This window comes from Thermodesulfobacteriota bacterium (genome assembly GCA_031082315.1).
Lineage (GTDB): Bacteria > Desulfobacterota > QYQD01 > QYQD01 > QYQD01 > QYQD01.
Genome location: JAVHLC010000009.1, coordinates 10,791 through 126,133, shown reverse-complemented (window position 1 = coordinate 126,133; position 115,343 = coordinate 10,791). Strand labels below are relative to the sequence as shown.

The following is a 115,343-nucleotide window of genomic DNA, read 5'->3' as shown; positions in this document are numbered from 1 at the left end:
GCAGATAACCGCGCTGTCAGCTACGCTGGTTCTTTTCTTGATACTGTCCATCCCGATGACCTCTCTTGCCGCAATTACCGGTCCTTGTGTTAACTGCCATACCATGCACAACAGCCAAGATGGTTCAGCTATGGCTACGTATGGTGCTGATGGCAAGCCTTGGAAAGGCACCGGCCCCCTTCCGGCACTTACTAGGGGTACGTGTCTGGGCTGCCATGGTTATGGTGGAGCGCAAAAGATTGCAACTATAGGCGGGAGCGAGATACCTCAGGTCTACCATACGGATGGCTTAGACCTGGCAGGCGGGAATTTTGCCTATATCCTCGGAGCCAAAGGCAGCGGCGCATCGGATGCCAAGGGACACAATGTAAAGGACATTGGTGATGCGGATGCAACTTTGAATGCTCCCCCGGGTCTTTTACCTGAGAGTGGCCATAATATGATAATCACAGATACAAATCTCACGTGTACCGGATACATTGGTTGCCATGGTACGCGCAGTGGTTCATTCCCAGGGATAGCGGGGATAAAGGGCGCTCACCATCAAAATGTAGATGGAAAGTGCGATACGGCAGATACGGTGGCAAATAGCTATCGGTTCCTATTGGGCGTGAAGGGTCTTGAGAATAACGGGACATATAAATGGCAGAATTATAATGCTGATCATCATAACGAGTACTTCGGGGCAACCACCCCTATGATTGTGAGTTGTGCCAATAGCTGTCATTTAGGTCCTAGTGGTGCTGCAAAACCTCCTAACAACACCATAAGCGGATTTTGTGCTACATGCCACGGGCGATTTCATGACCCGACTGAGATAGGAGGCACTTCCTCACCATTTAAGAGGCACCCCAGTGATATAGTTTTGCCTAGCGATGTTAATAAAGAATACAAAGACTATACAAGTTACAGTGTAGAGGCCCCGGTTGGCAGGACAATAGTCCCTGACTCTCCAAGTAGTACTGTTACGCCGGGAACAGATGTTGTCACGTGTCTTTCCTGCCACGCCGCCCATGCCACGAACTACCCTGACATGCTAAGGTGGGACTACACAACTATGATTGCAGGCGGGGGATCTAATACTACCGGATGCTTTACCTGCCATACGCAGAAAGACAATCTATAACTATAATAAAGCTTGTATCCGGAGTGAAGCGTAGTGGAATTCCGGATAAAATCAAGTCGAACGAAGCCGCCGGGATAACGCGCGGATAGTTGTAAATGCCTTTTCCACTGTTTTTTTCACATCCGGGTTGACAAGACAACAGGTAGCCGGGGAGAGCATACTTCTGGACAGAAGAAATGCACGGTCAATACCGGCGTTAACGAGGGCAGGAGCGGACTGGCGGGACTTGCGGACACGATCATGGTATTGGACGGACGACTGGAATCATCTTACAGCCCCGTTCAAACATGGAAAAAGCCCACACTATCCTTCGGATCCATCCCCCTCTCAGCCCACTCCCACTCGTAGCCCACGCTGTGCGTCATAGCCAAAATACCGCCCACGGCCTGCTCTTTTCTTTCATGGGTATGTCCGTAGAGGACAACTCTGACCTTGGAAGAAGCCCTTATAATCTCTGCCGTTTTGGTGTTCCCGGTGAAGGCGTTAAGGAAATCCCACGAAGGATCATTCTTGTATGTAAGTAGCTCCCGAAAAGGCACGTGGTGGAGCACGACCACGATGTGATCAACGGCATCCTCTACTTTGGCGATCTGTCTTTTCAGGGATTCGTTCATTATGCCGGCCACCTCGGCGTCTTCCATGGAACTCCAGTTGCAATAGACGGCATCCATCCAGCGCCTACCCCCGAATTTTTTCGTCTTATAGGCGTTTTCAAGAATTTCTCCGTTTAGACCTTCGTTTCGGAAGGAATAGTCGTACCAACCGCACGTCCCTACGAACCCCACATTCCCTGTTACATAGGGCTCAAACCCTAAGTAAATAAACCCATTCTCTTTTGCCAGCTTAGGCAGAGTGTAACGATATTTTTCTATGCTGTTTCCCTCTTCGTTCTCCACCCAGAGGTCGTGGTTACCAGCCACGACCAACTTCGGGCACGTTAGCCGGCCATATTTTTTTAAAGTCCCTTCGAAATGCCGCTGATCGGCAGAGACGTCTCCGCAGACAATAAAAATATCCGGAGATTCCCTGAGTAGAATCGGCACCTGAATCTCCGGAACCCTTTCGTTTTCAGGAGAAACGTCGGCGTGGATATCGGAGGTAAAAGCGATTTTCATTCAAAAACAGGGCTGTTATTTCTTCTCGGCCTTGGCTGTCGCTTTTTGGGCGGTAGCCTTCTTGGCCGCGGGCTTAGATGTAGTTTTTGTTGTCTTTGCCATTTTACTCTTCCATACCTTGCATATAACTTGACGGGTGCTGCCTGAAAACAGGCAGACTCATCTGCTATAGGCTTTTTCGAACCCCTCTCCCTTGAGAGGCTGTGTCGCGATGACAAATAATAATTATGACACAGTCCCACCGGGGGAGGGGAGTTCTGACTTTTTACAAGATTATCAATTTGTATAGAAATTACAGCCGGATTTCAATATAAATATGCCGCAAGAATATCTTTCCGATAAAACAGCCACAGGCGGCTTTAATTGACTTTGTTTGTGGATGGTGGTAATAAAAAAGCGCTTTTTTGAGCGTAGGGAGCTAACTGATGGACTTTCAGACCTTGATTTTTTCGTTGCAGCAGTTCTGGTCAGACCAGGGCTGTGTGATCCAGCAGCCTATAGATATTGAGGTTGGGGCGGGGACCTTTCATCCCGCCACATTTCTCCGGGTCCTGGGGCCGGATCCCTGGAAGGTGGCCTATGTCGAGCCGTCCAGGCGTCCGGCGGACGGCCGCTATGGCGAGAATCCCAACCGCCTCCAGCATTACTATCAGTTTCAGGTAGTCATCAAGCCCTCCCCGTTGGAGATTCAGGACATCTATCTGAAGAGTTTAGAGGCCCTGGGGCTGAATCCTAAGGAGCACGACATCCGTTTTGTAGAGGACGACTGGGAATCGCCGACCCTGGGGGCCTGGGGCCTGGGCTGGGAGGTGTGGCTGGACGGCATGGAGGTTACTCAATTTACTTACTTCCAGCAGGTAGGGGGTATAGACCTCCAGCCCGTTTCTGTAGAAATTACCTATGGGCTGGAGAGGCTGGCCATGTATCTCCAGGGCATAGACAATGTCTATGATATCGCCTGGAGGAACGGGGTCAAGTACGGCTATATCCACCGCCGCACTGAATATGAATTTTCCAGATATAATTTTGAGGAAGCCGATATCCGGATGCTCCTGAAACTATTCGACACCTATGAGGCAGAGGCCCTTCGCCTGGTTGATAAGGATTTGGTCTTGCCTGCCTATGAATATTGTTTGAAGTGTTCGCATACCTTCAACCTTCTTGAGGCCCGCAAGGCCATCAGCGTCACAGAGAGGACGCATTTCATCGCCCGTGTGAGGAATCTGACCAGGGCCGTGGCTGAAAAATATGCCGGTCCGACATAACTGGTTTTCGTCCGGAAACCTTAGGGTTCCGGACGAAGCGATCAGCAGTCAGCTATCAGCTTTCAGCTTAATGTTTTGTTTTCATAGATTTTTGCTGACAGCTAATCGCTGATCGCTGAAAGCGTGAAGCCGGAAACGATAGTTTCCGGATGAACATTGATTAAATTGGAGTCATAGTATGGTTCACGAATTGCTCCTGGAAATCGGGACAGAAGAACTCCCGGCCGGCTTTATTCCTGATGCCCTGGCCCAGATGAAGGATATAGCCGCCCGTCTATTAAGTGAAAAAAACATCTCCTTCGGGGACGTAAACGCTCTGGGGACTCCGCGGCGCCTGGCCCTGGTTGTATCCGACCTGGCCGACCGTCAGCCCGACCAGTCCAGGGAGATTACCGGCCCGCCCAGGCGGGTGGCCTTTGACGCTAACGGCAACCCTACCCCGGCCGCCATAGGTTTTGCCCGGTCTCAAGGGGTGGATGTCTCCGCCCTCACCACGATCCAGACCCCCAAGGGGGAATATCTGCTCATAAAGAAAGACGAAAAGGGGGAGGAGACGGCTGTTCTCCTGAAGGCCCTTTTGCCGGAAATCTGCCGCACCATTTCATTTCCCAAGTCCATGCGCTGGGGTTCGGAGACGATAAGTTTCGCGCGGCCTATCCACTGGATACTGGCTGTCTATGGTGGAGCGGTTATCCCTTTCAATTTTGGTTCGATCAAAAGCAACAGGTCCACCTATGGCCATCGCTTCACAGCGCCTGACCCCGTAGAGGTCACGGATTTTGCCGACTATAAAGACAAACTCTCCCGGTCCGGCGTAATCGTCGATCCTGAGGAACGCAAGTCGATGATTATAAATGGGATAACTCAGGCGGCGGCCGCAGCCGGGGGCCAGGTTTTGCCGGACGAAGGCCTTTTAAACACCGTCACTAACCTGGTGGAGTATCCGGCCGCGGTCTGCGGCTCCTTTGCCGCGGAATATCTCTCTCTCCCCAGGCCCGTGCTCATAGCCGCCATGCGGGAACATCAGAAATATTTTGCGGTGGTCAATGCCGAGGGGGAACTTCTCCCCTATTTTATTGCGGTCAACAATACCCCTGTCGCCAACCCGGCTATGATTACCAGGGGCCATGAAAGGGTCTTGAGGGCCAGGCTCCAGGACGCCGGCTTCTTCTTCGCCGAAGACCGGAAAGAGTCCCTGGCCGCCCGGACTGAGAGATTAAAAGGGGTTATTTTCCACTCCAAGCTCGGCACTTCCTATGAAAAGGTCATGCGCATCAAGGAACTGGCGATCTTTCTGGCCGAAAAGATTTGCCCGGACAGATTGGCTGAGGTGGAAAGGGCAGCCTACCTCTGCAAGGCCGACCTGCTCACGGCCATGGTGGGCGAATTCCCCACCCTGCAGGGGATAATGGGCCGTGAATACGCCCTCCTCTCCGGCGAGAAAAAGGAGGTGGCTGAGGCCATCCTCGAACATTACCGGCCCGCCTTTGCCGGTGATGCCCTTCCGGCCGGGCAGATAGGCTGCATCCTCAGTATCGCAGACAAAATGGACACCATAGCCGGCTGCTTCGGCATCGGGCTGACGCCCTCGGGCACGGCCGATCCCTATGCCCTGCGCCGGCAGGCCCTGGCTATATTGCACATTATCCTGGGCCGTTCGTTCGATGTCTCTCTGAAGGAATTGATAGCCCGCAGCACGACCCTCCTGGCCGGGAAGATTACCGGGGATATAGATAAAACCGGGGAAGATGTCCTTTCCTTTTTCCGAACGCGTTATCAGCATCTTTTAAGCGCCCAGGCGGATGCAGACGTCATAGAGGCCGTCACATCTCTCCACTTTGACCGTCTCCGGGAGACCCAGGGCAGGATAGAGGCCCTGCAGCAATTCAAATCGCGGCCTGAATTCCAGGACCTTTCGACCTCCTGCAAGCGGGCAGTGAACATCTCACGTGACAATGAAGAAACAGACATTGATCCCGGCCTTTTTGTCCATCCGGCGGAGAGCCGCCTCTATACCGGCTATGGTCAAATAAATGAGAAGGTCCGGGAACAGATGGAAAGGCGTGACTACCTGCGTGCATTACAGGAGACCGCCGGGCTGAAAAAGTCCATAGATGAGTTCTTTGATGCCGTCATGGTCATGGATAAGGACGAACGGCTGCGCCGCAACAGGCTGAACCTCCTTACTCTCATCACAAATTTGTTTAAGAACATCGCTGACTTTGGTAAATTGCAATCCGCGTCGTGACCCTATAGCAGCCTACCCAATATGTAGTATATAGCCGTTGAGGCTATACCTTCTATTGTACTTTATCCTTTACAGTTTGCCGCATATTTGCTAATATGTAAAATTAAGGTAATGTGTCATATATCCGGCCTGGGTACAGGCAATCAACAGCCGAAGGCGGGTGCTTATCGATGAAAATAAATCGTGTGGAGATGTTTGGATTTAAATCCTTTGTCAACAAGACGAGTGTCTCCTTTAGCGAAGGCATTGCCGCTATTATTGGTCCGAATGGTTGTGGCAAGAGCAATATCGTCGATGCCATACGCTGGGTTTTAGGCGAGCAGAGTCCAAGGCAGCTCCGGGGAAATGCCATGGAGGACGTCATCTTTGCGGGCAGCGAAAGCCGGGCCCCTTTAGGGGTGGCGGAAGTAACCATAACCCTGGCCAATGGCAACGGCACCGCCCCCCCGCCCTTTGAAAATATGAGCGAGATCGCCGTAACCCGCCGCCTTTATCGTTCCGGAGAGAGCGAATACCTGATAAATAAGGCCCCTTGCCGGTTGAAAGACATCGTCTATCTCTTCATGGACACCGGCGTGGGGACAAAGGCCTATTCCATTATCGATCAGGGGCAGATCGGGAGCTTTGTAGAGGCCAAGCCGGGAGAAAGAAGGATACTGGTAGAAGAGGTGGCGGGAATCAGTAAGTTTAAATTCAAGAAAGACGAGGCCCTTCGAAAGATAGAGCACACCAGGCAAAACCTCCTGCGCCTTGAAGATATCCTGGGCGAGGTAAAAAGGCAGATGAACAGCCTGCACAGGCAGGCCAAAAAGGCAGATCGATACCTGGAGCTTAAGCAGAATCTAAAGGGGCTGGAGCTATTCCTGGCCTCTGCCGACTATGCGAAGTGGCAGGATATCCTCACCCGGAAGGAGGAGGTTATAACGCTTGAGAGTGAGAAGGAAAATGCCCTGGCCGCCCGGATAGCGCAGTTGGAATTAAATGCGGAGGAGCTGGAGCTGGCGAGCCTGGAGCAGGAAAAACTCATTGAAGAGCAGAGGAGCAAGGCGCATCATTTAGAAAAACTCATTCAGGACACAAAAAATCGTATTGAATACCTTAATCATAGCCTGGAGGAGATAAGTCGCCATCTGGCCGAGACAGCCCAGGGCCTGGAACGCGAAGAGCAGCACAAAAAGGAGATCGCTGCGCAGAAAGAGAGATGCATAAAGGAGGCCGAGTCGCTAAACAGCAAGGTGGCGGAAAGGCATACGGAGCTTGCCGGGGCGGAAAAGCGCTTGCAAGAACTGCGTGCAGAGCAAAGGGCCATACTGGATGAGCTTGAAGATCACAAGATGGAGATGGTCGGCCTTCTTTCCCGTGAAACCCACCACCGAAACCGGATACGAACCATAGAGCAAACCCTGGCCGCTCTGAATCAAAAGCGCCAGAGAAATCAGGAGGATCGCCGGGAGGTCGCATCCGCCCGGGAGATAACCCGTCAGGAACGCGCGGACAGGGCTAATGAACAGGCAGAATTAGAAGGGGAGATTAATGCCATACCCCCCTTTATTTCCGATCTGAAGGTCCGGGAAGAGACTCTGGGAGAAAGGCTTCAGGCCCTGCAAAAAAAACTGCGGGAGATTACGCAGGCCCATACCCAAAAAACGGCCAAACTGGATCTCCTGAAAAACCTGCAAACCAACCTGGAGGGTATCCCGGCGGGAACCAGGGCCTTGCTCCATAATAATCAAGGCGGCCCCGGGATACAGGGGCTTCTGGCCGACTTCCTGGAGACTGAACCCGGGCTTGCCATGGCCGTAGAATCTGTCCTGGGTAGCAAACTGCAGTCGCTGGTGGTGGAAGATCTGAATCAGGCTATTGAGGCCATAACCTGTCTGAAAGACCGGGAAGGCGGACGGAGCGGGTTCCTCAGCCTTGCCGGGGAAGAGGCCGTTGCGCCACCGGAGCTGGGTCATTTGCTCGTTCACCGGATCAAGGTCCTTCCACCTTACCATAACCTGGTCAGGCAGTTACTGAGGGATGTCTATTGGTTTGAAACCATTCAGGAGGCCCGGACGTTCTGGGAAGGTCGGGGCGGTCAATGTACGGTAGTCACACGCGATGGAGACATGATAGATCAATCCGGCTTTATCGAAGGCGGCAGCCGCCAGGGAGCGCCCGCCGGGTTCTTCTCACGCAAAGAAGAGATACGGCAATTGACCGGGGAAGTGGATGAGTTGCGAAGCGCCATAGAGGAGACGAAAAAAGACTTTAAAGAGGCGGAAACCAACCTTGCTGATATACAGACCGAACGAAGACAGAAAGAAGGGGAGCTGGCGCAAAAGCAATTCGAGCAGCGCCTCAAAAAGCAGAAATTGGAACAACTGGCGCAGACGGAGGAGATACATAAAAAGAGACTGACCCTTTTAGAGCAGGAAGAGGTTGAATTTGACCGGGAAGGGGCCGCGCTTACGCAGGAACTTGCAGAGGTCAGGGAAGAGCTTGAGAAAATGCAGTCTGCAAAGTCCTCGCTCCAGGCGGAGATAGACCTTCGGGAAAATGATGCGGCGGCCATGGAGAGCGAGATGGAAGGCAGCCATGTCCATGTTACAGAGGCCAAAATGGAACTGACTGCCCTAAAGGAAAAAATCCGTCATCTGGAATCCGAAGCAGGCCGCCTCGGTCAGGAATATGAAAGGCTGAGTGCGCTGGGTCAAAGATTGCAGGCTAAGATGGAAGAGTTTGTCGGTCAGCAGGACAAAATAACCGGAGAGATCGCCGGCGCCGAAGGCAGCCTGACCGTCGATACGCAAAAACAACAGGAAGCGGGTGCATTGTTACAGGATTACCTCCAGCAACATCAGCAAAAAAGAGAGTCCCTCATGCAAATTCAGGTCGCATTAAAGGCCGGGCAAAAGGACTTAAAGGAGGTTCAGACCGGCCTGAATTCCCTCTCGGTCGCGAAGACAGAGGCACAGTTGAATATACGGCATCTTGAAGACAAGATACACGAGACCTATCATATCTCTTTGCGGGAAGAATATTCTGCTCATGCAGATTCAGCGCTTTCTACAGACGAAGCCTCGTCCGAGGCGCAGACAATCAGGGAAGATATCGCCAGGATCGGAGAGGTAAACCTGACTGCCATCCAGGAGTATAAGGAGCTGGAGGAACGGCACGACTTCCTCTCCACCCAACAACAGGACCTTGTCTCCTCTATCCAGTCCCTGGAACAGGCCATCCAGAAGATAAACCGGACCTCAAAAGAGCGCGTCTATGAGGCTATCAAGGCCATAAATGAAAAGCTTTCCCTTACATTCCCTACGCTCTTCGGAGGCGGCCAGGCTGAGCTTGAATTGACCGACCCGGATGACCCGTTAGGCGCCGGTATTGAACTATATGTCCAGCTCCCGGGCAAAAAACTGACCAATCTCAACCTGCTCTCCGGCGGCGAAAAGGCCCTGGCCACCCTCGCCTTACTCTTTGCGGTCTATATGGTCAAACCCAGCCCGTTCTGCCTCCTTGATGAGGTGGATGCCCCGCTGGATGAGGCCAATACAGAGCGCTTCAACAGTATGCTCAAAGAGATCGGGAGAGAGGCCCAGATCATACTCATCACCCATAATCAGAAGGTTATGGAGGCAGCCGACGTCCTCTACGGTGTGACCATGGAGGAGAAAGGCATATCAAAGCTGCTCTCGGTACGTTTAAACTAGTTCCCATCCGGAAACTCAACGTTTCCGGATGGAGCAGTCAGCAGTCAGCTATCGGCATGAAGCCGGTCTACCGTTCACTGTTGACTGTTTACCGAAAGAAAATGTCGGATAACGGATAACGGATAACAAACATGCTGACGGCTGACAGCTGATAGCTGAAAGCCTGAATCCGGATGAACACTAATCTAAGAAAGGCCTAATTCACCATGTTCAAATGGTTTCTAAAGAATAAAGAAAAACCGGTAGAAAAGACGGAGGAAGAGCGCGGCCTTTTTCAGCGCCTTAAAGACCAGATAGCCAGGACCAGGGAATCCTTTGTCAAACAGGTGGACAGACTCTTCCTGGGTAAGAAGGAGATTGACGCCGATCTCCTGGACAGTCTGGAAGAGATATTGATCACCGCAGACCTTGGTGTGTCCACTGCTACCGGACTCATAGAGCGCATCCGGGAGAAGGTAAAGCGCAAAGAACTCTCCGATGCCTTTGCCCTTAAAAATTATCTCCGGGAAGAGATCCTCACCTTACTGCGTTCTCCGCAAAAAGAAGGGGAAGAGATCACGGCAAGCCCGTTTGTCATACTCGTTATAGGGGTAAACGGCACAGGAAAGACCACTACCATCGGGAAACTAGCCCACAGATTCAAAGGCCTGGGGCAGAACGTCATGCTTGTGGCGGCGGACACCTTTCGCGCCGCGGCCATTGAACAACTGGAGATATGGAGCAAGCGGGCCGGTACCGATTTTATTAAACAGAAAAGCGGTTCCGATCCTTCTGCGGTAGTTTATGATGCCTTGGAGGCCGCACAATCCCGGAAAACAGACGTAATGATTATAGACACGGCGGGGCGGCTGCACACCAAAGCAAATCTCATGGAGGAACTGAAAAAGGTACAAAGGGTTATTCAGAAAAAAATGCCCGGAGCGCCTCATGAAATCCTCTTGGTGCTGGATGCCACCACCGGTCAGAATGCCATCTCCCAGGCAAAGCTATTTAACAGCGCCCTGGGTGTTACCGGCATGGTCTTGACAAAACTGGATGGTACCGCCAAAGGAGGGGTTGTGGTGGGCATTAGCAATGAACTCAATATCCCGATCCGTTTTATCGGCATCGGAGAGAAGATAGAAGACTTGAGGGAATTCGACCCGGACACCTTTGTCAGTGCCTTATTCGACTAACCTGCCTAATACCTTACAATAAGCGTCAAATACCGCCCGGCTGAAGAGTACAAAGCGAACCGTGTTGATCTCCGGGTGCCCTTTTAGGTAGCTGATAACTGTGGTCAAGGCAATCTCCGCGGCCTCGTCCACCGGATAACCGTACGCCCCGGTGCTTAGGGAGGGGAAGGACAGGCTTTTAAGTCCATAGCGGGAGGCCAGACGCAGGCTTTCCCGGTAGGCGCCGGCCAGAAGCTGAGGCTCATGTTTGGCGCCTCCCATATAGATGGGGCCCACGGCGTGAATTACAAACCTGGCCTTAAGATTACCGGCAGTGGTAATTACGGCCTGCCCGGTCGGACAGCCGCCGATAATCCGGCATTCTGCCATAATTTTCGGGCCGCCGGCCCGATGTATGGCCCCATCCACTCCACCCCCGCCGGCCAGGCGGTCATTGGCCGCATTTACCAGCGCCTCGGTCTCTTCGCTTGTGATGTCCCCTTCCACCAAGACCAGCGTGGATTTATTAACAGGCACCTTCACGGCAGCACTTCCTTTCTATTCGTATCCGGGCTAATTCCTGCGCGCTTTTTGACCAGGAAAAACAGCCTTCCCGTGTGTTTGAGGTTACCGGCGGCCGCCTCTGCATAAGGACCTGAACCCCAGAAGATATCCACACGCCCCGGTCCCTTTATGGCCCCTCCGGTATCCTGGTTCAGGACAAGGCGTGTAAATGGCATCCATCTTTCGATGCCGCCATTATTATCCAACGCCGGTTTTTCGGCTATTATCAGGGCAATAGCCCCACGTGGAAGTATCCGGGAATCCGTGGCAATCGAACGCCCTGGTGTCAGTATCTCGCCCAAACAGCCGCGCGGTCCATCCTCCGCCAACTGGAAGAATACATAACTTTCATTATAGCATAAAATTCTCTCCTGTTCCTCCGGATATTTCTTCAGATAATCCTTCAGGCTGAACAGGGACACCTCTGAAGGCTCCATCTTGCCTTCTTCGATGAACAGGTTGCCGATGCTGCGGTACGGGCGCCCGTTTTTGGCCTGATACTGGGCAAACAGCGATTTGCCGTCTTCCAGTTCAATACGTCCGGAGCCTTGGATCTGCAAAAAGAAGGCCTCAACAGGGTCTGCGAGATAGAGTAGTTCAAGGTCCTTACCCTGCAAGACCCCCTGGTAATCTATCTCACGCCGCGTATAATAAGGCACCAGCCTTCCTTTGTATGGCCTTCCCACCAGTGTCTTTGGCGGGTAATCAAGGCCAAAATCCTGAAGGTTTACGTAAAGCATATCGTCGGGCCGTCGATAAAGCGGATAAACGTATCCACCGGCACGCAGCCGGCTTCCCTTGAGAACCGGCAGATAGTAGCCGGTAAAAAGTACATCGCCCTGGCCGGTTCGGCCGGTAGCCTGGTAAAAAGAAAATTTTTCTTTTACCAGGCGGGCAAAATCTTCCGGCGCAGCGCCGGCATTTATTATCTCCACGAGTGTTCGGACTGAATCAACGACCTCATCACGGCTGTAAATATCATCCCCGAACCGAAAACTTTCTGTGACCGGCAACCGCTCTAAATAGCCAAGGCTTTTTAGGGCGGCCTGGCGCAGAGAGTCCAGATCCATATCATCCTGGAACGGCGGGATATCCTCTTCCGGCGTAAGGACGAGCGGCGGAGGTGGGGGAGGGGGAGCAGGCGCTGGAGGGGGTGCGGTCGGCGGCAAGGCTGCCTCTTTCAGCGCCGGCATACACCCGCCCAGTATAAGAATGATAACTGACAGCAGATAAATAAGGTTACGGGCTTTCCCGGTCTTCATTTTTTCTCCCTTTATTCCCCGAGTACTGCCAAGAATCTTGCCACAGAGGGCACAGAGAACACAGAGAACACAGAGAACACAGAGAACACAGAGAACACAGAGAACACAGAGATATCAGCAGGTTAAGACAGAATTTGGTTCCTTCCCTCCCCAGCTTCTCCAATGTTGTTGTTTGTCCCCAGAAAATGACTTAATCATAGCTCTGGAGAGTGCACAAGTCCCGGAGATACCAATAAAACTATTTCGTTCTTAACTGCTCTGTCTTTTTCTTTTGATTTCTTTACGTGGCTCTGTGCACTCTGTGTTCTCTGTGGCTTATTTTTTGTGAAACTTTTGGCACTACTTTGTTCTGGCCACGCCGGTCTTGCGTGCGGCCATAATGGCGGCCTCAGCCACTTTCCCGGCTACATCGGGGTCAAAAACACTGGGTATGATATACTCCGGGCCCAGTTCATCCTTTTTTACCGCGCCGGCTATGGCCCGGGCCGCCGCCAGCTTCATTTCTTCGTTTATGTCTTTCGCCCGGCAATCCAGGGCCCCGCGGAATATCCCCGGGAAACAAAGCACGTTGTTGATCTGATTGGGATAGTCAGAGCGTCCGGTGGCCGTCACTGCCGCATACGAGGCAATATCCTCCGGCATGACCTCCGGGACGGGATTGGCCAGGGCAAAGACGATAGCCTGAGCCGTCATCTTCTTTATATCGTCCGGCGTTACAATCCCCGGAGCCGAGACACCGATAAACACATCCGCTCCCTTCAGGACGGCCGCAATACTCCCCTTTTCCCGCGCAGGGTTGGTCCGCCTTGCGTATTCCTCCTTGACGGGAGACATGTGTTCCTTCCGGCCCCGGTAGATGGCCCCGGCCCTGTCACAGCCGATGATATTTTTTACGCCCGCAGAAAGCAGGATATTGGTCACGGCCACGCCGGCCGCGCCTACCCCGCTTATGACCACTTTAATATCCGGCATCTTTTTGCCCACCACTTTAAGGGCGTTAATCATGGCCGCCAGTACCACTACCGCCGTGCCGTGCTGATCGTCGTGGAAGACAGGGATGTCCAGTTCCCTCTTAAGACGCTCTTCTATAGTGAAACAACGGGGGGCTGAAATATCTTCCAGGTTAATGCCGCCGAAACCAGGGGCTATGGCCTTGACCGCCGCTACTATCCCGTCTTCATCCTTCGTGTCCAGACAGATGGGGAAGGCGTCCACCCCGCCGAATTCTTTAAAAAGTATGGCCTTACCCTCCATGACCGGAAGCGCGGCCCGGGGCCCGATATCCCCCAGACCGAGCACGGCGGTGCCATCCGTAACCACGGCCACGGTATTCGCCTTGGTCGTGAAGTCGAAGACCCTGTCTTCATCCTCATTTATTACCTGGCAAACCCGCGCCACACCGGGGGTATAGGCCATGGAAAGCTCGGTCTTGGTTTTCAGATGTATGCGGCTTTTTATCTCCAGCTTGCCCCTTTCGTGCAGCTTTAACACCTCATCGACCACTTCCAATATATGCACCCCTTCTATTTTGCCTATTTTTTCCACCAGGGCCTGGGCATGTTGTTCGTCACGGGCATGGAAATTGGCCAGTGCCTGGACAGCATTCCGGGTCTCGCTTAAGATGTGAATATCTATGAGACGGCCATCACCACGTTCAATGGCCGCCGCGACCTTTTCCGGCCCGGAGCGATCCGGTGACTTCAACCGGACCGTAAAATTATAGGCAGGGCTTAGCGGCTTTTTCATACCTCTAAAGTTAACAAAAGGGACTACCTATGTCAATTTTGTTTTCCCTCTTCGTTTGTTGACAGCCCCACGCTCATTTGGTAAAAGGTAACACCGTAATTAGTGTTCATCCGGAAACAACTGTTTCCGGTTTCACGCTTTCAGCGATCAGCGATTAGCTGTCAGCAAAAATCTATGGAAACAAAACATTAAGCTGAAGGCTGATAGCTGACTGCTGATCGCTTCATCCGGAACCCTTAGGGTTCCGGATGAAAAATAACTATCTGAGACGCGCCGCCAAAATGGGGAAAAAATCACAGGGCCGGGAGCCCAAGATCATCGCCTTTCTTTGCAATTGGTGCAGCTACGCCGCGGCTGATCTGGCCGGCGTCAAGCGGCTCAAGTATCCACAGAATGTGCGCATCGTGCGCGTCCCCTGCATAGGCAGCGTAAGCCCCTATTTCATACTGTATGCCCTGCGGCAGGGGGCGGATGCCGTAATTGTATCCGGATGCGCCCCGGGAGATTGTCATTACCGCAGCGGTAACCTTTACGCCCGCCGCCGGTTTCAATTATTCAAAAATCTGTTTAATTTTATGGGGATGGAGGAGGATCGCCTTCACTTTGCCTGGATTTCTGCGTCAGAGGCGGAACTCTTTGTAAAAACCATGCAGGAAGTTACCGACCGGGTGAGAATCCTCGGCCCATTAACATATCTCAAAAAGAGCCGAACTTGATGGTCTAACGTCAATGCCTACCGAAGCCATACGAAGCATAGCGGCGAAGGCCCTGGAAGAGAAAAGGGTTGACCTGGTCATAGGTTTCACGCCGGGAGCAAGCCCGCTCACTACTCAACCGGCGTTTATAGAAGAGTCTTCCATAGCGGGAAAGCTCATCTGGAATGACTTCTGTGTGAGCAATCCGGCAAAAAATCTGCTCAGGCGGGACAAGAAGATCGGCATTATCGCCAATGGCTGTATCTCGCGCAATATCGTGGTCTATATCGTAGAAAAGCAAATCAGAAGGGAAGATATCTATATTATAGGCGTTCCCTGCCAGGGGATGCTGGACAGGCATAAGATTAAGGCGCTCTCAGGCAAGAAAAAGATAAAAGACATCAGGACGGAATCCGACCGGGTGACATTGTCCGGTGATGCCTTCACCAAGGAATATCCGCGCCGCGAGCTCCTCCGTCAGAGTTGCCTTTATTGCCGGCATAAAAATCCTGTCATCTACGACGTCCTGGCCGGAGAGCCGGTCGGTAGATCCGCCGAGAGGAGGGTGGATGAAGATAAAGAAACGGCCGATCAAGACATAGAAGTCTTGGAGGCCCAATCTGCAGAAGAACGTTCAGAATACTTCCGAACCCTGTTTGCCCAGTGCAAGCTGTGTTATGCCTGCCGTAACGCCTGTCCGGTCTGCTATTGTCCAACCTGTTTTGTGGATCGAACCGATCCCAGGTGGTTTGATAAACCGCCCGCCTCCGGAGATGCCTTTACCTTTCACCTCCTCCGCGCCATGCACTGCGCCGGTCGCTGCACAGACTGCGGGGCCTGTGAGAGCGCCTGTCCGGTGGGCATACCAATAACCAAACTCACCCGCAAGTTGAATAAGGACATACGCATGCTTTACAACTTTGAAGCGGGATTGAGTATCGAGACGCCCTCCCCCCTTTCTGTGTATGATCTGGAAGACCCGCAGGATTTCATACTCACCGAAGAGCTCAAAAAGAAAGCCAAGACCAGCGCCTCATAAAAGTAAAGACCCTGCCGCCCGCACAGAAAAAACAATAAAACCAGGGCACAGAGGGAAACACCAAAAATCCAGGTAATATCTTAACCATTATCTCTTGATATCATTACAAAATTGCGTGATATTGGGGCATAATATTCAAGAATAAAAATTGATTTTATATGACAGGCTTGATAATTAAGTATGATATATAGAAACTATACAATAATTTGTTCCCCCCTCCGCTTCGCTACGGGAGAACCAGGAGTTCGAGACAGATGGCCCTCCGGGGCACTGCTCAACTGCTGCGTTGAGCCTGTCGAAAAAGTCCAAAAGGAGGTTCATCGACCCATTTTAAGGTTGTAGTAGTCTAAATGGTGGAATTACATTGGTTGAATAGGCATTGCCCTAGAACGTGGATTGTCGGCCTTCTTGGGCTGTTTAAACATTGTTTTCCCATGTAGCCATCGAAATTAGCAATTTTGAAGAAAGGCACCCCAAATGTAGTTTTTCGGGTTTTTCGACAGGCTCGTTATCTTAAAAATTAAATAGAATAAACCTATGCCAATAACAGATCCTGACAAGATTTGGCCAGAGTTAGAGAGAGAAGGTGTTGATGAAGTTCGCAAGAAGCTTGCGATGGGAGTTTACGCAAGGTACAAGATCCCGGTTATTGAAAAATGGTTGCGCAGGAAGGAAGCGACGACAGGTATCCACACGATGACTGATGAGCAACCTGCTACAGTTCACCCAGAACAACCCAAATCCGCCAACGGAGTCCCGGCACGGATGTGGCAAATGACCAAGCTATTCTTCCCTAGGATTTGGCGCGATCCTGTTTGGAGCAAAGTCATTGCTGTTGGTATCGTGGCAGTAATAGGAGTCTCTTGGGCATGGTTGAAGAACGTTGATAATCGGAGCCGTGATCTCATTGGTAAGAATACCTCTAAGGAAGGCCTGGGTAGCGAAAAATCGACAAACTTGCTTTCCGAGGTTGAGCCACCTTTTCCCAAACCTCCCCGAATAGATAGTAAAGAAGGAGAACCAAATGAATTTAACCTCTTAATAAACCGAGATATTACTATACGTGTAGGTAAACCGAATATAGCTATAGTGATTGAGTCTAAAAAAACTGAAAGCGGATTTACCCCTGAAAACGCACTTTATAATCTTTTAAGAACAGAGAAGGTTAATTTAATTATTAATCTATTCAAGGAAGAATCATTTAAAGTTAAGGGCTTCTTTAGAGAAATCTACGATGGAAATATAAATCTTCTTAGACAAGCAAATGCCCTGTCAAAGATTGATTATCTCATCCTTGGGAAACTAAATTACTCATTCCAAAAAGATGCAAGGATTGATAGCGACTTAATTTCCTGTAATATTAATTTCTCTTACAAAATTATAAACAAACATGCTGAAATTATTAGGAGTGATAGTTTTAGTGTTATTGGCCCAGGGTTTTCTGAGGATGCAGCTTTGGAGCGTGGATTAGAGATACTTTCAGAGAAGTATTCCAATAGAATATTAAAACCAATTTTCTAAGGAAGGAGATTGTAATGTATCGATTATTAATTATGATAGTCATTTTACCAACTCTTTTACTATCAAATTCTAATATCACGATGGCTTATGAAAAAGAGATAAAAAGCATATCGTCAACCATAGCAGCGAGTATTTCCAAGTCTGGTAAAAAGACGATAGCGGTTGTTGATTTTACAGACCTTCAGGGTAATGTGACAGAGCTTGGAAGATTTCTTGCGGAGGAGCTTTCTGTAGACTTAACAACCGTAGCCCAAGGGTTTGAGGTAATTGATAGAACCCACCTGAAAACTATCCTCGCTGAACATAAGCTTTCTATCTCAGGCCTCATTGACCCGAACACCGTTAAGAAACTCGGACAGATTGCAGAGGTTGATGCAATTATAACAGGCTCCATTACTCCATTCGGAGATAGTATCAGGGCTACAGTCAAGGTCATAGCAACCGATACAGCGAAGATGATTGGAGCTGCTAAGGGAGACATAGATAAGACCAAGGCTATTGAGGAACTTCTTGCAAGGGGGATAGAGACAGGTCAACCTCTCAGTGTTGCTGCTCAGAGTAACGGTTCATCGTCGTCAAAGAGTGCACGTGATGGCAATCGACCCTTTTTTGAGAGTACCGTGCTTAGAATAGACGTTGTCTCATTTGAGCAATCTGGCCCATATTTCCATCTTCTCATGAAGCACACCAATAAGGCGAATCAGACCTTGGTGCTCAGGGCTTTTGAGCATAGAGATAGCACTTTCCTGCAAGATGATAACAATATGCAATTCAATTATGTGACAACGTATGCGGCAGGCAGAAATGATGAGTTGGAGTTGTCCGATCGCGGGCGACTCATCGAACTTCCACCGAGCGGGTCGAAGGTGATCTCTTTTAATTTTGCTCGTTCCTCGGCGGCCAAGGGAAGAAGGTACTCTTTCTCATCGAAGTATGGGTATTGCATTAGCAATGGACGCTGTTTTCCGTACAATCCACTTTTCATAAGCATTAAGGGAATCCAGTTGCAATAGCGTGCTTGAACTGGACAGAAATGGTTAACAAATGGATGAACCAGACGGTGGCTACCGTGGCAGAAGCTTATGAACCGTGCGTGGCCAAAATGCCCCCGCTGGTTAGCCGTGTGTTATCCATACCAAAGAAAGAATAGAATGAGAGGCACACAAAGATGACTGATTATGTAATAAGCTAGACTTAATCTGACATTCCCGAATAAATCTGGTATAAGGTCAGAGAATTTTAGGGAGGGATGTCAGATGACAACGGAGCAGAAGATCATTAAAAACAAGAATGAATCTATTGCCTTGAACAGCGTAGGGAATTGCGGTATATTGCCTCTATCTATAACCGAGTTCCCGATCTGGTTGTTTTGTTACTGGCAAGAAATCTAATAAATTGGGGTTAAACTGGGAGGAAAGTCTGAAATTTGAAAAGATCATAAGATATCTCCCGTATTTCAAAAGTGCTATCCAGATGACCACCTATGTAATTAATATTGATTGGTGAAGTATCCTGAAGGGTTGATTCTGTTATCAAGACGTACTAACCTATTTACAACACACTCCTTTTTTGATATTTAGATTTCGGATACAGCGTCAGATCAACCGTCTAAACCGCTATGTCCGCCAAACCCTGATAGAAGGAAAGATTCATGAACTTCGACGATCTTATATTAGAAAACGTGGTTTTTGAAGTCAGGTATAAGCATGGATTCCTTTACTGGGACAACTTCGGAAAATTGTGGAAAGGTTTGGCAAGCAAGTGGCCCGATCTTGTGTGCATGAAGGTCGACCCTGAAAACGCCCATATAAGACTAAAGGAACAATTCATCGATGTCACTTTTGGGCCGGAGAAATCCTTTATTTCTCAACATACCCCCAAAGATATCGGTGATTTTTGTGAGATTGTTGACGAATCAATTGACCTGATACACAGCTACCTTGAAATCAACACCTTTCTTCGAGTTGGCAACCGATTTATCTTTGTCATGCCCTTCGACACAGAGGAAGAGGCAGTTCAAGCTATGAATAGAACATCACTCTTTTCTTTGAATCCGGACAAGACAAAGCACCTGGGGAAGACCCTGAAGGACATAGGAATAAGGTTGATGCATCACGATGATGACATGGGGTGTACATTGAACATAAAGTCGGTTAATAGAGAATTGCCGACAATTGATCTTCCCTTTCCGGGAAAGCTAGACACACCATGGTTCCATAAAATTGGTATGATAGTAGACGTCGACCATTTTACTACTAAAACAGTTGATTTTGGTATTCTGAAAAGTAGCGAGCTGATAAAGACTAATCTTCACAGAGTCAGACTTCTCATGAAGTCTCTGTAGACAGGGAACTCAAATGGGGACAGTCCTTCCATTTCAAAAAAAAGAAGGCTCTCAGTCGACAGAAGCTCCAGATTTTGAACGTAGTTATGTCGAGACGAGACAAGAAGATGAGAAGGCTACACCAGAGGGCCTTTACAAAGTAAAGGACGTCGACAGAGTAACTAAATTAGTATCCATAGTGGATACGTTGAATCTGGCCTTGGAGAATATATGTGTAGCAATAGCGGACTTTGAAGATGAGGTTGAACGCGAGATACAATTGGACCTTCTCAGGAACAACATTTTCGAATTAATCTTACTCAAAAAAGATGTTAGTCAGAATTTCGGAGATCTCCTTACCGCCTTCCATGTGTGTCTAAAGAATAAGACAAACACCCCCTTTTCCAAAATAGAATTGGTCAAATTGAGGAACGTGATCGGACTCATAAAGAACAATTTTAACATGTCCGACCACGTCTTCAATGAATGCCTATACATTTTAGATGAAAACTTCGATCTCACCATCCCAATGAGAATTGAACCAGAAAATGGCTAACAACACCCTATTTCTCGAAACAACTGCAATAATAGATCATTGTTTTGCGGCAGCGACAGGTCGCATAGATAGGATATTGGAGCAACACGAAAAAAAATTGAGTGCTCAGTATGTCAGAATGGAGATAAAACGCGGCGTTCTGCAATATCTCGTTCTATTACATAACAAACTCACTACATACACATCATATTATGAAGTCATGGATTCAATATACAGACTCTCTGCGACCTCTAGTCGAAACAGACTAAGTTCTCTACTGAAGGCGATGGCGGAGTTTTTCAAGGACGTAGAGAAAGAAAAAATTGACAATCTGGACGAGTATCTTCGCAGAGAAATGGCGAGTTATACCAGAATCCTAATAAGAAGGTTATGGAACAGCTTGGAAAGGCTCGCGGAGGACTTACTGAACCCAATGGATTGTTACCTGGATATTGCCCCACCCCGTCAGGCTGGAGCAGTCCTTCATAATGACGGTAGTCAATGTAACAAATCCGAAATTGAATGCAAAATAAAAGAGTTCTTTGAGGCACATAGGAAGGACTTCGAGGCGATACTAAAAGCCTTGCAAGCACTGCCCGAGCCAGATCCAGAGACTAAAAGGCGAATAAAGAGCTTAAAGGAAATATTGCGGTTATTACCGTATGCATCAAGGAAATTCAGTAACAAGGAACACAATTTCAAGAACTGCTGGAGTTGTGGGGATGCAATACTTGCCGTACTTTCCCCCGTTAAATCCACCATTTTGACAAGCAACCTCAAGCACTATCAGCCGATATGCAATGTTATCGATAGAAAGGTTATATCTTATCGAGAATAATTAATCAGCTTGAACTCCATCGGCGATAAAGATTCACAGAGGACGGTGAGCAAAAGATAGAAAAGCCTCAGAACCGTCATCCCCCTATTCCCCTTGAATTTTCCGCGCAAATATCGGACTTAGGGACGCCCTTTGGTTTTCCAGGTATAAAGAGGGACAATCCTATATCCTCCTGTCAAGCGAAAAATAAAAAGAATATAAAATCAGCCTGTTGCAGGTGGTTATAAATTCTGGGCATACAACTACTACAAATCCTCAAGGATTTTTGAGTAAAGGAAGGGCCGATGGGGACGTTGGTTCTTACTTTGCATAACTTATTTATTCCTTTCCATTTTCTCAATGATACGGAAGCGCCAGGCAGGGATGCGTGTGTGAATAGGTCGTTGGAGGAGTAGCGTCTTAGGGTGTGATGCCTACGGCAATCTTTGTCCCTTCATATCCCTACAAGAATTGCGCCCTACCTTTCAGTCCAGTCTCTATCTCCCGCTTTAATCAAAGCTTATAAGACTTATGACGATAAGATATAAGAAGGGACTTTTTTTACTTTTCTATAGAGGATCAAAATCTTCGCAATTAGCGATTTTTAAAAAAGGAGGTTGTTAATGTCTAATATCAACGGAGTCAATAAAAGTCTTTATATCCCCCAAGGTTTAAATGACAAGAAAACGGGGCGTGCTAATGAAGAGCCGAAGAAAGATGCCGATAAAACCGCCAAGGAGAGCCCGGTCACTCAGGTGAACAAGTTGATTATCGAGATGCATTTTAGTATTAAGATTGAAACGAAAGTACATATCGAATCCCAGGCCGGGGTCCAAAAGTTAGATGAATCAGCCGGTTTTGATCTGTCACAGCTTTTTTATAACGGTAAACCGATTACAGATCTTAGTCAGGATGAAGCCAAGGCGCTGATCAGTGAAGATGGAGCTTTAGGTGTAAAAAACACAGCACAGACAATTTTTGATTTTGCGGTTAAGCTGGCTGGAGATGACATTGAAAAACTTCAAATAGCCAGAGACGCGGTAATCAAGGGCTTTAAAGAGGCGGAGAATCTCTTTGGCGGTAAATTACCCGACATCAGCTATAAAACAATCAATAAGGTGGTTGAACTGCTTGATGAAAAGATCAGGGGCCTTGGTGGGTCTGTGGTTGATGTAACAGCTTGAAGCAGAGATTTTGGGGCGGCAAATAGGGTTCTTTCTCATTTCAAGTGGGTAACCCAACCTTGCTGTAATCGAGCTTCGGTGAATTCTACTTCAAAGTGCACCACTTGATGTGCCCAGCAATATAACCCTTCCCAATAGTCCCGTTAATGTGTATAATATGGGCGATTATACACATAGGAGGCAAGAAATGAGAACGAATGTAGTCCTTGATGACGATTTAATGGAATCCGCCCTCAAGGTGTCCGGCCTAAAGACAAAAAAGGATGCCATAGAAGAGGGGTTGAAATTGTTAGTGCAATTGAAAGGCCAGAAGAAAATCAAGGGCTTTCGAGGAAAACTCAAGTGGACTGGTAGTCTCGACGAAATGCGGTTAGACAAATGATTCTCATTGATTCGTCCGTCTGGATCGACTACTTCAACGGCAATAAAACGGCGCAGACGGATTGGCTGGATTCTTCACTTGGAGATATCCCCATCATAATAGGCGATCTCATCCTGACCGAAGTACTTCAGGGATTTCAAAGCGATAAGGACTTCAAGATCGCAAGGGATCTTCTCTTACGCATCCCATTCATGCCAATGGGAGGACAGGCATTGGCCTTAGAGAGCGCGATGAACTATAGACTTCTCAGGAGGAGAGGCGTTACGGTGAGGAAGACTATAGATGTCATGATTGGAACTTTCTGTATCCACTACCAGCTACCATTGTTACATGACGACAGGGATTTCGATCCGATGGTTAAGTTCTTGGGACTGAAGACAATCAACACATAATCAGTCGCTACCGGATCGCCGATGTATCCGGTCAAGCCGAAGCCGACTCGTTCGCCTTTATTTTTACAATCTTCGTGGGCTGACCTTCTTCACCCTCCAGCCGGTAACCGTAGGCAGACAGCGTCTGGAGGGCAGGGCGTCCAAAAAAGAAATCCATATCCTCCTTCTTTATGCCTAACTTTTCCTCCATAAACATGCGGACATGCAGGTCGTAGAGAATTATATCCAGGGCCTTATCCTCAGATGTCTGATTCAGCTCCTGACCTTTTTCCAGGATGGAACTCAATAATTCGTGAGAACACCGCTTTTCATGCGCCGTGATCACTTCCCACAGGGGGTTGTCTTCGGAGAGAATGGCCCTTCTGTCCAGGGGGGTAAGTGATGAAAATACCTCAAAGCTTTCCGGATTCCAGCATTCCAACGTCCGGCATTGCCGGGGACGGTTTTCATAAATGCCGCACCCCTTGTCTTTGTAAAATATACACGGACCTTCGCTGCCTTCCTCTTTTACTTTTATCAGTTCCTCAGTCAATATCACCGTGCGCCCTTCCTTGGGTGAATAGCCGATCTCGCCTTTTCTGAGCGTTATAATATCTTTCTTATCCAGGACGCCGTTCATCAAAAGAGCTAAATCCTCTTCGTAGAGAGTTGGGCTGCTTTCCTGGCAACAATCGCCGCAGCGTACACAATAAGGCCGGGTGGCATAAATCGCCTTGGTCATCAAGGTATTTGTCCTTTGCCAGGCCTCGGCCATCTCTTCCGGGGTAAGGCCATCCCATTTTTTATAAATCTCTTTGTAAGCCGGATCCTCCTCCACGGCCTTTATTACCTCGTTTAATTTGGCCTTGGAATGCGCCGCTTTTAAAAGACTGGACATCATCTGCCGCCACAATATGCCGAATTGGTCTCTATCGATTCTTTCAGCTAACACCTTGATCCTCCCGGATGATTCTTTCTTTAATGTGTTTTTTACATCACAACGACTGCCAATGCCACCTTTTTTTGCGGAGTGTGTAAGATCAGGCCGTCTCTACCCGCAAGATTCCGTTAATCCCGGGCCGGGTATCTGGCCAGAAACTAATTGCATTTTTTGTGACTTCTATATATTAATTAGCTTCCATCCGAAAACCCAAAAAAATCCGGATGAGCTGTCAGCATTCAGCGTTCAGCTTAACATGGTGTTTCTCATATTCTTTTGCTGACGGCTGACAGCTGATCGCTGAAAGCTTGAATCCGGAAACGATAGTTTCCGGATGAACACTAATTACTTAAAAATAGTTTTTGCATAAGGGGTTATATGAGAAGGCATTTTGGTTTCTATCTATCATTTATGGTTTTACTTTCCCTTTTGTCGGCGTGTAGCAGTACGCCGGTAAAATACTATGCCTCAGATGCCTGTCTGGTCAAAAAGGGGGAAACGACCAAAAAGGATATCCTGGCGCTATTTGGCCGGCCGAGCAGCGTAGAAAATCGACCGGACGGTTCTGAATGCTGGTATTATAATAATGTGAAAAAGGATCTCATAGGTAAGATACCCTATCTGGGAGAAAAATTGTCAAAGAAAGAGATAGAGACAATTAAAATCGAATTTACAGGCGAAGTGGCCTCCAATTGTTATTACACGGTGAAAGAAGACGTGCGATAAAGCGGTCTATCCCTGGTTTTTCCCGAGACAAGCCAGATTAAAACCAGGCGTAAAATTATGCTCCTTGATATCCCCATAGATTACGATAAGGCCCGCCAGAGGATGGTGGAAACTCAGATTATAGCCCGTGGTATAAAAGATCCGCGGATTATCGAGGCCATGCGTAAGGTGCCGCGCCACTACTTTATTGAAGAGGGCCTATACAGCCAGGCGTACAGTGATTATCCCCTGCCCATTGGTGAAAAACAGACAATCTCTCAACCTTACATAGTGGCCCTAATGACCGAGGCCCTGGAACTGAAAGGCGCTGAACGGGTACTGGAGATCGGCGCCGGATCAGGCTACCAGACTGCTATCCTGGCCGAGTTAGCCCATAAGGTTTACTCCATAGAACGCATAAATAATCTGGTCATCCGGGCCCGCCGGACCCTGGATGCACTGGGATATCGGAATGTCATTATCAAATTTTCAGACGGGACTCTGGGCTGGAAAGAGGAAGCCCCCTTTGATGCTATTATCGTCACGGCGGGCGCTCCTGCCATCCCTCCCTCTCTAATCGACCAGTTGGCCAGTCCGGGAAGGCTGGTTATCCCGGTGGGAGACCGCTGGTCCCAGTCGCTTATAAGAATCATAAAAGAAGGCGATAAGACCAGAGAAGAAGACCTGGGTGGGGTGCGCTTTGTAAGCCTCATCGGAGAATGCGGCTGGGAAGAAAATAATCATGATCGCTGAGCTGATTGAAATCTTAAGCCGGTTTATTATCGATACAATCAATATCTTAGGCTATTGGGGTATTGTCTGTCTCATGGCTATTGAGAGCGCCTGTATTCCTCTGCCCTCGGAAATCATTATGCCCTTCTCCGGCTATCTGGTTTTAACGGGGAGGTTTGATCTCTGGGTTGCGGGCTTCATGGGCGCTTTGGGCTGTGTAGCAGGTTCGGTTGTGGCCTACACAGCGGGTATTTATGGCGGCCGGCCCTGGTTAGAGAAATACGGCCGTTATATCCTTATCTCACACCGGGACATCAAAATGGCCGACCAGTGGTTCAGCCGTTATGGAGAAGCGGCTATCTTTTTCAGCCGTCTTTTGCCTGTAATCCGCACCTTTATTTCCCTGCCTGCGGGGATAGCCCGCATGCCCTTCTGGCGTTTCATTATATACACCTTTTTGGGCTCATTCCCCTGGTGCCTGGGATTGGCCTACATAGGACTGCAACTTGGACACAACTGGCCTTCTCTGCGGGACCACTTCCATAAATTCGATGTGGTAATCGGCCTGGCGGTCGTAGCCGCTGTCGTATGGTACGTCCATAGGCACCTGCGACATTTAAAAGAAACAGAGGCCGATTCACGCGATGAAAGAAGGGCCGAGTAGTGATTGACCGGGGCAGAGATACAACACAACAACGCCCGGTCACAGTCATTCCCAGGTCAGAGCACCCCATCTCGCGCAAAGACATTGACCCGGAGGCATTAAGGGTGCTTTATAAGCTAAAAAACCATGGCTATCTGGCCTATCTGGTGGGAGGAGGCGTCCGGGACCTTTTCCTGGGCCGAACGCCCAAGGACTTTGACGTGGCTACCAATGCCCGGCCCAGCGAGATTAAAGAACTATTCCGTAACAGTCGCCTTATCGGACGCCGATTCCGGTTGGTACAGGTATTCTTTAAAGGGGGTAAGGTGGTGGAGGTTTCGACCTTTCGATGCCGTTCGGAATTTGACCCTGCCGACGAGACCCTGCAGGATAATAATACCTATGGAACGCCGGGTGAAGACGCCTTACGCCGCGATCTGACTATAAACGCCCTTTTCTATAATATCGCCGATTTTTCGGTGCTGGACTATGTGGGCGGGGTAGAAGACCTCAAACATGGGATCGTCCGGGTCATCGGAGAACCGGAGTCCCGGTTTCTTAGGGACCCGGTGCGTATGATGCGCGCCATACGGCATGCGGCGCGCACTGGCTTTACCATAGAAGAAAATACCTTTCGGGCCATAGAGAAAAACAGGGACAGGATCTGGCTCTGTCCGGTATCGAGGATACGTGATGAATGGCTCAGGGATTTCACCGGCGGCAGCGCTGCCGCATGTGTGGAATTGATGATAAGAACCGGTTTCTTCTTCTCCCTCTTTCCCTTTTATGAACCGGCGCTTAAGAAAGAAGCGGAGAATTTAACCCCTTTCCTCCTGGCGCTCCTTCGCAGACTGGACAGGCTTTGTTCCGAGGGTACGCCGGTTAGCCAGGCATTTATGTTTGCCCTTTTTCTACTCCCCTGGTTCCGTGCATCCGGCCTGGCCTGGTCACCATCAGCTCCACCGCCCAACCCCTGGTTTACAGAAGACATACGGCAGGCCGGACACGCGGCCTTAGGAATCTTTGATATTAAGCGATCTGATCGGGAAAACGCATCCCACCTTCTTGCGGCGCAGCCTGTCCTTTCAGAAATAGCGGCCAGCGGACAGATTCCCCGGCGCATCAGGCCGCGCCGGTATCCCCTTGAGGCTATAAGGCTATTCTTGCTGGCGGCAGAGGCCGAAGATAAATCAGTTCCGCCATCTACCATAAACCTCCTTTATAAACCCTCACGCAGCACAAAGAAACAGTCATGGCGCAGGCGTAAAAAACGCCGGCCACAGCCTAAATTACCTTCGTAAAATAGATCAATTCGCAAAAGCCTTTTCACCACTGAGTACGCAGAGCCCGCAGAGAAAAACTTTAAACTCGTGTAACACTTTAGTTGTTTGAAAAGAGCTAGTCGTCCAGAAAACAGCGCTTCAAAAATCCCCCTCAATCCCTCTTTCCCAAAAGGGGAAGCGTTTCTCCTCCCTTTGGAAAAGGGAGGTTGGGAGGGATTTAAGAATACTTTTTCAAGCAGCTAAACAGATACTACTTTTTTAATCTCTTTTTCTTTTTGGCCCTGATGTCCGGGATGGAGGTCTTTTTTATAGCCGGTTCAATTTCTTTCTCCAATCCCAAAAGGGCAGAGCTCAACCTTGGGCTCTCTTCCAGGACCGCCGGGTATTCACCCCTTTTAATCTGAAAATCAGACTCAGACAGGGCCAGCTCTATATCCTCCAGCCGGTAATTGAACTTGTCTCTGTCCTTGTCCCGGAGATTAGATGCCCCGGCCAGGATCTTTCTTGTTTTGTCTAAATTGACTTTTAATTCAGCCAATACTTTTTCAGCCTGAGCCTTCGCTTTGGACTTATTCTCTTCGGCTGCCTTTAATGCTGCTTCTGCCCGAGCCCTGGCCAGGAGTGCAGCCTCTTTCGCCTCGTTATACCTTCCCTCTCTTATCTCTGTTTGGACACGCGCAAGGGCCTTTCGCGCTGAGCCAAGCTCTTCCTTGGCATAAATCTCAGCCCGGGCATTGAGGGCCGCCTTATAGGCCCTATCCGCCGCCTCTATCTCTTTTTGGGGCGGCTCGGAGCAGGAAGCCAGGACTACCATAGCGACAAAGGTCAACAAAAAATAACGGGTCAGAAAGTACATGATGATCTTAATGCCTTATGATACGGTATAGTTTCCAATAAACAGAATATCTTATAACTTAAAAACCAGGTATATTGGAATATTATTTTGACAGTAGCCTTCAGATAACAACTTTCATAACACCTTAGGTGTTTGAAACAGTCCTACACTCAGAAAAGGCTATTAATCTGGAACTCAGGAACTCAGGAAAAGATAGACCCTCTTTATTTGGGTTTGCACTTCCCTGAGTTCCTGAGTTCCAGATTTGATATGTTTCTTTGCACTTTTTATCATGCATTTTCAAAACGCTAACTTGTTACCAATTTTCTAACAGAGCAGGGGGTACTATTTTTAGCTTGCCTGAGGATAAGGCCATTTGTTATAGGTAAAAAACGGCTATCAGCAATCAGCGCTTAGCTGTCAGCATGTTTGTTATCCGTTAACCGTTGTCCGACATTTTCTTTCGGTAAACGGTCAACAGTGAACGGTGGACCGGCTTCATGCCGATAGCTGAGTGCTGACAGCTCATCCGGATTTTTTGGGTTTTCGGATGGAAACCAGTTGAACAGTTGTACTGAGGTGATACATGCGGAAGATAGGTCTGGTGATAAAAGAGGATAGAAAACCAGAGCAGGTGGCTCGCAGTCTGAAAAAATGGCTCAGGCAACACGGTGTCGAGGTTTTTACGGACATTTCCAGGCCTGACCTGGACGCCGTAATCGTCCTCGGAGGCGATGGGACTCTGCTTAGGGCGGCCCGGGTGCTTGGTAACAAAAGAATTCCGGTGTTGGGGGTCAATCTGGGCAGCCTCGGTTTTCTGACCGAAGTCAGCTATAATACCCGCCTTTACACGATGCTGGAGCGGTTTTTGGCCGGTGATTTCACCGTGGGGAAAAGGATGATGCTCCAGGCTACGGTATTTTCAGAAACTTCCGGGCGCTGGACCGGCAGCGCCCTGAATGAGATAGTCATCAGTAAAGGGGCCCTTTCCAATATGATTAAGCTTTTCGTCTGGGAAGATGACGAGCTTATCACCAGCTACGAGGGTGATGGCCTGATCATCTCCACGCCCACCGGTTCAACGGCCTACAACCTTTCGGCCGGAGGGCCTATCGTCCATCCGGAACTAAAGCTGATTATAATGACGCCTATTTGCCCTTTTATGTTGAGCAGCCGTCCGATTATACTTCCTGATTCGGCGAATATAAAAGTAAAAGTAACTGCCAGGTCTCCGGATGTACACCTGATCCTGGACGGGCAGGTCAACTATGAGTTGGGCCGGGGTGAATCCATAACTGTGAATATCTGCCGGGCAAAGGGGCTGCTGCACATAGTAAAATCACCGGCGAGAGGTTACTTCTCTATATTGCGTAACAAACTGAAGTGGGGGGAACAGGAGATTTAGTTTCCCCTTTCCCCCTCTTTATGGGGTCTAAGCGTAATACGGTTCACTTAAGGATAATTGGTCACGAATTTTGTCATTCCCGCAACGATTCTGAGCGGGAATCTGGTTTAAACTGCCTGAAAAACCATATCCGTCCCCGAATGCTTGTATCGGGGATAGAGGCATTCGGGGATGACTTTATCTTAAGTGAACCGTACTGAACCTAAGCGGGTATCCTTTGTTTAATCTGTTGCGGTAGTAGTCTCTGATTCTGTCGCAGAAAGCCTCGACTTTTCCTTTTCCATGGCCTCCCTGCCGGCTTCAATAGCCGAAGACAATATATGTTTCTTTTGTTCGTAATATTCTTTGCCATGTTCAAAAACATGCGCGGCCTTCTCTTTCAGCTCTCCGCCGAGGCCGGCGATGCGGTCTTTACCGGTGTCGGCCCATCCCTTGATCTTTTCCCGCGTTTCTCTCCCTGAAGCGGGAGCCAGAAGAACCGCCAGGCCCGCACCGACCAGGCTGCCAATAAAGAACGAAAGAACTACCGCCCCTGCGCTATAACCTCTGTCATCACTCGCCATGTTTGCCACCTCCCTTGCCTATGTGTTTGGATAAGAACTCAAAGACGGCCCCGAAGCCGGCAGCCGCACTTCTAACGTATGTGGTTGTCGCGGTCACCCCTTCTTTGATAAGGTGAGAGACCATGGCCATTGCCTCGCTCGTGTCTTTTATGACAGCAAAGAGGTCATTGGTCTGGTTAAGCTTTTGATCTACATTCTCCGACAGTTGCGAGATCTTCTGCGAGGCATTACTTAAGTCCGTAATGAGTGGCGCCAGGTCTCTCTGTATATTATCAAAAAAATTTTCCAGGGCTGCGGCCATGCGCTTGGCTTGCCGGAATATCAGCACAAACAAAACGGTCCATATAGTGATTACCAGGGCCAGAATCCCTAAGATGATGGTAGTGGTGTCGATCACAAAGCGACCTCCAACGTTACGAATTTATTATATTCTATGCGTATTCTTTATCCAAAGCAAGCAAAAAGAAAAATACTCCAGGCCAATACGAAGACCCCGCAATAATAAGTTCAGCGGTCGTGATCGTGGTGGTCACGGGGCGGTTTTGTTTCAGCCAGCCTTTGTTTGATCCAGGTAAGTACCTTGTCAAATTCCTGTTTAAGTTCGGCCAGGGCCTTGCCCCGGTGGCTTACCTCATTTTTCTCTTTGATAGACATCTCGGCAAAGGTTTTTTTCATGGGCGGGTAATAGAATACGGGGTCGTAGCCAAAACCATTTTCCCCGGAGGGAGTTTCGGCAATAAGGCCTTCGCAGCGGCCTTCGTAGGTAAGGGCCGGGCCGGAAGGTACGGCTACGGAGATGACGGAGACAAAATAAGCGGCCCGGTTTGTTTTACCTTTCATTTCTTTTAAAAGTTTGGCGATATTTTCTTCGTCCGTAGCCTGTTCGCCGGCATAGCGGGCGGAATACACACCCGGAGCCCCATCCAGGGCCTCGACCACAAGCCCGGAATCTTCCGCGACTACCGGAATACCCAGCACCTTGGCCGTAAAGGAGGCCTTCTTATAGGCATTGTCATCAAATGTCTCGCCGTCTTCTTCCGCCTGAGGGATAGAGCCGAAATCAAGCAGGCTCTTTATTTCCACCGGGAAGCCCTTAAACATCTCCCGGAATTCAGCGACCTTACCTTTGTTGCGCGTGGCCAGAACCATCAATATCTTTCCCATGATATCAGTCTCCGCTCATAAAATTCAGTTTATTAAGGTATGCTTAAATTACAATCTTGAACTTAAGTAGTAAAGGGAAATGTGGCGAGTCGGATATGGGGCCGGATAGATTGTTTGCTTTGTGGACAAGTTTTATAAGGCTTTTCTTGCCATAAGATCATCCTCTGTGCTATCTTTCCCCATAAAGACTCCATCGAGAGTAATAGCCGGTTGAGACCTAAATGAAAAAAAGCTCCTCTAAGCGTTTCATCTGTATGCACGGGCACTTTTATCAGCCGCCCCGGGAAAATCCGTGGCTGGAAGCCGTTGAAATTCAAGATTCCGCCTTTCCCTATCACGATTGGAATGAACGCGTCAATGCCGAAGGCTACGCACCCAACAGTCGATCCAGGATGCTTGATAATGAAGGCCGCATAATAAATATTGTCAACAACTATGATTTTATAAGCTTTAATTTTGGCCCCACTCTCCTTTCATGGATGTCTGAGTATGCCCCGGAGACTCTGCGATGGATAATAGAAGGTGATCGTCTTAGCTGCGAGAGATACAACGGACACGGTAACGCCGTAGCCCAGGTCTATAATCACGTTATCATGCCGCTGGCCGGCAGTAGAGATAAGGAGACGCAGGTTAAATGGGGCATAGCTGACTTCCGATATCGCTTTGGCCGCCAGCCGGAAGGAATGTGGCTGGCGGAAACGGCTGTGGATACCGCGACACTGGAGGCACTGGCTGCTGAAGGCGTCCGTTTCACCATGCTGGCTCCGCGGCAGGCCAAGCAATGCCGGCCACTTGGTAAAAAGATGTGGACCGCGTTGGATGGTAATATTGATACCCTGGTTCCTTATCTTTGCCGTTTGCCATCAGGAAGAGAGATTGCTATTTTCTTTTACCATGCCGCTATCGCTCACTCTGTGGCCTTTGAAGGGTTATTGAATAATGGTGACAACTTCTATAATCGGCTTCTCTCTGCCTTTGACTGGAAAGAGGACAATGTCCAGTTAGCCCATGTCGCTACGGATGGTGAGTCATACGGCCATCACCATCGCTTCGGCGACATGGCCCTGGCCTATGCCTTGAACCAGATCCACAAAGACCCCCGTGTAGAAATAATCAATTATGCCGCTTTTCTTGAACAGTATCCTCCACAGTGGGAAGTAATGATTCATGAAGATTCATCATGGAGTTGTGTCCACGGTGTCGAGCGCTGGCGGGCGGACTGTGGCTGTAATGCCGGACATCCGGGATGGCACCAGGGGTGGCGGGCGCCTCTTCGCCTGACATTGGATAGTCTTAAGAAGAGGCTTGACCGGCTTTTTGTGTTGAAAGGTGCAGGGTATTTTGCTGATCCCTGGACCGCACGCAATGCCTATATTAATATTATCCTGGATCGCAGCCCTGAATCCATAAACAGGTTTTTTAAGGAGCAGGGCAGGGGAGTGATGAGTCAGGAATCCAGGGTGAGCGCCCTCAAACTACTTGAAATGCAGCGCCACAGCCTGCTCATGTTTACCAGTTGCGGCTGGTTCTTCGATGAAATTAGCGGTCTTGAGACGACACAGATTTTAAAATACGCCTGTCGCGCCATCCAGTTAGCGCGTGCTTTTGGAGAGGACCTCGAAGGTGAGTTCGTTACGTCTCTGGAAAAGGCCCCGAGTAATGTCGGGGAATGCAGTAATGGCAGGGGCGTTTGGGAGAAAATAGTAAAACCGGCTATGGTAGATCTGGAAAGGGTTCTGGCGCACTATGCCGTAAGTTCCATTTATCATGAGCGCATCGATCAAGATAGGATTTACTGTTTTGACATAACCTGTCATGATATACAGGTAGATTCACACGGTTCGTCCGACCTGGCCGTAGGCAGGCTTTCCGCCTCTTCCCGATTGACCCTGGAAGAAAAGGACATGACCTATGCTGTTCTTCATTTCGGCGGACTTGATTTTCACTGCGTCCTCTGTCCATCCAGATCACCTGAGGAATATGAGGAATTAAAGAGGCAGCTTTTCAAAAACTTTAAGGACGGTTCTCCAGGGAATGTTTACGCTGTTATGCTTAAAGAATTTCCGGAGAGTACCTATCGATTAGAAGATATCTTTATTGAGGAACGGCGCAGGCTGATCGAGATAGCCCTGGGGCCTCGCCTTGAAGAATATAACGAGACTTTCGAACGGCTGGCCAGGCAGGATGAAGGTACGATCCGCTCATTGGCAGGTTTATCTTACCCTATTCCCAGGCAGATGCTGGTTGCTATCTCCAATGGCCTTGACTGGCATTTGGTGCAAACAGCACAAACACTGCCTTCTACCGGGGCCTTCCAGGAGATAAGCGCCCTATGGGAGTATGGCCGGAGATGGAACTATCAGCCGTACCATGAAAAGCTTAACAGGATATTAACCCCGAAATTAGAAGAAGTTTTAGGAGAACTCAGGCAACTAGATCCCAAAATGGTATTGGCGTCGGCGCATGAGGTACTGGAGGTGGCCAGGATGTTCAATATTTCATTAGATCTCTGGCGGTCACAGAATCTTTTCCTGGATTTTTGTTCTGAATGCGCAAGACCTGAGCCTGCCCTCCGAAAAAGTTTTGAAGATTTTGCCCTAAGGATAGGATTGTCTAAAGAAATATTGAAATGGCCGGATTGGGCGTGAAAATTCCGGATGAGCTGTAAGCGTTCGCGTTCAGCTTAACATGTTGTTTGCCTTGGTTTTTACTGATCCGCCTGAGGCGAGATTGCTGGAAGCGTGAAGTTCGCCCCGACGGGTCTCCGACATGAAAACCGGCCTTTTCTATTTTGACTTGACAATGGCCCATTTTTTACTTGCATAATATATAATTCGTGTTAAGCTACAAAACTTTATATAATTTTATTCCTTTACAAGCCGGCAGACAGTGATTAAAATTTAACATAAAACAAATACATATCTGCCGGCCACAGGCCGACCGGAGGCCGGATATTTTATTTTAATGGATTTAGCAATTGGTGAGCCGTACGTGCATATGAATAAACTGGACAAAGTAAGATTACTGAAAGCTGTCGGTAAAAAAGAGCAGATTACGTATGAGGATCTGAACGAATTGCTGCCTTCAGACGTCAACGATCCCCACGAGATCGAAGAGATTTTCGAATTTTTGAGTAAGAACGATATCGAGGTGGTTGAAGAAGCCCCCGCAATAGATGAGATCGATTCTGCCGAAGCCGAATGGCCGAAGGGCAGGGATAAGGAACAGGTGGAAGAAGTGGTGGAAGCCGCCGAACTTGTTGAAAAGGAGACAGAGGAGTTTGAGGAACCGTTTGAGGTGACGACGACCTACTTGCGGGAGATGGGGCGGTTCCCCTTGCTTACACCTGGAAAAGAGGAGGAGCTGAGCCGCATTATTCAGTCGGGTTACGAAATGCTTCTCCAGGTAGTGCTCAAGACCCGTGGCAGGGAACCGGAATTAAAGGCCATCCATGAGCGAATTAGCACCTGGAGGGAACGGGATCCCTCGCTTAAACCTAAAAAACAGCATCTCAATTACCTTCTCAAAAATGTCAGAGAATTGGCCGCCCGGTATCCTGAACCCAAAAAAATTAAGAAGTTGTTGGCCGGTGTAACCAAAGAGATTGAAGCCATTGAGAAGGCCAAGGATGAGATGATCAGGGCTAACCTCCGCCTGGTGGTGAGCATTGCCAAGAAGTATATGTACCAAGGTTTAAATCTTGCCGACCTTATCCAGGAGGGAAACCTGGGTCTTATGCGGGCAGTCTTCCGGTTCGATTATAGTAAGGGCAATAAATTCAGCACCTACGCCAGTTGGTGGATACGGCAGGCCATAACCCGGGCTATCCTGGACAAGACGAGGACTATAAGGTTGCCGGTGCATTTCCTGGAGTTACGCAGCCAATTTTTTAAGGCTTATTACGCCCTTCTCAAGGAATTGGGAAGAGATCCTACGCCTTATGAGCTGGCGGAGAGGACTGCTCTTCCCATGGACAAGATTATTTCTATCCTGGAAGCGTCCCGGGAGCCGATTTCATTAGAGACTCCGGTAGGCGATGAAGACAGTACTCTGGGAGATTTTATTGAAAATCAAAAATCCTTATCTCCTTATGATACAGTAAAAGAACAGGAACTGTCGGAGAGTGTCAAGAGTATTTTGTGCACTCTCAGCCCTCGTGAGGAGAAGATCATCCGTTTGAGATTTGGGATTGGAGAGGATGCTGAATATACACTTGAAGAGATTGGAAAGCGGTTTAACGTCTCGCGTGAACGTATAAGACAGATCGAAAAAAAAGCGCTCAACCGGCTGCGTCATTCTACCCGGAGGGAGAAGCTGAGGCATTTCCACGACTAGAGATTAACGGCCACTGCGTTGTCTGACGTGCTCCTATAAAGGCCGGCTATTCCTGATATGGATGGCCGGCCTTTATTTTTTCTTATCTTTGAGCGCCTTGCCTTCTCCTCGCCAGATATAGACAATAGGGCTGGCTACGAATACCGAGGAGTAGGTGCCCACCATAACGCCGATGAGGAGGGCCAGGGCGAAATCACGAATGACTATGCCGCCCAGGCTGAGCAGGGCCACCAGTACGATAAAAACGGTGGCTGTAGTAATGATCGTTCGTGCCAACACTTCGTTCACACTGAGATTAATAATGTCTGCAAAGGACATCTTGACCTGTTTTGTCATATTTTCACGTATGCGGTCAAAGACGACTACTGTGTCAGTCAAGGAATAACCGGCCAAGGTAAGGAGGGCCGTAACGATCAGCAGGGTAATTTCCTTGTCCAGGATATAAAGAATGCCCAGGACGGCCAGGACATCGTGGAACGTGGCTATAGCCGCCGCCACTCCAAACTTGAGGTCAAAGCGTATGGCCAGATAGACGATGATTCCGGCCAGGGATATGGCAATGGCAATAAGGGCCTTTCCCCTTAATGCCTTGCTGACAGATGCGCCGATTTCTGCCCGGCTTTCCAGGGCAAATTGTTTCTGCGGCATCTCCCGGGCCAGGACGCTGCTGATAGTTTCGGCGACGTTACCCACCACGTTTTCAGATTTTTTTACCCGCACCATGAGGATATTGTCCCCGGTCACCTGTTGAAGCTCACAATCTTTGAGATTGTTTTTGATAAGAATTTTCCGTACTTCGTTAAGATCGAAAGGCGCCTCGGCCTTGAGCTGCAGCATTGTCCCGCCGGCGAAATCAACCCCTAGATTGGCCTGCCCCCGCCAGATCTGAATAAAGGCTATCGCCCCCAGAAGCACAAAAACACCGGACAGGATAAACGCATAACGCCGTATGCCGATAAAATTAATGCTTGGTTTTCTTAAGAAACTGACAAAATTTAGTTTCTTAAGCAGGCGGTTGAAGTTCAGGTAGTCATAGACGATTTTGGTGCCAAATAAGGCCGTGAAAAGATTGAATATCACGCCTACGCTCAGGGTCACCGCAAAGCCTTTGATCGGGCCGGTGCCAAAGAGAAAGAGGGCAAAGGCCGTAATCAGAGTAGTTACGTGGGAGTCGATGATCGTCCAGTATGCCTTGTCAAAGCCGCCGTCAATGCCTGCCTTGAGGGGTTTCCCCAGGGCGAATTCTTCACGCATACGCTCGAATATAAGGATGTTGGAATCGAGGGCCATCCCAATAGAGAGGATAATGCCGGCGATGCCCGGCAACGTAAGGGTGGCATTAAATAAAGAGAGGGCGGCAAAAAGAAACAGGATGTTCAACATGAGAGCGAAATTCGCCAGGATACCCGAAAATCGGTAATAGAAGACCATGAAGATCACAACGAGCAGCGTGCCTACGATGCCCGACATAAACCCTTTTTGAATGGAATCCAGCCCCAGAGATGGGCCGACGGTTACGTTTTGAATGATCCTTACCGGGGCCGGCAGCGCTCCGGCCTTGAGGACTATGGCCAGATCATGGGCCTCTTCCGAGGTGAAAGAACCGGTGATCTGGGCGCTTCCCCCGGCGATCCTTTCCCGGATTACCGGCGCTGAACGGGCTACCCCGTCCAGGATGATGGCCAGCCGTTTGTTTACATTGGCGCCGGTTATTTCTTCAAAGATACGGCCCCCGCGGTCATTCAGCTCTAAGGCCACATATGGTTCGTTATAATCTCCTCCAATCCTGACCTGGGCATTTTTGATCGCATCACCGGTCATCATGGTCTTGCTCCAGACGAGGAGAGGTATCTTTTCTATAACGCCGGTTTCCTTGCGTTCCCGTTTTTCCAGATAAACCTCTCTGTCTGCGGGTATAAACGGGCGCAACGCGTTGTTAAGATCTGCCGGACTGAACCCCTCCCTTAGCCGGCCCGAACGCATGGCCTCATCCATCAGCCGGTTGAGGTCCAATTGCGTCTGGTCGTCAACCAGCCTGAATTCCAGAAGTGCGGTTTGACCGATCAAGGCCAGGGCCCTCTGCGGATCTTTGACCCCCGGCAGTTGCACCACTATTTCGTCTTCACCCTGACGGACTATGATCGGTTCAGCCACTCCGAACTGGTCGATACGGTTGCGTATGATCTCCAGGCTGCGATCCACGGCGTTGTCGCTAATGTCTTTGAGGACGGCATTCTTAAGACCCAGCGTCAACCGGGGGAATGCCCCGTCGATACTTGAGGAGACTATTCCCATATCCGGGAATTCATCCGCTATTATTTTTTTAGCCTGGGTTTCTGCTTCCTTATTAGGCAGGGAAAAAATGACTTGATGCGGATTATTGCTTTGCAGTTGTATAGCCGTAATCTCTCTTTTCTGAAGTACTTCCTTAAGGTCGCGCGCCGAGAATTCAAGAGTGTTATTAATAGCCTGCTCAACATCCACGCGGAGTATGAGGTGCATACCCCCCTGAAGATCCAGACCGAGTTTGAATCCTTCACTACCCAGGTATTTTTTCCACCAGGAGGGGAGATTCTTATTAAAAGACGGGAGCGTAAAAAATACAGCTAACAGGATGAGTAAGAAGAAAAAGATAAATTTACTGCGCAGTCCTTTTGGCATAATGTGCATTCTCCCGGACAAAAAATGGTGCCTGGGGCCGGAATCGAACCGGCACGGTGACAAGCACCGAGGGATTTTAAGTCCCTTGCGTCTACCTATTCCGCCACCCAGGCACTTGAGGTTTGCGTATCTATCTAAGCTATCGCCTTATATTACTTTAGGGTCATTCTGTCAAGTATCTCCGGGCCGTTAGAGCCCCGGATTGTGACGTAATGGCCCGGCTAAAAATGGGCAAAAAAGCCTTGACAAATTACCTGCTGATAAATAATATGCGTCCACTTTATGCCGAGATAGCTCAGTCGGTAGAGCACCGGACTGAAAATCCGGGTGTCCCCAGTTCGATTCTGGGTCTCGGCACCATTACAAAATCTCCTTTTTACGAACGCCCCTGGCTAAGCCAGGGGCGTTTTTTACGTTTGAGGGCATCTAACCCCTTGACAGTAAAGTTATGTGATATAGAGTTATGTCCAGTGCTATGTATATAATTTAGTGTTCATCCGGAAACTACCGTTTCCGGTTTCACGCTTTCAGCGATCAGCAATTAGCTGTCAGCAAAAACCTAAGATAAATAACATATTAAGCTGAACGCTGAAAGCTGAGTGCTGATAGCTCATCCGGAAATTTTGGGTTTCCGGATGAAAACTAATTAAGGTGTGAGAGTTCTCGCCGGGGGACGGAGTGAAATATCTACTAAAAGGCATATTTTTTCTATTTTTCATCCTTGTAGTAACCTGCGCCTATGCCGCTGAGCCTTCTTATCCAGCCGACGCAGTGTGGACAAGACCGGGAGCGCATTTTTCTTCGGTAAAGATATACGATGCCAGAGAGAGGCTTATTACCCGGTTACTTCCCGATCATAAAGAAATGGTGAAGATAGACCAGATCCCGATCGACTTGCAACATGCCCTGGTGGCGGTTGAAGATCATCGTTTTTACAGCCATCACGGTGTAGATGTACTCGGTGTAGGACGGGCCCTGGTTAAAAATATTATCAAGGGGAGGGTGGTAGAAGGCGGCTCTACCATCACCCAACAACTGGTAAAAAACATGCTGCTTTCTAACGAAAAGACCATGTCCCGCAAATTCAAGGAGGGTATGCTGGCCCTGGAATTTGAACAGAAGTATTCGAAAAAACAGATACTGGAGATGTATTTTAATTATGTCTATTTTGGTAATGGGGCATGGGGAGTACAACAGGCCGCCCGCCTCTATTTTGACAAAAATGTCAGCGACCTCTCTCTGGCAGAATGTGCGGTTTTATCCGGTATTCCTAAGTCACCGAATAATTTTAATCCATTTGCCGGCAAGGTTCGTTCTAAAGAAAGACGCAATCTGGTATTGTCTAAGATGGTTGAACACGGATTTCTGGATAAGAAAAGGGCCTCCAAGGTGCTGAAATCCCCTCTCTCAGTGGCAAATCAACCAGGCAAATCTTATTTTTCCGAATATATCAGACAAAAATTGATTGACCGTTTCGGAGAAGGTGTCATTCGCACTGGTGGATATAAAATTTATACTACACTCGATCTTGATCTCCAGAGGTCAGCGGAGCAGGCGTTGGCTGATGGATTGAAGCGTGTAGAAGGGAAAAGCTCCCGGGCCGCCGGCCTGCAAGGGGCTTTTTTGGCCATTGATCCACGAAATGGTCATATTAAGGCGGTAGTCGGTGGACGGGATTTCCATACCAGCCCGTATAACCGCGCTTTTTACGCCAAGCGTCAGCCGGGTTCCAGTTTTAAGCCTTTTATTTATGCGGCGGCCCTGGAAAAGGGCTTCCCGGTTTCTTCTATCTGGAGTGACGAGTCCTTATCATACGATATCGGCAATGGCAAGGTGTGGAAGCCATCCAACTATGACAACAAATACTTCGGTCACCAATCGCTGCGTGACGCCCTGGCCTATTCCAATAATCTCGTTACTATCAGGTTACTGGAAGCTATCGGCATTGCGTCGGTCCAGGATGTAGCTGGAAGGCTGGGGGTTAAGAGCCAGCTTGAATATAATCTATCCCTGGCCTTGGGGACTTCCGAGACGAGTCTGCAGGAATTAGTCTATGCCTATGCCGCCTTTGCCGATCATGGCCGGATGTCAGCCCCCCTTTCCATTTTAAAGATTGCTGACCGTGGAGGCAATGTAGTCTTTGAAGGGGCGCCTAGTATCTCTCAGGGCATAAGCCGGGAAGCGGCTTATTTGATTACTGATATGCTGAAAGGGGCAGTGGACTACGGCACTGCCAAAAATGTCCGGGTATATGGTTTTAAAGGTATCTGTGCGGGCAAGACGGGGACCACAGATGATTGCACCGATGCCTGGTTTATTGGATATACACCTGAGATAGCGGCAGGTTTATGGGTGGGGTATGATCAACCGCGGAGCATGGGAAGGACCTTGACCGGTGGCGCTGTCTGTGCCCCGATATGGGCAGAGTTCATGTGTAAAGCCAAACATTATATCTGGCTTACTCCATTTATAATGCCGGAGACATTAATTATGCAGAAAATCGATCCGGCTACGGGCCTTCTGGCGGCAGATGCCTGTCCTCAGAAGAAAATGGAACTTTTTATCCCGGGAACAGAGCCCACGACCTACTGCACCGAACATGGTTTGACGCCGATAGAATCTCTTATTCAATTCCTTGCCCCCACCAGGTAATCCCAGCCCAACGTTCATAAGCCATAGCCTCTTAACCTATCAGGATTTTCGTAACACTTCAGCCTTCCATCTCCCCGGACACCCACTACATTCGTTTTTACAGGGCTAACTTATTACGATTTTTAAAAAAACCTTTAAGTATTTATTTTCTTTTCCGATACTATTTAGGAAGGTGTGGAGTTGCCGGATAGAAGCCATCTTATAAATTGTAGGGCGCTTGTGATCGGAATATTGGGAATAATATTTAGTGAAAAGAGGAAATTTAAAAGGTTAGACGTTGGCTTGCCGGTCCACTTGTGTGTTGTAGAAACCGCGCCTTTGAGGCCGGTTACCAGTAGTATTACCGGTAAGTTATGCGACTTGACGCCGGCAGGGGCACGCGTTGAGGTAGGTGCAGTCATTATCAACGGATTGCACCTTTTTTATGATGTTAACAACCACCCGTATCGCAGATTGGAATTAACCCTGGAGATGCCGGATAACAGTGGAAAGATCAGTTTCCAAGGCCGGATAAGCTGGTATGACCGGAAAAAAGATGCCTCCCAATTTAATTATAATTTTGGGGTAGAGCTGATTGATATTACACCGGAAGAACGCGAAAGGCTTTATAATTTTCTTTTTAATATAAAAAAGGCCTCAAACAATGGAGAAAAGAAAGAGAACAAGGGTTGACTTTTCAATAAAGGTGGAAATAGCCCGACTCGGTGGCGAATTTAAGTGTATGGATTTGAGGGACTTAAGTCTGAGGGGCCTGTATGCCTATACCCGGAAACCCTTTAATATAGGTGAAGACTGCGATATCCGGATCGGCCTTATCGAGAGTCATGATGAGGCCGTCATAGGTTTAAAAGGAGTAGTGGTACGCAGAGACGATAAGGGTATGGGTATTCAATTTACGGAGATAGATGCAGACGGATTTCAGCACTTAAGAAATATAATGTACTATAATACGGGTGACCCGGAAAAAATAGATAACGAACTGACCCTGCCTTCTTTTAAGCCCTGATATTCCCCCTGATCCACCATCAAGGCATCATCTGCGGCGTTGCCTTCGATCGCTCCTCCTTGCGGCGTATTGCTCCATACGCCTTGTCGTCGTTCCTCGACGCCTTGTATCTAATATCTTGCTGGTGATCAGGAATACTCCATAACTTGCTGATTTTAATCTTGATAGCCAGATTAGACGGTGGATTGGAGTTCCCATCCCCTTTATCAGAAATATTTTTTAGGCGGGGATTTTTTTCATCCGGCCAATAGAAAGATCGTGCAGAGGAATCAGTATGTCGGCCATCTCCTTAATACGGCGCGCACTTTCATAGGCCTCGATGGCATTTATATGTAAACCGGAAGCAATGACCGGCCCTGTCTTGGGGAAGTTTAAATCGCTACAACAACAACCGGTTATGATAGCCTTTCCTCGCGATGTATTTATAACTACCGATTGGCCGCCGGGCGTGTGCCCGGGTGTGAGGACAACCTGGATGCCCTCTATAATTCATTTTACTACAAATAATGGACAACAGACAACAGATTAGGCACGATTTATTATTTATTGATTTACACCGGGTACTTGTTAGGCTATATATTTAAAATCTTACCTATTGTTTTGAAGGACATCGTTGGACTCTTTTGATCGTAATCTTTTGAATATCCTGCAGCGCAGTTTTCCCCTCACCTCAGAGCCTTACGCGGCAGTAGCCTCGGCGCTTCATTCCAGAGAGAGTGACGTTATCAGCAGGATAGCCGGTTTGAAAGAAGAGGGTATCATCCGCCAGATCAGCGCTATCTTTGACCCCCCGGCCGTGGGTTATCAGACCTGCCTGGTGGCTATGGCGGTTGACGAAGACCGGGTAGAGCAGGCCGCTCAGGTCATCAACCGGGAACGGGGCGTAAGCCATAACTACCTGCGCGAAAATGAATTTAATATGTGGTTCACCATAGCCGTGCCTCCCGGGGCCGACCTGCAATCTGAGGTCGGGAGGCTGGGGGCTGCTGCCGCTGCACGGAAGACCTTGACCCTTCCGGCGATGAAACTTTATAAGATCGCCGTGGTGATGGATATGGAAGGGGAGAATTCAGAGGAAGAAGGCGGAAAAATAAGTGAAATGGATGGAGAGGCGCGCACTTTCACACCAGCTCTTCCTGAGTCAGAAGATATTCACATCATACGATGCACACAGGAAGACCTCCCTTTGATAAGGCAACCGTTTCTGGCTTGGGCCGGGAGTCTGTCGCTGGAAGAGGGCTATTTAATCGATTGGATCAAGTCACGCTTGGAAAAGGGAATTATCCGGCGCTTTGCCGCCCTTCTCAGACACCGCAAGGCAGGATTTTTAGCCAATGCCATGGTGGGCTGGGAGTGTCCATTAGATATAATAGACCGCCAGGGACGAATCCTGGCGGCCCAACCTGAAGTCACGCATTGCTACTACCGTGTGCCCGCGCCTGGTTGGCCCTATAATCTGTATGCCATGGTACATGCCAGAGATAGAGCGAGATGTGACCGGGTGATAGAGCGACTTATCACGACGAGTGGCTTGAATACGTTCAAGGTCTTATATAGCGTTCGGGAGATCAAGAAGGAACGGCTTAAGCTCTTCTGGGATGAGCCGCTGAACATGCATAGCGAGTGAATACGATGCATTTTACCTTGCATACGGAGATTCCCCGCAGCTTGCTGCGGGGAGCTTCAATCGTATTTGTAAGGATAACGGGAAATAAGAATCTTTCCCCGGATTTTTTTATTGACAAAATTATAGCGCAGGTTTATAGAGATTAATACATTCCTGAATGGTGATTCAATACTCATTACGGTCACGGATCTTTGCTGGGTGAGCTTTCTTTCAACAGAAGGAAACGTGTAGGTTTATTTTTTCTTTCTTAGCTAACCTGATAAAACTATTAAGATAGGGGGGAGGTGGAAATTCAGTAATTGAGTTGAGGAACAACAATAAGTGGATAATATGGGGGCAATAAAAGAGGTTAACTTAGGTTCAGCAAGAATTATCGACGACAGGCGATAGACACAATAATGCAAGGAGGTAAAGAAGTAATGGCCAAATTTAAAACTCCGTTTTTAGATGAACTGGAAAAGGGGCCGTGGCCGAGTTTTGTTACGGATATAAAGCGCCAGGCCAAGACCAAACCCGAGCTTGAGGACCTCCTCGGGCAAGTTGAACTTTCGTACAAGGACAAGGAAACCCACTGGAAGCACGGCGGTATCGTGGGTGTCTTCGGTTACGGCGGGGGCGTCATCGGCAGATACTCCGACATGCCCAAGGAATTCCCGGGGGTTGCGCATTTTCACACTGTCCGCGTCAACCAGCCCTCCGGTCTGTATTATTCTACCAAGTATTTGGGGCAGCTCATGGAAATTTGGGAGAGACGCGGGAGTGGGTTAACCAATATGCACGGTTCCACCGGTGATATGGTCCTTTTGGGGACAACCACAGATCAATTAGAAGAGATCTTCTGGGAATTGACCCATGATCTTAATACCGACTTGGGAGGTTCAGGTTCGAACCTGCGCACACCGTCCTGCTGTCTGGGGATGTCCCGCTGTGAGTGGGCCTGTTTTGATACCCAGGCCGCTTGCCATCATATGACCAATCACTATCAGGACGAGCTGCACCGGCCGGCTTTCCCCTACAAGTTCAAATTTAAGTTTTCCGGTTGTCCCAATGACTGCGTGGCCGCCATTGCCCGCTCTGACATGGCCTTTATCGGCACCTGGCGGGATGATATCCGGATCGATCAGGTAGCCGTTGGCGCTTATGTAAATGGTGAGCTTAAGCCGAATGCCGGCGCCCACTCAGGCCGTGACTGGGGTAAGTTTGACATCGTAAAAGAGGTGATTAATCTCTGCCCGTCCAAATGTATGAGCTGGGACGGCAAGGCGCTCAAGATCAATAACAAAGAATGTGTGCGCTGTATGCACTGCATCAACGTCATGCCCAGGGCACTGCGCCCGGGTCTGGATAAAGGCTGTAGCATACTCTGCGGCGCCAAGGCCCCGATTCTTGAGGGTCAGCGGTTGGCTACCCTGATCGTCCCCTTCATAAAGATGGAGCCGCCCTATGAGGAAGTCAAGGGACTCATTGAGAAGGTCTGGGATTGGTGGATGGAACACGGCAAGAACCGTGAACGTCTGGGCGAGCTTATCGGCCGAGTGGGTATGCGGGAATTCCTTAAGGCGATCGAGGTCAAGGCTATTCCACAGATGGTAAAAGAACCGCGCTCGAATCCCTATATCTTCTGGGAAGAGTCAGCTGTGCCCGGCGGTTGGACGCGGGATCTCGCCGCATTCAGAAAGAAACATCCTCTATGATGAGCAGAGAATATATATAACTAAATTAGGAGGTCAGAGAATTATGGCTTATGATCCGAAAAATCCTATGAAAGACAGGATAACAGATATCGGCCCGCGGAATTATGAAGAGTTTATGCCGCCGGTGATAAAAAAGAATTTTGGCAAGTGGTTGTATCATGAGATACTCGAGCCCGGGATCTTGATGCACAAGGCCGAGAGCGGCGATGAGGTCTATACGGTGAGAGTAGCCGCCGCCCGTCTGATGAGTATTGAGCTGATACGCGATGCCATGAAGATCGCCGACAAACACTGTGAGGGTTGCCTCCGCTGGACCACGCGTAACAATATCGAGTTTATGGTCGATAACAAATCCAAACTGGAACCGTTGAAGGCTGATCTGAAGGCCAACCCGATGTTCCCGATCGGGGGTACCGGCGCCGGTGTGACCAATATCGTCCACACCCAGGGCTGGATCCACTGCCATACCCCGGCTATCGATGCCTCCGGTATCGTGAAGTCGGTCATGGACGATCTCTTCAAACACTTCCAGTCCATGGATCTGCCGGCCCAGGTGCGTATCGCCCTGGCCTGCTGTCTGAATATGTGTGGCGCGGTCCACTGCTCGGACATTGCTATCCTCGGATTTCACCGCAAACCGCCCTTTGTGCAGCATGAGGTTATCAGCCAGATCTGTGAGATTCCTCTGGCGATAGCGGCCTGCCCCACCGGCGCCATCAAGCCGGCCACGGTAGATGGCAAGAAGAGCGTGAGTGTTAACGGGGAACGCTGCATGTTCTGCGGCAACTGCTACACCATGTGCCCGGCCATGCCGCTTATGGATGCCGAGGCCGACTGTGTGGTTATCATGGTAGGCGGAAAGATATCCAACCGCATCAGCGCCCCGAAGTTCTCCAAGGTAGTTATTCCTGCCCTGCCGAGCAATCCGCCGCGCTGGCCGGAAGTGGTGGCCGCGGTCAGAAATATCCTGGAGACCTACGCCAAGAACGCTAACAAGTACGAGCGCATTGGCGAGTGGGCCGAGCGGATCGGATGGGAGAGATTCTTCGAGAAGTGCAACCTGCCATTTGACGTCAAGACGATTGATGACTATACCTTGGCTTATGATACATTGCGGACGACGACGCAGTTTAAGTTCTCTTAAACGTGCAGCTAACTCAAAACTTGAGGGAGTGTTGAACGATGGATATTGAAGAATTAAAAGCGAAGATCATGGAATGGGCCAACAAGCAGACCAAGCCTAAGTTTTACTTTAAGGACATGGGCAAGGCGGCCCCTGAACTGAGTCTCAGAGAGATCAAAAAGGCGGTTACCGCCCTGGTTCAGGAAGAAAAACTGGAACTCTGGTCTAGTGGCAGCAGCAGTATGTATGGGGTCAAGGGAAAGGGTCTTTCTGAAGAAGCGCAGATGGGAAAGCACGAAGAATAATCGTCTGCTGTGACCCCGGCCCGGTGGTAAGATTATCCTTAATCCTAATGAGGAATAGTTTGGGCTGGCTGGCTTAATCAATTCCAGGTAATTTAGGGTTTATACTGTTTAAGCCGTTCAAACTGTTTAAATGGTTAAATGTGAGAGGTACAGGCTGGCCTGAGAAGGGTCAGCCTGTACTTTTTTCTTTTCTCAGGGTATTCTGCCGGCCGAGCTTGACGGCTTAGTAAAAAGTAAAATTTACCGCAGAGGTCGCCGAGAACGCCGAGATAACATATTGAATAGTTTACTTTTTTTCTCTGCGAACTCTGCGTGCTCAGCGGTGAAAAAGGTTTTTTACGAATTGATCGAGCTTGTGCTGCTCGCCGTAGAATCCGGCTGAAAGGACTGTATTACCGCATACAGCCTCTCAATATGGTTATCTAAGTTGCGCATTATAATAGGTAGGTCGGCCTCGGGTTGAGGGCAGGTTTGCAGCGTGGCGTGTGCCATATCTTTCCAGTCATCCCTGGTGAAACGTTTGAGGGAGGAGAGAAACTCCTTTCTATCGATGGAAGCTGGACGCCCCGTCTCCTCTTTTATCTCCAGTGCCTCATAAAACCCTTTCATAACCGCATCCGGACAAAAATCGTCGGCCCAGGCCACATCCCCGGTCCCATCCAACCGATCCATACGCATCCGGATCATTAAGTGTACAAAGAAGTAGAGCAGGGCGGCCATCTTATTGCCTTCTTCGTCCGTTGAAAAAGATATCATGGGTTCATAGCGCCGCACGGTGATCAGTTTCAGGTCGATATCTTCGCCCTCTATTCGTGCGATGAAGTCCCCGGCGGCATGATGCCACAAGGATATTTGTTCAAAGGTAGCTATATCGTAGTAGAGGGTGAGGATTTTCGAAGCCAGCCGATATAAATTATAGCTCTGCCTGCCGGATAGATACCGGTAACCTTTATCTGAATCCCAGACGACGATCTTTTGGCCCTGGTCTTTGCTGTCTAGCGACAGATGAAATTCGTGGTAACCTTCCAGCCATTCTCCCAGGGATATCAGCATAGTATCGCCGGAGCCCTGGGGGGTGCGGTATTTAATCTCGCCCTTGTGATATACATGGGGCAAATACGGGAAGGCAAATTTATTATTCAGGTAGTTCAGCCAGTGAAAATCATTCTCCAGATAAAGCTTACCCGCCTCGGACAGGGCCGCAGTTACGACGAATTTGTTTAAGTCGTTCGCGGTGATGACGTCTATACTGGATATATGATACATGGCCCCGTGCTTTTCCGTGCGGATGGCAAGGCTGTCAATATCCTGTAAGGTAATCATCTTTCCTGTTTTCTTTTTTATGGCGTCTATTAATAACCGGTAAGAATCTCTGGATAGAAATGCCTTTATCGTTTCCAGATACTGGCCGTAGGTCAATCCGATTCTGTGGCCGCCTTTCCCGGTTCCGTCGATATCAGATAGACGGAGGGGTAAGGGAGACTCCAGCGCGATTTTATCAGGGACGATATCCCCGTAAGGAGAGGAAGAGAGGTATCTTATTTTGGGTTCGTATGCGTTACCGGCGGAGGTCATTATCAACTGCTCCTATGATTGAAAAATGTTAGATTGATCGTTTGTCGATATCTTTGTATAGTTAGTTTTCATCCGGAAACCCAAAAGATCCGGATGAGCTATCAGCACTTAGCTATCAGCGTTCAGCTTAATATGTTGTTTGTCTCAGGTTTTTGCTGACAGCTAATCGCTGATCGCTGAAAGCGTGAAGCCGGAAACGGTAGTTTCCGGATGAACACTAGTTAAAGCCATTATGGTTGACAATCTTAACAGATTATTTCGAAAATACGAGATGTTATTGTCCGAGATAGGCAGTGTCTTCCGGCGGGTGCGGGAAACACACGGCGATTGCGTGAGATGCCGGCCGGGCTGCACCGACTGTTGCTATGCAGTGTTTGAATTATTTCCCATTGAGGCCGCTTATTTGAGCTACCATTTTCATCAGCGCTTAAAACGCAAGGAGCGCCGGGAAGTCCTGCGTAGGGCTGAAAAAGCCCTTCTGGAGATTACCGGGGTAAGGGAAGGGATCAAAGATAAGGAGAGCGAAGTGCTTCAGATGGCTGAAGCCAGAATCAGGTGTCCCTTGCTCAGTGACCAGGGCCATTGCCTGCTCTATGAATACAGGCCTATTACCTGCCGGCTTTACGGGATACCAACCGCTATCCGCGGGGCAGGCCATACCTGCGGGAAGTCCGGCTTTGATAAGGGGACGGTTTATCCCACTGTAAATCTGGATCTAATCCATGAAAGACTCTTTACTCTGTCCGTTGAACTTTGGGGAGCACATGACTACCGCCAGGTATATGAAGAGGCTCGAAAATTAGTCCCGGTTTCCCTGGCGCTTAAGATGAGCAGGTAACCCTTTCTATGGCCTGAGAAGCCAGTTCTCCTACGGTTTTTTCCTCCACCCTGCCGTCATCGTATATCCTGAGACAAGCCCGATCATCTTTAAGCCTTTTCAGGCTGCCTACAGCCTCTTTGGCCTTCATGTGCCCCAGGGCCCAGGCGGCATGGCCTCGCACCGCAGGTTCCGGGTCATCCAGGAAATCAAAAACACCGAAAAATGGCGTGCCTTTTAATAGCTCCGGATGGCGTTTACCTATTCTGCCGATGGCCCAGAGGGCAGCCGCACAGGAGGTTTGATCCTTTAAGAAGGAAAATAGCGGGGGGATAAAACCGGTGAAGAGATCGGGCCGGACACTTATTATTTCTCCACTGGCCTCGAGGAAGCCCCAGCTTGTGGCGGCCGAGTCGGCAGCAGACGAAAGCAGTCGCCTGAGCAGATCGGCGGCGGCTTGCGGATTTTTGTCTGCCACGTACCCGGCGGCTTTTCCCAATATTTCTACGGCCCGCCAACGTAAAAGCTCATCCGGGGAGTACAAAAGCCGTTGCAACGCGGCCAGCACCCGTTTATCTTCCTTGGCCATGGAGAGCAACTCTTCTTCCCGGTTCTCTTCAACTAACCTCTGGATAAGTTTTTTAGAAAACGATTTTGATGGCCCGGGGTGTTCGACGGATGATTCGTCGTTTATCACCGGGGCCTTGGCCAGCTCAGCCCGTACCTTTTCCTCAGATACCTCTCTAATCTCCTTCCCCAATCTTATGAAAAGGAGAACAGCGCGGGCATGGGCTATCTTGGCTACGACTTTATGCTCTTTCTCATTGTAGTTTTCTATACGATTTTCGATATAATCTTTGTCCGGTTCAAGTTGCCAGGCCAAGTCCCAGTCCCCGCCGCAGGCAAATAGCAGGGCCTCCACCATGGCGGCCCCCACGTTGTGTCCGGTGACATCACAGGCATAGACTGCCCCGCACTGACATCTGCCCATGTTGAATTCAGTAAGCCTTTTGGTATTCAATTCACGTGGCCGGTCAACCAAAGAGCCACAGAAAGGACACCTTGGCGGCTGTGCCTCTGTTATAATGCTCATGCCATCCTTCTCGTCGATTTATAAGAATTTCTATTTAGTGTTCATCCGGAAACCCCGGTTTTCTAGATGGAGCGGTCAGCAGTCAGCTATCAGCTTAACATGTTGTTTGTCTTGTTTTTTTGCTGACGGCTGAAAGCTGATCGCTGAGAGCTTTCATCCGGAAACGGCAGTTTCCAGATGAACACTATTTAGATTTGACTTGGATTTCTTTAACAAAATCCGGATGAACCTGATAGCCCAACTCCATGGCCCGGTTGCAGTGTTCGGCAGCCAGCTTATATTCCTTTTTAAAGTAATGGGCCACGGCCAGGTTGTTGTGGGCTATGGCGAAGTCAGGTTTTTCCTGAAGACTCTTCTTGGCAGCCTCGATGGCCTCATCATAAAGTCCCTTTTCGATATAAGCCGTAGCCAGGTTGGTCCAGCCCTCGGAAAAATCGCTGTTGAGATCCACCGCCTTTTTCAAAAATTCTATGGCCTTACCCCATTCGCCTTTTTGCATCCAGGCAAAGCCGAGATTGCCGTAGGCCTGTGTTACATAAGGATTAACCTTGAGGGCTTTTTCATTTTCCCTGATGGCTCCGTCCAAATCACCTTTCTGAAAATAGAAGCCGCCGAGATTGACATATAGCGAGGCATTTGTCGAGTCAATCTCCAGAGCCTTTTTGGTATGCGCAATGGCATCATCGATGCGTCCGCCCTTCCAGCAGGCCAGGGCCAGGCGGCTAAGTACAATGACCGATTTAGGATTTTCCGACGCCTCTTTTTCGAGAGAACTGATGATGTCTTCGATATTTGTATTTTGTTCTGTCATGGATTAACCTCTGTCTGAGTTATAGTTGCAATGTGACCGATTCTAATAAACTTTGGTAATTAAATCAACCTTTTTACATCCAGGCTAGTGTATTAGGGACGGGCTATGAACCTGGTGTTATAGATATTTTTATTGACAAAATTACCGGCGGAGTTTATAGATTTTCTGTTAGAATGAATAGTAATTCAAATCTTGGCGATAGCAGTTAATTTTGTAATATAACCCCTAATCATTTTTAACTAAATGATCCAACGTTATTATCCCAGAGTGGCGATAGCAGCCCTTAGAGGAGGATCCGGGAAGACGATTCTTTCTCTGGGGATTATTGTGGCCCTGCGCAATAAAGGTTTTAAAATAGTTCCCTTCAAAAAAGGTCCGGATTATATCGATGCGGGTTGGCTGACTTTAGCTGCTGAACACCCTTGCTATAATCTTGACCCATTCCTCATGGGTAAAGAGCAGGTTATATCTTCCTTCCAGTTACGGATAGATGAAGGTGAATGTGCAATTATAGAGGGGAACCGGGGGCTATACGACGGGACAGATGAAGCTGGAACTTATAGTACGGCTGAACTTGCCAAGATGCTCCAAACCCCGGTTATATTAGTGGTTGATTGCAGTAAGGTCACGCGTACGGTGGCAGCCATGATCCTAGGCTGCCAGAAGTTTGATCCGGCGGTGGATATCAGGGGCATTATACTCAATCAGATAGCCAGAAGCCGCCATGAGGCTATGGTGCGCAGTACTGTAGAGCATTATTGCGGGCTGCCGGTCATTGGCGCGCTGCCTCGGTTGAAGGAAGGCCGGCTTCCAGAACGGCACATGGGGCTGACGCCCCATTTTGAACACCAGAGTTCTATAGATGCCGCTATGGCCATAGGCAGTATGGTAGAAAAGTATGTGGACCTGGATAAACTGTGGGAGATAGCTGTACAGTCCCCGCCATTGCTGGTTGATGAGCCTGTTAAGGAGAGATTATCTGTAAAGTCATATAAGCAGCCGTGTATAGGGGTTATTAGAGACTCTGCCTTCCAGTTTTATTATCCCGAGAACCTCCAGGAATTGGTGAAATATGGGGCTAGATTAATAGATGTCAGTCCCTTGCGGGATACTCAGCTTCCGGAGTTAGACGCTCTCTATATAGGCGGGGGATTTCCGGAAACCCATGCCGAGCTTCTGGCAGCAAACAAGAATTTTGCCGGTTCTTTACGGGCGAGGGTAGAAGAAGGCCTCCCGGTTTACGCAGAGTGCGGCGGGTTGATATATTTAGGAAGAAGTATAAGTATAGACAACACAGTATATCCGATGGCGGGTGTGCTTCCGGTGGATTTTTGCCTTGGGAAGAGGCCGCAGGGGCATGGATATACGGAGATGCTGGTAGACAAGCCCAATCCTTATTTTGCCTGTGGTTCTGTCCTGCGGGGGCATGAATTTCATTATTCGCGTGTCGTGGCCTGGGAAAAGAATACCGGTGCGTATATGGCCTTTTCTGTTAACCGCGGATATGGTGTTGATGGGGAACGGGACGGATTTTGCTACAAAAATGTCCTGGCCACATATACACACCTCCACGCCTTGGGCATACGAGAATGGGCCGGCGCACTGGTAAGGAGGGCCTTGGATTACAAACGGATCCTAACCCAGTCGCCTTTAAAACTGCTTGCTTCGGCTGTAAAAGTGTGATATAGGTTCCAATCCAAAATTAACTAATATTAGGTAAGGCGGCGATTGTCGTCAAATTTGTAGAGAGGAGGATTAAGTATCATGGCTTATACGGTAACTGTGGACAAGGACAAATGTAGCGGAGATAGCCTTTGTGTGGACAACTGCCCGGGGCAGGTGCTGGAGCTGGTAGATGGAAAGGCAGAGCCTGTCAACATGGATGACTGCCTGGGTTGTCAGTCCTGTATGGAAGTTTGCACGACCGGTGCGATCACAGTAACAGAAGATTAAGTAAATAAGTACGGAATCGGAGACTAACCGACGGTAAAGGCCCTGCCTCATCTATCAGGCAGGGCCTTTTTTGTAGTTTTGGCCTATGATTAGGCCCTTAGCTCTAAATCCCGTGTTTTTTATGGCAGAAAACTGGAAAGCTTAAAGCTCAAAGCTGAAGGCTGAAAGCCAAAAAGAACGACAAATTTCAAAGTTCAAATGAATGTCAAAGCACTAAAGTTCAAAACGTCACTCGCCACTGGTCATTGGTTAAGTTGGAGGATGGATCACTTTTATCAGTGACAAATGACTATTGACTAATGACATTATAGTTATTTGGATTTGACTTGGACTTTTGATTTTGAAATTATATGGTTACTTTTGTTTCCCTCGTCCCGGTCAGGCCTGATGGGTGCCGATTTTGATCTGCTCGGTCAGATATTCAACCTGGTAGCCTAGAGGTGATTTTTTCTCCATTTCGCGCTGGACGAAATTAACTGCGTGCAGGATAGTGGCGTGGTTTCTGTTAAATTCCTTCCCTATGGCCTCCAGGGAGTGCTTGGTAAGAACGCGGGACAAGTAGACGGCTATATGCCGCGGATGGGCAATAGCCTGCTTGCGACTCTTGGACTTTAATACGTCCAGGGTAACCTTATAGTACTGACAAATGATCTTTTGGATCAGATCCAGAGAGACTTCCTCCCTTTTCTTTATCAGGTATTTGGTTGCTTCTCTGGCCATATCCAGGGTGATCGGTTGACAGAGGAGAGAGGACTGCGCGGCCAGGCTGATTACACTGCTTTCCAATTGCCGGATGTCATCGGTGATAGTATCGGCCAGGTAATTTATAACCTCATCCGGCAGAGATATTCCCTGGTTCTGGGCCTTCTTCTGAAGGATGTTTATCCGGGTATTATAGTCGGGCGGGAGGATACTGGCAATCAACCCGCTATTAAGCCTGGACCGGAGGGCGTTGTTCAGCCGCGGGATATCTTTCGGAGATTGGGAACTCGTCATGATAATAGTCCTGCCGGATTCGGCGAGCCTGTCCAGGACAGGGCCAAGTTCTGCCTGGGTACGTTGTTTACCCTCAAAGAAGTGTACTTCGTCAAGCAGGAGGACATGGCAATTTGTGCGGTATTTTTCTTTGAATTGTTCGATGGTATTTGTTTTAAGTGCCCGGACCATGTCATTGGTAAATTCTTCAGCAGTTACATAAATTAGTTTTTTTGTTTTGTCCTGACCAAGCATGTAATGGGCTATGGCGTGTGCCAGATGACTTTTCCCCAGTCCTGTATTTGAGAGCAGGTATAGAAAGTTGTTATAGGTGCTGGTCCCTTGCGCTATGGCCTGGGCTATGGTGAAGGCAAAGCTGTTTGAGTTGCCGGTCACAAATTGATCGAAAGTAAAACGGGGACATAATCGCCTGCAGTAAGGCACTTCAGTTTGCAGGCCGGGCAAAAGCAATTGTTCATCGGCCTTAGGCTTGTTGTTGCTATTGTTTTCATTAGATCCTGCCGATGCTGCTATCAATTGGACATTTAATTTTTTACTACAAAGGGTTCCCAGTTCGTCCCTGATTAATGGCAGATAATTATCCCGTACCCAGCTTAGAGAAAATCGGTTGGGGCAGGTCAGGACAAAGGTATTTTCATCCTGGCTGCTGCAGCTTATCGGATCGATCCAGATATGAAAACTGCTGTCTGGAATCTTATTTTTAAGAGAATTTTTTAATTCTTGCCAGATTTCTTGCATAAGCTGATTTTTTTGTTTTTGAAATGTTAGGGCAAAGACAATTAAGTAATCCTACTCTCCTTAATAAAGATTCGCCGGGTTTCTGTCAAAGGTGATTAAAGACGATTCTCTCGATGAAACCCTCTTATTTTTAAAGATGGTTTAACCTTCTGTTTTTTCTTTATATCTATTTTTACCAGAGAGTAACTTATTTAAAAGACGGCAGTTTGTATAATTAGAGTCAAGACCAATGGTTTCAGGAAGTTATTTATGAAAAACTCCCGGTTGGTTAAGGTTATCAACACCACAAGATCTCTCCGTATCTCTCTTTTTCTCAATTTTTTAACCTATTTTATGTTTATTTCTTTTTGCATTTGTCGTACATAGGGGGCTGTCAATTTTATTTGAATAATTTAAACAGGTTTGGCATCATAGGGCTAAAAAGGCGGGATAAAAAATTGGTTTCTATTCCTACCTCTGAACAATGTCTGGCTTTAATGGACGAATATAAGGTAATGGACCACGTGCGGCAGCATTGCCGTAAGGTGGCAGAGGTTGCCCTTTTTATTGCCGATAAACTGATGTTGCCCGGCGTCAAGTTAAACATTCCTTTGATAGAAGCCGCTGCCCTGCTTCATGACATCACGAAGATTGAGGCGCTGGGGCAGGGGGAAAATCATGCCGAGACCGGGGCAGACCTCCTTGAAAAACTGGGATTTCCGACTGTAGCTCACATAGTAAGACAACACGTACACTTATCAGGGCCGATTATTGGGACGCCGATTAATGAATCAGAAGTCGTCAACTATGCCGATAAGCGGGTTTTGCATACCACTGTGGTCAGTTTGAGGGATAGATTTGATTATATCCGGGAAAAGTATGGGCATGGCGACCCGGTTAGGATAACCAGAATAAACAGGATCGAGGAAGAGACCCGGGAGCTTGAGAAAAAACTTTTTGCTCAGTTGCCCATAAAACCAGAGGATATACCGCATTCTAATCAATTTTGATGATTTCGTAACAATTTAGCGCTCTTAAAAATGCGCTAAATCTCATTGCAAAATGGAAAATGCAACATGGAAAATGTAAAATTTCGGATAAAAACCATCAACATTTTGAATTTTGCACTTTGAATTGAAGTTTAGCCAGTTTTTCAAAAGGCTAAACTGATACGAGATTTAAATTTCGAGATGTCTTAAAGAATATGGGGGTGCTATGGCCAAAGATAAAAAGATAAGATTAGCCCTGATTTCGGGGGGAGAGTCATCCGAACGAGAGGTTTCCCTTAAGGGGGGAGACCAGGTAGAAGGCGCACTGGATAGAGACAAGTATGATATTATACGCTATGATCCGGCTTGTGACCTGGAGGTTCTGGTTAAGGATGCGGGCCGGATAGATGCGGCGTTTGTCCTTCTCCATGGTAAATATGGCGAGGATGGGACTATCCAGGGGCTCCTGGATCTCTTGCATATACCATATCAGGGGTCCGGGGTCCTGGGCAGCGCTCTGGCCATGGACAAGGAGTTATCACGGATTCTTTATTCTCAGGCCGGCCTGAATATCCCGCGTGGTAAGGTCATGCGGCCGGGTTCTTATAACGCTGAAGCTATAGCCGCGGAACTCGGACTCCCTGTCGTTATCAAACCTGTAGATCAAGGTTCCAGTATTGGTATGAGTATCCCGCAGACAGTAGAAGAGGTGAAAAAAGGCCTGGTCGAGGCATTTAAATACAGCCCGCGTGTGCTCGTGGAAGAATATATAAAAGGGATTGAAATTACCGGCGGGGTTATAGGTAATGATGAGCTGGAGGCATTGCCTATTGTAGAAATCATACCGGGCGAAGGTCACGTTTTCTTTGATTATCAGGCCAAATACCAGACCGGCGCTACCAAAGAGATCTGTCCCGCCCGCATCAGCGCTTCATTGACCAAAAATGCCCAGGAATGTGCCGGCACAGCCCATCGGGTCTTACGATTGCGGGGTTATAGCCGCACGGATATGATTATCTGCGATGACCGGATTTATATCCTGGAGACAAACACCATCCCGGGCATGACCAGAACCAGCCTATTACCCTTGGCGGCCCGGGAGGCGGGGATGGATTTTTCCGCCTTGTTAGACAGGCTGATTATGTTAGCCCTGGAGGCCGCAGGGAAGGCTGTCCGCTGAAAGCTGAATGCGGCTTACATCTTCCCGGCCCTGGTCATTAAGGATTCTAAGGTTTCGCGAAGGCGCGCGGCCAGCGCGCCTTTCTGGCCGGGCTTGTAATCAACGGTCTCCATGGCCTGACCGATCAGAATATTGATATGTCCAGGCCGCACCCACAGGCTGCCACGCGGGAGAACATCTTTAGAACCATGGATAGCCAGAGGGACAACCGGACATCCGGATTTTAAGGCCAGGACAATACCGCCCATTTTAAAAGGCAACAGCCGGCCATCGACACTCCGTGTCCCTTCGGGAAATATAAGAACAGATGTCCCGCCCCGTATTTTTCGGGCGGCTTCTTCCAGACTTTTTATGGCCTCTTTGGGGTGAGAGCGGTCGATTGGTATGTACCCGACACGGCGCATAGCCAAACCGAATAGGGGTATCTGGAAGAGTTCCTTCTTGGCCAGCCAGCGAAATTGCGCAGGCAAATAACCCAGAACAGCCGGTATATCAAACTGACTCTGGTGATTGGCGGCATAAATGTATGGTTGCCCCCGGCGTATGTTCTCCAATCCCTCTATGGTGACCTTTACTCCGCATCCCCGGAGGACGATCCTCGCCCAGAGCCGGGCTACGCGATGCGGGGCATTACCCCTCTTGTCAAAGACAGAACTTATGATGGTTATGATGCTGAAGATCGGGGTGATTACCGGCAGCCATATAAAAAGAAAAACGCTGCGTATGCCGTTGAGTATCTTTCTCATCTCGCTTTTGTGTTACGGGTGCTTAAAGGCCAATTTTGCTGACCGAATGTACCTTCTTTTAATTTGATAAGTCAACGCAAAATTTATCGAATCTTTTGGTTGACAATTCTTGCCCGATCACTATTATGGTCTAATTAATCAGTATCTTAAAAAATAGTTCTACCAAGGAGAAGGGCCTATGGAAGACTTAAAGAAGATGTACAAGACGATTATGGCCGACCGCTTTCCAGAGGCCATGACCATTACCTTTGGAGATCAGAAATTAAGTTATCGGAAGAGGGCATGGAAGATACCGGATGAATCTGGGGTTTTTGTGGAGAAGGGGCTGCGCTATGGCGAAAATCCAGGCCAGGAGGCCGCCCTTTATGAGCTGGTAGGCGGAAATCTGGTTTGCGGGGAGTGTCATTACATTGAACCAGGACGAGGTCTGGTAAGCGCTATAACCGAGGCGGATATGATCCAGGCCGGTAAACACCCTGGCAAAACCAATCTTACTGATGCCGATAATTCATTGAATATTTTGAAATTTTTGACCCGCAAGCCGGCCGTGGTTATCGTAAAACACAATAATCCTTGCGGGGTGGCCTATGGCAATACCTTGGCTGAGGCCTACCGGCGGGCGGATCGTGCGGACCGCATAGCGGCCTTCGGCGGGTGCGCGGCCTTTAACCGGGCCATGGACAAGGAGACAGCGGAGGAGGTATCCGGGCATTACCTGGAGGTGGTGGCGGCTCCGGAGTATGAGGAGGGTGCCGTAGATATCCTGAAACAGCGTAAAAACCTGCGGATCATACGTATCAGCCGGATGGATCGCCTGGAGGATTATTTAACCGCCCGCTTCGTGGATTTTAAGAGCCTTATGGACGGGGGCATTATTGTCCAACAGTCTCCGGTCAATGCCATCCGCACCAGGGAAGATCTGAAACCGGCCCATACCGTGTATAAGGGGCAGGAATATCGGATTAAAAGGCTGCCTGCAGAGAGGGAGTACGAAGACATTCTCTTCGGCTGGAGTGTTGAACAGGGAGTTACCTCGAACTCTGTTCTCTACGTCAAGGACGGCGTGACTGTGGGCATTGGTACCGGCGAGCAGGACCGGGTCGGTGTGGCTGAGATCGCTGTGTTTAAGGCATATACCAAGCATGCAGATGCGCTATGTTTCGACCGCTATGGTATTCCCTATAAGACACTGGAAATGGAGATAGCAGCCGGCAAGAGGGATAAGGCGGCCAAAGAGGAAATCGACCGGGAGGCTAAGGAAAATCACGGCGGCTTAAGGGGTGCGGTCATGGTCTCAGATGCCTTTTTCCCTTTCCGCGATGGGGTTGATGTAGGTATCAAGGAAGGTGTCTCCGCCATTGTTCATCCGGGCGGATCAGACAGGGATTTTGAATCAATTTTGGCCTGTAATGAGGCCGATCCACCGGTGGCTATGGTCTATACCGGACAGCGGGCATTCAAACACTAGCTTTTTGGGGTATTTCCCCCGTCATGGGGTACAATGCCCCACAGGAAAGAAACGCCCGCGGATGTGTTTTTCCGGGTATATCTAAAAATAATCATTAATATCAGTCCGTTGATTTATTAAAGAGTGTTTCCTATACCAGTTTATCTATGGCATGGAAGTTGCTGAAAAATAATGAGTTCCTATTAAGATTAGGCCCTGAGTTCTGTAAAAAATGGAAGCCAGAGGGTTGTTAGCCGGTGCCCGAGCCTAGATATAGCTATATCGCCCTTTGCTCCAGGGATGAAAATTGTACCAACCAGGTACATGAAGTTACAACTGCCTTTCAGGAGAAGTGCAAAGAGCTGGGTGTCAAGGTAAGCATCCGTAAGATCAAGACCGTATGCAGCGGTCGTTGTAATAAGGGTGTCTTTGTGGATATTGGCGGGGCTGTGTTTTACCACATGGTAAGACCTGATAACGTGGAATCCATTATACGGGATACCATATTGGAAGGAGATGTGCTTTCAGCCCATTATTCGATTGAACGCTCGTTTGTAGGCGATGAAAAGGTGATATACGATAGGCCTGCCAATGTGCTGATTTATACAGATTCTCAATTTTGTTTGGCAGAAGGATTGCGGGGTCTGTTACGCAAGGATGGTCTTTCCTCTTGCGGCAAATGTGTCCCCTGTCGTCTGGGTGTCAAGAAATTAGACCATATCTTATCAGCTTTGCTGGACGGGAAGGCGCGAGTGGATGATGTGGATAGATTGCGGGAATTAGCGGTGGTTATGGATGCCAGTTCCCGATGTGCCTTGGCGGGTAAGTTCGTGGCGCCTCTCTTTGTGGCCATGGACAATTTCGGTGAGGAGTTGAATTTTGTCTGCGTCTTGAGCGAAGACGCAAGTTGTGTCTGTGAGTTGAAAGATTCCGACGGGCGGTGTTTGACCGGGAGTGCTTGAGAAGTAGAGAAATCATATAGAGGAAGGAGTTTATTATGGCGCTTGACCCAAGAAAGCATAAGGATTGGCAGATTGCTGAAGATGCAGAGAAACACATGAAAGACGTCTATCAACTGGCTGATGAATTGGGGCTGAAAAAGGAAGAGCTGTTGCCATACGGGCATTATGTGGCCAAGATCGATTTTGCCAAGGTTACGGAACGCTTGAAGAAAAGGCCGGATGCAAAATATATCGATGTCACGGCTATCACGCCGACTCCGTTGGGCGAAGGCAAAAGCACGTCGGCTATGGGCCTGGTGGAGGGGCTGGGTAAGAGGAAAAAACGCGTAATCGGTGCGATCCGGCAGCCCTCCGGCGGGCCGACTATGAATATCAAGGGTAGCGCGGCGGGCGGAGGTCTGGCGCAGTGCATTCCGCTTACGCCGTTCTCACTGGGGCTGACCGGAGACATCAATGCCATCATGAATGCTCATAATCTGGCCATGGTAGCCCTTACCTCGCGCATGCAGCATGAATTCAACTATTCCGACGACCGTTTGAAGAAGATAGGTTTGAAAAGGCTCGATATCGATCCCAAGAATGTGGCCATGGGCTGGATTATGGACTTTTGCGCCCAGGCCCTGCGAAATATCATAATAGGAATCGGCGGGAAGATGGACGGGTTTCAGATGCAATCGAAGTTCGCCATTGCCGTAAGCTCCGAGGTCATGGCTATCTTGGCCGTATCCACAAGCCTGGCGGATATGCGCGAGCGCATGGGGCGGATTGTAGTGGCATACAGCCGGAGCGGGCAGCCGGTCACGACAAAAGATCTAGAAGTGGACGGGGCCATGACGGCGTGGATGGTTGAGGCCATGAATCCGAACCTGATGCAGAGCCTGGAAGGGCAGCCGGTGCTGGTTCATGCCGGTCCGTTTGCCAACATTGCTATCGGGCAGTCTTCTATCGTGGCAGACCGGGTTGGGCTTAAACTGGCTGACTATCATGTTACCGAGAGCGGCTTTGGCGCCGACATAGGGTTCGAAAAATTCTGGAATCTGAAGTGCCGCTTTAGCGGCCTGAAGCCCCACTGCGCGGTGGTTGTGGCTACCATACGGGCTCTGAAGTGTCACGGCGGCGCTCCCATCCCGGTTCCGGGCCGTCCCATGCCTGCCGAGTACGCCGGCGAGAACGTGGGATGGGTGGAAAAAGGTACGGCAAATCTTGTACACCACATCCAGACGGTAAAGAAGGCCGGGATTAATCCCGTGGTCTGTATCAATGCCTTCCATACGGATACCAAAAATGAAATCGCCGCGGTGCGCCGGCTGGCCGAGGCCGCCGGGGCTCGCGTAGCCCTGTCCAATCACTGGCTGAAAGGCGGTGAAGGAGCCCTTGAATTTGCCGATGCAGTAATCGAGGCCTGTGAGGAAAAGACCAAATTCAAGTTTCTTTATGATCTAAAAACGCCGCTGGCCAAGCGCGTAGAGCTTATTGCCAGGGAGGTCTATGGGGCCGATGGCGTCAGCTTTGCCCCGGAGGCGGCGGCCAAGCTCCAGGCCATGGAAAAGGATCCTGAGATGGCTAAGCTTGGGACATGCATGGTCAAGACCCACTTGAGTCTGTCCCACGATCCGAACCTAAAGGGTGTGCCAAAGGCCTGGACTTTGCCGGTTAGGGATGTATTGGTTTATAAGGGTGCGGGATTCGTAGTGCCGGTGGCCGGCGCCATTAGTCTTATGCCGGGGACAGGTTCGGATCCGGCCTATCGCCGTATAGATGTGGATGTCAAGACCGGTAAGGTTAAGGGACTATTTTAAGAATAAGCGTTCAGCTTACAGCTATCAGCTTTCAGTAAAGAATGATGGATGATTGCTGACCGCTGATTGCTTTATAAGGAGAGAAATATGGCAGCGAAGATTATTAGCGGAACAGAGATTGCCAAGCATATCCGGGCGGAGTTAAAGGAGGAAGTAGCCAATCTCGAGACAAACCATGACATCATCCCCGGCCTGGCCACCGTTCTGGTCGGGGATAATCCGGCCTCAAAGGTCTATGTGGGTCAGAAGGAAAAGGCATGTAAGGAACTTGGTATCTATTCAGAGAGGATCGACGTCGCGGCGGACACGACGGAATCCGAACTCCTTGCCCTGATCGACAGGCTCAATCGCGATCCCAAGATAAACGGCATATTGGTACAGTTGCCGCTTCCAAAACACATCGACGAAAAAAAGGTTCTTTATGCCATTGACCCTGCGAAGGACGTTGACGGGTTTCACCCGGTAAACGTAGGTAAACTCCTGATCGGGGCCAAGTGCTTTTTGCCCTGCACCCCTCATGGCATCCAGGAGCTTTTGGTGCGTTCAGGCGTGGAGACGGCTGGCGCGGAGGTTGTGGTGGTCGGACGAAGCAACATTGTCGGGAAACCTATAGCGAACATGCTGCTGCAAAAGGGCAAGGGCGCGGATGCGACCGTCACCCTCTGCCACACGCGCACGAAGGACATGGCCTTCCACACCCGCAGGGCCGACATCCTCATCGTTGCGGCCGGGAAGCCCAAGACCGTGACCGGCGATATGGTGAAGGAAGGTGTAGTAGTCATCGACGTCGGCGTAAACCGCATCGGCCAGACCCCTGAGGGGAAGGCTATCCTGGCCGGAGATGTAGACTTTGATTCGGTGAAGGAGAAGGCAGCGGCAATAACGCCTGTGCCGGGCGGGGTCGGCCCCATGACGATCACCATGCTGATGATGAATACCATCCAGGCGGCCAAAGAGCAGGGGCATGTAGCATAAGTATTGTCTTCGGCGGCACTCAGCGGCTTCAGCTGTGTAGCATATTTGACTTATACCCAAAATGGCATTATCTTGCAGTAACCTAGTATTTTCTTACTCGTGGAGGAATAAGCATGGAAAGGAAGAGAACGGCCTTTTGCCCTTCGATTTGCCCGGGCATCGAATGTGAGGCCAGCAATCAGGTCCTCGAATTTGCGGATAAAAAGGGCGTCAGGACCTTTGTCCAGAGAATAGAGGGCAGGGGTCTGGACCGATGCCAGTTTGGTGCTGGGGGCACTTGTTGCCGCAACTGTTCTATGGGCCCCTGTATGATGATCGAAGGCGTCCCGGAGTCCATAGGCATTTGTGGGGCCACTCCGGCTACTACAGCGGCCCGTAATTTTTTGCGGATGATAGCGGCAGGCTCTGCCGCTCATATTGACCATGGCCGGGAGACAGCCGTGGGGTTCCTAGCGGCAGCCAAAGGAGAGGCGCCCTATGAGATAAAAGACGAGAAAAAACTCCTTTCCACCGCCCAACTCTTTGAGATTAAGACTGAGGGACGAAGCATAAAGGATATTGCCATTGAACTAGGTGAAAAGGCCTTGGCCGAGTTTGGCAAACAGGATGGGGGTCTATATTTGATAAAGCGGGCGCCGGCCAAGAGGCAGGAGGTGTGGAAGAAGTTGGGCGTTCTGCCCCGCGGGATTGACCGGGAAGTCGTGGAGATTATGCACCGCACCCACATGGGCACCGATCAGGATTACGAAAATCTTATCTTGCAGGGCACAAGATGCGCCCTAGCTGATGGCTGGGGCGCGTCCATGATTTCTACGGAACTCCAGGACATTCTTTTTGGCACACCGGTACCCATCCGGGCCATGGTCAATCTCGGTGTCCTCAAGACGGATGAGGTCAATGTGGTGGTGCATGGTCATGAGCCGCTCCTTTCCGAGGCCCTGGCCATGGTGGCGGATGATCCGGAAATTGTAGCTGCCGCCCGGGCGGTCGGGGCTAAGGGCGTGAATCTGGCCGGCGTCTGCTGTACCGGTAATGAGGTTTTGATGCGTCACGGTATTCCCGTCGCCGGTAGTTTTATCCAGCAGGAAATTGTCTTGGCCACCGGCGCGGTGGAGGCCATGGTAGTGGACATCCAGTGCATAATGCAGTCTTTACCTGTAGTGGCCAAGTGCTTCCATACCGAGATTATTACCACCTCACCGCGGGCGAAGATAGCCGGTGCTACACATATAGAGTTTGATCATCATAACGCCCTCCAGGTAGCCAGGGACATTGTAAAGCGTGCTATTTCCCGCTATCCGCAAAGGGGCGAAGTGCATATCCCGCAGCGTAAAACGGAGATAGTAGCCGGGTTCAGTCATGAGACGATAAATCATATGTTAGGCGGCGCTTTTCGTGCCTCGTACCGTCCTCTCAACGATAATATTATCAACGGGCGTATAAAGGGCGTAGGCGCTGTCGTCGGTTGTGACAGCGCCCGGGTGCGTTCCGGTTACGTGCATACTACTGTGGCCAGGGAATTGATTGCGAACGATGTGCTCGTTATTGCGACAGGTTGTGCGGCTACGGCCTGCGGCCGGGAAGGGCTTCTGACGCCGGAGGCGGCCAGCCTGTGTGGACCGGGACTCCGGGAAGTCTGTGAGACAGTGGGTATTCCTCCTGTACTCCACATGGGGTCATGCGTGGATAACAGCCGTATCTTGATCGCTGCCACTGAGATTGTACGGGAGGGCGGCCTGGGCGATGACATAAGCCAAATCCCGGCAGTGGGTTGTGCCCCGGAGTGGATGAGTGAGAAGGCCATATCTATCGGCCATTATTTTGTGGCCAGCGGGGCTAGTGTCGTCTTCGGGAATACCTTTCCGACCACCAAGAGTCAGGTGTTTACGGATTACCTCTTTAAAGATCTGCTTGACCTTTACGGCGGCTGCTGGGGTATGGAAAATGATCCACATAATATTGCCAGATGGATGATTGAGGCGTTGGATCGGAGGCGCGAGGCCCTGGGTATCCATAAGAAAAAGGAGCGCGTCCTTTTTGATATGGCCATGCGCCGCGAATTATAGCCTATGGGTTTTTGTATTTTGTGTGCGCTTTTCGTGAGTAAATATTCCAGGGAGTAAAGAGTTATGGGTAGAGAACAAGGCGCCAAGTCGGGTGCAGTAGTGGTAATCGGGGGCGGTGTGACTGGCGTCCAGTCCGCCCTTGACCTTGCCGGCATGGGTTTTTATGTCTATCTGGTGGAGAAGACAGGTTCGATTGGCGGGGCCATGGCCCGTCTCGACAAGACCTTTCCAACCAATGACTGTTCCCTTTGAATCCTGGCGCCGAAGTTGGTGGAGGCCGGTCGGTCTCCTAACATAAAGATTCTTACAAATGCCAGTCTTGAGTCGTTGGAGGGAGAGGCGGGGAATTTTACCGCCCGAATACATCGTGAGCCTCGGTTTATCGACGAGGAACTGTGTACGGCCTGCGGTCAGTGTACTATGTATTGTCCGGTCTTTGTGACGGACGGGTACAACGAGGGACTGGCTATCACAAAGGCTCCGCACAAGGACTACGCGCAGGCGGTGCCCGCAGCGTTTTACATTGACCCGAAGAAATGTCTCTTCTTGAATCATGAGACGTGTCAGATTTGCGTCCCGACGTGTCAGGCCAAGGCCATCGACTTCAGTCAGAAAGAAGAATGGCTGGATCTTAATGTGGGAGCAGTGATACTTGCTCCCGGGTTTGGGCGGATCTCCGACGAGGTCCTTTCGAGGTATGGTTACGGACGCTTTCCGGATGTCGTGACCAGTCTTGAATTCGAGAGGATTATGTGTGCCTCCGGGCCTTCGAAAGGAGAGATAATAAGGCCATCCGATGGCAAGCACCCCAAGAGGATCGCTTTCCTCCAGTGCATCGGATCGAGAGACCTTACCTCCGGGAACGGGTATTGCTCTTCCGTCTGCTGTATGTACTCCATCAAGGAGGCCACGATAGTCAAGGAGCACGCACCCGATACGGATATTTGCCTGTTCTACATGGACATGCGTACCCCGGGCAAAGGTTTCGACTCCAGTCGGCAACGGGCACGGGACCAATACGGCCTTACATTCATACGGAGCAGAGTAGCTAGTGTCTCGGAGATAGACGACCGTCTCAGACTTTCGTACGTAGATCGCCGGGGACACCATCATGAAGAGGACTTCGACATGGTTGTCCTGTCGGTTGGCCTCGAGTCTCCCGACGATGCGCAGAAGCTGGCCAAGGTTGCCGGCATCAAGCTGAATGAACACGATTTTTGCCGCACCCAGACGCTGCTGCCCCTTAGCACGACGCGGCCGGGAGTATATGTAGCCGGTGCTTTTCAAGGACCGAAGGATATTCCTGAAAGCGTTATGCAGGCTATGGGCACGGCTGCGGCCGCGGCGGAGGTGTTGCACGAAGTCCGTGGCACGGCCATAGTGAAAAAGGAGTATCCTCCGGAAATGGAGGTGGCGCCGGAGCCGCGGATCGGCGTTCTCGTCTGTCATTGTGGGATCAACATTGCCGGGGTGGTGAACGTTCCCGAAGTGGTTGAGTACGCGGCTACGCTCGACAACGTGGTATTGGCCGACGGGAGCCTCTACGCCTGTTCCCAGGACAGCCAGAAGGGCATTAAGGATATGATCGAAAAGCACAACCTTAACCGGGTGGTGGTGGCTGCCTGTACCCCGCGTACCCATGAGCCTTCATTCCAGGAGGCGTTGAGAGACGCCGGACTGAACCGTTGTCTCTTCGAGATGGTCAACATAAGGGACCAGTGCTCATGGGTGCATGCCCATGAGCCGGCAGAGGCTACGGCCAAGGCCAAGGATCTGATGCGGATGGCTGTGGCCAAGGCGCGGTTGCTGTATCCGCTCCCGGAACAGACCGTACCCGTGATCCCGAAGGCCCTGGTAATCGGCGGGGGCATTGCAGGTATGACCGCAGCGCTCAGCATTGCCGAGCAAGGGTTCGACTGTTTTCTGGTGGAGAAATCGGCTCAGTTGGGCGGTAATCTGAGGCGGCTGAATACCGTTCTGACCGGTGAAGATCCGAAACAGCTTCTGAGCGAAATCGAAGACAAAGTGCGAAGTCATCCCCGGATCAGGGTTTATACGAGCGCCGGTATTGAGGACATCTCCGGATACATCGGCAATTTCAGCACCACGATCAACGTCGAGGGCGGCACGGAGCAGATAGAGCATGGCGTGGTGGTCCTGGCTACGGGTGGCAAGGAGCATCGGGTCAGCAAGTACCTGTATGGACAGTCAAAACAGGTACTGACTCAGCTGGAGCTGGAAAAAATTCTGTCGTCGTCTGAAGAGGCCACAAAGATCCATGACGTGGTCATGATTCAGTGCGCCGGATCAAGGGGTGACGACCTGTCCTATTGCAGTAAGCTCTGTTGCGGCCAGGCGGTCAAGAACTCCCTGAAGCTCAAGGAATTGAATCCCAAAGTCAATGTGTACGTCCTCTATCGGGACATCCGGACCTACGGCTTCATGGAGGACTACTATCGCCAGGCCAGGGAAAAGGGCGTCGTGTTCGTAGAATACGAGCGCTCAAATCCACCCGTGGTATCAGAGGAAGGGGGAAGAGTCGCCGTAGAATTTACTGACATCCTGCTGGGAGAAAAGGTGAGGATAGAGCCGAGCCTAGTCGTTCTGAGCGTGGGTGTTGTTCCCTCGGATGTGGAAGGGTTGGCGAAAATGCTCAAGGTTCCCTTGACCGCGGACAACTTTTTTCTGGAGGCCCACGTCAAACTGCGTCCGGTTGAACTGGCAGTAGCCGGGGTATATGTCTGTGGGTTGGCCCATTCGCCGAAGCCCGTTGATGAGTCCATCAGCCAGGCGAAGGCGGCCTCGGCAAAGGCCTGCATTCCGCTGGCCAAGGGAGTGGTTGCCGTAGAACCGATCGTGTCCAGCGTAGATAAAGACAAGTGCATCGGGTGCGGCATATGTGAGAGCCTCTGTCCATTCAAAGCCATACGGCTCGTGAAGGCGGACAAGAAGAAAAAGGCGGAGACTATTTCCGCGTCGTGCAAGGGGTGCGGCATATGTGCCTCCCATTGTCCGACCATGGCCATATCCATGGGTGGCTTTACAAACGAAGAGATAGTAGCCCAGATACGGGCATTCGGCGAATGCTAAGATTTTTAGCCACAAATTGACACGAATGAGCACGAATAAAGAATAAAAGAATAAAACAACAAAATAAAATAAGATCATCGTCGAGAATTTATTAGTGTAATTTTGTGTTCATTCGTGGCTGAACTTTTTTAGGGAGGTAGGATGGTTCAGAATTCATACAAACCAAAGATACTCGGCTTTCTGTGCAACTGGTGCTGCTACGCTGCGGCTGATTCGGCCGGGGTGGGGCGGTATCAGTACCCAACGAATCTGCGTACCATCAGGATCATGTGCACCGGCCGGCTTGACCCCACGTTCGTTCTGGAGGGTTTTGCCTGCGGAGCGGACGGGATATTCGTCGGCGGTTGACACCTGGGTGAATGCCATTACCAGGTTGGTAATTACGACGCCGTACTGACAGCCGAATTGGTTCACGCCATTCTTGAGGACGTGGGGGTCAATCCCGAGCGTTTTGCCCTTGACTGGGCCTCGGCTGCCGAGGCCCCGCGATTCGTGGACCTCATTACTGCCTTCACTAGAAAGATAGAAGGTCTGGGACCCATGGGCCAGGTTGAGGGAAAGGAACGGGAGGAACTTTTGGTAAAACTCGCTGCCGCCAGACAGGCTGCGGGGATCATGAAGGTGCGGGCCGGCCTCGGCAATCTGGCCAAGGACTTCCGGAAGGAAGGCGACTATGGGCTTGACGTAGTGAAACGGAAGATCGACGAAAAGCTCGGTCCCATGGTGAAGTCCGAGGTGGGGGGCCAGGAGATATTGCTCAGGCTGGAGCGACAGGGTCCGCTGAGCACGGCCGACCTCGCCGGCCGGGTGGGGTGGTCGCCTGAGGAGATCGGGGAGTACCTGGGCAAACTGGGGAAGAAAGGGCAAGTCTCGGAGAAGGATGGACGCTGGACGTTGGCCTAAGGAAAGAAACGTGACAGGTGATGACATTGGGAACAAGCTTGGCACTTATACGTAGTGAAGATCTGGATCCGGACTTCAAGTTCGTACTGGCCGATATGCCGGGTGCGGAAGACATCAGGCGCTGTTTTGCCTGCGGCACGTGCACGGGCATCTGCCCCGTGAGCAGGGACAACCCCCTGTACGACCCGCGAAAGATCATACACATGGTCATTCTGGGTCTCAAAGACAGGCTTCTTTCTTCAGAAATGATCTGGCACTGCACACGGTGTGACACCTGCCGGTTTGCCTGCCCGCAGGGAGTGCGGATGAGTACCGTAATCAGTGCCCTGCGCCAGATGGCGGTTCAAGGGGAATACGTTGATCTTCCGACTCTGCAGGGCTGGGGCAAGGTGGCCAGAGTGAAAGCGGGACGCTGCGTGGGGTGCTTGACCTGCGCCCGCGTCTGTCCGTTCGAGGCCATCTACCGGGGAAAGAACAAGAGGGCCTTTGTTCAGGTCGATCCGCTGAAGTGTCGCGCTTGCGGGCTCTGTACGGTGGAATGCCCGCGAGGGGCCATTGTTGTGGGCAGAGGAGATGCGAACAGTCAGGTCCATGCCATGGGAAGAGACGAGGCCGGGTTAGCCAGTAGCTGACCTCTCATACACAGCGACATGAGTTCCAGGCACCCGAACAGGCAAGGAACGAGCGAGGAGCCCGCGGAGCACTTAGTCGATGTGTATAGACCGAAGGTATTATGGGGTGATGAGCCGTGATCGTTGCGACGAGAAAACCGTTTGATGCTATCAAACAAGTTGTTTCCGGACACAAGAAGGTCTTGATCGTGGGTTGTGGCACGTGTGTTGCCGTATGCCTGGCCGGAGGCGAGAAAGAAGTCTCCATCCTGGCTTCCCAGATTCGCATGACCTTGAAGCTGGACGGGCAGAGTGTGCAGGTGGACGAAGCCACGGTTGAGAGACAATGTGACCGCGAGTTCCTGGTTGACCTTGGTAAGAAAGTAAACGTGTCGGACTATGATATGGTTATATCCATGGCATGCGGGGCGGGGGTCCAACTGTTCAGCGATGTCTATGACCGTAGCACGGTAGCTCCGGGATTGGACACGGTTTTTATCGGAGTGGCCGAGGGACCCGGCGTATGGACGGAACGGTGCCGGTCCTGCGGGGACTGCGTGCTGGGTAAAACGGCGGGCATCTGTCCGGTAACCATGTGTGCCAAGGGCCTCCTGAACGGCCCCTGCGCTGGCACGCGGCACGGAAAATGTGAGATCAATCCGGAGATGGATTGTGCCTGGGCCAAGATATATGAGCGTCTGGCGGCGCGTGGGGGCCTGGCACAGATACGCGAGACACTTCCACCCCGCAAGAACAGCAGACAGGCATTTCCTGCGGTATTGATCCACGAAGCCTACAAACGGAGACTAAAGAAAGATGACACGATCGTTTAGAGAAGCCCTCGATTCGGGAAGATTCTTGGTGACTGCGGAAATCGTCCCTCCAAAAGGTACGGACGTAGGCATGGTGATGTCGACCATCAAGGATGTGAAGGACATCGTTGATGCAGTCGGTGTGGCGGACAACCCGGGGGCGGTTATGACCATGAGCCCATGGGCCCTGTGTCGGGTGATCGCGGAGAGCGGCGGGGAACCGATTATGCACGTCAGTTGCCGTGACCGAAACCGTATGGCCTTACAATCCGACCTGTTAGGGGCGGCTTTTTTAAAGATAAGAAATATTCTCTGTATAAGCGGCGATCACGTTTCTTTTGGCGACCATACCGATGCCATGCCGGTCCATGACCTGGACTCTATTCAGCTTTTGGAGGCAGTCCGTGACTTGACCCGGGGACAGGATATGACCGGACATACGCTCCAGGGCATGCCTGAATTTTGCGTGGGGGCCGTGGCCAATCCGGAAGCCGATCCTCTGCAGCCGCAGCTTTTCAAGTTCCAGAAGAAGATCCAGTCTGGAGTTGACTTTGTGGTGACCCATCCGGTGTTCAATATTGACAATCTAAAACCCTTCTTGAAGGAGGCGAGAGAAAAAAAGGTCAAGTTGCTGGCGGGTGTTCGCCTCCTGGTGTCTGACGAGGTCCCGGCGTACCGGGACGGCAGTCGCCCGGGGTTGTTTGTTCCGGAGAATATCCTTGCCGAGATTGAAGGGTCAGGTATAGACAAGGGAGTGGAAGTTGCGGTCCGGCTCATCAAGAGCATGAAGGAAAAGAACTTATGTGACGGGGTACACATCTCGGCCCCCGGTCATGAGGAAAAGATCATCGACATCATCAAGGCAGCGGGCATTTGACCGCACGGGATGGATACATGGAAAACGCGATGCGCATAGAGCCCACGTGGCTGGCGACGGTGGAAAGTGAGAGCGGGGTCAAAGTCTCCGCGTGCTACCAGTGCAAAAAGTGCACGGTCGGCTGTCCCCTGACTTTCGCTATGGACATCTACCCCGATCAGGTGATTCGTCTGGTTCAGATGGGACAGCGGGAGCGGGTTCTCGCGTGCAACACGGTCTGGGTCTGTTCGGGTTGTGAGACGTGCACCACCCGTTGTCCGAACGCGGTAGATGTGGCCGGAATAATGGACTACCTCAAGGAAACGGCGATCCGGAGCGGAATGGAGATTCCGCAGCCCAAGACATACGTCTTTCACAGGGCGTTTTTGAACGAGATAAGGAGACGGGGCCGGGTATTCGAAGCCGGTCTCGTGGGAACCTACCTGAGGGAGAGCGGGGAGCTGAAGGCCAAACTGGAAGACAAAACCCTCGGCGAAGAACTCGCCCTCGGTTGGGCCATGTTCAAGAAGGGCCGCATGCGCCTCTTCCCCAAGGGTATCAAGGGCAAGACAGAGATCAGGGAAATCTTGAAATAGTAGGCACCTATGGAAAAAGTTAGTTATTACCCCGGTTGCTCGTTGGAAGGAACGGCCAGAGACTACAGCGAATCGATCCACGCTGTCTGCCAGGAATTGGGGATCGGTCTGGATGAGCTGGCGGACTGGAGCTGTTGCGGCGCCAGCTCCGCCCACAGCATCGACCATGGGGCTTCTATCGACCTTCCACGCAGGAACCTGGTTATAGCCGACCGCGCAGGTCGTGATCTGGTGGTGCCCTGTCCCCTTTGCTACAACCGGCTCAAAGTTGCCGAAAAGGATGCCGCTTCCGGTGAACGGCGCGTCAGGATATGGGACCTGGCCAACTATATGGGGCGCGAAGAAGTACTGAATATAATCAAAGGAAAGGTGACGAAGCCGCTTGCCGGGATAAGAGCCGTTTGTTACTACGGGTGTATGTCCAGCCGGCCGCCTAAAATTACGGACGCCGACGACTGCGAAAACCCGATGAGCATGGACCGCATTCTGGCGTGCCTCGGCGCCGAGGTAGTTCCCTGGTCGTACAAAACGGACTGCTGTGGAGCGAGCCACGCCATTCCCAGGCAGGATCTGGTTTTCGAACTGGTCGGGAGACTGTACCAGCGGGCCGTGGCGGCCGGGGCCAACTGTATCGCCGTGTCCTGCCAGATGTGCCAGGCCAATCTGGATATGTATCAGGACAAGATAAACCAGGCCATGAGAACCGATTACTACTTGCCCGTCCTCTATTTTACTGAGCTCATGGGTCTGGCCATGGGACATAGAGATGTCAGTACCTGGTTTTCCCGCCACTTTGTGGATCCTACGGCCCTTCTGACGCAGGCTGGGCTTGCGCCTTAAGTCAAATCGGGAGAAGTGATTATTTTTGCACAGTCACATGAGCGAAGGCAGGAGAGTGTCAGTAATGGTTAAGCAGGGAGAGTCGGGCACAAGCGGAAAGACTGGTGCCATAGTGGTGGTCGGCGGAGGTATCTCCGGAATGCAGTCGGCCCTCGACGCTGCCAACTCGGGATTCAAAGTGTATCTTGTGGAAGAGCGGCCCAGCATCGGCGGGGTTATGGCCCAGTTGGACAAGACCTTTCCCACGAACGACTGTTCAACCTGCATGATATCGCCGAAGCTCATCGAGGTGGCGAAGAATCCGAACATCGAGATCTTGAGCTACGCCGAAGTTGTCGACGTTCTGGGGAACCCGGGGGACTTCCGCGTGAGCGTCAGGAAGAAGGCTCGCTACGTTGACCCGCAAAAATGTATCGGCTGCGGTCTGTGCGCCAGCAAATGTCCCAAGAAAGTGCGCGACGCCTTCAACCAGGGGCTGGGATACAGGAAGGCCATCTACTTGAGTTTTGCCCAGGCCATTCCTCTCGTCTATACCATCGACAAGGACAAGTGCATATACTTCAAGACGGGACGGTGCCGTGCCTGCGAGAAGTTCTGTCCGAACCAGGCCATCAACTTCGAGCAACAGGATGAGATCGTAGAGTTCGCCGCCGGCGCCGTCATTCTCTCCCCCGGCTTTGAGACGTTCAACGCGCGGCTCAAGGGCGAGTATGGGTACGGCCGCTATGCCAACGTATTGACCAGCTTGGACTACGAGCGTGTTCTGTCGGCCGGCGGCCCCTTCGAAGGCCACATTCAGCGGCCTTCCGACGGGACGAAACCGCAGAGAATCGCCTGGATTCAGTGCGTGGGTTCGCGGGACGCGACGGTGGGTTGTGAATACTGTTCCTACGTCTGCTGCATGTACGCCACGAAGCAGGCCCTCATTTCGAGGGACCATGACCCGGGGATAGAACCGAGCATCTTCTATATCGACATTCGTGCCCAGGGCAAGGGATTCGATCGGTACTACGAACGAGCCCGGTCGCAGGGTGTGCGTTATATCCGGTCCATGGTTTCGAGAGTAGTGGAAAACCCGCAGGACAAGACGCTGGAGATCAGCTTCCTGGACGCCTCAGGGCGCATCCAGACCGAGGTCTTTGACCTGGTGGTGCTGTCCGTGGGGCTTCGTCCCCATTCGAGCTTTCAGAAACTGGCTGGCAAACTCGGCGTCGCGCTGAACGAGTTCGGTTTCTGCCGGACGCAGCCGCTGGATCTTGTCTCTACCTCGCGGGAAGGCTTTTTCGTCAGCGGCGCTTTCCAGAGCCCGAAGGACATACCGGATACCGTTGCCCAGGCCAGCAGCGCGGCGGGAGCAGCGGCAGCCCTTCTGGCGGATGCCAGGGGCACCATGATCAGCGAAAAATCTCACCCGGAGGAGAAGGACGTTCAAGGCCAGGAGCCGCGTATCGGCGTCTTCGTCTGTCACTGCGGCATCAATATCGCGGGTGTGATCGATGTCAAAGAGGTGGCTGAGTACGCAAAGTCCTTGCCCGGCGTGGTGTATGCGACAAATTACCTTTTTACCTGCTCCACGGATAGCCAGCAGGAGATGAAAAAAGCTATCGAAGAGCAGGGACTGAACCGCGTGGTTGTAGCCTCCTGCTCGCCGCGCACCCACGAGCCCCTCTTTCAGGATACGCTGCGGGAAGCCGGCCTCAACAAGTATCTCTTCGAAATGGCCAACATCCGCGATCAGGCTTCATGGGTACATGCCGGTCACGCCCGGGAAGCCACCAGCAAGGCCAAGGATCTGGTGCGGATGTCCGTGGCCCGGGCCGCTCGCCTGGAACCGCTTGCGGACACGCCTTTCGAGGTGACGCCGAAGGCACTTGTCGTCGGAGGCGGCGTGGCAGGTCTCACGGCGGCCCTGGGGCTGGCCGAAAACGGCTACGAGACATGCCTCGTGGAGCAGACGGCCGAGCTGGGCGGCAACGCCAGGTTGATCCACTATACGGAGGACGGCACGAACCCGGCGGAGTACGTGGGACGGCTGGTCCGGAAGGTGAAGGAAAACCCGCTCATTACCGTGTATACGAATGCCAGGGTTCTTGACTATGGTGGTCATGTCGGTCAGTTCAAGAGCACCATCGGCGCAGACGGTCAGAGGATCAGTATCTCCTATGGGGCAGCCATCATAGCCACAGGTGGACAGGAGTACAAACCTCAGGAGTACCTGTATGGTCAGGACGACCGCGTTCTCACCCAAAGAGAGCTGGAACAGCAACTGGCCGGTGACGCGGGTGATCTGAAGGGCATCCGGGACGTGGTTATGATACAGTGTGTCGGCTCCAGGGACGAGGAGCACCCTTACTGCAGCCGGATCTGTTGCACGGCCGCCGTAAAGAACAGCCGCAAGCTGAAAGAATTGAATCCCGGTATGAATGTCTATGTCCTGTTCAGGGACATGAGGACCTTTGGTTTTAAGGAGCTGTACTACAAGAAGGCCCGCGAAGAGGGTGTGAGATTCATCCGCTACGAACCGGAAAGGAAACCTGAGATTACGAGCGGGAACGGGCATCTCACGGTGAGTGTCTACGACCAGAACCTCGGGACGGAACTGGCACTCAGGGCGGACCGCCTGGTATTGAGCGCGGCCGTAAGGCCGCAGGGGGACAGCACCGAGCTGGCCGGGGTTCTCAAGCTGCCCGTGGACCAGGACGGCTTCTTCATGGAGGCGCACCTCAAGCTGAGGCCGCTTGATTTCGCCAACTCGGGCTTCTTCCTGTGCGGTCTGGCACACGGCCCCAAGTTTGTGGACGAGTCCATCGCGCAGGCCAAGGGCGCGGTTTCCAGGGCGTGTACCATTTTGTCCAAGAAGAGGATGCTTGCCGGCGGGGATGTGGCACACGTTGATGCGGAGAAATGTATCGCATGCCTGACCTGTGTCCGCACCTGTCCCTACGGAGTGCCCCGGTTCGATGAGGACGAGGGAGTGATTGTTATCGATGCTGCCGCCTGCCAGGGTTGCGGCAATTGCGCCAGTGCTTGTCCGCGCGGGGCGATCACCGTCGGGCACAATACGGATGAACAGTACGTTGCCAAGATAGGCGCGCTGTACGAGCTTGACCGGGCGGCGAGCTGAAAGGAAGGAAAGACAGAATATGGAACCACAACCGGCAGTCCCGGCCACGAATGTGACGGGCGAGACACCTGAGACCTCAAAGGGATTTCAGCCTAAGATCGAGGCACTGGTATGCACGTACTGCACCTATACGGCCGCGGACATGGCCGGATCCCAGCGGCTGCAATATCCGCCGACGGTCCGGATCGTGAAGTATCCATGCACGGGCAGAATATCTATCGAGCACATATTGAAGGCCTTTGAGGCTGGAGCGGATACTGTATTCGTCGGGGGCTGCGAGGTAGGCAGTTGCCACTTTGTTGAAGGAAATTTGCGGGCCGCAGAGCGGGTAGCTTATGCCAAGACGCTTTTGGAGGAAATCGGCCTAGGCGGTGACCGCCTGGAGATGTTTTATATCGGTGCGTCAGATCCTCATGGTTTTGTCCGGGCAGTCAAAGAGATGACCGAACGGGCGGAAAAACTGGGGGCGAACCCGCTAAAATGAGTGTTCACCGTTCACCGGCGGACAACGGATAACGGTCAACGGGTAACAGATTGGAGACTAGTATGTCGGCTATGACCAAGAGCGAGATTGATCCGCAATTCAAATTCGACCTGGCCCGAAGGTTGGGCGGGGACAATATCAAACGTTGTTTTGCCTGTGGTACATGTACGGCCAGTTGCCCGGTAAGCGGGGTCCGGGAAGGTTTTGACCCTCGCAAGATCATTCACATGATCCTTCTCGGGCAGAAGCATCAGGTCTTGTCTTCGGATACCATATGGTATTGCTCTCTCTGTAATACCTGCTCCTTTGTCTGCCCGCAGGACGTGAGATTCAGCGAAGCCATGGTCATTCTCCGGCAGATGGCCGTCGAAAACGGCTACATCCCCAAGTCGTTCCTGGCCAGATGGCAACAGCTTGAAAGGCTTGGACAGCAGTTCAGGACTGAGATGCTGAATTCTTTTCTCGGCGAGAAAGGACAGAAGCAGCCTCTGAATCGCGAAGAACTCCTTCGGGATGCATGCGCTCACTGCATAGGTGGTAAGTAAGGTGACTAGCATTCCCCAGCCCAAAGTAGGTTCGGTACTGGTTATCGGCGGCGGAATCGCCGGCGTTCAAGCGGCGCTTGACCTGGCGGAGTCCGGCTTTTTTGTCTATCTCGTGGAGCGGTCGGCGGCCATCGGCGGCGTGATGGCCCAGCTTGACAAGACCTTTCCAACGAATGACTGCTCTATGTGCATACTCTCACCGAAACTGGTGGAATGCGGAAGGCACCTGAACATCGAGATTCTGACACTTTCAGAGGTGAAGGAGGTCTCCGGTACGGCAGGCCGCTTCAAAGTCAGGATCGTACGGCATCCGCGGTACATAGACGAGACGAAGTGCATTGCCTGCGGGACTTGCGCCGAGAAGTGTCCAAAGAAGGTGAAAGACGAGTTCAACGCCGGCCTTGCCGTCAGAAAGGCGGCTTACATTCAATATCCCCAGGCCGTTCCCTTGAAATACGCAATTGATCCTGTAAACTGCATCTGGCTCAACAAGCCGGGGCGGTGCGGGGCCTGTGCCAAATACTGTCCCACGCAGGCCGTCGATCTGACCCAGACCGACCGAGAAGTAACGTTTGAGGTGGGTTCTATTGTCGTGGCCACGGGCTGCGGTCTGTCGCAGGGTACGGTGTTTCAGTATGCCAATTCCCCCAACGTGGTGACGAGTGTGGAATTTGAGCGGATTCTGAGCGCTACCGGCCCCTACCGCGGCCACCTGGTGCGACCCTCCGACGGGAATCCCCCGAAGAAGATCGCCTGGCTACAGTGCGTAGGATCGAGGGACAGGACCAACCGTTACTGTTCAGCGGTCTGCTGCATGTACGCGATCAAGGAGGCGGTCATTGCCAAGGAGCACAGCGCGGAACCGCTGGACACGGCTATCTTCTTCATGGACATGCGCACCTCAGGCAAGGATTTCGATAAGTACTACAGACGAGCGGAAGAGGAATCCGGCGTTCGCTTTATCCGTTCCCGTATCCAGAATATCAGTCCTCTTGAGGATGGGGGGCTCTTGCTCCGGTATGCCACCGAGGACGGTCGAATAAGCGCGGAGCCTTTTGATATGGTGGTCCTGTCCGTGGGCCTCAAGCCGGCGCCGGACATGGTTGATCTGTCGGAACGGCTGGATGTGGATGTGGATCAATACGGTTTTGTGGCAACCGGAGACCTTTCTCCCGTCGCCGCCTCGCGTCCGGGTATCTATGTCTGCGGGGCGTCCGAAGGGCCGAAGGACATCCCCCAGTCGGTCATGGAAGCGAGCGCCGCCGCCTGCGGAGCATCTACCCTCCTTAGCGAGGTGAGACATACCATGTCGCAGGAAAAGAGCTATCCTGCGGAGTTGGACGTCACCGGAGAAGAACCGCAGGTGGGCGTCTTTGTGTGCCATTGCGGCATCAACATCGGCGGCGTGATCGATGTCGAAGGCGTGAGGGCCTACGCCGGCAGCCTTCCTGGTGTGGCCTACGTCGAGTCCAACCTCTTCACGTGTTCTCAGGACACCCAGGAAAAGATGAAGGCCGTCATCAAAGAGCACGGGCTCAACCGGGTTGTGGTAGCCTCCTGCAGCCCGCGCACGCATGAGCCTATCTTTCAGCAGACGCTGCGTGAAGCCGGACTGAATAAGTTTCTATTTGAGCTGGTGAATATTCGGGATCAGGGATCGTGGGTGCATCGGAGTGAGCCGGAAGCAGCTACAGAAAAGGCCAAAGACCTGATTCGTATGGCTGTGGCCAAGATGCGTCTGGCCGAGGCTCTGCCCGGCATGAAGCTGCCCGCCAGCAGGGACGTTCTTGTAGTGGGAGGCGGCGTGGCGGGCATGGTCAGCGCTCTGGAGCTGGCTGACCAGGGCCACACCGTGCATCTGGTAGAGAGGGACCAGTACCTCGGCGGCCAGGCGACCTCGTTGCGGCGGACATGGCAGGGAGAAGATATCCAGTCCTACGTAGCCGGCCTGGTTGAGGCCGTCACAGCCCACGAACGCGTACAGGTTTACCTCCAGACTACGATCAAGAACGTTACCGGTTCGGTGGGAAATTTTGAGACGACGGTAGTGTCCGGTGGGGACGGCAGCACACGCAAGATTGAACATGGTGCGGCCATTCTGGCTACCGGCGCCGGGCCGGCAAGGACGGAAGAATACCTGGCCGGACAAGATCCAAATGTCTATCAAGGGGTCGAGCTGGATCAGGTCATAGCCCGAGAACCGGGCAGGATCAAGCAAGCGCAATCGGCTGTCTTCATTCAGTGTGTCGGCTCCCGTGACGAGCACCGCCCGTATTGCAGCCGGATATGTTGCACGCACAGCACAGCCAACGCCCTGGAATTGAAGAGGCTGAATCCGAAAATAGAGGTCTACATCCTCTACCGCGACGTGCGCACCTACGGCAAACGGGAGGACCTCTACCGCCAGGCGAGGGAGCAGGGAGTCATCTTCCTGCGCTACGATCCGGCGGACAAACCCCGGGTGGAGTCGGTAACCGGCGCTGGCGGCGCCGCTCGTCTGAAGGTGGCGGTGACCGATCGGCTTCTTGGCGAGACTCTGGAGATCTATCCTGATTTCGTCTCTCTGGCCACTGCGATCGAGTCAACCGGGCAGAAGAAGCTGGCGGAGATGTTTAAGGTGCCGGTTAACGATGACGGCTTCTTCATCGAAGCCCACATGAAACTGAGGCCGGTCGACCTGACGACCGAGGGGGTTTTCGTCTGCGGCATGGCGCACTATCCCAAGCCCATGGAGGAGAGTATCGCTCAGGCCAAAGCGGCAGCGGGACGGGCCGGGGCCCTGCTGGCCAAAGGGTGCCGCGAGATCGAGGGTGTGGTGGCCTCCGTCAGCCCGGACCTTTGTGTGTCCTGCCTGACCTGCGTCAGACTATGTCCTTATCATGTCCCGGCCATCAACGCAGAGGGCAAAGCCGAGATCGATCCGGCCAGTTGTCAGGGCTGCGGAATATGCGTGGCCGAGTGTCCGGCCAAAGCCATCAGTTTCAAGTATCTTACAGATAAACAGGTCATTGCCGGATGCAGGGCCTTGTTGAGAAAGGCGGCAGGTTGAAAGACTTTACTCCAGTTATCGTAGCTTTCTGCTGCAAGTATTGAGCCTATTCTGCGGCTGACCTGGCAGGCTCAGCGCGACTGCAATACCCATCCAATGTTCGGATCGTACGCGTTCCGTGCACCGGACGGGTGGATATTATTCACATCCTCAGGGCCTTGGAAGAGGGGGCGGATGGTGTCTATGTGGCCGGTTGCCTGGAAGGGGAATGCCATTTCCAGACCGGAAATCTCAAGGCGAAAAAACGGGTTCAATACGTTAAAGGGCTCCTGCGCGACCTGGGCATTGAGCCGGAAAGGGTGGAGATGTACAACATGTCTGCGGCTCAGGGCGGGCGCTTTGCCGAGGTGGCAAAAGAGATGGTGGAGCGGATAGAGAAGCTCGGGCCGAGTCCGCTACGTGGAGAACGAGGAGAATAACGTATGATTGTTGGCGAACAGAAGCCATTTACTGAAATTGTCGAGATGCTGAAGGGGTTCCAAAAGATCCTGGTTCTTGGTTGTGGCACCTGCGTAACGGTGTGTTTTGCCGGCGGCGCCAAAGAGGTGGAGATCCTTTCGTCGCTGATTCGCATGGACCGCAAGAAAAAAGGGGAACCCGTTGAGATTGTTGAGAAAACCCTTGTCCGGCAGTGTGATCCGGAGTATCTTCAGGAGCTCTCCGGGTCCATAGGCGAGTACGACGCGGTGCTGTCCATGGCCTGCGGCGTAGGCGTCAATTTTCTGGCAGATACCTATGCGAACACCGTTTTCCTCCCCGCACTAAACACCAAATTCATGGGAGTCACGGAGGAACACGGCGTCTGGTCCGAGCGCTGTGCCGGTTGCGGCCAGTGCATTCTGGACATGACCGGCGGACTGTGTCCCATAGCCCGATGTTCCAAAGGCCTCTTCAACGGCCCCTGCGGCGGCTCGGTCAATGGGAAATGCGAGATAAGCAAGGACGTGGACTGCGTATGGCAGCTAATATATGACCGTCTGAAGGGTCTCAATCGACTGGACAAGCTTGACGAGATTTTCCCCATAAAGGATTGGTCGGCGAGTCCCCACGGTGGTCCGCGGAAGATTGTGAGAGAGGATCTGAAAGTATGAAATCGGGAAGCAGTCTGGAGAGAATACTGGAAAGCGGGCAGTTCGCCGTAACCTCGGAGTGCGGGCCACCCAAGGGAACTTCGGGCCAGGTGGTCAAGCGCAAAGGGGAACTCCTGAAGACCTGCTGTGACGCTTTGAACATAACGGACAACCAGACGGCCATCGTGAGGATGTCCAGCCTCAGCGGGTGCGTTCTTCTGAGGGAACTGGGTATAGAGCCCGTGATGCAGATGGTGGTGCGCGACCGGAACCGGATCGCCATTCAGAGCGACATTCTGGGCGCCGTGGCGCTGGGAGTCCGTAATCTGCTTTGTCTATCCGGTGACCACCAGAGATTCGGCAATCATCCGCAGGCGAAGGGGGTCTACGATATTGATTCCATTCAGCTCATACAGACGGTCAAAAGGATGCGCGATGAGAAGAAGTTCATGAACGGAGAGGATATCTCGGGCGATATCCCGCTCTATATCGGCGCTGCGGCCAATCCCTTTGCGGATCCTTTTGAGTTCAGGGTCAGAAGACTGGCCAAAAAGATAAAGGCAGGGGTTGATTTCATCCAGACCCAGGGGATATTTGATGTGGAAAGGTTCTCCCGCTGGATGGCCATGGCCAGAGACGAGGGCCTGCATGAGAAGGTGCATGTTTTGGCCGGGGTTATTCCCATCAAATCCGTGGGCATGGCGCGGTACATGGCCAAGAACGTGGCCGGCATCTCCGTACCGAGGGAACTGGTCAGCCGGATGGAAGGGGCCAAGGACGCCAAGGAAGAAGGCCTGAAGATAGCTATCGAGATCATTGAACAGGTCAAGGAGATTGAAGGAGTTCACGGCGTTCATATCATGGCTGTGGCCTGGGAGGATGTCGTGCCGCGCATTGTTGAGGAGGCAGGGCTGATGCCCAGGCCGATAGTGTAATGATTGTTGCTCGTTGCGGGATTGCGTTTCGCATGGAGTAGAACGTGTAACTCGTAACCCGTATGAAGGAGGACCCATGGGAACGAATGCAAAGATTATGGTAGTGGATGACGATCCGGATATGCGTGAGACCCTGGAGATGATACTCGGATCCGTCGGTTATACAGTAGTTACTGCCTGTAACGGCGAAGAATGCCTGACACGCCTCAAGGAAGAGCAGCCGGACTTACTTATCCTTGATCTTCTTATGCCCAAAATGGATGGTTTTGAGGTGTGTAAGGCCCTTAAAGATCCGAGGCGTGCCAAATATGCCCATATGCCGATTATTATCCTCAGCTCCATAAGGGAGGGGGTCAGCCAGCGCCGCTACGAACTGGAGACCGGCGTGCAGCTTGATGTAGACGACTATGTGGAAAAGCCTGTAGAAAGCAAGGTCTTGCTGGAGCGCGTGGGGAGGATTTTGGATAAGAGGCGTTCTGCCACGAATTGACCACGAAGTGACAAAGACAACCGACAAATAACCGATGATTAACGGATTCATTCGTGGTTAAAACTTCGACAGCGAGGTATGGCCGTGAGTAAGAAAATATTGATGGTAGATGATGACGTTGATTTTTGTGCGGCAGTCAAACTTCTCCTTGAGAGTAAGGCTTACGAGGTTGTCTTAGCCCACGACGGGAAGGAAGGTCTGGATAAGGTCCGGGCTGCGGGGCCGGATCTGGTTATCCTGGACGTAATGATGCCGGAAATGAATGGGTATGATGTGTGCGTCGTTCTCAAGTCCGATCCAAAGTTGAGTCACATACCAATCATTCTCCTCACCGCGGTGGACCAATCCATATTCAAGACGACCTACACTAAAGAAATGGGTCTAATGACCGAGGCCGATGACTATATTGCCAAGCCGGTCGATTCTGCTGAGTTGGCGAGGCGGGTGGAACGGTTATTGAGCCCGTAAACATGAAGACAGATTTATGCTGACTAAACCGAACATATTAGTAGTGGAAAACAACATCGCCGTCCTTAATAAAGTAAATCAACTTTTAACCGGCCGGGGGTATAACGTTGTCGTGCTTGAAACCGCCAGAGAGGCATTGGATTTTATTCAGAAAAATCCGGGCGGTGTTGATATAATGCTGCTGTCTCTTGAACTCCCACGCCTGGGAGCCATGCCGCTTCTGGAGACTCTGCGGAAGGCGAGAAGCGAGATACTGATCCTGGCCATGTCTGCAGATTGCGGTGAAGAGGCCATTGAGGCTATGCACGCCGGGGCATACGACTGCATACGAAAGACGTTTACTACAGAGCGCTTCTGGACGAAGATGGACCGGGCCATAGAAAGATTTCACCTAAAGCGGGAGTTGGAAGCTCTGCAAAGAGAGAGGCGGTCCCTTCAGGGCTGTGGATCGGACAGCATGCGGGCCATTTTTGACAGTATTGCCGACGGGATTATGGTTACCGACCTACATGGAAATCTTGTATTTTGCAATTCAAAGGCGTCCGATATGCTTGATATATCATGTGACGAGTTGGGGCGCCCGGTTCAACAATTCATAAGAAATAAGGAACTGGAGAAGTTGCTATGTGCCGCCAGAGTAGAACCTGTCGAGCACCCCAAAGGTCACCATGAAGTCTGTTTATTGGAGACCGGCGATAAACGTCTAAGGATCCATGTCAATCCCGTGATCAATAGAGATGGGGCGCCGATTGGGATGGTAGCCTTAATCCACGATGTTGCGCGCATCAGCGGGATGAATGCATTAAAGGATGATTTTATATTTATGGTTTCCCATCAACTAAAATCGCCTTTGAGTTCCATGCTGATGCAGCTCTCCGTAGTCGTAGACGGCCTGGCCGGTGAGCTTAATGCGAAACAGAAGGACCTGCTTGCGAAGGCCAAGGAAAAAACCAAAGGGATGATTACCCTGGTCAACGACCTTTTGGACTTCCGCCGTATTGAGGAAGGGAAGGTCTTACAACAGATAGAACGTTTAGACCTGCGGGAGATACTGCAGCGGACGGTCGAATTGACGGCCATGTCGGCTGAGGATAAGGATATAACTTTAGAGACGCACGTAACTGAAGATTTGCCGCTCATAAGTGGTGACCGGAACGGAATAGAGGCGGTTCTCCTCAACTTAATCAGCAATGCGATCAAGTACACACCCGGCGGTGGGCGGGTAACGGTCGATATATACGAAAGCGGTCAAGATCTGCGCATCAAGGTAGTAGATACCGGCATCGGCATAGCGCAGTCCGATATGCAGCGTATTTTTGACAAGTTTTATCGTATCAGGTCGGAAATAACCAAAAACATAGCCGGGACAGGGCTGGGCCTTTCTATTGTCAAAAAGATAGTCGACCTCCACAGAGGTACCATTCATGTAGAGAGCGAGGAAAACAAGGGTACCACGTTTATAGTTTCGTTGCCCATTGCCATGTAGGTCCGGCAAGAGGGAATCTGTTTTTGCCGCAAGGCCGCCGATACACAAAGAATGTAAAAATCTTGACTATTTTGTGTCTTAGCGGCCGGCAGTTACGGGGAGGCGGGATATGATTATTGCTACACAAAAAGACTTGGCGGAAATAAAACACATGGTCGCCCCCTATAAAAAGGTTCTGATAGTAGGGTGTGGTATGTGCATGACGTTCTGTTCCGCAGGTGGGCCGGATGAGGTGGCAAGACTGGCCGAAAATCTGGCGACGGACAGAGAGGGACTGACCGTAGAAAAGGGCATGATTCCCCGGCAGTGTTCGGATAAATTCATTGATCGCCTGGAGGAGAAAATTCGGGATTATGAAGCCGTCCTTTCTATGGCCTGCGGCAACGGCGTGCAGGCTGTGGCCAGACGGTTTCCGGACAAACGTGTTCTGCCGGCGCTCAACACACAGTTTATCGGCATTGAACAAGAACCGGGCGTCTGGACTGAAATGTGTATGGCCTGCGGCGATTGTATCCTGGGGAGGACGGCCGGTGTGTGTCCGGTGGCACGCTGTGCTAAGGGCCTGCTCAATGGGCCGTGTGGCGGCTCCCAGGAGGGTAAGTGTGAGGTTTCTAAAGATCGCCCTTGCGCCTGGCAGGAGATATACCATGGACTAAAGCGGCTGGGGCTTTTGGATTATTTAAGAGGCGAGACGCAAATAAAGGGCTGGGCCGTTCACCCGGGTAGGGTAATTAGGGAAGAACTGAAGGCGAAAGAGGGCTGAAACTGCAAGCTACAGAGATAAACGGCAGATGAAAAAACTTTGTGCGCTCTATGGCTGATCTTGAAAAGAGGGTGGCAAAATGAGTTTCAGACAGGCTTTAGAATCGAATAAATTCTTAGTCACGGCGGAAATCGGGCCTGGGAAGGGGACCGATACGGGTGTTCTTCTGGAAGATGCTTCCATCTTAAAAGACCGTGTCGATGCTATTAATGTGACCGATATGCAGAGTTCTGTTATGCGATTGGGTTCCCTGGCCGTCTGCCACTTATTGACGGATATGGGGATCGATCCTGTCCTGCAGGTGACTTGCAGGGATCGGAACCGGTTGGCCCTCCAGTCCGACCTCCTCAGCGCCTGGGTACTGGGGATCAGAAACGTCCTGGCGCTCACCGGGGATCATCCGACCCTTGGAGATCATCCCCAGGCCAAGCCGGTGTTTGATCTGGACTCGGTGAGTCTGCTGGAGGTGATCGGCAAACTTAACGGCGGCGCGGACATGGTTGGGAACGAGCTTAAAGGGGCTACGGATTTTCTGCCCGGTGCGGTAGTTAACCCAGGTGCGGATACCGAGGCCGCGCTTGACTTACAGATTATAAAGATGGAAAAAAAGATGGAAGCCGGTGCCCGGTTTTTTCAGACCCAGGCCATTTATGACCTGGACCTGTTTGAAAAGTTCATGAGACGGGTGGAGGGGTATAAGACAAAAATACTGGGGGGTGTGATCCTGCTTAAGTCGGCGGGTATGGCCCGCTTTATGAACAAAAATGTGGCCGGAGTCTTTGTTCCCGAATACCTGATCAAAGAGATGACGGAGACCAAGGACAAAGTCAAGACCAGTATTGAGATAGCGGCAAGATTGGTAAATGGGATGAAGGACCTATGCCACGGTGTACATATCATGGCCATCGGGTGGGAGAAGAGGGTTCCCCAGGTGTTGGATGAAGCAGGACTATAAAGAAGCATTCAGCTTTCAGCTATCAGCGTTCAGCAACAAGGCAAAAAGAGACTTGTTTTGGACCTGAGCTGACAGCTGACAGCTACTGTAAGGAGGGAAAGGAATGGCTTTAGAAATACCAAAGGTTTCTTATTCAGGGAAAATAAGAGATATTGTTTTGGGTAAGGGGGATAAGGCGATCACGGTAGGTGGTGGGACCTCTTATCCTTTTTATCTTTTTGAGGGCCAGATGCCTCTTAAGCCTCGCATCGCCATGGAGGTTTATGACAGCCCGCCCGAAGACTGGGCGCCTAAGGCCCTGGAGCCTTTTGCCGACGTGGTTTCAGACCCGGCGGCCTGGGCCAGGAAATGCGTGGATACCTACGGCGCGGAGATGATTGCCCTTCAGTTGGTCAGTACAGACCCCAACGGCGAGAACCGTTCCGCAGAAGAGGCGGCCGCATTGACCAAAAAGGTAGCCGAAGTCGTGGATGTCCCGCTCATCGTATGGGGATGCAATAATGCGGAGAAAGATATGGAGGTGTTACGAAAGATAGCCGAGGATTGCGCAGGACGGAATTTGATGATCGGCCCGGTGACCGAGGCCAATTATAAACAGATCGGTGCTGTGGCCATTGGATATGAACACACGGTTATTGCCTCGACTCCTATCGACATAAATCTGGCCAAACAGCTCAACATCCTGCTTGGCAACCTGGGTGTGCCGGACGGACGCATCCTCATCGATCCGACCACCGGCGCCCTTGGATACGGACTGGAATATGGCTACTCGGTCATGGAACGTATTCGGATGGCTGCTCTAACCCAAGAGGATGAACGGCTTCAGTTTCCAATGATCTGTAACTTAGGCAAAGAGATATGGAAGACCAAGGAGGCCAAACAGAGCCGGGATGAGGCTCCCAAACTGGGTGATCCGGCAAAGCGGGGTGTGCTTATGGAAGCCGTGACGGCGCAGCTGCTTTTGCTGGCCGGGGCGGATATTTTAATTATGAGGCATCCAGAGTCTATTGCACTTATAAAAGATATGATCAGTGACCTGACAGCCGGATAAGAGATAACAAGATAAACAGGGGGAACTTAAGGTGTCTAAGATTATTTGCTCAGCGGCGATTAGGGGCGCCCACAACATTGTGGACAAGGCCGAACAGAAGTATCAGGAGGCGCTGGATAAGTGGGGACCGGATCATGCGGTGGGTTTTCCGAATACCGCATACTATCTTCCCATCATATACGGCATTCTCGGGGTACCGGTGTCCAAGTTGGGGGATGTAAGACCGGTACTGGAAAAATGCCGATCGTTGCTTCCACCGCTCGTCAGCGAGAAGGTCTGGTTGCCGTATCTGGCTCCGACTCTGGAGGCCGGCATGGCCACCTTCTTCGCCGAGGAGATTATTGAGGCGATTCGGTATCTGGAATACCCGGATTTCTATACGAAACAGGAAGATCCGGTAAACGGCAATATCTGGCTCGGCGCCGCGGATGATATCATTCTGCGCAAGCGGGGCGTAGAGTTTGTCGACGGCACGGCTCCGGGATTCGCGGCCATCCTGGGTGCGCCTCCGACCAAGGAGATCGCTGCCGAGATAGCGAAGGAACTCCAGGAAAAGAATCTGTACGTCTTCATGTGCGCGGAGAACAACGGCGTGAGGATGTCGGAGCAGCTGGTCGAGGCGGGTGTACAGATCGGTTGGCCCACACGGCTTGTCTCTTTCGGGCCCGACTACACGGCCACAGTCTTTGCTATGGGCTTTGCCACCCGCGCCGCCATGTCCTTCGGCGGCATCAAACCGGGTGACTTCCGCGGCAACCTCATCTATAACAAGAACCGTATATTCGCTTTTGCCATGCCCTTGGGACCGGTGTCCGACGAATGGTACGCCAATGCCGCCGGGGCGATAAACTGGGGCTTCCCCGCCATAGCCGACACCCCGATACCCGAGATCCTGCCCACCGGTATCTGCACATACGAACACGTGGTCAGCAACGTGCCCCACAGTGAGATCGTGCAGCGGGCCGTAGAAGTGAGGGGCTTGAAGGTTACCGTGTCCAAGATAGACATACCGGTATCCTACGGCCCGGCCTTTGAGGGTGAACGGATCCGAAAAGATGACCTCTATCTGGAATGCGGCGGAGGTAAGACCAAAGGCGTTGAACTGACGGTAAGCCGGGATATGGATGAGGTGGAAGACGGTCATGTGGAGATGATCGGTCCGGATCTGGACCAGGTCAAGGAGGGTTCGAAGCTTCCCTTCGCCATGCTCGTAGAAGTGGCAGGCCGCCAGATGCAGGAGGATTTCGAGCCCATTCTGGAGCGGCAGATTCACCACCTGGTCAATTACGCTCAAGGCATCATGCACATCGGACAACGCGCCATCATGTGGCTTCGCGTTGGGAAGGCAGCCGTGGAGAAGGGGTTCCGGCTGAAGCATCTTGGAACGATAATGCATGCCAAGTACCACCAGGAATTTGGTGCCATCTGCGACAAGGTGCAGGTCAAGATATACACTGAAGAGGCCAAGGTGGACGAAGTACTGGCGTTGGCACGGAAGGTATATGCGGCCCGGGATAAGCGGGTTGAGGGTATGACCGATGAATCAGAAGATATCTTTTATTCCTGTACCCTGTGTCAGTCCTTTGCCCCTAGCCATGTCTGCATCATTACCCCGGAGCGAACCGGGATGTGCGGCGCCTATAACTGGCTGGATGGCAAGGCGTCGTATGAGATCAACCCTACCGGCCCCAATCAACCTATTGTCAAGGGAAAGTGTATAGATCCGGTCCTTGGCAAATGGAAGGGAACGGATGAATTTATCTTTAAGGCCTCCAGGCAGAAGGTCTCGACGGCCAGTGCCTATAGTCTGGTGCATGATCCGATGACCGCCTGTGGCTGTTTTGAGTGCATCGCCACCATCTTACCCCTTTGTAACGGGGTGATGATCGTCAACCGTGATTATCTGGGCATGACGCCGAGTGGTATGAAATTCACCACTATGGCCGGTATGGTGGGCGGCGGGGAGGTTACCCCGGGCTTTTTGGGTGTAAGCAAGCACTATATTGCCAGCCGGAAGTTCCTCTTGGCCGAGGGCGGGTTGAAGCGTGTTGTGTGGATGCCGCAGATGTTGAAGAAGGAACTGGAGGCCAAACTGAAAAGCCGGGGAGAAGAGCTTGGGATTCCAAATCTCTTCGATATAATTGCTGACGAAACGAAGGGTGCTACGGAGGAAGATCTTCTTCCCTTCCTGGAAGAGGCTGGACACCCGGCGCTCACCATGGAATCTATACTTTAAAAAGACAGCTTTCAGCGCTCAGCTATCAGCGTTCAGCAGAATGAAAAACAGCGGCCCTGGTTGTTTTGCTCTGAAGCTGACGGCTGAATGCTGAAAGCCGCGAGATAGAAAGGAGATTTTAGAATGGCATTAAGTGGCATAGAGATATTTAAGAAATTACCCAAGAAGAACTGTGGCGAATGCGGGGTTCCCACCTGTCTGGCCTTTGCCATGAAACTGGCAACCGGTCAGGCCGAATTGGCTGCCTGTCCTTATGTCTCGGACGATGTGAGGGCAGAGATAGATGAGGCCTCGGCGCCGCCTATCCGCACCTTGACTATTGGTACGGGCGACCGTGCGGTTAAACTGGGCGGTGAGACGGTGATGTTCAGGCATGAGAAGAGGTTTGAGAACCCTCCGGGCCTGGCCCTTATGCTTTCCGACACCATGGATGACTCCGTAGTAAATGAAAAACTTTCTAAATTTAAAGACCTGGAATTTGAACGGGTGGGATTGATTCTGCGTCCGCAGATGCTGGCCCTCAAAGAAGAATCCGGAGACGCCGGTAAGTTTGCCGCTTTTGTAAAGCGGGTGATTGATCAGATGGATGCCGCTATTATCCTGATGAGCGATAGGCCGGAGGTTATTTCTGAGGCCCTAAAGGTCAGCAAGGATAAGAAGCCCCTTATCTATGCAGCAACCAAGGATACGGCAGAGGCTATGGGCAGCCTGGCCAAAGAGTCGGCCTGCCCTCTGGCGGTAAGGGGCGCCGGCCTGGATGAGGTCATGGCTATTACGGATAAGCTTCTGGGAATGGGGCTTAAAGACCTGGTGATAGACAGCCAGCCGGCGAACGTTAAGAAGGCCCTGGAGGATCAGGTAGTCATTCGGCGTTCGGCCTTGGTCAAGAAGGTTAAACAAGTGGGATTCCCTACCATTACCTTCCCCGGCCGGTTGACGGATAGCAAGATGAAGGAAGCCCTGATCGCCTCGATGCTTATTGCCAAGTATGCAGGGATTATTGTCCTTTCAGAGATGGAAGGCCATAACGTATTTCCACTTCTTCTGGACAGCTTGAATATCTATACCGACCCGCAGCGTCCTATGGCCGTAGAGGAAAAGGTCTATGAGATTGGAGGCCCCAGGGAAGATTCACCGGTTTTGATCACATCCAATTTCTCTTTGACCTACTTTATCGTTTCCGGCGAAGTGGAGTCCAGCCGGGTGCCGGCCTGGTTACTGATCAAAGACACAGAAGGTCTGTCCGTCCTCACGGCCTGGGCAGCAGGTAAGTTTGCTGCTGATACCGTAGCTGTGTTTGTCAAGAAGTCCGGCATAGCCGATCGGGTGAAACACCGTAAGCTGGTTATTCCTGGTTACCTCGCGGGCATGAGCGGTGAACTGGAAGAGGAACTGCCGGATTGGCAGATATTGGTTGGCCCCCGTGAGGCGGCCCACCTGTCGGCGTATCTTAAGCAGTGGAGCGCATAAACGACAGACAGTTTCAAGTTCCAATAGTTTCAATAGTTCCAAGACCGATCGTTGTTTTTTCGGTGAACGGTAATCGGAAAACAGTGAACGTCATTTTTAAGTGGAGGTTTTTATGGCTGTTTGTGTGGCGGAAAACATCAATATTATGTCGAAGACCATCGGTGCGGCTATAAAGGGACGCGATGCCAAGCCGATTCAGGATATGGCCCGGGAGCTCGTTAAAGCCGGGGCAGATTATCTTGATCTCAACATCGGTCCGGCCCGTAAGGGCGGCGATGAGACTATGGATTGGCTGGTTAAGACCGTATGTGAGGTGACGGACTTGCCGCTTTCCCTGGATACCAGCAATCCAGCCGCTATTGAGGCCGGTCTAAAGGCCAATCCGGGTAAATCCCTTATAAACTCAATTTCTCTGCAGCCGGAACGGCTGGAGGCCTTTTTGCCCATGGCGGGGAAGTACAATGCCGATATGATCGGCCTTCTCTGGAGTCAGGAAGGTATGCCGCGGGATGCCAATGAGCGGGCGGCCCACTGCGTGGATATTATCTACAAGGCCAATGAGGCCGGTATTCCTACAGAAAAGATATGGATAGATCCCATAGCCACTCCGATAAGCATGGATATCAACCAGGTGCTGGCCGGCCTGGAATTTATGTCCATGCTTTCGGAGATCGCCCCGGGCGCCAAATCCATTGTCGGCCTTTCCAATATCTCGAACGGGGCTCCGCACGAACTGAGACCTCATATCAACCGTTGTTACCTCATAATGCTCATGAAATACGGTATTTACTCGGCCATCGTAGATGGTTATGATACGGAATTATTAACCATTGCCAAGGGGGGGATGACCGAAATAGTCAATCTCGTACATGGCATGATGGACGGAAATGAGCCTGATCCCAAGGGCCTTGGTCCAAAAGAACTTGAGTACTATAAGACGGCGCGGGTCCTTATGGGAAAGACGCTCTATTCTCACTCCTGGCTGACAGTGTAATTTTTAAAAGCATATACCTGAATAATATTGTACGTATAAGGTATGCCCGAAGTAACCTTAACCATTGATGGCCGAAAAGTAACTGTCGAGAAAGGAACCACCATCCTGGAGGCAGCCCGCAGGGCTGCCATCCAGATTCCCACCCTTTGCTACCTGCCCCAATTCAAAAAACCCCCGGCCTCCTGCCGAATGTGTGTCGTGGAGGTCGAAGGTAAAGACAAACTCATCGCTTCCTGTGCTACTCCGGTCTCTGAGGGCATGGTGGTAGCCACCCATACCGAAAAGGTAAAGACCGCCCGCCGGGTCATCCTGGAACTCCTGTTTTCTGAACATTATGGCGACTGCATAGCGCCATGTTCCCTCGATTGCCCTGCCAATATTGATATCCAGGGGTATATCGCCCATATTGCGGCCGGGAGATACCTTGAGGCCCTGGAGCTGATTAAGGAGAAAAATCCCCTGCCTCTTTCGGTAGGGCGGGTCTGCCCCCGATTTTGTGAATCGCGCTGCCGCCGGAATCTCGTAGATGGCAGTGTGGCGATAAACCATCTGAAGAGGTTTGCAGCCGACTATGGACTCGCACACAAGGAGTCCATTCCTGTGCCCCAGCGACTATCTACCGATCACCGGGTGGCCGTGATCGGAGGTGGGCCGGCCGGGCTTACTGCTGCATACTATCTGGCCCGCAAGGGACACCAGGTGACCATATTCGAAGCCATGCCTGCATTGGGCGGGATGCTTCGTTACGGCATCCCGGAGTACCGCTTGCCCAAGAAAATATTGGATGCCGAGATACAATTTATCCTTGACCTGGGTGTTGAGGTCAGGACCGGCCGGAGATGGGGCAAGAATTTTTCTCTGGAGAGCCTGAAACAGGAAGGGTTCGAGTCCATATTCATCGGTATAGGGGCGTGGAAGAGCCGTCCCATGGGCGTCGAAGGTGAAGATCTCCCCGGAGTCTTTTCCGGCATCGATTTTCTCCGCAGGTTTGCTGAAGGTGAGAAGGTTCAGGTAGGATCAAGGGTGGCTGTAATCGGCGGGGGCAATACCGCCATTGACGCCGCGCGCACCTGTCTCAGGATGGGGGCGAATGAGGTGATTATAGTTTACCGCCGGTCACGGATGGAGATGCCGGCCAGCCACCGCGAGATCAAAGAGGCGGAGGACGAAGGTGTTAAATTTTTCCTGATGGCGGCCCCAATCAGGATTACTCCGGGCGATGGGTTCCTTGATCTCGAGGTTCAGAGGATGAAACTGGGGGAACCGGATCAGAGCGGCCGGAGGCGTCCCGTGCCTGTCACCGGGTCTGAAAGTGTAATACGGGTAGATAGTGTTATCGCGGCTATTGGCCAATCTGTAGAGATCGGAAAATGTCATGCCGAGGGCCTGACCGAAGGGTTAGGGCTTACCCGCCGGAATACTATCGAGGCGGCCTCCGGTACTCTTGTCACCAATCTAGAGGGGATATTTGCCGGAGGCGATGCGGTCAGCGGACCGCGCACTGTTGTCGAGGCCATAGCTCAAGGCCGAAAGGCAGCCGATGCCATTCATACGTACTTGACCGAACGGAGGATAGAGTCGCCGCGTATCCCGTTTAATATCACTAAAGGCGAATTTTTTGAAGACGTCGATCTGCGGAACTTCGAAGAAGTACCCCAGCGTTCCAGGCATAAGATGCCGGTACGTCATCCCAAAACCCTGTTAGGTGACTTTGGCGAGTTAGAAACGGGTTATACTAAAGAGATGGCGGTGGAAGAGGCGGAGCGTTGCCTGGGGTGCGGGTGTCATGCCGTGGACAAATGCATTATTCGACGGGAGGCCCCTCAATATGATGTTGATCTTTCTCATTACGGGATCGGCACCCGCCTCAACTATAAGGTGGACCGCAGCCATCCTTTTATAACCATTGACCGGAATAAATGTGTGCTCTGCCGGCGTTGTAAGAATGTCTGTGAATATGAGGCCATCAACTTAGAAGAAGGCGAACTGGAAACCCTTGACCAGTTACGGGCGATTTCTCTGACTATTAATGACAACTGCGTGTTTTGCGGCCTCTGCGCCGATAATTGTCCGACCGGGGCCCTGGTCAAGAAGGAAACAGAACAATCCCTGGCCGGAGAGCTCAGGCAGGTGAGGACTGTCTGCCCGTATTGCGGCACAGGTTGTAACCTGATTCTCAATATCCGGGGGGAAAAGTTGGTAGAAGTAAGCTCTGATCCGGACTTTATTCCCAATCAAGGGCACCTCTGCGTAAAAGGGCGCTTCGGGCATGATTTTATCAAACATCCAGACCGGCTTACTACACCTATGATACGGAGGGACGGCGAACTTCAGGCCTGCAGTTGGGATGAGGCCCTGGAGCTTATTGCCGATAGACTTAAGGAACTCAAAGAGGCGTATGGAGCGGAGAGTCTGGGGGTACTCTGCTCGGCTAAATGTACTAATGAAGAAAACTATTTGATGCAAAAGCTGGCCCGGGCCGTCTTTGGCACGAATAATATAGACCACTGCGCCCGGCTCTGACACTCCTCCACGGTAGCCGGTCTGGCTGCCGCATTCGGCAGCGGGGCCATGACCAATTCCATCCAGGACCTGGAGAAGGCCGACGTTATCCTGCTTACAGGCAGCAATACCACAGAAAACCACCCGATTATCAGCCTTCATATTATAAACGCAGTTACCCGGTTGCGTAAAAAGCTTATCGTGGTTGACCCCCGCGTGATCAAGATGACGCAGTATGCGGATATTTATCTCCGGCCCCGGCCGGGTACGGATATAGCCTGGTTAAATGGGTTGGCCCATATCATTATTAAAGAGGGGCTATGGGATAAGGATTACGTTAGGGAGCGGACCGAAGGCTTCGAGGCCTTTGCCCAAACCGTGGAAAAATATACCCCTGAACTGGTGCAGATGATCACCGGGATACCGGCGGGAGACCTCAAGAAAGCCGCCCGTCTCTACGCGCAGGCGGGGCGGGCCGCCATCGTCTATTGTATGGGTATTACACAGCACCGGAGCGGCACGGACAATGTAAAGGCTATTGCCAACCTGGCCATGCTGTGCGGTAATGTAGGGATTGAAGGCGGCGGGGTGAATCCCCTGCGCGGGCAGAATAACGTCCAGGGCGCTTGTGACATGGGGGCCTTACCGGACAAGCTCCCCGGATATCAAAGCATTGCCGATGCAGCCGTCAGGCGGAAATTTGAGGAGGCCTGGGATGCCCGGCTGCCCGGGGAACCCGGTCTTACGGCCACGGAGATGATAAAACAGGCCGGCGAGGGGAAGATAAAGGGCCTTTACATCATGGGTGAGAACCCCATGATAAGCGACCCGGATATTAATCACGTCCGATCGGCCCTGGAAAAACTTGAATTACTTGTGGTGCAGGATATCTTTCTTACCCAGACCGCCATGCTGGCCGATGTGGTCTTACCGGCGGCAAGTTACGCAGAGAAAGAGGGCACTTTTACCAATACGGAGAGGCGCGTACAGAGGGTCAGACAGGCCCTTTCAACTCCGGGGCAAAGCAGGCCGGATTGGAAAATTATCTGCGACCTGTCGGCAAAGATGGGATACGAGATGTCCTATCAGTCATCGGAAGAGATCATGGAGGAAATAGCCAGCCTGACGCCTATCTATGGGGGCATTTATTACGATCGCCTGGAAGAGGCAGGGATTCAATGGCCTTGTCCAACCCTGGACCATCCCGGTACGCCGGTCTTGCATTGCAATGGTTTTACCCGCGGGAAAGGTCTATTCCATGCGCTGGAAGTGATCCCGGCCAGCGAGATGCCGGATGACGATTATCCTTTTTTACTCTCTACCGGACGGGTACTTTATCACTACAATAGCGGTACCATGAGCCGCCGGGCTGAAGGTCTAAACAAGATGTATCCGGAGGTTATGGTAGAAATGAACCCCATTGACGCCTTTGCCCTGAACATTGATGACCATTCTCCGGTCCGTATTGCCTCAAGGCGGGGTGACATAACGGTGCGGGTGGCGCTTACGGAGATGTGCCAGCGGGGTACGGTGTTCCTCCCTTTCCACTTCCGGGAGGCCGCCGCCAACCTCCTTACCAATCCCGGGGTTGACCCGGTCTCCAAGATACCGGAATATAAAATCTGCGCCGTGCGGATCAGGCCGGTTCATGAGATGTAGCCTTTTTATTTGATCCTGGTCAGGATCTCCTCGCCAAATTTATCGGCGGCCCAAATGAAGACAAGACCAAAAGAACCTTTTGTCCCGCCGGAAAAGCATAACACCATCCGGCAGGAAATAATTTCTGTTCTCAGGGGGCGAACCCTTTCAGCGCGGGAGATATCGGCAGAGGTAAGGATTTCTGAAAAAGAGGTTGTTTACCATCTGGAGCATATCCGGATGGCAACTCAGAAGAGCGGCGAGCAGTTGCTCATAATCCCTGCCACATGTAAAAGGTGCGGCTTTGAGTTCAAAAAGAGGGAGCGACTGAGTAAACCCGGAAAATGTCCGATCTGCCGTGGCCAACAGATTCAGGAGCCGCTTTTTTCCATTAGCTGATATCTCTCCGGGGTAGATATCCAGCCATTAAAACGCAAAAAAGGGCAATAAGCCTGGTGAAACCATGAACATGCATAGCGAGCGCATACGATGCATTTTACCTTGCATACGGAGATTCCCCGCAGCTTGCTGCGGGGAGCTTCAATTGCATAAATTCATGTCCGTCCCATAATCCGCTTCGATTATGCGACTTCGTGTCGCAACTAACGGTTCAAAGCTAACCGGCCGACCGCTTGCGGGCGGTCCGTGTTGAGCGACTGGTCCGACCTTCTGTAAGTTGAGATTTCTTGACGAGTCGCAGTTCCAGACGACAGCCAAGAGCATGTGCATACTTTTGCAATGTTGCCAATGACGGGGAGTATTTCCCGCTAACAGACTCCAAACGTGCAATAGCTGATTGCGTTGTGCCGATTCTTTCGGCAACTTCGGCTTGAGTGACGCCGGCAGCGGCTCGGGCTTTTAAAAATTCGTCGAGAATGGCAAATTCTTCTTCCAGCCGGTCATATTCGGCTCTTACGTCTGCACGCTTGAGAGCGCGCTCTTTAAGTTCTTTGTGTGTGAGCATTTTTGATCTCCTTCATCCGCCGCCGGGCTGTTTCAAGTTCTCTCGGCGGTGTCTTGTCTGTTTTCTTTATAACTTGGTGCAGAACCACAATTTTTTTGCCAACCACAGTGCAATAAAATATCCGGGCAATCCATTCGGCGGCCTTAAGGCGCAATTCGAACAGCCCATCACCCATTGCTCGCGTATGAGGCATACCTAAATCAGGGCCGTGAACCTCCATTCGGTCTGTATATCGAAGATAACGACCAAGGAAGCCTGCAGGCAATGCAATGATTTCTTCCTGCACTGACTCGCTATAATAAGTGATTGTCCAATTCATCATTGGGTTGTTATTATAGCAAATATGCTATATTTAGTCCAGGTGTTTTTAGTATCTGATTTTTGGTCGAACGCGGGGCTGATCCGGGGTAGATATCCAGCCATTAAAACGCAAAAAAGGACAATAAGCCCACCCTATACGGTTTAGACGTGAGCTAATGCAGGTAATCTTTTTATCTTCTTTATCTCCTTAGCAATTGATGAGTGAGTTACATGATATAGATCCCATGCCAACTGCAAATTAAGCCAAAACTGTGCCTCCATGCCAAATAGTTTCTCCAGACGAAGTGCTGTGTCAGGGGTTATCCCCCGCTTCCCATGAATCAGTTCATTAACACGAGGATATGAAACACCGAGCTTTTGCGCCAACTCACTCTGCGTCATATTCAGGGGTTTGAGAAACTCCTCCAACAGCATTTCGCCGGGATGTGTAGGCGGACCATATTTTGGTATGCGAACCATCTTCTTCTCCTTCACGATTCAGTGGTAATCGGTTATTTCGACGTTTTCTGCGCCATCGTCTGTCCACACAAAACACACACGAAACTGGTCGTTAATCCGTATGCTGTGTTGTCCATTTCGATCATCCTTAAGGGCTTCCAGAAAGTTCCCCGGTGGAATTTTCAATGACTCCAAGGAAACTACACCATTGAGTTGATCGAGTTTTCGCTGTGCCACGCGCCAGATTTGCTGTGGACAGGTCTGGCGCGCCTCTCTGGTGTTTTTCCTGTCAAAGATATCCTCTGTGCCCCTGTCACGGAACGATTTGATCACCAGGCTTCCTCATCGGTTTGATATCTTCGATAGTTTAAATTATAACGGATAACGTTATATATAGCAATAGATATTACATAATTTCGCTTTCCGGTCTACGTAACTGGGACTGGGATGTTAAGGAATTAGGGATGAAAGGTATTGCCGTCGGCAAATTACTGGGCATGGTTCAGTCTTCTGTCAGTCGGGCAGTAGCGCGCGGAGAAAGATTAACCATCGATCGTCAATTAAGTCTGATTAAAGGACAAATTGCATAAAAACATGACCGTCCCCCATATTCCCACCGGCTACCCGATTAGCCCTTGTAGCGTGTGTCCCCTATTTATCTTGTTCTTTGGGTCAAGGAGCAAAGTCAGGGCTCCTTGGGCGGCCAAGATTGGCCAGATGCGAGATCGGGGTGGCGCGGTTCACCCGACGGTCTGCCATGCTCCAGACGCCATTCCTCTATTTGACCAAGAAGCGTGAAGGCGGACTTCCGTCGTTTCTTGTCCTCAGTCGCCATTCTGAAAAGTCGGACGCGCAGTTCGTTTGACGCACGCGCGTGTTCCGTGAAGACGTTGCCATCTTGCCCGTAGGGCCGTCGCTCGACGAAAGCGCTTTCGAGTTGGCCCCAGATACCTTGCGGAACCGGCGAGGGCCTAGCGTCATCGATCAGGTTCAGGTTTGCGGCGAGGGCTTCGGGCGTTCCGAGCCAGTCCATGACTTTCGAGAGGACGTGCCGATTGAGTTCCGGCAGGTCGCGTTCGCACAATTCCCGCAGCCGCGCGGCCGCCTCCGGCCTGCGCCGGGCCAGTTCCGCGAGCCGCGCGACCAGCACGTCCTCACGCTGAGGACGGCGCGTCAGCGCGATGCCGCGAATGTCCGGATCGACAAAACCCAGGAGCAGTTCGCGTGCACGCGGCGTGTCGAGCGCGGCGAAGGCGTTGACGAAATTGTCCTCGCATTGCTCGAACGTCGGCGCATCGGACGCAAGCTCGTACAGGAGATCGACAGCGGCATTCGAGCGGCTCTCGCCGAGAGCGGTGACGAGCTCGCGCAGTTCGTATCCCCGAAGCCGCCGCTTGCCGAGCACGTCGCGCATCTTGGCGATCCCAGCCGCAGGGTCGTCGACGAACGGGCAAAGCGCGAGGATGCGGCGCAGAAGGTACCTGTCTGAATCCTGCATCCATTTCTCCGTCCGCTCGAGGATGGAATCGACGAGGGCGAACGCAGTGGTCGCGGGCAAGACGACACCCGCCATCAACAGGCGTTCGGCGGCGTCGAGGCGGATGTACTGGTCCCATTGACCGGGCAGGGCAATCGCGTCGACCACCGCTGCCGCCGAGCCGCGGGCGTCAACGGCGGCAAGCGCCTTTGAGAGCTCCTTGAGGCCGGCGGCGGGCTTTCCGTCTTGCAGGTGCCCCCGGAGGCGCCTGATTTCGGCATTGAGTGCGGCGGCGAACCGTGTGCGCCGATGGTCGTCGCCGGGCGGCGGAACGCGACCTTCGCGCGCAGCCCACATCAAGTCGTAGCGGAACGTCCGGTCGAAGGAACGCTCCGGCTTTGGCACGAAGTCGCGCGCCATCGCGGCTGCGGCGTCGGAGAGGTATTCCGGCTCGGGAAGCAGGTCAATGAGCACCTGCTCGGCGCCGGCCGGGTCGAGGTGCATGACGGCGGCGATGTGCCAGCCGGCGTAGCTCATGCTGCCGCCATTGCCGAGAGGTCCATGGTCGCCGGCCGCGCGCGCGGCCCGGCCGCGGCGCATCCTCTCGATGTCGGCGCGGATGAGCGTCACGAGGTCCGCCATGTCTTCGGGTTTTCCGACCTGTGCAATCGACGAGGCCAGGTTGGCCTTCTCCTCGCCGTTGAAGTCGTCCTGGCGGAGCACGAGATCAACGCTGCTTTTCAGGTACGCGCGGAGGCGTGCCTTCAGGTCGGCATCGGCGATACGCAGGGGTTCCACGTCCGACCTGGCGACCCTGCTGAGAAGGTCCGCTGCGACTTTGATGTCGAGGGGGTCGCCGCTGGTGACGGACGAGAGGACGCCGGCCGCGGCGACGTCGTCGGGAAGGCGGCGGAACACGGCTTCCAGCTGATTCATTACCTGCCACTCGAATTCGTGCCGCACGCCGGGCTCCGCCTCCACCTTACGCCGGAGCTCGCGCAGCTTCGTAAACACGCGCGCGGCAAGATTGGCGTCCGCGCGTGCGGCAATGACGGCGATCATGCCGCCGAAGTGCCTGTTCTTGAACTCTTCGGTCTCGAGGCGCTGCAGGTATTTCTCGACGAGGCGGTCGGGAATGGCGGTCGCGAACGGCAACCAGTACTCGTGCCCGTAGAGGACGCCTTCGGCAACCTGGGTAGCCACCCACTCGCTCGCCCAGACCGGATCGGTCTTGCGCAGATACTCGAGCGCCGGCTGGATGTAGTGCGAACCCAGGTTGCGCATGTCGCCGCTGGATAGCGCCGCCATCGCATCCTTGACGACGCCGTCCAGGCCTGTCTCGCCGAGCTCGATCAGATCGATCGCGGTTCGCAGGCGGGCGGGATGGTCTGTCGTGCTCTCGATGAATTTCCGCATCGCCGCGATGGTCTTGGGCCTGAGGGCCGCGGGCATGCGGTCGACGTTTTTGCGCGCAACATCCTCGAATGTCTGCGCATCCATCGACTCGAGGACGCGGGTCAGCGCGTCGTCAGACCCGGTCCACATGAGGCCGGAGACCGCCGCCTTCTTCACCGCGATGCTGTTGTCCTCCGCAGCGAAGGCCGCAACCTCGCCATCGACACGATGATGAAGCAGTTCGGAGACGAAATCCGCTCGCGCCTCCTCGCTCCAGCCGCGCACCTGCTCGCGCCAGTTCGGTCCAAGCGACGAGACCTGGATGTCCGGCCAGAGCCGGTACGTGCGAAGCCGCGTTTGCTGGTCTTGTCCCGACAGAAGCGGCACGATGATGTCGCCGAAGTCGTCCGCGCCGGTGGCGAGCATGGCGGCGAGGGCATACTGCCGATAGTTGCCGTCGCGGATCGCGTAGACGCCGCGGAAGCGCTCGCCGACGGCCGCGCGAACTTCATTCCAGACGGCCGCGCCGCAAAGCTGCGCAAACTCGCCGGCGAATACGGGGTCGACGGCGAGCGCCATCTCCACCAGCTTCCCGCCGGCGCGGGTGTTTCGCTTGTCGGTTTCGCCATCGCCGGTCTGCTCGGCAAATGTCTCGGCGATCATGCGCAGCGGTTCGGCCCAAGCCGGATCGTTCACGTAGTCGGCCGTGAAGGGGCCGATCGCGTCGCGGTCATCGTCCCGCAGGTCGAGAAGCCGCGCGCGGACGTCGAGCGCAGCGTAGTACTCCTGAAGCTGCTGATGCTCGAATTGAAACGCCGTTTGCGGGTAGTCAACGCGTTCGAGAACGTGGTGCGCCGTGAGCGTCGCGAGGATCGCCGGTGCTCCCACCGGTTCGATCTGCCCACAGTCCGCAAGCTCTCGCGTGACGGCGGCAGCGACAGCGCGCGCATCAGCCTCGGGCAATGCCACCGCACCGCGGCGGGTCATCTCAGTTGCAAGGGCCTTCAGGTAGTCCGTTTGCCGGCCGAAGATCGGTGTCCCTTGCAGCGCGTTTCTGTGCTCGTCTCGTTGTTCTTGCATACGAAGAACCTGGGCGAGGACGCCGATCTTCGTGGAGGGAATTTCGGCGCCGGCTTCAAACAGCGAAGCGACTTCCGAGAGGATGAACGGCGTGCGAGTTAGCTCGTCGAGCGATGGGTCGGCATCGATGCGGGCGCGGAGTTCGGCGCCTTGCGCGCCAAGGCGGGCTGTCAGGTAAGCTGCCCGCTGCACGCGCCGAAGGCGCAACAACCGCAGTCGCAATGCACCTGGCAGCGGCGGGGTCAAGTGGTGCGTGCGGGTTGCGACGATGATGCCCGCGCTCGGAAAATCCCGCTCGAGCTCCCGGAGTGCATCATTAGCCTGCGCGGAATTCGACTCCGCAATTTCATTCCAGCCGTTCAACAACAACAGGAAAGGTTCCGTCTGCTGCACCCGCGCGAGGTCGGCGGGCGTGAGACCTTCGGCCTGGAACGCAGGCATGCCGGCAATGTATTCGAGAATGTTCCGGCGCGACGACGTCCACGCCGGAAGTTCGACCATGAACGGTGTGCCGGCGATGCGCGCGCGTTGCGCGAGCTGTATCAGCGTCGTGGTCTTTCCGCGGCCGGCGGGCCCTTCGAGAACGATGCGGCCGCTCTGCGACAGCGCCTGGTCGATCTGCTCAAGCGACAGCACGTCGGCAGACTCCGCACCATTCGGGTCAAGCCGCACTGCCGTGAGATCGATGAGCGGATGTCCTTTGGTCTTGCCAGCCCAGGTTCGCGCGACAACGTCGGCCGCGCGCCTTGTTCTGTCAATGAGGTCTGCGACCTGCGCTTCGGCGTCGATATCGAGGTGGAGGAACCTGGCACAGAGCGAGGCGTTCTCGGACATCATCATCTCGATGACGATGTCCTCGCGCGAGATGATGTGAAGTTCGAGACCGTGGTCTTCCTGAATTGCCTTTTTCCACTGCTTTTGTTTGGGGTTGCCCACTTTGGCGGACGTCACGAAAAGGAGCATCTTTAGGTCAGAAAAGTTCTCCTTGGCGGTCTTTGCGTCGCCAGAAATCTTCCCCAGCGTTGGCGTGATCGATGCGGAGAGCCCCTTACCGATTTTTTCCGGCGTCAGGCTTGAGGGCGCGTAGGCATCGAGGCCGAGATCGTTCTTGCGCTCGCAGGCGATGAGTTGGGGCCAGCGCTTCTTACCGAGTACTACCGCCAGCCCCTGAAAACGCATCCCCTCCTCTTGGGAGGCGAGTTCATCGAGTGCCCTTTCGATATCGGTTCTTAGAACAACCATTCGCACCCGCGCCGCGTGCCGTTCGAGTTAAGCAGGCGGCCCGTCAGGGCCGCTGCGCCTGCAGCAGATTGTTAGCCACTACTTCTTCCCAAAGAGACAGCCAACCAAAGTTCCGAACCAGTTATTAGATAGTTTCTCGATAATACCGGAAAGTAGTTATGTGGTCAAGATAGTAAATATGAGCTGCCTGACGTAACACTTTAATTTTATTAGATTATGCGTATGACTAATGACGCCGATGGGGGTGTTGTTTCTTACGTTGCAAAATGTTTGACAGCAGAAGGAAATAAATTCTATAGCACACCTCCATGCTACGGCAGTAAACGAACCTTTTAACGATGGGGAACTGCTGAACGAATACTTCAAGTTATAGTGCATAATCTGACGCCCAACGGGCCGGATGAGGAGCACCCCGTAGGGGTGTCTGTTCGATTCGGATTGATAGGCCGCGCTTCGCGCGGGCTGGCAATCCGTCCTCATCCGGCCCGATAGGGCGACGCGAAGCGTCGGCCTATCATGAAGCTAACCGGTGCGCAGTTTTTTTGCGCGTCCGGTTGAGCGACTTGTTAAACGCTTCGTGGAACGGGTCAGTTCTAATAGTGATCTCAAGGCCTCATTCACCGATGCGGAATCATGGAAGGCTTTGGCTATGTCCGGATCAAGTACGGCCACGTTCGATCCTTCATCAATCAATCGTCGGTAATACTTCCCGCGAACGGCTTTTGAATAGTCAAAATCGTACTCGGGACGTAACTCATCAGTGTTTTGTATTTTTCTTTTATCCTTCATGTTTTTTCCTCTCATGTGCGGTTGCACATCTTGCGCTAATGATGCGTATATTTCCTCCTCTCTCTGCTATAATGAGGCCGTTTCATTCATGCCGCAATAATCCCGGTTTGATATCGATATCGGTTCTTTCTCCGCATTATTGATGAAAATAGGGAAAAAAGTAAAGAAAGAAAACTTCAGCGCTTGACAAAAATTAGCTCTCTGATATTATGAAAGTACAAAATTAATAAATTTATAAAGTCATAGGAAAGAACGGAAGAGGTATTTTTATGCCGCTGGTTAAAGTCAAAAGACACTATCAGATTACTATTCCACAGGGCCTACGCAGAAAGCTCAATCTTGCTGTTGGGGATTATGTGGAAGTGGAGAATAAGGATGGCGACATAATCATGAAGCCGGTCAAGCTGGTTCATCCCGACCAGGAGTATTTTTATACCAAAGAGTGGCAGGAAGGTGAGGCCCAGGCAGACAAAGACATGGCCAAAGGTGATGTGGTCGGTCCTTTTGATAATATTAAAGCTGCCGTCCGGGCCCTCAAGAAGACTAAAATATGAGGCTGGTTTTTACCAAAAACTTTATCCGGGATTACCGTAATCTGCCCCCGCCAGTGCAGAAAACAATCGACAAACAGTTAGAGTTTTTGTTGTCTGATTCACAACACCCTTCCCTACATATTGAAAAGATGCAAGATCCGAGGAACATCTGGGAAGGCAGGGTGAGCGGCTCTTACCGTTTTACCTTTCAGATTGAAGGCGACACCTATATCATGAGAAAAGTCGGCAGCCATGATATTCTAAAAAAGCCTTAATCTTATAGGCCCCAAAATGTGCAAAAACGGCTGCCGCAATCGATATCTCTCCCGCCTGGAAATGTTTTACCTGAACATGCATAGCGAGCGCATTCCCCGCTGCTTGCGGCGGGGTTAGCGAGCGAATACTATGCTTTTTACCTTACATACGGAGATTCCCCGCAGCTTGCTGCAGGGAGCTTCAATTGAGCGATTTAAAAACCACAGCGTGCACAGCGAAAGATTCTAATAGTTTAAAATATAATAATTTCAAGTAGTTCTCTGTGTTCTCTGTGGTAAATTGCCTTTTTTAGGTTTTATATTATCAATTCTTTCTCCAGGTAGGCCAGTATCTTTTCCAGGCAGGTCGGGACATCGTACTTATCTGTTTCCAGGATCAGTTCAGGATTCTCCGGTTCCTCGTAAATAGAATCCACACCAGTAAAACCTTTGATGCGGCCGGAGCGGGCCTTTTCATAATATCCCTTGCCATCTCTTTTTTCGCATTCCGCCACGGGGCATTTTACATAGATTTCGACAAATTCACCGGGTCGGAATAGTTTGCGGGCAAACTTCCGGTCTTCGAGGTAGGGAGAAGTGAATGCGGCGATGGTTATGATTCCGGCATCCACAAAGAGCCGGCCTGCTTCGGCCACCCTCCGGGCGCTTTCTTTGTGGTCCTCCCGGCTGAGTCCGAGATTGCCGCACAGGCCGTAACCGATATTGTCATCATCCAGGGCATAGGTGTGAAAGCCCCTGCTATATAAGTACCTATCCAGTGCATAGGCCAGGGTCGTCTTGCCCGCTCCAGGAAGGCCCGTGAACCAGAGAAGCACGCTTTCATGGCGATGGAGCTTCAACCGTTCGTTACGTTTTACCCTTCCTTTTGACCAGTCTGACATAAGATTTAACCCTTGATAGATTACATACAGAGCGGACAGTATCAGAAAGGCGTGGATAATTCAACCGTTAAGTCCCATTATGGAGCAGTCAGCAGTCAGCTTTCAGCTTAATATGGTGTTTGTTTTAGATTATTGCTGATCCGCCTGTGGTCCGCCGCAAGCGGACTCCAGCAAGTTTCGCTCAGGAACAACGGCTTCCACAAGAATGTGAGGGAAGTCCTATTGAGAGCTTATCAGTAAAGAACTCCCCCCTTTAGTAAAGGGGGGCGAGGGGGGATTTGAAAACGCCTGGTAGTAACTATGCTTTCGTATAATAAGAGCCTAAAACAATTATGATTTATAAAATCTCTCCTAACCCCTGGTTTTCCAAAGAGGGGAATAGAGAAGAGTAAAAAATTACCCACTCGATTACGTGAAGACCCAAAATATTTGGTACAAAGGAGGTATTTTAGGTTAATATTACATTTATGTCTTGTGACGTAGAGAATCTAATAGCCCAGGTAGATATCGGGAATCTAAGACGCTACACCTCGTCCATAACCGGCCTGCGCCATGCCTGGAAGGAGCCGGAGGCGCTGGAGGAGCGGGCGTGCTATGTGGAGGAGGCATTTGCATCCTTCGGCCTTGCCGTCGAAAGCCAGGCAGTGCCGTTTCACGGCAGGACTTACAGGAACATTGTCGGCACGCTCCAGGGAAGGAAGGATACGGATTTACTCCTGGTCGGCGCCCACTATGACGCCGCCTTGGGCAGTCCGGGCGCCGATGACAACGCCAGCGGGGTGGCCGTGCTCCTGGAGGCGGCGCGTATTCTGTCTCAATGTAATCCTGATAATACCATACAGTTCGTAGTTTTTACCCTGGAAGAGCCCCAGCTCCCGGTAATGACCCTCACCTTTCTCATCGGGAGCCGTCATTTTGCCCAGGAGGCCGGAAAAAAGGGACAGAGATATAAGGGCGTACTCATTTTGGAGTCTGTCGGCTACACGAGCGAAAAACCCCGGAGCCAGTCCATTCCAGCCTTGATGAGAATCGCTGTGCCGGATACGGGAGATTTCCTGGGGGTTGTCGCCAACCGAAGATCGAAAAATCTTTTAGACGGCTTTTGCCGGTCTGCTGCTAAATGGGTGCCAGAACTTAAAGTGGTGGGCTATAAGGTACCTTTTTCAGGCCGCCTGATACCGGAGACCAGGTTTAGCGACCATGCCCCCTTCTGGGATCAGGGGTATCCGGCCCTGATGCTCACCGATACCGCCATGTTCCGCAACCCTAACTATCACACGCCTTATGACAGACTGGAGACCCTGGACTTCAATTTTATGTCCGGAGTGGCCAAGGCAGTAACGGCGGCCTGCTGTAATCCGGCCTGAGATATTATTTCTGTTTACTCCTTGACTATTTTTCAGAAATGCCGATATAATCCGTAGCATTTTTAATTCGGGGCCGGTCCCTGTGCATAAGGATGTGCCTATGTTCGTTTTTGGAAATTTTTTGCATGCCTTGGCCAAGATAATCGACATAGTATTATCACTTTATATGTGGGTTATTATCGCCCGGGCCGTCATTTCCTGGGTGAGTCCTGATCCGTACAATCCCCTTGTTCGCTTCCTTTACGGGGTAACCGAACCCGTCCTTTACCGGGTGCGCCGTCTTCTTCCCATCAGTCTTGGCGGCATAGATTTTTCGCCGATAATTATCATATTGATCATTGTTTTCCTGCAAAGTTTCCTCGTGCCGACCCTGGTCGATGTAGCCGGACAGCTTGGTTGATTAACCCATCCAAAGAGGGTGATTGTATATGCGTATTACACCTATGGACATTCAACAACAGGAGTTCCGGGTCCGTTTCCGCGGTTTTGATGCGCGGGAAGTAGATTCCTTCCTGGAATTGGTAGCGGAAGAACTCAAAGAGGCGCTCCACGAAAATAGCGCCCTTAAGGATGAGGTAAAAAGGCTCAGGGAAGCCCAGGCTAATTTTGAAGAGAAGGAAAAGACTTTTCAAACGGCCTTTGTTTCTGCCCAGCGTGTAGTGGATGAGATGAAATCCAATGCCGAGCGTCAGGCCAAGCTTATAGTAACTCAAGCCGAACTTGAAGCCAGAAAGATGGTGGAAAGCGCCCATGTTCAGGCGGCCCAGGTACAGGAAGAGATCAACCAGTTGAAACGTCAAAAGGCCCAGATGGAGTATCGGGTTAAGGCTTTTATCGAAAGCCTTTCGAAATGGCTGTCCGCAGAGAAAGAAGTAGCGGAAGAAAAGGAGGCCGGCACGAACGAGGCACACCAGGCTATGAGCGCTATCAACGAAATTATCTCTGGAGTGGATTTAGAGGGTGATGATCCGGCAAAGTGACCCTATTTTTCCAACCATCAACTGACGGGGTACTTTTAAGGGTTTACGTTCAACCAAAGGCCTCACGCGAGGGTATAGCCGGCTATCACGGCGATGCCCTTAAAATCAGATTAAAAGCGCCTCCGGTAGAAGGAGAGGCTAATGCCGCCTGTATTCGATTTCTTGCCTCTCTGTTTGGCCTGCCTCAAACAAACCTATCCATCAAGACCGGACATAAATCCCGTTTGAAACTCATAGAGATGGAAGGAATCTCTATTGAGGAAGTGAAAAAAGTAATAGCTGCTCAGCCTGCCCTTTCTTCCTGAAAGACGGCGGCCATAAAATAGACCTCTCGCTTCCGGCCGAAGATTTCCTTCAGTAACCGACCACTTTCCCGGGCTGCGGTTATGGCCGTTTCTATAAGGCTGTCTGTATCAGTTAATAAAGACCTTGGCATAATCCCTGATTTCTTCCAGGGCCCTGCCGGAGCCCATAACTACTGTGGTTAGGGGGTCTTCGGTCATTATGGTCTTGAGGCGTGTTTCCTCGGTGATGCGGCGATCCAATCCCTTAAGGAGGGAGCCTCCGCCGGCCATGTGAAGCCCGCTCTGGTGGATGTCGGCCACCAGTTCCGGCGGTGTATTGTCCAGGGTGCGCCTGATAGCCCCGATAATGCCATTTACCGGCTCGGCTATGGCCTCGCGGATCTCGGCATCGGTGACGGGTATGGCCTTGGGAAATCCGGTAAGGATTTCCTTGCCGGATACGAACATGCTCTGAGGTTCATCCAGGGGATAGGCAGAACCTATGTTTATTTTGATATGTTCGGATGTATTTTCACCAATGAGTATCTGATATTTTTTTTGCATATAACGGACAATAGACTCATTGATCTCATCTCCGGCTACCCGGTGGGACTCGCTGCAGGCTATGGCGGAAACAGATATTACGGCTACTTCTGTAGTCCCCCCGCCGATGTCTATTACCATTTGGCCGCTTGGCTTCCCAATTTCCAGCCCGGCGCCTATGGCGGCGGCCATAGGTTCTTCTATCAAAAACACTTTCCGGACTCCAGACTCCTCCGCCGCCTCTACGACCGCCCGCTTTTCTACCTGGGTGATGCCGGTGGGGACGCAGATAACCATCTTGGGCCGAATAAAGCGGCTTATATTTACCTTGCGGAGGAAATACTTGATCATCTGCTGGGTGACCTCAAAGTCGGCAATGACCCCGTCTTTCATCGGCCTGACGGCCCGGATCTTTTGCGGTGTACGCCCCAGGTATTCTTTGGCCTCCCGGCCGACGGCTATGACCTGGTCCGTGTCTTTATTTATAGCCACAACGGAGGGTTCGTTTAAAACAATGCCTTCCCCCGGCATATAGATCAGGGTATTGGCTGTGCCCAGGTCCATAGCGGCATCTTTAGACAGAAAGCCGAACAAGCGATCAAATAGCATATAAACTGTGTCCTCCTTAATTAGTGTTCATACGGCCCTGGGCCGGATTCAAGCTTTCAGCTATCAGCTTTCAGCCGTCAGCATGTTTGTTATCCGTTGTCCGATATTTTCTTTCGGTGAACGGTCAACAGTGAACGGCGGACCGGCTTCATAAGGCAGATTATCCTTTCATGGACATTTTCGTCAAGATAATCCTTTGCCCAATACTCAAGAGGGCGTCGATCTCCTCTGTCTCCCACGTACAACTGCTGTAGCTGGTGAAACCCATTACCCCGGGGATGAAATCCTGCAATAAACAGGGGATACCCAAAAAGGCGCTGAAGCCCTTGAAAGGTTCTTCTGCTGTAAAAAGGTAGGATTTCCTCGGTTCTTGCCCTATCTTCTCCAGAACCAGCGGATTTCTCTTTCTAAAGATCCAGCCCACCAGCCCCTTTTCTACTGAAAACTGCTGTCTCTGGAGGTTGGATTTTATCGTACCGATCAGGGCCGGAAGGCTGTATTTGGCGTCTGGTTCAGGGGATGAAAGAAAGGCCACGAATCCCATCTCGGCCCGGGTAAAAGAAAGGCATAAGGTCAGGATGTTGATGAGGTAATCATCAAAATCTCTGGGTTGCTGTCCTATACGATCGGCCTGGTAGTGGAGATTGAGTATCCGGTCATAGAGGCGTTCCTTGGCCTGTAAGTCGGAGACTTCTGTTTCATGTACGATAAGATCGGCGAATCCCAAGAGCAGTTTCTGGCTTTTTTCAGTAAATATGTATTTATTTTTGCTGTCCACGGAAAGAACACCCTTTCCGCGGGGAAGGGGAACGGCCATGAAGGATTTGATATCTTCGTCTGCCGAGTAGAACTGCAATGTAGTGGTGTCTCTGTCAAATTGGTTGGCGATGATAGGCTTGTTGTTTTTAGCCACCCAGCCGACCATACCGTCTCCATAGCCGAATTGTACCCGGGGGATGACATTTTTGCTCAAACTGTAGTAAGATTGCAGAGTCAGGCTCTCATCTTTAGGGTCGGCCAAAAACAAGGCGGTAGTAAAGGCGTCGGTAACGTTGCTGATTACTTTAATTATGTTTAAGAGATGGCTATCGACGGACATAATAATGTCTTGCTCACACTATCCTTTGACTTCCCGGTCTTTAGCGATTAGCATATATCCGCTGTGGATACAATAATTCTTATCACGCCATGGCACGGGATAGGTCGGCATTATAGCCGATTTTAGGAATTATGCAAAAACAAACCGAACTTTTGGCCCCGGCCGGTAATCTGGAGGCATTCTGGGCGGCGGTGGAGAAAAAGGCCGATGCCGTTTACATCGGTTGGAGTGACTTTAACGCCCGCGTCCAGGCCGAGAACTTTTCCCTGGAGGACATCAGCCGGACGATCCCTTTCGCCCATAAGCACGGCGTAAAGGTCTATATAGCCCTGAACATCCTGCTCAAGGAAAGAGACCTGCCGGAGATAGTAGAGGGTCTCAGGATATTAGAGGGGCTTTCTCCCGATGCCCTGATCATTCAGGATATGGGGCTGTATTATTTAATCAAAAGATACTTTCCGGCCTTTCGTCTCCATGCCAGCACCCTTATGACCATTCACAACCACCCGGGAGCCGAGCATCTGCGCGGGCTTGGATTTCAGCGGGTGGTACTGGCCCGCGAGCTGTCCATAGATGAAATAAGCGCCATACACCGGCATTCTCCGATTGAGCTGGAGGTTTTTGTCCAGGGAGCCCTTTGTTACAGCTTTTCCGGGCTTTGTCTGATGAGCAGTTATCTGGGCGGAAAGTCCGGTATGCGCGGCCGGTGCGTCCAGCCCTGCCGCCGGTTGTACGAAAGCGGCAAAAAACACGGCTCGTTTTTTTCCATGAATGACCTCTCGGCTATCCGGTTGCTGCCTGAATTAAAAAAGGCCGGTGTCACCTCCATCAAGCTCGAGGGGAGGATGCGCAGCGCCTACTACGTAAGCTCTATAGTAGAAGCCTACCGTATGGTACTGGATGCGCCGGAGGGCGATGAAGAGGCCCTGGGCCGGGCTGAAGATTTAATAAGGCGGTGTCTGGGCCGAAAGCCGACTTCCGGGTACTTTCTGTACCCGCGCCTGACGGACATCGTCACCCCGCATTTTTCAGGCACGGCCGGCCTTTTTCTGGGGAAGATCATAACCGCACGCGGAGAAGAGGCCCTGGTGAGGCTTGCTGCTAATGTCGGCGTTGGGGACCGGCTGCGCCTGGTAAGGCCTGCCCATGACGAGAGACACTCATTTACTCTGGGAAAAATGATTGCCGGGGGGAAAGAACTGATAAATGCCGCACAAGGTCAGGAGATCACGTTTAAGATGCCCGTCCCTTGCCGCAAGGGAGATCTGCTTTTTAAGGTAGATGCGAAGGACGCCGCGCTTGTGCGCGGCGCAGGCCGGATAAGAAATCTCATTTTTGCCGCTACCAGAGGCTGCGTTATCAGCCCGGCAACAAAAAAAGGGTTAAGCATGGACCCGGTTGTTTCAAAATTATTCCCGGAGAAGGGTCCCGGGGCCATGCAGAGGAAAGACCTTAAGTGGTGGGTGAAATTGGGCGATCTGAATCACCTGTCCGATGTGCCAGACCGTGGCATCCATCGCCTCCTGGTCCTCCTGGACGAGAAGACATTCGCCCAATACAGGCGTTACCACAAACAGATTTTGCAGATGCGGCATCGATTTTCCTGGATGCTGCCGCCTGTCATAGAGGAAAAACAATGCCGGTTTTATGAGAAGGCGATAGATGGATTGCGCCGGGCCGGGTTTACGTACTGGCACCTGGGCCATATAAGCCAGCGGCAATTTTTCTTACATAAAGGCAGAGACATACACCTTTCCGCCGGTTATACGGCCAACGCGCTTAATTCCCTGTCCGTCAGGGCCTTTTGCGATCTCGGGATCACGGAGGTGGAGTTTTCCATAGAAACAGACCGGGAAAACCTTAAAGAGGCATTGGCCCATGCCGGGGGGTGCCCGGTGGGGCTGGCCGTCTATGGCCATCCGCCCCTTTTTACTTCCCGGCTGCTCCCCCCCGGTCTAAAACCGGGTGCCACCATACGAAGCCCTAAGAAAGAGAGTTTTTTCATTAACTGCTATCGGGAATTGACCCTGGTACATTCCTCGCACCCTTATTCTCTCCTGGCCTATGTGCAGGATTTGAAGAAGATAGGGATTTCTTTTGTGACGGCTGATTTCACCTGGGAGCGCCCTGCTAAAAATGTGCTCTCTGAGATTTTAGGCGGTAAGCCGGGTAAAAAACCGGGGGATAGGGTGAATACCTTTAATTTCCTGAGGACATTGGCCTGATAAAATTACCGGGCGGCCAGAGAAGCTATCCTGGCTGAGACGATATTTTTGATATCTTCAACGGTAAAGGGCTTGGTTATGTAAGTTGCGCCGCTGGACTCAAGAAATCTACTTGTCTCATAACTCATGGTATCGCCGGTCATAAAGATTACCCCTCCCGGCGGCAGCAATCCCATATCCCTGATGGTGTTAAAAAGTTCCTTACCGTCAATGTCCGGCATTATTATATCCGTCAGCATCAGGTCATATCGCCCCGTTTCCAGCTTTTCCAGGGCCAGCTTACCGGCTGTAACCGTTTCCACATCGTATCCTTCCCTTGTCAGTATATCGCATGCGAGTTTAAGGATTATGGGTTCGTCATCCACAACCAGCACCCGATGTTCTCCCCGTCTTTGGGGGACTGTTTTAGCCGGGCCGGAGGCAATTTCCTTTCCAACCGGGCGCGGGAACCTTATAGTAAATATGGTGCCATGCGGTTCGCGCCGATCCGCAGATATGTCGCCATCATGTTCCTTAATTATACTGTACGAGACGCTGAGTCCCAATCCCGTTCCGCGTCCCGGTCTTTTCGTCGTAAAAAAAGGTTCGAATATGCGTTTCCGGATGTCATCCGGTATCCCCGGGCCGTCATCGGCAATTTCCGCTATGACCACTGCGCGCTCTGGTTCGTAACGAGTCCTCACCTCCAGTGTCCCCATACGGAAGGCCTGGGTTATAGCCTGCTTGGCGTTAATGATAATATTGGCAAATACCTGTTGTATCTGATGTCCATCACCTTTTATAACGGGGAGGGTCTTGTCGAAATCTTTTATTACCCGGATATTGTGATTGTGCAGGTCATAGGATAGAAAATCCAGTGTTTGTTCTATTAATGTATTTATGTTGACGGCTTCCTGCCGAATTTTCCCTGTATCAGAGAAGGCAAGCATATTCTTAACTATCTTGGCCGTGCGCAAGGCCTCTTTTTCGATTGTGCGCAGACCGTTTCTAATCCTATCCGTATCAGACACTTGAGACAGAAGCTGGGCATACCCCAGAATAGAGGTAAGGGGGTTGTTAATCTCGTGGGCAACCGCAGATACCAGTTCTCCTATGGCCGAAAGTTTCTCGGAACGAATGAGCATCTCTTGTGTTTCTTTCAACTGCCGGTAGGCGTTTTCCGTGGCAGCCGCTTTTTCTTCAAGCTCTGCCCCGGCTTTTTCCAGCTTTTTATTCGTCTGTTTCAGGGCCTCTAAATAATTATTTTTTTCTATGATGAGCCGTCTCTTCTCTATGGCCCGTTGTACCGTATAGATGAAATCCTCCATGTTTGACAGAGGCTTTACCAGGTAATCATAAACCAAGTTCTGATGAATACATTGTAAAACGGACTCAATAGAGGCATACCCGGTCAGTATTATAAACTGGGCCATGTCGTCCAATTTTCTCATCTCCCGGATCATGGCCAGGCCGTCCATCCCGGGCATCCTGAGATCGGCGATTACCAGATCGGGATATTCGGCTTTGAACCTCTCTATTCCCTCCGGACCATTTCCAGCCTCCGGGACAGTGAATCCCCTTTCCTCGAGTTCCATGCGCAGAAGCAACCGGATATCGGCTTCATCATCAACTACCAAAATTTTTCCGTTCATGACCTGTTTTTAATCCTTTCTAATTAGTGCTCATCCGGAAACCCGAAAATTTCGGATGAGCTGTCAGCGCTCAGCTATCAGCTTTCAGCTTAATGTGTTGTTTGTCTTAAATTTTTACTGACGGCTGACAGCTGACGGCTGAAAGCTTCAATCTGGAAACGGTAGTTTCCGGATGAACACTAATCAAAATGACTGGTTAAGGAGCGGCAGTATCACCCTTATCTCCGTGCCTTCCCCCTGGCCGGAAATTATTTCGATATCACCTTTGTGTTCCTCGACTATGTTGTAGCTTACGGAGAGGCCCAGGCCCGTGCCTTTGCCTGCCTCCTTGGTAGTAAAAAATGGGTCAAAAACCTTATCCAGATTTTCCGGGGCGATGCCTATGCCGTTATCTCTTACGCTAAGGATTACATGGCTGTTATCGCCTGCTTCAGTCTTTATGGTCAATATTTTTTTGTAGTCTCTTGCTTTCTCCGGCCTTTCCAGAGACGTTTCCCGTTCCATCAGGGAGTCTTTGGCATTGCTCAGAAGGTTTAAGACTACCTGCTCCAGTTGCCCGGGATGGCCGTGACAGAAGGGGCCTTGCGAACTATAGTCCTTAATTACCATTATGCCATACAGCTCGATCTGCCTCCCCATAAGGAGCAGGGCGTTTTCTATAACTCGGTTAATATTTACCGCTTCCATCTTCGTATGGGGCAGACGTGAGAAGGTGCGTAGATGGTCTATAATCTCTCCCATGCGCATGGCATTTTTCTCGACGACCGGGAGTACTTCCTGCAATAATTCTTTATCTAGAATTTCCTGGTTGGTTTTCCGCAGTAAGGATTGGGCAAAGCCCTTAATAACCGTCAAAGGCTGATTGAGTTCGTGGGCTACACCGGCGGCCAGTTCTCCGATAGAAGCCAGTTTGGCCGACTGGAGCAGTTGGGCATTCGTCTTCCTGAGTTCGTATTCCGCTTCCTTTTTTTCGGTAAGGTCTCTGGCTATGATCTGTACCGCTTTACTGCCTGCCTGAGAGGAGACGGTCCCGTTTACTTCTACCGGCAGGGTAGCGCCGGCCTTTCTTCTGAAACTTATCTCTATCGTCTGAGAGCCTGTGGCCTCGATTGCCCGCATCATGTTTGTCCAGTCCGCCTCGTCCGCATAGATATCTTGCATAAACTGATCCCGGAGTCTTTCGGGACTAAAACCAAGGCAGTGGCAGGCCGAGGGATTGGCATCAATAAGCTTACCGTTTAGATCGGCGATGAAGATCATATCCTTGGCCGCTTCAAACAGGCTTCGATATTTGGCCTCTGATTTTTCCAGTTGCACCAGGTGATATTTCCATTTTTCCAGAAGACGGACCCGCTCCAGGGCGCTTCCGGCCATCAGGGCCAGAGTCCTCAGCAGCTC

The 115,343-nt window shown here is 51.4% G+C and carries 100 protein-coding genes, 2 tRNA genes and 1 pseudogene (1 of these 103 only partly in view); 75 read left to right on the top strand and 28 right to left on the bottom strand.

Annotation, left to right across the window (positions count from 1 at the left end; translation table 11 throughout):
* On the top strand, positions 1-1,126 hold the 3' portion of the coding sequence (locus RDU59_09485; protein MDQ7838705.1) for a cytochrome c3 family protein. Its footprint begins 47 nt before the window's first position; the window shows 1,126 of its 1,173 coding nt (coding positions 48-1,173); its start codon lies beyond the left edge, outside the window; it ends in the stop codon at positions 1,124-1,126.
* A gap of 281 nt (positions 1,127-1,407) precedes the next feature.
* On the opposite strand, the gene RDU59_09480 is transcribed toward RDU59_09485, so the two are convergent.
* The gene (locus RDU59_09480) at positions 1,408-2,241 is read right to left on the bottom strand and encodes a metallophosphoesterase (protein ID MDQ7838704.1); all 834 of its coding nucleotides are present in this window, start codon (positions 2,239-2,241) and stop codon (positions 1,408-1,410) included.
* A 425-nt stretch (positions 2,242-2,666) separates the two neighbouring features.
* On the opposite strand from RDU59_09480, the gene RDU59_09475 reads away from it, so the two are divergent.
* The 4 genes from RDU59_09475 (at position 2,667) to ftsY (ending at position 10,627) form a co-directional block, all read left to right on the top strand.
* Positions 2,667-3,506 carry a glycine--tRNA ligase subunit alpha gene (locus RDU59_09475; protein MDQ7838703.1) on the top strand — a complete coding sequence of 280 codons (840 nt, stop codon included), beginning with the start codon at positions 2,667-2,669 and terminating at the stop codon, positions 3,504-3,506.
* Between the two features lie 178 nt (positions 3,507-3,684).
* Positions 3,685-5,754: a glycine--tRNA ligase subunit beta gene (gene glyS / locus RDU59_09470; GenBank protein MDQ7838702.1), complete on the top strand. Its 2,070-nt coding sequence runs from the start codon at positions 3,685-3,687 to the stop codon at positions 5,752-5,754.
* 170 nt (positions 5,755-5,924) lie between these two features.
* A complete protein-coding gene (smc, locus tag RDU59_09465; protein MDQ7838701.1) occupies positions 5,925-9,452 on the top strand; it encodes a chromosome segregation protein SMC in 3,528 nt (1,175 codons plus the stop codon).
* Between the two features lie 206 nt (positions 9,453-9,658).
* Positions 9,659-10,627: a signal recognition particle-docking protein FtsY gene (gene ftsY / locus RDU59_09460; protein ID MDQ7838700.1), complete on the top strand. Its 969-nt coding sequence runs from the start codon at positions 9,659-9,661 to the stop codon at positions 10,625-10,627.
* Here ftsY and RDU59_09455 read toward each other — a convergent pair.
* The 3 genes from RDU59_09455 to RDU59_09445 all read right to left on the bottom strand — a co-directional run bounded on the left by RDU59_09455 (position 10,616) and on the right by RDU59_09445 (position 14,178).
* A complete protein-coding gene (locus RDU59_09455) occupies positions 10,616-11,149 on the bottom strand; it encodes an O-acetyl-ADP-ribose deacetylase (GenBank protein ID MDQ7838699.1) in 534 nt (177 codons plus the stop codon). The two genes, ftsY and RDU59_09455, sit on opposite strands and share 12 nt — an antisense overlap.
* Complete coding sequence (locus tag RDU59_09450; protein ID MDQ7838698.1) at positions 11,146-12,432, bottom strand: MltA domain-containing protein; 1,287 nt, start codon at positions 12,430-12,432, stop codon at positions 11,146-11,148. The genes RDU59_09455 and RDU59_09450 overlap by 4 nt, the downstream gene beginning before the upstream one ends.
* A gap of 339 nt (positions 12,433-12,771) precedes the next feature.
* Entirely contained in the window at positions 12,772-14,178 is a 1,407-nt protein-coding gene (locus RDU59_09445; GenBank protein ID MDQ7838697.1) for an NAD-dependent malic enzyme, read from the bottom strand.
* 281 nt (positions 14,179-14,459) lie between these two features.
* Here RDU59_09445 and RDU59_09440 point away from each other — a divergent pair, with 281 nt between their 5' ends.
* From RDU59_09440 to RDU59_09390, 11 genes are all read left to right on the top strand, one after another.
* Positions 14,460-14,894 carry a hydrogenase iron-sulfur subunit gene (locus RDU59_09440; GenBank protein MDQ7838696.1) on the top strand — a complete coding sequence of 145 codons (435 nt, stop codon included), beginning with the start codon at positions 14,460-14,462 and terminating at the stop codon, positions 14,892-14,894.
* Positions 14,895-14,907: 13 nt separating this feature from the next.
* Positions 14,908-15,912, top strand: coding sequence for a 4Fe-4S ferredoxin (locus RDU59_09435; GenBank protein ID MDQ7838695.1), 1,005 nt, complete (start codon positions 14,908-14,910; stop codon positions 15,910-15,912).
* A 537-nt stretch (positions 15,913-16,449) separates the two neighbouring features.
* On the top strand, positions 16,450-17,433 hold the full coding sequence (locus RDU59_09430) for a hypothetical protein (protein MDQ7838694.1): 984 nt from the start codon (positions 16,450-16,452) through the stop codon (positions 17,431-17,433).
* Positions 17,434-17,447: 14 nt separating this feature from the next.
* A complete protein-coding gene (locus RDU59_09425) occupies positions 17,448-18,446 on the top strand; it encodes a FlgO family outer membrane protein (GenBank protein MDQ7838693.1) in 999 nt (332 codons plus the stop codon).
* 243 nt (positions 18,447-18,689) lie between these two features.
* Positions 18,690-18,824: a hypothetical protein gene (locus RDU59_09420; protein MDQ7838692.1), complete on the top strand. Its 135-nt coding sequence runs from the start codon at positions 18,690-18,692 to the stop codon at positions 18,822-18,824.
* Between the two features lie 260 nt (positions 18,825-19,084).
* Positions 19,085-19,777, top strand: a complete 693-nt coding sequence (locus RDU59_09415) for a hypothetical protein (protein MDQ7838691.1) — start codon at positions 19,085-19,087, stop codon at positions 19,775-19,777.
* Positions 19,778-19,790: 13 nt separating this feature from the next.
* On the top strand, positions 19,791-20,312 hold the full coding sequence (locus RDU59_09410; GenBank protein ID MDQ7838690.1) for a hypothetical protein: 522 nt from the start codon (positions 19,791-19,793) through the stop codon (positions 20,310-20,312).
* Entirely contained in the window at positions 20,305-21,129 is an 825-nt protein-coding gene (locus RDU59_09405; GenBank protein ID MDQ7838689.1) for a hypothetical protein, read from the top strand. The genes RDU59_09410 and RDU59_09405 overlap by 8 nt, the downstream gene beginning before the upstream one ends.
* 602 nt (positions 21,130-21,731) lie before the next feature.
* Positions 21,732-22,292 (top strand): hydrogenase-4 component G, encoded by a 561-nt coding sequence (locus RDU59_09400; protein ID MDQ7838688.1) that lies wholly within the window; start codon positions 21,732-21,734, stop codon positions 22,290-22,292.
* Between the two features lie 187 nt (positions 22,293-22,479).
* The gene (locus RDU59_09395; protein ID MDQ7838687.1) at positions 22,480-22,674 is read left to right on the top strand and encodes a type II toxin-antitoxin system VapB family antitoxin; all 195 of its coding nucleotides are present in this window, start codon (positions 22,480-22,482) and stop codon (positions 22,672-22,674) included.
* A complete protein-coding gene (locus RDU59_09390; GenBank protein ID MDQ7838686.1) occupies positions 22,671-23,066 on the top strand; it encodes a PIN domain nuclease in 396 nt (131 codons plus the stop codon). Before RDU59_09395 ends, RDU59_09390 begins: the two co-directional genes overlap by 4 nt.
* Before the next feature lie 31 nt (positions 23,067-23,097).
* On the opposite strand, the gene RDU59_09385 is transcribed toward RDU59_09390, so the two are convergent.
* Positions 23,098-23,997, bottom strand: coding sequence for a YkgJ family cysteine cluster protein (locus RDU59_09385; protein ID MDQ7838685.1), 900 nt, complete (start codon positions 23,995-23,997; stop codon positions 23,098-23,100).
* Between the two features lie 366 nt (positions 23,998-24,363).
* Between RDU59_09385 and RDU59_09380 the strand changes: the two genes are divergently transcribed.
* The 4 genes from RDU59_09380 to pcnB all read left to right on the top strand — a co-directional run bounded on the left by RDU59_09380 (position 24,364) and on the right by pcnB (position 27,366).
* Positions 24,364-24,711, top strand: coding sequence for a hypothetical protein (locus RDU59_09380; GenBank protein ID MDQ7838684.1), 348 nt, complete (start codon positions 24,364-24,366; stop codon positions 24,709-24,711).
* A gap of 75 nt (positions 24,712-24,786) precedes the next feature.
* The gene (locus RDU59_09375) at positions 24,787-25,443 is read left to right on the top strand and encodes a protein-L-isoaspartate(D-aspartate) O-methyltransferase (protein MDQ7838683.1); all 657 of its coding nucleotides are present in this window, start codon (positions 24,787-24,789) and stop codon (positions 25,441-25,443) included.
* Positions 25,433-26,086, top strand: a complete 654-nt coding sequence (locus RDU59_09370; GenBank protein MDQ7838682.1) for a DedA family protein — start codon at positions 25,433-25,435, stop codon at positions 26,084-26,086. The genes RDU59_09375 and RDU59_09370 overlap by 11 nt, the downstream gene beginning before the upstream one ends.
* Positions 26,086-27,366, top strand: a complete 1,281-nt coding sequence (pcnB, locus tag RDU59_09365) for a polynucleotide adenylyltransferase PcnB (protein ID MDQ7838681.1) — start codon at positions 26,086-26,088, stop codon at positions 27,364-27,366. Before RDU59_09370 ends, pcnB begins: the two co-directional genes overlap by 1 nt.
* Positions 27,367-27,598: 232 nt before the next feature.
* On the opposite strand, the gene RDU59_09360 is transcribed toward pcnB, so the two are convergent.
* Positions 27,599-28,204 carry a DUF4398 domain-containing protein gene (locus tag RDU59_09360; protein ID MDQ7838680.1) on the bottom strand — a complete coding sequence of 202 codons (606 nt, stop codon included), beginning with the start codon at positions 28,202-28,204 and terminating at the stop codon, positions 27,599-27,601.
* Between the two features lie 565 nt (positions 28,205-28,769).
* Between RDU59_09360 and RDU59_09355 the strand changes: the two genes are divergently transcribed.
* Positions 28,770-29,588, top strand: coding sequence for an NAD(+)/NADH kinase (locus RDU59_09355; protein MDQ7838679.1), 819 nt, complete (start codon positions 28,770-28,772; stop codon positions 29,586-29,588).
* A gap of 221 nt (positions 29,589-29,809) precedes the next feature.
* On the opposite strand, the gene RDU59_09350 is transcribed toward RDU59_09355, so the two are convergent.
* From RDU59_09350 to RDU59_09340, 3 genes are all read right to left on the bottom strand, one after another.
* Complete coding sequence (locus tag RDU59_09350) at positions 29,810-30,151, bottom strand: YtxH domain-containing protein (protein ID MDQ7838678.1); 342 nt, start codon at positions 30,149-30,151, stop codon at positions 29,810-29,812.
* On the bottom strand, positions 30,141-30,548 hold the full coding sequence (locus tag RDU59_09345) for a hypothetical protein (GenBank protein MDQ7838677.1): 408 nt from the start codon (positions 30,546-30,548) through the stop codon (positions 30,141-30,143). The genes RDU59_09350 and RDU59_09345 overlap by 11 nt, the downstream gene beginning before the upstream one ends.
* A 110-nt stretch (positions 30,549-30,658) precedes the next feature.
* The gene (locus RDU59_09340; GenBank protein MDQ7838676.1) at positions 30,659-31,315 is read right to left on the bottom strand and encodes an XTP/dITP diphosphatase; all 657 of its coding nucleotides are present in this window, start codon (positions 31,313-31,315) and stop codon (positions 30,659-30,661) included.
* A gap of 221 nt (positions 31,316-31,536) precedes the next feature.
* Between RDU59_09340 and RDU59_09335 the strand changes: the two genes are divergently transcribed.
* Positions 31,537-33,963, top strand: a complete 2,427-nt coding sequence (locus RDU59_09335) for a DUF3536 domain-containing protein (GenBank protein MDQ7838675.1) — start codon at positions 31,537-31,539, stop codon at positions 33,961-33,963.
* A gap of 316 nt (positions 33,964-34,279) precedes the next feature.
* Positions 34,280-35,650, top strand: a complete 1,371-nt coding sequence (locus RDU59_09330) for a sigma-70 family RNA polymerase sigma factor (protein ID MDQ7838674.1) — start codon at positions 34,280-34,282, stop codon at positions 35,648-35,650.
* A gap of 72 nt (positions 35,651-35,722) precedes the next feature.
* Here the strand turns inward: RDU59_09330 and secD are convergent, their stop codons facing one another.
* Positions 35,723-38,311, bottom strand: a complete 2,589-nt coding sequence (secD, locus tag RDU59_09325) for a protein translocase subunit SecD (protein MDQ7838673.1) — start codon at positions 38,309-38,311, stop codon at positions 35,723-35,725.
* A 25-nt stretch (positions 38,312-38,336) separates the two neighbouring features.
* Positions 38,337-38,424: transfer RNA gene (locus RDU59_09320), tRNA-Leu, on the bottom strand.
* A 171-nt stretch (positions 38,425-38,595) separates the two neighbouring features.
* Between RDU59_09320 and RDU59_09315 the strand changes: the two genes are divergently transcribed.
* The 8 genes from RDU59_09315 (at position 38,596) to RDU59_09280 (ending at position 46,718) form a co-directional block, all read left to right on the top strand.
* Positions 38,596-38,671, top strand: a tRNA-Phe gene (locus RDU59_09315).
* A gap of 318 nt (positions 38,672-38,989) precedes the next feature.
* A complete protein-coding gene (locus RDU59_09310) occupies positions 38,990-40,963 on the top strand; it encodes a PBP1A family penicillin-binding protein (protein ID MDQ7838672.1) in 1,974 nt (657 codons plus the stop codon).
* A 174-nt stretch (positions 40,964-41,137) separates the two neighbouring features.
* Positions 41,138-41,635 (top strand): PilZ domain-containing protein, encoded by a 498-nt coding sequence (locus tag RDU59_09305; protein ID MDQ7838671.1) that lies wholly within the window; start codon positions 41,138-41,140, stop codon positions 41,633-41,635.
* Entirely contained in the window at positions 41,607-41,969 is a 363-nt protein-coding gene (locus RDU59_09300; protein MDQ7838670.1) for a PilZ domain-containing protein, read from the top strand. Before RDU59_09305 ends, RDU59_09300 begins: the two co-directional genes overlap by 29 nt.
* Positions 41,970-42,582: 613 nt before the next feature.
* On the top strand, positions 42,583-43,596 hold the full coding sequence (locus RDU59_09295) for an AsnC family transcriptional regulator (GenBank protein MDQ7838669.1): 1,014 nt from the start codon (positions 42,583-42,585) through the stop codon (positions 43,594-43,596).
* 419 nt (positions 43,597-44,015) lie between these two features.
* Positions 44,016-45,290, top strand: a complete 1,275-nt coding sequence (gene dsrA / locus RDU59_09290; protein ID MDQ7838668.1) for a dissimilatory-type sulfite reductase subunit alpha — start codon at positions 44,016-44,018, stop codon at positions 45,288-45,290.
* Positions 45,291-45,333: 43 nt separating this feature from the next.
* Positions 45,334-46,434, top strand: coding sequence for a dissimilatory-type sulfite reductase subunit beta (dsrB, locus tag RDU59_09285; protein ID MDQ7838667.1), 1,101 nt, complete (start codon positions 45,334-45,336; stop codon positions 46,432-46,434).
* A 44-nt stretch (positions 46,435-46,478) separates the two neighbouring features.
* Positions 46,479-46,718: a dissimilatory sulfite reductase D family protein gene (locus RDU59_09280; GenBank protein MDQ7838666.1), complete on the top strand. Its 240-nt coding sequence runs from the start codon at positions 46,479-46,481 to the stop codon at positions 46,716-46,718.
* A 336-nt stretch (positions 46,719-47,054) separates the two neighbouring features.
* On the opposite strand, the gene RDU59_09275 is transcribed toward RDU59_09280, so the two are convergent.
* Positions 47,055-48,293 (bottom strand): hypothetical protein, encoded by a 1,239-nt coding sequence (locus RDU59_09275; GenBank protein MDQ7838665.1) that lies wholly within the window; start codon positions 48,291-48,293, stop codon positions 47,055-47,057.
* 277 nt (positions 48,294-48,570) lie between these two features.
* On the opposite strand from RDU59_09275, the gene RDU59_09270 reads away from it, so the two are divergent.
* Positions 48,571-49,131 carry a YkgJ family cysteine cluster protein gene (locus tag RDU59_09270; protein ID MDQ7838664.1) on the top strand — a complete coding sequence of 187 codons (561 nt, stop codon included), beginning with the start codon at positions 48,571-48,573 and terminating at the stop codon, positions 49,129-49,131.
* On the opposite strand, the gene RDU59_09265 is transcribed toward RDU59_09270, so the two are convergent.
* Together RDU59_09265 and RDU59_09260 are read right to left on the bottom strand one after the other, a co-directional pair.
* Positions 49,115-50,203, bottom strand: a complete 1,089-nt coding sequence (locus RDU59_09265) for a PBS lyase (GenBank protein ID MDQ7838663.1) — start codon at positions 50,201-50,203, stop codon at positions 49,115-49,117. The two genes, RDU59_09270 and RDU59_09265, sit on opposite strands and share 17 nt — an antisense overlap.
* Positions 50,204-50,387: 184 nt before the next feature.
* Positions 50,388-51,014, bottom strand: a complete 627-nt coding sequence (locus RDU59_09260) for a tetratricopeptide repeat protein (GenBank protein ID MDQ7838662.1) — start codon at positions 51,012-51,014, stop codon at positions 50,388-50,390.
* 243 nt (positions 51,015-51,257) lie between these two features.
* Here RDU59_09260 and RDU59_09255 point away from each other — a divergent pair, with 243 nt between their 5' ends.
* Positions 51,258-52,697, top strand: a complete 1,440-nt coding sequence (locus RDU59_09255; GenBank protein MDQ7838661.1) for a cobyrinate a,c-diamide synthase — start codon at positions 51,258-51,260, stop codon at positions 52,695-52,697.
* Positions 52,698-52,778: 81 nt separating this feature from the next.
* A complete protein-coding gene (locus tag RDU59_09250; GenBank protein MDQ7838660.1) occupies positions 52,779-52,967 on the top strand; it encodes a 4Fe-4S binding protein in 189 nt (62 codons plus the stop codon).
* Positions 52,968-53,345: 378 nt separating this feature from the next.
* Here the strand turns inward: RDU59_09250 and dnaA are convergent, their stop codons facing one another.
* Positions 53,346-54,701, bottom strand: coding sequence for a chromosomal replication initiator protein DnaA (gene dnaA / locus RDU59_09245; GenBank protein ID MDQ7838659.1), 1,356 nt, complete (start codon positions 54,699-54,701; stop codon positions 53,346-53,348).
* 383 nt (positions 54,702-55,084) lie between these two features.
* Here dnaA and RDU59_09240 point away from each other — a divergent pair, with 383 nt between their 5' ends.
* Together RDU59_09240 and RDU59_09235 are read left to right on the top strand one after the other, a co-directional pair.
* Positions 55,085-55,690, top strand: coding sequence for an HDIG domain-containing protein (locus tag RDU59_09240; GenBank protein ID MDQ7838658.1), 606 nt, complete (start codon positions 55,085-55,087; stop codon positions 55,688-55,690).
* 205 nt (positions 55,691-55,895) lie between these two features.
* Entirely contained in the window at positions 55,896-56,849 is a 954-nt protein-coding gene (locus RDU59_09235; GenBank protein ID MDQ7838657.1) for a D-alanine--D-alanine ligase, read from the top strand.
* Positions 56,850-56,863: 14 nt separating this feature from the next.
* On the opposite strand, the gene RDU59_09230 is transcribed toward RDU59_09235, so the two are convergent.
* Positions 56,864-57,595, bottom strand: coding sequence for a lysophospholipid acyltransferase family protein (locus RDU59_09230; GenBank protein ID MDQ7838656.1), 732 nt, complete (start codon positions 57,593-57,595; stop codon positions 56,864-56,866).
* Positions 57,596-57,773: 178 nt separating this feature from the next.
* On the opposite strand from RDU59_09230, the gene RDU59_09225 reads away from it, so the two are divergent.
* The 31 genes and pseudogenes from RDU59_09225 (at position 57,774) to RDU59_09075 (ending at position 96,211) form a co-directional block, all read left to right on the top strand.
* The gene (locus RDU59_09225) at positions 57,774-59,063 is read left to right on the top strand and encodes an IMP cyclohydrolase (GenBank protein MDQ7838655.1); all 1,290 of its coding nucleotides are present in this window, start codon (positions 57,774-57,776) and stop codon (positions 59,061-59,063) included.
* A gap of 236 nt (positions 59,064-59,299) precedes the next feature.
* A complete protein-coding gene (locus RDU59_09220; protein ID MDQ7838654.1) occupies positions 59,300-60,004 on the top strand; it encodes an NADH-ubiquinone oxidoreductase-F iron-sulfur binding region domain-containing protein in 705 nt (234 codons plus the stop codon).
* Positions 60,005-60,039: 35 nt separating this feature from the next.
* Positions 60,040-61,803: a formate--tetrahydrofolate ligase gene (locus RDU59_09215; GenBank protein MDQ7838653.1), complete on the top strand. Its 1,764-nt coding sequence runs from the start codon at positions 60,040-60,042 to the stop codon at positions 61,801-61,803.
* A gap of 87 nt (positions 61,804-61,890) precedes the next feature.
* Positions 61,891-62,778 (top strand): bifunctional methylenetetrahydrofolate dehydrogenase/methenyltetrahydrofolate cyclohydrolase FolD, encoded by an 888-nt coding sequence (folD, locus tag RDU59_09210; protein MDQ7838652.1) that lies wholly within the window; start codon positions 61,891-61,893, stop codon positions 62,776-62,778.
* Positions 62,779-62,891: 113 nt separating this feature from the next.
* Positions 62,892-64,844: an anaerobic carbon-monoxide dehydrogenase catalytic subunit gene (cooS, locus tag RDU59_09205; GenBank protein MDQ7838651.1), complete on the top strand. Its 1,953-nt coding sequence runs from the start codon at positions 62,892-62,894 to the stop codon at positions 64,842-64,844.
* A gap of 63 nt (positions 64,845-64,907) precedes the next feature.
* The gene (locus RDU59_09200; protein MDQ7838650.1) at positions 64,908-67,934 is read left to right on the top strand and encodes a CoB--CoM heterodisulfide reductase iron-sulfur subunit A family protein; all 3,027 of its coding nucleotides are present in this window, start codon (positions 64,908-64,910) and stop codon (positions 67,932-67,934) included.
* A 141-nt stretch (positions 67,935-68,075) separates the two neighbouring features.
* On the top strand, positions 68,076-68,837 hold the full coding sequence (locus RDU59_09195; GenBank protein ID MDQ7838649.1) for a hydrogenase iron-sulfur subunit: 762 nt from the start codon (positions 68,076-68,078) through the stop codon (positions 68,835-68,837).
* Positions 68,838-68,875: 38 nt separating this feature from the next.
* On the top strand, positions 68,876-69,469 hold the full coding sequence (locus RDU59_09190; protein ID MDQ7838648.1) for a 4Fe-4S binding protein: 594 nt from the start codon (positions 68,876-68,878) through the stop codon (positions 69,467-69,469).
* 116 nt (positions 69,470-69,585) lie between these two features.
* The gene (locus tag RDU59_09185) at positions 69,586-70,281 is read left to right on the top strand and encodes a methylenetetrahydrofolate reductase C-terminal domain-containing protein (GenBank protein ID MDQ7838647.1); all 696 of its coding nucleotides are present in this window, start codon (positions 69,586-69,588) and stop codon (positions 70,279-70,281) included.
* Positions 70,265-71,137 (top strand): methylenetetrahydrofolate reductase, encoded by an 873-nt coding sequence (locus RDU59_09180; protein ID MDQ7838646.1) that lies wholly within the window; start codon positions 70,265-70,267, stop codon positions 71,135-71,137. The genes RDU59_09185 and RDU59_09180 overlap by 17 nt, the downstream gene beginning before the upstream one ends.
* A 17-nt stretch (positions 71,138-71,154) precedes the next feature.
* Complete coding sequence (locus RDU59_09175; protein MDQ7838645.1) at positions 71,155-71,712, top strand: 4Fe-4S dicluster domain-containing protein; 558 nt, start codon at positions 71,155-71,157, stop codon at positions 71,710-71,712.
* A 9-nt stretch (positions 71,713-71,721) separates the two neighbouring features.
* Positions 71,722-72,552, top strand: a complete 831-nt coding sequence (locus RDU59_09170; GenBank protein ID MDQ7838644.1) for a CoB--CoM heterodisulfide reductase iron-sulfur subunit B family protein — start codon at positions 71,722-71,724, stop codon at positions 72,550-72,552.
* Between the two features lie 37 nt (positions 72,553-72,589).
* Positions 72,590-75,676, top strand: coding sequence for a CoB--CoM heterodisulfide reductase iron-sulfur subunit A family protein (locus RDU59_09165; GenBank protein ID MDQ7838643.1), 3,087 nt, complete (start codon positions 72,590-72,592; stop codon positions 75,674-75,676).
* Positions 75,677-75,695: 19 nt separating this feature from the next.
* Positions 75,696-76,160, top strand: a complete 465-nt coding sequence (locus tag RDU59_09160; GenBank protein ID MDQ7838642.1) for a hydrogenase iron-sulfur subunit — start codon at positions 75,696-75,698, stop codon at positions 76,158-76,160.
* A gap of 62 nt (positions 76,161-76,222) precedes the next feature.
* Positions 76,223-76,705 (top strand): 4Fe-4S dicluster domain-containing protein, encoded by a 483-nt coding sequence (locus RDU59_09155; protein ID MDQ7838641.1) that lies wholly within the window; start codon positions 76,223-76,225, stop codon positions 76,703-76,705.
* Position 76,706: 1 nt separating this feature from the next.
* On the top strand, positions 76,707-79,754 hold the full coding sequence (locus RDU59_09150; GenBank protein MDQ7838640.1) for an FAD-dependent oxidoreductase: 3,048 nt from the start codon (positions 76,707-76,709) through the stop codon (positions 79,752-79,754).
* Positions 79,721-80,173 carry a hydrogenase iron-sulfur subunit gene (locus tag RDU59_09145; GenBank protein MDQ7838639.1) on the top strand — a complete coding sequence of 151 codons (453 nt, stop codon included), beginning with the start codon at positions 79,721-79,723 and terminating at the stop codon, positions 80,171-80,173. The genes RDU59_09150 and RDU59_09145 overlap by 34 nt, the downstream gene beginning before the upstream one ends.
* Positions 80,174-80,176: 3 nt before the next feature.
* On the top strand, positions 80,177-80,845 hold the full coding sequence (locus RDU59_09140) for a methylenetetrahydrofolate reductase C-terminal domain-containing protein (protein ID MDQ7838638.1): 669 nt from the start codon (positions 80,177-80,179) through the stop codon (positions 80,843-80,845).
* The gene (locus tag RDU59_09135; GenBank protein MDQ7838637.1) at positions 80,842-81,759 is read left to right on the top strand and encodes a methylenetetrahydrofolate reductase; all 918 of its coding nucleotides are present in this window, start codon (positions 80,842-80,844) and stop codon (positions 81,757-81,759) included. The genes RDU59_09140 and RDU59_09135 overlap by 4 nt, the downstream gene beginning before the upstream one ends.
* A 76-nt stretch (positions 81,760-81,835) precedes the next feature.
* Positions 81,836-82,249, top strand: a complete 414-nt coding sequence (locus RDU59_09130; protein MDQ7838636.1) for a response regulator — start codon at positions 81,836-81,838, stop codon at positions 82,247-82,249.
* 78 nt (positions 82,250-82,327) lie between these two features.
* On the top strand, positions 82,328-82,717 hold the full coding sequence (locus RDU59_09125) for a response regulator (protein MDQ7838635.1): 390 nt from the start codon (positions 82,328-82,330) through the stop codon (positions 82,715-82,717).
* A 16-nt stretch (positions 82,718-82,733) separates the two neighbouring features.
* Entirely contained in the window at positions 82,734-84,203 is a 1,470-nt protein-coding gene (locus RDU59_09120; GenBank protein MDQ7838634.1) for an ATP-binding protein, read from the top strand.
* A 109-nt stretch (positions 84,204-84,312) separates the two neighbouring features.
* Positions 84,313-84,966, top strand: a complete 654-nt coding sequence (locus RDU59_09115; protein ID MDQ7838633.1) for a methylenetetrahydrofolate reductase C-terminal domain-containing protein — start codon at positions 84,313-84,315, stop codon at positions 84,964-84,966.
* 79 nt (positions 84,967-85,045) lie between these two features.
* Entirely contained in the window at positions 85,046-85,921 is an 876-nt protein-coding gene (locus RDU59_09110) for a methylenetetrahydrofolate reductase (GenBank protein MDQ7838632.1), read from the top strand.
* 103 nt (positions 85,922-86,024) lie between these two features.
* A complete protein-coding gene (locus RDU59_09105; GenBank protein ID MDQ7838631.1) occupies positions 86,025-86,972 on the top strand; it encodes an acetyl-CoA decarbonylase/synthase complex subunit delta in 948 nt (315 codons plus the stop codon).
* 31 nt (positions 86,973-87,003) lie between these two features.
* Positions 87,004-89,208: an acetyl-CoA decarbonylase/synthase complex subunit alpha/beta gene (gene acsB, locus RDU59_09100; GenBank protein MDQ7838630.1), complete on the top strand. Its 2,205-nt coding sequence runs from the start codon at positions 87,004-87,006 to the stop codon at positions 89,206-89,208.
* A 123-nt stretch (positions 89,209-89,331) separates the two neighbouring features.
* The gene (gene acsC, locus RDU59_09095; protein MDQ7838629.1) at positions 89,332-90,678 is read left to right on the top strand and encodes an acetyl-CoA decarbonylase/synthase complex subunit gamma; all 1,347 of its coding nucleotides are present in this window, start codon (positions 89,332-89,334) and stop codon (positions 90,676-90,678) included.
* Positions 90,679-90,790: 112 nt separating this feature from the next.
* Entirely contained in the window at positions 90,791-91,672 is an 882-nt protein-coding gene (locus RDU59_09090) for a dihydropteroate synthase (GenBank protein ID MDQ7838628.1), read from the top strand.
* A gap of 42 nt (positions 91,673-91,714) precedes the next feature.
* A pseudogene (locus RDU59_09085) lies at positions 91,715-93,742 on the top strand (NAD(P)-binding protein).
* Between the two features lie 60 nt (positions 93,743-93,802).
* Positions 93,803-95,833 (top strand): formate dehydrogenase subunit alpha, encoded by a 2,031-nt coding sequence (fdhF, locus tag RDU59_09080; protein MDQ7838627.1) that lies wholly within the window; start codon positions 93,803-93,805, stop codon positions 95,831-95,833.
* 54 nt (positions 95,834-95,887) lie between these two features.
* On the top strand, positions 95,888-96,211 hold the full coding sequence (locus RDU59_09075; protein MDQ7838626.1) for a transcriptional regulator: 324 nt from the start codon (positions 95,888-95,890) through the stop codon (positions 96,209-96,211).
* Positions 96,212-96,428: 217 nt separating this feature from the next.
* Here the strand turns inward: RDU59_09075 and RDU59_09070 are convergent, their stop codons facing one another.
* The 4 genes from RDU59_09070 to RDU59_09055 all read right to left on the bottom strand — a co-directional run bounded on the left by RDU59_09070 (position 96,429) and on the right by RDU59_09055 (position 97,868).
* Entirely contained in the window at positions 96,429-96,776 is a 348-nt protein-coding gene (locus tag RDU59_09070; protein MDQ7838625.1) for a helix-turn-helix transcriptional regulator, read from the bottom strand.
* Positions 96,754-97,095: a type II toxin-antitoxin system RelE/ParE family toxin gene (locus RDU59_09065; GenBank protein ID MDQ7838624.1), complete on the bottom strand. Its 342-nt coding sequence runs from the start codon at positions 97,093-97,095 to the stop codon at positions 96,754-96,756. Before RDU59_09065 ends, RDU59_09070 begins: the two co-directional genes overlap by 23 nt.
* A 143-nt stretch (positions 97,096-97,238) precedes the next feature.
* Complete coding sequence (locus RDU59_09060) at positions 97,239-97,556, bottom strand: HigA family addiction module antitoxin (GenBank protein MDQ7838623.1); 318 nt, start codon at positions 97,554-97,556, stop codon at positions 97,239-97,241.
* An 18-nt stretch (positions 97,557-97,574) separates the two neighbouring features.
* A complete protein-coding gene (locus RDU59_09055; protein MDQ7838622.1) occupies positions 97,575-97,868 on the bottom strand; it encodes a type II toxin-antitoxin system RelE/ParE family toxin in 294 nt (97 codons plus the stop codon).
* 131 nt (positions 97,869-97,999) lie between these two features.
* On the opposite strand from RDU59_09055, the gene RDU59_09050 reads away from it, so the two are divergent.
* Complete coding sequence (locus RDU59_09050) at positions 98,000-98,125, top strand: hypothetical protein (protein MDQ7838621.1); 126 nt, start codon at positions 98,000-98,002, stop codon at positions 98,123-98,125.
* A gap of 95 nt (positions 98,126-98,220) precedes the next feature.
* Here RDU59_09050 and RDU59_09045 read toward each other — a convergent pair whose 3' ends face one another.
* Both RDU59_09045 and RDU59_09040 read right to left on the bottom strand, forming a co-directional pair.
* Positions 98,221-102,729, bottom strand: coding sequence for a hypothetical protein (locus RDU59_09045; protein ID MDQ7838620.1), 4,509 nt, complete (start codon positions 102,727-102,729; stop codon positions 98,221-98,223).
* Between the two features lie 522 nt (positions 102,730-103,251).
* Positions 103,252-103,518: a hypothetical protein gene (locus RDU59_09040; GenBank protein MDQ7838619.1), complete on the bottom strand. Its 267-nt coding sequence runs from the start codon at positions 103,516-103,518 to the stop codon at positions 103,252-103,254.
* 269 nt (positions 103,519-103,787) lie between these two features.
* Between RDU59_09040 and RDU59_09035 the strand changes: the two genes are divergently transcribed.
* Positions 103,788-104,072 carry an AbrB/MazE/SpoVT family DNA-binding domain-containing protein gene (locus tag RDU59_09035; protein MDQ7838618.1) on the top strand — a complete coding sequence of 95 codons (285 nt, stop codon included), beginning with the start codon at positions 103,788-103,790 and terminating at the stop codon, positions 104,070-104,072.
* Positions 104,069-104,326, top strand: a complete 258-nt coding sequence (locus RDU59_09030; protein ID MDQ7838617.1) for a hypothetical protein — start codon at positions 104,069-104,071, stop codon at positions 104,324-104,326. Before RDU59_09035 ends, RDU59_09030 begins: the two co-directional genes overlap by 4 nt.
* Positions 104,327-104,622: 296 nt before the next feature.
* Here RDU59_09030 and cysC read toward each other — a convergent pair whose 3' ends face one another.
* Entirely contained in the window at positions 104,623-105,207 is a 585-nt protein-coding gene (cysC, locus tag RDU59_09025) for an adenylyl-sulfate kinase (protein MDQ7838616.1), read from the bottom strand.
* A gap of 467 nt (positions 105,208-105,674) precedes the next feature.
* Here cysC and RDU59_09020 point away from each other — a divergent pair, with 467 nt between their 5' ends.
* From RDU59_09020 to RDU59_09005, 4 genes are all read left to right on the top strand, one after another.
* Entirely contained in the window at positions 105,675-106,574 is a 900-nt protein-coding gene (locus tag RDU59_09020; GenBank protein MDQ7838615.1) for a M28 family peptidase, read from the top strand.
* Positions 106,575-106,674: 100 nt separating this feature from the next.
* Positions 106,675-106,974, top strand: a complete 300-nt coding sequence (locus RDU59_09015; protein ID MDQ7838614.1) for a YggT family protein — start codon at positions 106,675-106,677, stop codon at positions 106,972-106,974.
* Positions 106,975-107,002: 28 nt separating this feature from the next.
* Complete coding sequence (locus RDU59_09010) at positions 107,003-107,554, top strand: DivIVA domain-containing protein (protein ID MDQ7838613.1); 552 nt, start codon at positions 107,003-107,005, stop codon at positions 107,552-107,554.
* Positions 107,551-107,859 carry a DUF167 domain-containing protein gene (locus RDU59_09005; GenBank protein MDQ7838612.1) on the top strand — a complete coding sequence of 103 codons (309 nt, stop codon included), beginning with the start codon at positions 107,551-107,553 and terminating at the stop codon, positions 107,857-107,859. Before RDU59_09010 ends, RDU59_09005 begins: the two co-directional genes overlap by 4 nt.
* Here the strand turns inward: RDU59_09005 and RDU59_09000 are convergent.
* The 3 genes from RDU59_09000 to RDU59_08990 all read right to left on the bottom strand — a co-directional run bounded on the left by RDU59_09000 (position 107,838) and on the right by RDU59_08990 (position 110,089).
* Positions 107,838-107,990, bottom strand: a complete 153-nt coding sequence (locus tag RDU59_09000) for a hypothetical protein (GenBank protein ID MDQ7838611.1) — start codon at positions 107,988-107,990, stop codon at positions 107,838-107,840. The two genes, RDU59_09005 and RDU59_09000, sit on opposite strands and share 22 nt — an antisense overlap.
* Entirely contained in the window at positions 107,968-108,990 is a 1,023-nt protein-coding gene (locus RDU59_08995; GenBank protein ID MDQ7838610.1) for a rod shape-determining protein, read from the bottom strand. The genes RDU59_09000 and RDU59_08995 overlap by 23 nt, the downstream gene beginning before the upstream one ends.
* Before the next feature lie 160 nt (positions 108,991-109,150).
* The gene (locus RDU59_08990; GenBank protein ID MDQ7838609.1) at positions 109,151-110,089 is read right to left on the bottom strand and encodes a GAF domain-containing protein; all 939 of its coding nucleotides are present in this window, start codon (positions 110,087-110,089) and stop codon (positions 109,151-109,153) included.
* A 131-nt stretch (positions 110,090-110,220) separates the two neighbouring features.
* On the opposite strand from RDU59_08990, the gene RDU59_08985 reads away from it, so the two are divergent.
* Entirely contained in the window at positions 110,221-112,314 is a 2,094-nt protein-coding gene (locus tag RDU59_08985) for a peptidase U32 family protein (GenBank protein ID MDQ7838608.1), read from the top strand.
* A 5-nt stretch (positions 112,315-112,319) separates the two neighbouring features.
* Here the strand turns inward: RDU59_08985 and RDU59_08980 are convergent, their stop codons facing one another.
* Both RDU59_08980 and RDU59_08975 read right to left on the bottom strand, forming a co-directional pair.
* Entirely contained in the window at positions 112,320-113,945 is a 1,626-nt protein-coding gene (locus RDU59_08980) for a response regulator (protein MDQ7838607.1), read from the bottom strand.
* A 183-nt stretch (positions 113,946-114,128) separates the two neighbouring features.
* On the bottom strand, positions 114,129-115,343 hold a 1,215-nt coding region (locus RDU59_08975; protein MDQ7838606.1), incomplete at its 5' end, for an ATP-binding protein.

Bases quoted from the DNA above. Each gene is read 5' to 3' on its own strand.
- RDU59_09335 (MDQ7838675.1), top strand. From the start codon at position 31,537: ATGAAAAAAAGCTCCTCTAAGCGTTTCATCTGTATGCACGGGCACTTT.
- RDU59_09450 (MDQ7838698.1), bottom strand. From the start codon at position 12,432: ATGAAGACCGGGAAAGCCCGTAACCTTATTTATCTGCTGTCAGTTATC.
- RDU59_09330 (MDQ7838674.1), top strand. From the start codon at position 34,280: ATGGATTTAGCAATTGGTGAGCCGTACGTGCATATGAATAAACTGGAC.
- RDU59_09475 (MDQ7838703.1), top strand. From the start codon at position 2,667: ATGGACTTTCAGACCTTGATTTTTTCGTTGCAGCAGTTCTGGTCAGAC.
- RDU59_09275 (MDQ7838665.1), bottom strand. From the start codon at position 48,293: ATGACCTCCGCCGGTAACGCATACGAACCCAAAATAAGATACCTCTCT.
- RDU59_09130 (MDQ7838636.1), top strand. From the start codon at position 81,836: ATGGGAACGAATGCAAAGATTATGGTAGTGGATGACGATCCGGATATG.
- RDU59_09350 (MDQ7838678.1), bottom strand. From the start codon at position 30,151: ATGGCGAGTGATGACAGAGGTTATAGCGCAGGGGCGGTAGTTCTTTCG.
- RDU59_09255 (MDQ7838661.1), top strand. From the start codon at position 51,258: ATGATCCAACGTTATTATCCCAGAGTGGCGATAGCAGCCCTTAGAGGA.
- RDU59_09265 (MDQ7838663.1), bottom strand. From the start codon at position 50,203: ATGAGCATTATAACAGAGGCACAGCCGCCAAGGTGTCCTTTCTGTGGC.
- dsrA (MDQ7838668.1), top strand. From the start codon at position 44,016: ATGGCCAAATTTAAAACTCCGTTTTTAGATGAACTGGAAAAGGGGCCG.
- RDU59_09015 (MDQ7838614.1), top strand. From the start codon at position 106,675: ATGTTCGTTTTTGGAAATTTTTTGCATGCCTTGGCCAAGATAATCGAC.
- RDU59_09140 (MDQ7838638.1), top strand. From the start codon at position 80,177: ATGATTGTTGGCGAACAGAAGCCATTTACTGAAATTGTCGAGATGCTG.
- dnaA (MDQ7838659.1), bottom strand. From the start codon at position 54,701: ATGCAAGAAATCTGGCAAGAATTAAAAAATTCTCTTAAAAATAAGATT.
- RDU59_09115 (MDQ7838633.1), top strand. From the start codon at position 84,313: ATGATTATTGCTACACAAAAAGACTTGGCGGAAATAAAACACATGGTC.
- RDU59_09355 (MDQ7838679.1), top strand. From the start codon at position 28,770: ATGCGGAAGATAGGTCTGGTGATAAAAGAGGATAGAAAACCAGAGCAG.
- glyS (MDQ7838702.1), top strand. From the start codon at position 3,685: ATGGTTCACGAATTGCTCCTGGAAATCGGGACAGAAGAACTCCCGGCC.
- RDU59_09125 (MDQ7838635.1), top strand. From the start codon at position 82,328: ATGGCCGTGAGTAAGAAAATATTGATGGTAGATGATGACGTTGATTTT.
- folD (MDQ7838652.1), top strand. From the start codon at position 61,891: ATGGCAGCGAAGATTATTAGCGGAACAGAGATTGCCAAGCATATCCGG.
- cysC (MDQ7838616.1), bottom strand. From the start codon at position 105,207: ATGTCAGACTGGTCAAAAGGAAGGGTAAAACGTAACGAACGGTTGAAG.
- smc (MDQ7838701.1), top strand. From the start codon at position 5,925: ATGAAAATAAATCGTGTGGAGATGTTTGGATTTAAATCCTTTGTCAAC.
- RDU59_09445 (MDQ7838697.1), bottom strand. From the start codon at position 14,178: ATGAAAAAGCCGCTAAGCCCTGCCTATAATTTTACGGTCCGGTTGAAG.
- RDU59_09180 (MDQ7838646.1), top strand. From the start codon at position 70,265: ATGACACGATCGTTTAGAGAAGCCCTCGATTCGGGAAGATTCTTGGTG.
- RDU59_09370 (MDQ7838682.1), top strand. From the start codon at position 25,433: ATGATCGCTGAGCTGATTGAAATCTTAAGCCGGTTTATTATCGATACA.
- RDU59_09230 (MDQ7838656.1), bottom strand. From the start codon at position 57,595: ATGAGAAAGATACTCAACGGCATACGCAGCGTTTTTCTTTTTATATGG.
- RDU59_09060 (MDQ7838623.1), bottom strand. From the start codon at position 97,556: ATGGTTCGCATACCAAAATATGGTCCGCCTACACATCCCGGCGAAATG.
- RDU59_09400 (MDQ7838688.1), top strand. From the start codon at position 21,732: ATGTCTAATATCAACGGAGTCAATAAAAGTCTTTATATCCCCCAAGGT.
- RDU59_09020 (MDQ7838615.1), top strand. From the start codon at position 105,675: ATGTCTTGTGACGTAGAGAATCTAATAGCCCAGGTAGATATCGGGAAT.
- RDU59_09260 (MDQ7838662.1), bottom strand. From the start codon at position 51,014: ATGACAGAACAAAATACAAATATCGAAGACATCATCAGTTCTCTCGAA.
- RDU59_09000 (MDQ7838611.1), bottom strand. From the start codon at position 107,990: ATGCCAAGGTCTTTATTAACTGATACAGACAGCCTTATAGAAACGGCC.
- RDU59_09225 (MDQ7838655.1), top strand. From the start codon at position 57,774: ATGGAAGACTTAAAGAAGATGTACAAGACGATTATGGCCGACCGCTTT.
- RDU59_09360 (MDQ7838680.1), bottom strand. From the start codon at position 28,204: ATGTACTTTCTGACCCGTTATTTTTTGTTGACCTTTGTCGCTATGGTA.
- RDU59_08995 (MDQ7838610.1), bottom strand. From the start codon at position 108,990: ATGCTATTTGATCGCTTGTTCGGCTTTCTGTCTAAAGATGCCGCTATG.
- RDU59_09110 (MDQ7838632.1), top strand. From the start codon at position 85,046: ATGAGTTTCAGACAGGCTTTAGAATCGAATAAATTCTTAGTCACGGCG.
- secD (MDQ7838673.1), bottom strand. From the start codon at position 38,311: ATGCCAAAAGGACTGCGCAGTAAATTTATCTTTTTCTTCTTACTCATC.
- RDU59_09010 (MDQ7838613.1), top strand. From the start codon at position 107,003: ATGCGTATTACACCTATGGACATTCAACAACAGGAGTTCCGGGTCCGT.
- RDU59_09045 (MDQ7838620.1), bottom strand. From the start codon at position 102,729: ATGGTTGTTCTAAGAACCGATATCGAAAGGGCACTCGATGAACTCGCC.
- ftsY (MDQ7838700.1), top strand. From the start codon at position 9,659: ATGTTCAAATGGTTTCTAAAGAATAAAGAAAAACCGGTAGAAAAGACG.
- RDU59_09030 (MDQ7838617.1), top strand. From the start codon at position 104,069: ATGAGGCTGGTTTTTACCAAAAACTTTATCCGGGATTACCGTAATCTG.
- RDU59_09425 (MDQ7838693.1), top strand. From the start codon at position 17,448: ATGTATCGATTATTAATTATGATAGTCATTTTACCAACTCTTTTACTA.
- RDU59_09420 (MDQ7838692.1), top strand. From the start codon at position 18,690: ATGACAACGGAGCAGAAGATCATTAAAAACAAGAATGAATCTATTGCC.
- RDU59_09300 (MDQ7838670.1), top strand. From the start codon at position 41,607: ATGGAGAAAAGAAAGAGAACAAGGGTTGACTTTTCAATAAAGGTGGAA.
- RDU59_09075 (MDQ7838626.1), top strand. From the start codon at position 95,888: ATGAAGACAAGACCAAAAGAACCTTTTGTCCCGCCGGAAAAGCATAAC.
- RDU59_09435 (MDQ7838695.1), top strand. From the start codon at position 14,908: ATGCCTACCGAAGCCATACGAAGCATAGCGGCGAAGGCCCTGGAAGAG.
- RDU59_09390 (MDQ7838686.1), top strand. From the start codon at position 22,671: ATGATTCTCATTGATTCGTCCGTCTGGATCGACTACTTCAACGGCAAT.
- RDU59_08990 (MDQ7838609.1), bottom strand. From the start codon at position 110,089: ATGTCCGTCGATAGCCATCTCTTAAACATAATTAAAGTAATCAGCAAC.
- RDU59_09135 (MDQ7838637.1), top strand. From the start codon at position 80,842: ATGAAATCGGGAAGCAGTCTGGAGAGAATACTGGAAAGCGGGCAGTTC.
- RDU59_08985 (MDQ7838608.1), top strand. From the start codon at position 110,221: ATGCAAAAACAAACCGAACTTTTGGCCCCGGCCGGTAATCTGGAGGCA.
- RDU59_08980 (MDQ7838607.1), bottom strand. From the start codon at position 113,945: ATGAACGGAAAAATTTTGGTAGTTGATGATGAAGCCGATATCCGGTTG.
- RDU59_09065 (MDQ7838624.1), bottom strand. From the start codon at position 97,095: ATGAATTGGACAATCACTTATTATAGCGAGTCAGTGCAGGAAGAAATC.
- RDU59_09120 (MDQ7838634.1), top strand. From the start codon at position 82,734: ATGCTGACTAAACCGAACATATTAGTAGTGGAAAACAACATCGCCGTC.
- RDU59_09415 (MDQ7838691.1), top strand. From the start codon at position 19,085: ATGAACTTCGACGATCTTATATTAGAAAACGTGGTTTTTGAAGTCAGG.
- RDU59_09105 (MDQ7838631.1), top strand. From the start codon at position 86,025: ATGGCTTTAGAAATACCAAAGGTTTCTTATTCAGGGAAAATAAGAGAT.
- RDU59_09340 (MDQ7838676.1), bottom strand. From the start codon at position 31,315: ATGGGAAAGATATTGATGGTTCTGGCCACGCGCAACAAAGGTAAGGTC.
- RDU59_09430 (MDQ7838694.1), top strand. From the start codon at position 16,450: ATGCCAATAACAGATCCTGACAAGATTTGGCCAGAGTTAGAGAGAGAA.
- RDU59_09090 (MDQ7838628.1), top strand. From the start codon at position 90,791: ATGGCTGTTTGTGTGGCGGAAAACATCAATATTATGTCGAAGACCATC.
- dsrB (MDQ7838667.1), top strand. From the start codon at position 45,334: ATGGCTTATGATCCGAAAAATCCTATGAAAGACAGGATAACAGATATC.
- RDU59_09215 (MDQ7838653.1), top strand. From the start codon at position 60,040: ATGGCGCTTGACCCAAGAAAGCATAAGGATTGGCAGATTGCTGAAGAT.
- cooS (MDQ7838651.1), top strand. From the start codon at position 62,892: ATGGAAAGGAAGAGAACGGCCTTTTGCCCTTCGATTTGCCCGGGCATC.
- RDU59_09480 (MDQ7838704.1), bottom strand. From the start codon at position 2,241: ATGAAAATCGCTTTTACCTCCGATATCCACGCCGACGTTTCTCCTGAA.
- RDU59_09235 (MDQ7838657.1), top strand. From the start codon at position 55,896: ATGGCCAAAGATAAAAAGATAAGATTAGCCCTGATTTCGGGGGGAGAG.
- RDU59_09380 (MDQ7838684.1), top strand. From the start codon at position 24,364: ATGAGAAGGCATTTTGGTTTCTATCTATCATTTATGGTTTTACTTTCC.
- RDU59_09410 (MDQ7838690.1), top strand. From the start codon at position 19,791: ATGGGGACAGTCCTTCCATTTCAAAAAAAAGAAGGCTCTCAGTCGACA.
- RDU59_09250 (MDQ7838660.1), top strand. From the start codon at position 52,779: ATGGCTTATACGGTAACTGTGGACAAGGACAAATGTAGCGGAGATAGC.
- RDU59_09160 (MDQ7838642.1), top strand. From the start codon at position 75,696: ATGGAACCACAACCGGCAGTCCCGGCCACGAATGTGACGGGCGAGACA.
- RDU59_09040 (MDQ7838619.1), bottom strand. From the start codon at position 103,518: ATGAAGGATAAAAGAAAAATACAAAACACTGATGAGTTACGTCCCGAG.
- RDU59_09405 (MDQ7838689.1), top strand. From the start codon at position 20,305: ATGGCTAACAACACCCTATTTCTCGAAACAACTGCAATAATAGATCAT.
- RDU59_09070 (MDQ7838625.1), bottom strand. From the start codon at position 96,776: ATGCTCACACACAAAGAACTTAAAGAGCGCGCTCTCAAGCGTGCAGAC.
- RDU59_09165 (MDQ7838643.1), top strand. From the start codon at position 72,590: ATGAGCGAAGGCAGGAGAGTGTCAGTAATGGTTAAGCAGGGAGAGTCG.
- RDU59_09155 (MDQ7838641.1), top strand. From the start codon at position 76,223: ATGTCGGCTATGACCAAGAGCGAGATTGATCCGCAATTCAAATTCGAC.
- RDU59_09395 (MDQ7838687.1), top strand. From the start codon at position 22,480: ATGAGAACGAATGTAGTCCTTGATGACGATTTAATGGAATCCGCCCTC.
- RDU59_09170 (MDQ7838644.1), top strand. From the start codon at position 71,722: ATGGAAAAAGTTAGTTATTACCCCGGTTGCTCGTTGGAAGGAACGGCC.
- RDU59_09440 (MDQ7838696.1), top strand. From the start codon at position 14,460: ATGGGGAAAAAATCACAGGGCCGGGAGCCCAAGATCATCGCCTTTCTT.
- RDU59_09035 (MDQ7838618.1), top strand. From the start codon at position 103,788: ATGCCGCTGGTTAAAGTCAAAAGACACTATCAGATTACTATTCCACAG.
- acsC (MDQ7838629.1), top strand. From the start codon at position 89,332: ATGGCATTAAGTGGCATAGAGATATTTAAGAAATTACCCAAGAAGAAC.
- RDU59_09050 (MDQ7838621.1), top strand. From the start codon at position 98,000: ATGAAAGGTATTGCCGTCGGCAAATTACTGGGCATGGTTCAGTCTTCT.
- RDU59_09175 (MDQ7838645.1), top strand. From the start codon at position 71,155: ATGGAAAACGCGATGCGCATAGAGCCCACGTGGCTGGCGACGGTGGAA.